The sequence below is a fragment of the Actinosynnema sp. NPDC004786 genome (assembly GCF_053601135.1).
The window spans coordinates 1-99781 of sequence record NZ_JBSGBG010000037.1; the positions used below are offsets into that span (position 1 = coordinate 1).

The 99781-nt window shown below is 73.0% G+C and carries 93 protein-coding genes, 2 tRNA genes, 1 pseudogene and 1 riboswitch; of the genes and pseudogenes, 67 read left to right on the forward strand and 29 right to left on the reverse strand.

The window, feature by feature from the left end; translation table 11 throughout:
• Positions 1-165: 165 nt before the first annotated feature.
• On the reverse strand, positions 166-1683 hold the full coding sequence (locus tag ACWEFJ_RS27840; protein ID WP_378086905.1) for a GGDEF domain-containing protein: 1518 nt from the start codon (positions 1681-1683) through the stop codon (positions 166-168).
• 73 nt (positions 1684-1756) lie between these two features.
• Positions 1757-2389: a 5,6-dimethylbenzimidazole synthase gene (gene bluB, locus ACWEFJ_RS27845; RefSeq protein ID WP_378086907.1), complete on the reverse strand. Its 633-nt coding sequence runs from the start codon at positions 2387-2389 to the stop codon at positions 1757-1759.
• A gap of 84 nt (positions 2390-2473) precedes the next feature.
• Between bluB and ACWEFJ_RS27850 the strand changes: the two genes are divergently transcribed.
• Together ACWEFJ_RS27850 and ACWEFJ_RS27855 are read left to right on the forward strand one after the other, a co-directional pair.
• On the forward strand, positions 2474-2785 hold the full coding sequence (locus tag ACWEFJ_RS27850; RefSeq protein ID WP_378086909.1) for a hypothetical protein: 312 nt from the start codon (positions 2474-2476) through the stop codon (positions 2783-2785).
• A 100-nt stretch (positions 2786-2885) separates the two neighbouring features.
• Positions 2886-3938 (forward strand): MerR family transcriptional regulator, encoded by a 1053-nt coding sequence (locus ACWEFJ_RS27855; protein ID WP_449715521.1) that lies wholly within the window; start codon positions 2886-2888, stop codon positions 3936-3938.
• Here ACWEFJ_RS27855 and ACWEFJ_RS27860 read toward each other — a convergent pair.
• The gene (locus tag ACWEFJ_RS27860; protein WP_378086913.1) at positions 3935-4537 is read right to left on the reverse strand and encodes a TetR/AcrR family transcriptional regulator; all 603 of its coding nucleotides are present in this window, start codon (positions 4535-4537) and stop codon (positions 3935-3937) included. The two genes, ACWEFJ_RS27855 and ACWEFJ_RS27860, sit on opposite strands and share 4 nt — an antisense overlap.
• 101 nt (positions 4538-4638) lie before the next feature.
• Here ACWEFJ_RS27860 and ACWEFJ_RS27865 point away from each other — a divergent pair, with 101 nt between their 5' ends.
• Positions 4639-5406, forward strand: a complete 768-nt coding sequence (locus ACWEFJ_RS27865; RefSeq protein WP_449715522.1) for an alpha/beta fold hydrolase — start codon at positions 4639-4641, stop codon at positions 5404-5406.
• Here ACWEFJ_RS27865 and ACWEFJ_RS27870 read toward each other — a convergent pair.
• On the reverse strand, positions 5403-6056 hold the full coding sequence (locus ACWEFJ_RS27870; protein WP_378086917.1) for a histidine phosphatase family protein: 654 nt from the start codon (positions 6054-6056) through the stop codon (positions 5403-5405). The genes ACWEFJ_RS27865 and ACWEFJ_RS27870 overlap by 4 nt on opposite strands.
• 54 nt (positions 6057-6110) lie before the next feature.
• Between ACWEFJ_RS27870 and ACWEFJ_RS27875 the strand changes: the two genes are divergently transcribed.
• Genes ACWEFJ_RS27875 through ACWEFJ_RS27900 form a run of 6 tightly spaced genes read left to right on the forward strand, consistent with a single transcriptional unit; the run spans position 6111 to position 11152 of the window.
• Entirely contained in the window at positions 6111-6431 is a 321-nt protein-coding gene (locus tag ACWEFJ_RS27875; RefSeq protein WP_378086919.1) for an EthD family reductase, read from the forward strand.
• Positions 6428-7261: a 3-hydroxyacyl-CoA dehydrogenase family protein gene (locus ACWEFJ_RS27880; RefSeq protein ID WP_449715523.1), complete on the forward strand. Its 834-nt coding sequence runs from the start codon at positions 6428-6430 to the stop codon at positions 7259-7261. Before ACWEFJ_RS27875 ends, ACWEFJ_RS27880 begins: the two co-directional genes overlap by 4 nt.
• Before the next feature lie 24 nt (positions 7262-7285).
• The gene (locus tag ACWEFJ_RS27885; RefSeq protein WP_449715524.1) at positions 7286-8401 is read left to right on the forward strand and encodes a GNAT family N-acetyltransferase; all 1116 of its coding nucleotides are present in this window, start codon (positions 7286-7288) and stop codon (positions 8399-8401) included.
• 11 nt (positions 8402-8412) lie between these two features.
• A complete protein-coding gene (locus ACWEFJ_RS27890) occupies positions 8413-9027 on the forward strand; it encodes a trimeric intracellular cation channel family protein (protein ID WP_378086925.1) in 615 nt (204 codons plus the stop codon).
• A gap of 59 nt (positions 9028-9086) precedes the next feature.
• Positions 9087-9776, forward strand: a complete 690-nt coding sequence (locus ACWEFJ_RS27895; protein WP_378086927.1) for a response regulator transcription factor — start codon at positions 9087-9089, stop codon at positions 9774-9776.
• Entirely contained in the window at positions 9773-11152 is a 1380-nt protein-coding gene (locus ACWEFJ_RS27900) for a sensor histidine kinase (RefSeq protein ID WP_378086929.1), read from the forward strand. The genes ACWEFJ_RS27895 and ACWEFJ_RS27900 overlap by 4 nt, the downstream gene beginning before the upstream one ends.
• Before the next feature lie 145 nt (positions 11153-11297).
• Here the strand turns inward: ACWEFJ_RS27900 and ACWEFJ_RS27905 are convergent, their stop codons facing one another.
• Positions 11298-12107, reverse strand: a complete 810-nt coding sequence (locus tag ACWEFJ_RS27905) for a hypothetical protein (protein ID WP_449715525.1) — start codon at positions 12105-12107, stop codon at positions 11298-11300.
• A 219-nt stretch (positions 12108-12326) separates the two neighbouring features.
• On the opposite strand from ACWEFJ_RS27905, the gene ACWEFJ_RS27910 reads away from it, so the two are divergent.
• From ACWEFJ_RS27910 to ACWEFJ_RS27945, 8 genes are all read left to right on the forward strand, one after another.
• Entirely contained in the window at positions 12327-14330 is a 2004-nt protein-coding gene (locus ACWEFJ_RS27910) for a beta-galactosidase (RefSeq protein ID WP_449715526.1), read from the forward strand.
• Position 14331: 1 nt separating this feature from the next.
• The gene (locus ACWEFJ_RS27915) at positions 14332-15129 is read left to right on the forward strand and encodes a DeoR/GlpR family DNA-binding transcription regulator (protein ID WP_106617254.1); all 798 of its coding nucleotides are present in this window, start codon (positions 14332-14334) and stop codon (positions 15127-15129) included.
• On the forward strand, positions 15126-16214 hold the full coding sequence (gene galT, locus ACWEFJ_RS27920) for a galactose-1-phosphate uridylyltransferase (protein WP_449715527.1): 1089 nt from the start codon (positions 15126-15128) through the stop codon (positions 16212-16214). The genes ACWEFJ_RS27915 and galT overlap by 4 nt, the downstream gene beginning before the upstream one ends.
• A gap of 90 nt (positions 16215-16304) precedes the next feature.
• On the forward strand, positions 16305-18143 hold the full coding sequence (locus tag ACWEFJ_RS27925) for a S1C family serine protease (protein ID WP_449715528.1): 1839 nt from the start codon (positions 16305-16307) through the stop codon (positions 18141-18143).
• 150 nt (positions 18144-18293) lie between these two features.
• A complete protein-coding gene (locus tag ACWEFJ_RS27930) occupies positions 18294-18989 on the forward strand; it encodes a response regulator transcription factor (protein ID WP_449715529.1) in 696 nt (231 codons plus the stop codon).
• Positions 18989-19999, forward strand: coding sequence for a sensor histidine kinase (locus ACWEFJ_RS27935; protein ID WP_449715569.1), 1011 nt, complete (start codon positions 18989-18991; stop codon positions 19997-19999). Before ACWEFJ_RS27930 ends, ACWEFJ_RS27935 begins: the two co-directional genes overlap by 1 nt.
• 316 nt (positions 20000-20315) lie before the next feature.
• Positions 20316-20816: a MogA/MoaB family molybdenum cofactor biosynthesis protein gene (locus ACWEFJ_RS27940; protein WP_053719418.1), complete on the forward strand. Its 501-nt coding sequence runs from the start codon at positions 20316-20318 to the stop codon at positions 20814-20816.
• Entirely contained in the window at positions 20813-21001 is a 189-nt protein-coding gene (locus ACWEFJ_RS27945; RefSeq protein WP_378090817.1) for a hypothetical protein, read from the forward strand. Before ACWEFJ_RS27940 ends, ACWEFJ_RS27945 begins: the two co-directional genes overlap by 4 nt.
• A 309-nt stretch (positions 21002-21310) precedes the next feature.
• Here ACWEFJ_RS27945 and mscL read toward each other — a convergent pair whose 3' ends face one another.
• The 4 genes from mscL to ACWEFJ_RS27965 form a co-directional block, all read right to left on the reverse strand.
• Positions 21311-21709, reverse strand: a complete 399-nt coding sequence (gene mscL / locus ACWEFJ_RS27950) for a large-conductance mechanosensitive channel protein MscL (RefSeq protein ID WP_378090816.1) — start codon at positions 21707-21709, stop codon at positions 21311-21313.
• 1181 nt (positions 21710-22890) lie between these two features.
• Complete coding sequence (locus ACWEFJ_RS27955; protein WP_449715530.1) at positions 22891-23400, reverse strand: SAF domain-containing protein; 510 nt, start codon at positions 23398-23400, stop codon at positions 22891-22893.
• Between the two features lie 88 nt (positions 23401-23488).
• Complete coding sequence (locus ACWEFJ_RS27960; RefSeq protein ID WP_449715531.1) at positions 23489-23767, reverse strand: FmdB family zinc ribbon protein; 279 nt, start codon at positions 23765-23767, stop codon at positions 23489-23491.
• A gap of 101 nt (positions 23768-23868) precedes the next feature.
• Positions 23869-24432: a 5-formyltetrahydrofolate cyclo-ligase gene (locus ACWEFJ_RS27965; RefSeq protein WP_449715532.1), complete on the reverse strand. Its 564-nt coding sequence runs from the start codon at positions 24430-24432 to the stop codon at positions 23869-23871.
• Between the two features lie 38 nt (positions 24433-24470).
• Between ACWEFJ_RS27965 and ACWEFJ_RS27970 the strand changes: the two genes are divergently transcribed.
• The 9 genes from ACWEFJ_RS27970 (at position 24471) to ACWEFJ_RS28010 (ending at position 37084) form a co-directional block, all read left to right on the forward strand.
• Positions 24471-25352, forward strand: a complete 882-nt coding sequence (locus ACWEFJ_RS27970; RefSeq protein ID WP_378090812.1) for a UTP--glucose-1-phosphate uridylyltransferase — start codon at positions 24471-24473, stop codon at positions 25350-25352.
• 15 nt (positions 25353-25367) lie between these two features.
• Positions 25368-26591, forward strand: coding sequence for a molybdotransferase-like divisome protein Glp (gene glp, locus ACWEFJ_RS27975; protein WP_378090811.1), 1224 nt, complete (start codon positions 25368-25370; stop codon positions 26589-26591).
• A 31-nt stretch (positions 26592-26622) separates the two neighbouring features.
• Positions 26623-27279 (forward strand): GNAT family N-acetyltransferase, encoded by a 657-nt coding sequence (locus ACWEFJ_RS27980; RefSeq protein WP_378090810.1) that lies wholly within the window; start codon positions 26623-26625, stop codon positions 27277-27279.
• Between the two features lie 161 nt (positions 27280-27440).
• Positions 27441-28115 carry a divisome protein SepX/GlpR gene (gene sepX, locus ACWEFJ_RS27985; RefSeq protein ID WP_449715533.1) on the forward strand — a complete coding sequence of 225 codons (675 nt, stop codon included), beginning with the start codon at positions 27441-27443 and terminating at the stop codon, positions 28113-28115.
• A gap of 62 nt (positions 28116-28177) precedes the next feature.
• Positions 28178-28250, forward strand: a tRNA-Ala gene (locus ACWEFJ_RS27990).
• 222 nt (positions 28251-28472) lie between these two features.
• Positions 28473-30383, forward strand: coding sequence for a hypothetical protein (locus ACWEFJ_RS27995; RefSeq protein WP_449715534.1), 1911 nt, complete (start codon positions 28473-28475; stop codon positions 30381-30383).
• A 51-nt stretch (positions 30384-30434) separates the two neighbouring features.
• Positions 30435-33413, forward strand: coding sequence for a UvrD-helicase domain-containing protein (locus ACWEFJ_RS28000; protein WP_449715535.1), 2979 nt, complete (start codon positions 30435-30437; stop codon positions 33411-33413).
• A gap of 172 nt (positions 33414-33585) precedes the next feature.
• Entirely contained in the window at positions 33586-34902 is a 1317-nt protein-coding gene (locus ACWEFJ_RS28005; protein WP_449715536.1) for an alpha-lytic protease prodomain-containing protein, read from the forward strand.
• Between the two features lie 268 nt (positions 34903-35170).
• Entirely contained in the window at positions 35171-37084 is a 1914-nt protein-coding gene (locus ACWEFJ_RS28010) for a protein kinase domain-containing protein (protein ID WP_449715537.1), read from the forward strand.
• Positions 37085-37135: 51 nt separating this feature from the next.
• On the opposite strand, the gene ACWEFJ_RS28015 is transcribed toward ACWEFJ_RS28010, so the two are convergent.
• The gene (locus ACWEFJ_RS28015; protein ID WP_378090801.1) at positions 37136-37534 is read right to left on the reverse strand and encodes a DUF2000 domain-containing protein; all 399 of its coding nucleotides are present in this window, start codon (positions 37532-37534) and stop codon (positions 37136-37138) included.
• A 103-nt stretch (positions 37535-37637) separates the two neighbouring features.
• On the opposite strand from ACWEFJ_RS28015, the gene ACWEFJ_RS28020 reads away from it, so the two are divergent.
• Positions 37638-38096: an Lrp/AsnC family transcriptional regulator gene (locus ACWEFJ_RS28020; RefSeq protein WP_449715538.1), complete on the forward strand. Its 459-nt coding sequence runs from the start codon at positions 37638-37640 to the stop codon at positions 38094-38096.
• Between the two features lie 120 nt (positions 38097-38216).
• On the forward strand, positions 38217-39608 hold the full coding sequence (locus ACWEFJ_RS28025) for a hypothetical protein (protein ID WP_449715539.1): 1392 nt from the start codon (positions 38217-38219) through the stop codon (positions 39606-39608).
• On the opposite strand, the gene ACWEFJ_RS28030 is transcribed toward ACWEFJ_RS28025, so the two are convergent.
• The gene (locus tag ACWEFJ_RS28030) at positions 39559-41130 is read right to left on the reverse strand and encodes a dolichyl-phosphate-mannose--protein mannosyltransferase (RefSeq protein ID WP_449715540.1); all 1572 of its coding nucleotides are present in this window, start codon (positions 41128-41130) and stop codon (positions 39559-39561) included. The two genes, ACWEFJ_RS28025 and ACWEFJ_RS28030, sit on opposite strands and share 50 nt — an antisense overlap.
• Positions 41131-41154: 24 nt before the next feature.
• Here ACWEFJ_RS28030 and rsmI point away from each other — a divergent pair, with 24 nt between their 5' ends.
• A complete protein-coding gene (rsmI, locus tag ACWEFJ_RS28035; protein ID WP_378090797.1) occupies positions 41155-42000 on the forward strand; it encodes a 16S rRNA (cytidine(1402)-2'-O)-methyltransferase in 846 nt (281 codons plus the stop codon).
• Here the strand turns inward: rsmI and ACWEFJ_RS28040 are convergent.
• Together ACWEFJ_RS28040 and ACWEFJ_RS28045 are read right to left on the reverse strand one after the other, a co-directional pair.
• Entirely contained in the window at positions 41987-42400 is a 414-nt protein-coding gene (locus ACWEFJ_RS28040; RefSeq protein WP_449715541.1) for a PIN domain-containing protein, read from the reverse strand. The genes rsmI and ACWEFJ_RS28040 overlap by 14 nt on opposite strands.
• Complete coding sequence (locus ACWEFJ_RS28045) at positions 42388-42654, reverse strand: type II toxin-antitoxin system Phd/YefM family antitoxin (RefSeq protein ID WP_378090795.1); 267 nt, start codon at positions 42652-42654, stop codon at positions 42388-42390. The genes ACWEFJ_RS28040 and ACWEFJ_RS28045 overlap by 13 nt, the downstream gene beginning before the upstream one ends.
• Positions 42655-42757: 103 nt before the next feature.
• Here ACWEFJ_RS28045 and metG point away from each other — a divergent pair, with 103 nt between their 5' ends.
• The 9 genes from metG to ACWEFJ_RS28090 all read left to right on the forward strand — a co-directional run bounded on the left by metG (position 42758) and on the right by ACWEFJ_RS28090 (position 54281).
• Positions 42758-44548 (forward strand): methionine--tRNA ligase, encoded by a 1791-nt coding sequence (gene metG, locus ACWEFJ_RS28050; protein ID WP_449715542.1) that lies wholly within the window; start codon positions 42758-42760, stop codon positions 44546-44548.
• Between the two features lie 70 nt (positions 44549-44618).
• Positions 44619-45455 carry a TatD family hydrolase gene (locus tag ACWEFJ_RS28055; protein WP_449715543.1) on the forward strand — a complete coding sequence of 279 codons (837 nt, stop codon included), beginning with the start codon at positions 44619-44621 and terminating at the stop codon, positions 45453-45455.
• Between the two features lie 277 nt (positions 45456-45732).
• Positions 45733-47166, forward strand: a complete 1434-nt coding sequence (locus ACWEFJ_RS28060) for a transglycosylase family protein (protein ID WP_378090792.1) — start codon at positions 45733-45735, stop codon at positions 47164-47166.
• Positions 47167-47176: 10 nt separating this feature from the next.
• Positions 47177-48055 (forward strand): 16S rRNA (adenine(1518)-N(6)/adenine(1519)-N(6))-dimethyltransferase RsmA, encoded by an 879-nt coding sequence (rsmA, locus tag ACWEFJ_RS28065; RefSeq protein WP_378090791.1) that lies wholly within the window; start codon positions 47177-47179, stop codon positions 48053-48055.
• Between the two features lie 86 nt (positions 48056-48141).
• Positions 48142-48234: riboswitch (SAM riboswitch) on the forward strand.
• A 203-nt stretch (positions 48235-48437) separates the two neighbouring features.
• Positions 48438-49448: a methionine ABC transporter ATP-binding protein gene (locus ACWEFJ_RS28070; protein WP_378090790.1), complete on the forward strand. Its 1011-nt coding sequence runs from the start codon at positions 48438-48440 to the stop codon at positions 49446-49448.
• Entirely contained in the window at positions 49445-50128 is a 684-nt protein-coding gene (locus ACWEFJ_RS28075) for a methionine ABC transporter permease (RefSeq protein ID WP_378090789.1), read from the forward strand. The genes ACWEFJ_RS28070 and ACWEFJ_RS28075 overlap by 4 nt, the downstream gene beginning before the upstream one ends.
• 56 nt (positions 50129-50184) lie before the next feature.
• Entirely contained in the window at positions 50185-50991 is an 807-nt protein-coding gene (locus tag ACWEFJ_RS28080; RefSeq protein ID WP_378090788.1) for a MetQ/NlpA family ABC transporter substrate-binding protein, read from the forward strand.
• Positions 50992-51470: 479 nt separating this feature from the next.
• Positions 51471-52436 carry a 4-(cytidine 5'-diphospho)-2-C-methyl-D-erythritol kinase gene (locus ACWEFJ_RS28085; protein WP_378092651.1) on the forward strand — a complete coding sequence of 322 codons (966 nt, stop codon included), beginning with the start codon at positions 51471-51473 and terminating at the stop codon, positions 52434-52436.
• A 75-nt stretch (positions 52437-52511) separates the two neighbouring features.
• Positions 52512-54281, forward strand: coding sequence for an ABC-F family ATP-binding cassette domain-containing protein (locus ACWEFJ_RS28090; protein WP_449715544.1), 1770 nt, complete (start codon positions 52512-52514; stop codon positions 54279-54281).
• A gap of 114 nt (positions 54282-54395) precedes the next feature.
• On the opposite strand, the gene ACWEFJ_RS28095 is transcribed toward ACWEFJ_RS28090, so the two are convergent.
• Positions 54396-55604: a DivIVA domain-containing protein gene (locus ACWEFJ_RS28095; protein ID WP_378092647.1), complete on the reverse strand. Its 1209-nt coding sequence runs from the start codon at positions 55602-55604 to the stop codon at positions 54396-54398.
• A 107-nt stretch (positions 55605-55711) separates the two neighbouring features.
• On the opposite strand from ACWEFJ_RS28095, the gene ACWEFJ_RS28100 reads away from it, so the two are divergent.
• Complete coding sequence (locus tag ACWEFJ_RS28100) at positions 55712-57361, forward strand: fatty acyl-AMP ligase (RefSeq protein WP_449715545.1); 1650 nt, start codon at positions 55712-55714, stop codon at positions 57359-57361.
• 18 nt (positions 57362-57379) lie between these two features.
• Here the strand turns inward: ACWEFJ_RS28100 and pth are convergent, their stop codons facing one another.
• The 8 genes from pth to ACWEFJ_RS28140 all read right to left on the reverse strand — a co-directional run bounded on the left by pth (position 57380) and on the right by ACWEFJ_RS28140 (position 65191).
• The gene (pth, locus tag ACWEFJ_RS28105) at positions 57380-57949 is read right to left on the reverse strand and encodes an aminoacyl-tRNA hydrolase (protein ID WP_378092642.1); all 570 of its coding nucleotides are present in this window, start codon (positions 57947-57949) and stop codon (positions 57380-57382) included.
• On the reverse strand, positions 57939-58451 hold the full coding sequence (locus tag ACWEFJ_RS28110) for a DivIVA domain-containing protein (RefSeq protein ID WP_378092640.1): 513 nt from the start codon (positions 58449-58451) through the stop codon (positions 57939-57941). The genes pth and ACWEFJ_RS28110 overlap by 11 nt, the downstream gene beginning before the upstream one ends.
• Before the next feature lie 58 nt (positions 58452-58509).
• Positions 58510-59118 carry a 50S ribosomal protein L25/general stress protein Ctc gene (locus ACWEFJ_RS28115; RefSeq protein WP_378092638.1) on the reverse strand — a complete coding sequence of 203 codons (609 nt, stop codon included), beginning with the start codon at positions 59116-59118 and terminating at the stop codon, positions 58510-58512.
• A gap of 289 nt (positions 59119-59407) precedes the next feature.
• Positions 59408-60379, reverse strand: coding sequence for a ribose-phosphate diphosphokinase (locus ACWEFJ_RS28120; RefSeq protein ID WP_378092655.1), 972 nt, complete (start codon positions 60377-60379; stop codon positions 59408-59410).
• Between the two features lie 13 nt (positions 60380-60392).
• Complete coding sequence (glmU, locus tag ACWEFJ_RS28125) at positions 60393-61871, reverse strand: bifunctional UDP-N-acetylglucosamine diphosphorylase/glucosamine-1-phosphate N-acetyltransferase GlmU (RefSeq protein ID WP_449715546.1); 1479 nt, start codon at positions 61869-61871, stop codon at positions 60393-60395.
• A 67-nt stretch (positions 61872-61938) separates the two neighbouring features.
• Entirely contained in the window at positions 61939-63585 is a 1647-nt protein-coding gene (locus tag ACWEFJ_RS28130; RefSeq protein ID WP_378092633.1) for a GGDEF domain-containing protein, read from the reverse strand.
• A 92-nt stretch (positions 63586-63677) separates the two neighbouring features.
• A tRNA-Gln gene (locus ACWEFJ_RS28135) sits at positions 63678-63748 on the reverse strand.
• Positions 63749-64045: 297 nt separating this feature from the next.
• On the reverse strand, positions 64046-65191 hold the full coding sequence (locus ACWEFJ_RS28140; protein WP_378092631.1) for an alpha/beta hydrolase family protein: 1146 nt from the start codon (positions 65189-65191) through the stop codon (positions 64046-64048).
• Between the two features lie 154 nt (positions 65192-65345).
• On the opposite strand from ACWEFJ_RS28140, the gene ACWEFJ_RS28145 reads away from it, so the two are divergent.
• On the forward strand, positions 65346-66305 hold the full coding sequence (locus ACWEFJ_RS28145; protein ID WP_378092629.1) for an acyl-CoA desaturase: 960 nt from the start codon (positions 65346-65348) through the stop codon (positions 66303-66305).
• Positions 66306-66431: 126 nt separating this feature from the next.
• Positions 66432-67025, forward strand: a complete 594-nt coding sequence (locus tag ACWEFJ_RS28150) for a TetR family transcriptional regulator (protein WP_378092653.1) — start codon at positions 66432-66434, stop codon at positions 67023-67025.
• 157 nt (positions 67026-67182) lie between these two features.
• On the opposite strand, the gene ACWEFJ_RS28155 is transcribed toward ACWEFJ_RS28150, so the two are convergent.
• Positions 67183-68310: a PQQ-dependent sugar dehydrogenase gene (locus ACWEFJ_RS28155; RefSeq protein WP_449715547.1), complete on the reverse strand. Its 1128-nt coding sequence runs from the start codon at positions 68308-68310 to the stop codon at positions 67183-67185.
• Between the two features lie 428 nt (positions 68311-68738).
• On the opposite strand from ACWEFJ_RS28155, the gene mfd reads away from it, so the two are divergent.
• From mfd to ACWEFJ_RS28175, 4 genes are all read left to right on the forward strand, one after another.
• Positions 68739-72302 (forward strand): transcription-repair coupling factor, encoded by a 3564-nt coding sequence (gene mfd, locus ACWEFJ_RS28160; RefSeq protein WP_449715548.1) that lies wholly within the window; start codon positions 68739-68741, stop codon positions 72300-72302.
• Between the two features lie 13 nt (positions 72303-72315).
• Positions 72316-73251 carry a SurA N-terminal domain-containing protein gene (locus ACWEFJ_RS28165; protein WP_378092624.1) on the forward strand — a complete coding sequence of 312 codons (936 nt, stop codon included), beginning with the start codon at positions 72316-72318 and terminating at the stop codon, positions 73249-73251.
• Complete coding sequence (locus ACWEFJ_RS28170) at positions 73248-74162, forward strand: MazG family protein (RefSeq protein ID WP_449715549.1); 915 nt, start codon at positions 73248-73250, stop codon at positions 74160-74162. The genes ACWEFJ_RS28165 and ACWEFJ_RS28170 overlap by 4 nt, the downstream gene beginning before the upstream one ends.
• A gap of 230 nt (positions 74163-74392) precedes the next feature.
• Positions 74393-77563 carry a S41 family peptidase gene (locus ACWEFJ_RS28175; protein WP_449715550.1) on the forward strand — a complete coding sequence of 1057 codons (3171 nt, stop codon included), beginning with the start codon at positions 74393-74395 and terminating at the stop codon, positions 77561-77563.
• A 229-nt stretch (positions 77564-77792) separates the two neighbouring features.
• Here the strand turns inward: ACWEFJ_RS28175 and ACWEFJ_RS28180 are convergent, their stop codons facing one another.
• Positions 77793-78239: a hypothetical protein gene (locus ACWEFJ_RS28180; RefSeq protein WP_449715551.1), complete on the reverse strand. Its 447-nt coding sequence runs from the start codon at positions 78237-78239 to the stop codon at positions 77793-77795.
• Positions 78240-78479: 240 nt separating this feature from the next.
• Here ACWEFJ_RS28180 and ACWEFJ_RS28185 point away from each other — a divergent pair, with 240 nt between their 5' ends.
• Positions 78480-79322 (forward strand): lytic transglycosylase domain-containing protein, encoded by an 843-nt coding sequence (locus ACWEFJ_RS28185; protein ID WP_378092616.1) that lies wholly within the window; start codon positions 78480-78482, stop codon positions 79320-79322.
• An 87-nt stretch (positions 79323-79409) separates the two neighbouring features.
• Here the strand turns inward: ACWEFJ_RS28185 and ACWEFJ_RS28190 are convergent, their stop codons facing one another.
• Both ACWEFJ_RS28190 and ACWEFJ_RS28195 read right to left on the reverse strand, forming a co-directional pair.
• The gene (locus ACWEFJ_RS28190; protein WP_378092614.1) at positions 79410-79787 is read right to left on the reverse strand and encodes a tetratricopeptide repeat protein; all 378 of its coding nucleotides are present in this window, start codon (positions 79785-79787) and stop codon (positions 79410-79412) included.
• Between the two features lie 67 nt (positions 79788-79854).
• On the reverse strand, positions 79855-80568 hold the full coding sequence (locus tag ACWEFJ_RS28195) for an alpha/beta fold hydrolase (protein WP_449715552.1): 714 nt from the start codon (positions 80566-80568) through the stop codon (positions 79855-79857).
• A gap of 110 nt (positions 80569-80678) precedes the next feature.
• Here ACWEFJ_RS28195 and eno point away from each other — a divergent pair, with 110 nt between their 5' ends.
• The 10 genes from eno (at position 80679) to ACWEFJ_RS28245 (ending at position 91968) form a co-directional block, all read left to right on the forward strand.
• Entirely contained in the window at positions 80679-81965 is a 1287-nt protein-coding gene (gene eno / locus ACWEFJ_RS28200) for a phosphopyruvate hydratase (protein WP_378092609.1), read from the forward strand.
• Entirely contained in the window at positions 81965-82564 is a 600-nt protein-coding gene (locus tag ACWEFJ_RS28205; RefSeq protein ID WP_449715553.1) for an FtsB family cell division protein, read from the forward strand. Before eno ends, ACWEFJ_RS28205 begins: the two co-directional genes overlap by 1 nt.
• Complete coding sequence (locus tag ACWEFJ_RS28210) at positions 82561-83052, forward strand: DUF501 domain-containing protein (protein ID WP_449715570.1); 492 nt, start codon at positions 82561-82563, stop codon at positions 83050-83052. The genes ACWEFJ_RS28205 and ACWEFJ_RS28210 overlap by 4 nt, the downstream gene beginning before the upstream one ends.
• Positions 83053-83164: 112 nt before the next feature.
• Complete coding sequence (locus tag ACWEFJ_RS28215; RefSeq protein ID WP_449715554.1) at positions 83165-84541, forward strand: lytic transglycosylase domain-containing protein; 1377 nt, start codon at positions 83165-83167, stop codon at positions 84539-84541.
• Between the two features lie 839 nt (positions 84542-85380).
• Positions 85381-86331 carry a Ppx/GppA phosphatase family protein gene (locus tag ACWEFJ_RS28220; protein ID WP_449715555.1) on the forward strand — a complete coding sequence of 317 codons (951 nt, stop codon included), beginning with the start codon at positions 85381-85383 and terminating at the stop codon, positions 86329-86331.
• A gap of 159 nt (positions 86332-86490) precedes the next feature.
• Complete coding sequence (locus tag ACWEFJ_RS28225) at positions 86491-88113, forward strand: peptide ABC transporter substrate-binding protein (protein WP_378094050.1); 1623 nt, start codon at positions 86491-86493, stop codon at positions 88111-88113.
• Between the two features lie 66 nt (positions 88114-88179).
• A complete protein-coding gene (locus ACWEFJ_RS28230; RefSeq protein ID WP_449715556.1) occupies positions 88180-89103 on the forward strand; it encodes an ABC transporter permease in 924 nt (307 codons plus the stop codon).
• Positions 89096-89995: an ABC transporter permease gene (locus tag ACWEFJ_RS28235; protein ID WP_378094046.1), complete on the forward strand. Its 900-nt coding sequence runs from the start codon at positions 89096-89098 to the stop codon at positions 89993-89995. The genes ACWEFJ_RS28230 and ACWEFJ_RS28235 overlap by 8 nt, the downstream gene beginning before the upstream one ends.
• Positions 89996-90005: 10 nt before the next feature.
• Entirely contained in the window at positions 90006-90980 is a 975-nt protein-coding gene (locus tag ACWEFJ_RS28240) for an ABC transporter ATP-binding protein (protein ID WP_378094044.1), read from the forward strand.
• Entirely contained in the window at positions 90973-91968 is a 996-nt protein-coding gene (locus tag ACWEFJ_RS28245; RefSeq protein ID WP_378094042.1) for an ABC transporter ATP-binding protein, read from the forward strand. The genes ACWEFJ_RS28240 and ACWEFJ_RS28245 overlap by 8 nt, the downstream gene beginning before the upstream one ends.
• A 316-nt stretch (positions 91969-92284) precedes the next feature.
• Here ACWEFJ_RS28245 and ACWEFJ_RS28250 read toward each other — a convergent pair whose 3' ends face one another.
• The 3 genes and pseudogenes from ACWEFJ_RS28250 to ACWEFJ_RS28260 all read right to left on the reverse strand — a co-directional run.
• Positions 92285-93505, reverse strand: coding sequence for a tyrosine-type recombinase/integrase (locus ACWEFJ_RS28250; protein WP_449715557.1), 1221 nt, complete (start codon positions 93503-93505; stop codon positions 92285-92287).
• 1 nt (position 93506) lies between these two features.
• Positions 93507-93848, reverse strand: coding sequence for a hypothetical protein (locus ACWEFJ_RS28255; protein WP_449715571.1), 342 nt, complete (start codon positions 93846-93848; stop codon positions 93507-93509).
• 234 nt (positions 93849-94082) lie between these two features.
• A pseudogene (locus ACWEFJ_RS28260) lies at positions 94083-94358 on the reverse strand (helix-turn-helix domain-containing protein); the annotation flags it as partial.
• Positions 94359-94611: 253 nt separating this feature from the next.
• On the opposite strand from ACWEFJ_RS28260, the gene ACWEFJ_RS28265 reads away from it, so the two are divergent.
• Genes ACWEFJ_RS28265 through ACWEFJ_RS28315 form a run of 11 tightly spaced genes read left to right on the forward strand, consistent with a single transcriptional unit; the run spans position 94612 to position 99688 of the window.
• Entirely contained in the window at positions 94612-94818 is a 207-nt protein-coding gene (locus ACWEFJ_RS28265) for a helix-turn-helix domain-containing protein (RefSeq protein WP_449715558.1), read from the forward strand.
• A complete protein-coding gene (locus ACWEFJ_RS28270; protein ID WP_449715559.1) occupies positions 94815-95441 on the forward strand; it encodes a hypothetical protein in 627 nt (208 codons plus the stop codon). The genes ACWEFJ_RS28265 and ACWEFJ_RS28270 overlap by 4 nt, the downstream gene beginning before the upstream one ends.
• Positions 95438-95779: a hypothetical protein gene (locus ACWEFJ_RS28275; RefSeq protein ID WP_449715560.1), complete on the forward strand. Its 342-nt coding sequence runs from the start codon at positions 95438-95440 to the stop codon at positions 95777-95779. Before ACWEFJ_RS28270 ends, ACWEFJ_RS28275 begins: the two co-directional genes overlap by 4 nt.
• Positions 95776-96096, forward strand: a complete 321-nt coding sequence (locus ACWEFJ_RS28280; protein ID WP_449715561.1) for a hypothetical protein — start codon at positions 95776-95778, stop codon at positions 96094-96096. Before ACWEFJ_RS28275 ends, ACWEFJ_RS28280 begins: the two co-directional genes overlap by 4 nt.
• Positions 96093-96788 carry an HNH endonuclease gene (locus tag ACWEFJ_RS28285; RefSeq protein ID WP_449715562.1) on the forward strand — a complete coding sequence of 232 codons (696 nt, stop codon included), beginning with the start codon at positions 96093-96095 and terminating at the stop codon, positions 96786-96788. Before ACWEFJ_RS28280 ends, ACWEFJ_RS28285 begins: the two co-directional genes overlap by 4 nt.
• Positions 96785-97072, forward strand: coding sequence for a hypothetical protein (locus ACWEFJ_RS28290; protein ID WP_449715563.1), 288 nt, complete (start codon positions 96785-96787; stop codon positions 97070-97072). Before ACWEFJ_RS28285 ends, ACWEFJ_RS28290 begins: the two co-directional genes overlap by 4 nt.
• The gene (locus tag ACWEFJ_RS28295; protein ID WP_449715564.1) at positions 97065-98024 is read left to right on the forward strand and encodes a hypothetical protein; all 960 of its coding nucleotides are present in this window, start codon (positions 97065-97067) and stop codon (positions 98022-98024) included. The genes ACWEFJ_RS28290 and ACWEFJ_RS28295 overlap by 8 nt, the downstream gene beginning before the upstream one ends.
• The gene (locus ACWEFJ_RS28300; protein WP_449715565.1) at positions 98021-98464 is read left to right on the forward strand and encodes a hypothetical protein; all 444 of its coding nucleotides are present in this window, start codon (positions 98021-98023) and stop codon (positions 98462-98464) included. The genes ACWEFJ_RS28295 and ACWEFJ_RS28300 overlap by 4 nt, the downstream gene beginning before the upstream one ends.
• Positions 98461-98799 carry a hypothetical protein gene (locus tag ACWEFJ_RS28305; protein WP_449715566.1) on the forward strand — a complete coding sequence of 113 codons (339 nt, stop codon included), beginning with the start codon at positions 98461-98463 and terminating at the stop codon, positions 98797-98799. The genes ACWEFJ_RS28300 and ACWEFJ_RS28305 overlap by 4 nt, the downstream gene beginning before the upstream one ends.
• Positions 98799-99206, forward strand: coding sequence for an RRQRL motif-containing zinc-binding protein (locus ACWEFJ_RS28310; RefSeq protein WP_449715567.1), 408 nt, complete (start codon positions 98799-98801; stop codon positions 99204-99206). Before ACWEFJ_RS28305 ends, ACWEFJ_RS28310 begins: the two co-directional genes overlap by 1 nt.
• A complete protein-coding gene (locus ACWEFJ_RS28315) occupies positions 99203-99688 on the forward strand; it encodes a hypothetical protein (protein WP_449715568.1) in 486 nt (161 codons plus the stop codon). The genes ACWEFJ_RS28310 and ACWEFJ_RS28315 overlap by 4 nt, the downstream gene beginning before the upstream one ends.
• Positions 99689-99781 lie beyond the last annotated feature (93 nt).

Genomic DNA, 99781 nt, shown 5'->3' on the forward strand with positions numbered 1-99781 from the left:
GCCGGCAGGCCCGGCGGGGTAAAGCGTCCCGCCAGGCCTGCCGGCTTCGTCCAGCCTAAGGCACCCGAACCCATGTCAAATCGAGCCTCGGTGGGCGCGCTGCGGGTCCGTTGTGGGTGGGTTGGTGGGGGTTGGGTGGGGTTGTTGTAGGGGTTGGGTGTGGGGTTAGTTGCCGGAGATGGTTTCCGGGACGACGAGGTGGGGTTCGACTTCGACGCGGTTGCGGCCGTGGCGTTTGGCGCGGTAGAGGGCCATGTCGGCGGCGGCGAAGAGTTGGTCCAGTTTGGCCGGGCCGGCGGCGACGCCGATGCTGACCGTCGGTTTGCGGGTCGGGCCCAGGACGACGGTCCAGTCGTGGTTGTCGACGGCGGCCCGGATGCGTTCGGCGACGGTCGGGCCCACGTCCTGGGTGTTGCCGGCCGTGTCGCCGAGGAGGACGACGAACTCGTCGCCGGCCCAGCGGGCGACCAGGTCGGCGGCGCGGCACTCGCGGCGCAGGAGTTGGGCGATCTCGCGCAGGGTGGCGTCGCCGGCGGCGTGGCCCGCGTCGTCGTTCACGCCCTTGAACCGGTCCACGTCGACCAGGACGAGCCACGGCACGCGGCCGTGGGCGGCGGTGTTCTCCAGCAGGCCGGCGGCGGCGCGTTCCAGGCCCAGGCGGTTGGCCAGGCCGGTCAGCGGGTCGCGGGCGGCGGCTTCCTGGGCGGCGACGGCGAGTCGTTGGGCCTGCACGGCGACGCGGCGTTGTTCCAGGGCTTGCCCGAGTCCTTCCTGGAGGGTCTCGGTCGCGGTGCGGCCGGCGGCGACCGAGCAGCGCAGCGCGGTGGCCTCGCCCACGTGGTCGTCCATCTCGGCGCAGATGTCGGCCAGGTCCAGGGAGAACCGCAGCAGGAGCGACGGGTCGTTGATGGACTCCGAGGCGGCGACCGCGCGGCTGGCCAGGGTGCGCGCCTGCACGAGGTCGCCCTGCTCGCGCCGGACCACGGCCAGCACCCAGCCGGCCACGGCGGCGGCCCACTTGTCGTTCGCCTCCTGGGCCTGCCGCAACGTCTCCCGGGCGTTCTCCTCGGCCTGCTCCAGCTCGCCGACGCCGGCCAGGGAACGGCTGTAGGCGGCGAGCAGCGCCCGGCGCATCTGCTCGTCCTTGGCCAGCTCCAGCCCTTCCCTGAGGTGGCCGCGGGCCTCTTCGAAGATCGCCGGCGCGACCTCGGGGTCGGAGGAGATCGCGCGGAAGTTCAGGGTGCCGCCCAGGCCCTGGAGGCAGTGGGCGAGCACTTCGTCGGCCCCTTCGACCGACGCCTCCGCGGCCCGGCGGGCCACCTGGACCGACAGCCGGAGCATGTCCACGGCGGCGCGGCGGTTGCCGATGCCCTCCAGCAGGTAGGCGAGGGCGTGCATGGCCTGCGCGGCGGCCGGGTTGTCGCTGTGCTCGCCGTCGAGGTCGGTCCAGCCCTCGGCGGCCAGTTCGAGGGCGAGGGGGATGCGGCCCAGCCGCCAGGCCAGCTTGGCCCGGTCGATCAGCACGGCGGAGCGCTGCCAGCGGTCCGCGCCGGGCGCGACGCGGCTCACCAGCTGGTCGAACAGGGTGTTGGCCTCCGGCAGGCGGCCAGCGTTCAGCAACGCCTTGACCTCGAGGTCGAGTTGCGGGACCTGTTCGGCTACCAGCCGATCTCGCTGCTCCACTCCTGCTGACACTCCATTCCGACTCGGCGAGGCGGTACGCGGGACCCCTCGCCGCCGGCACGGCTACCACAGGCTACCGGCCCGAACGCCGGGTGTACCGCTCCTCGTGCAGCACCGCTTCCAGGGGCAGCCGGCTGCGCCAGCCGTGGCGCTCCAGGTCGGGCGTCTCCGGCAGGCAGTCGACCGGGCCGACGCACAGCCACGCCACCGGGCGGAGGGGTTGCGGGATGTCCAGCAGCCGCCGCAGCACGTCCTCGCGGTAGAAGCTGACCCAGCCCACGCCGAGTCCTTCGGCGGTGGCGGCCAGCCACAGGTTCTGGATGGCCAGGCACACCGAGTACAGGCCCGCGTCGGCGATGGCGTGCCGGCCCAGGACGGCCGGCGCGCCGCGGTCCGGGTCGTAGGTGACGACCACGCCGACCGTGGACTCGAGGATGCCCTCGACCTTGATCCGGGCGAACAGCTCGGCCTGCCGGGGGTCCAGCCCGGAGGCGAAGACGCTGCGCTCGGCGTGCACGTGGTCGCGGAAGGCGCGGCGGGTGTGCTCGTCGCGCACGACGATGAAGTCCCACGGCTGGGACAGGCCCACGCTGGGCGCGGCGTGCGCGGCGGTGAGCACCCGGCGCAGCACGTCCGGCGGGATCGGGGCGCCGGTGAACTCGCCCCGGGTGTCCCTCCGGCGGTGCAGGACGTCGTAGAAGCTCATTCGGACGATCGTGCCTCACGCCTTCCGGTGAACCTGTCCGGGAGGAGGTGGCGTCCGTCTCAACCGGGCGTTGAATGGCCGGTCGTGATCGGAACTGCGCACGGGTCGGCGCTCGGCTTCGCGGGTGGCGTCGTGGTGACCGCGCTGACGGCGGCTTGGCCGGTGTTCGCCCTGCTCCTGCTGGTGGTGGTCGTGGCGCTGGTCTCGTGGCGGACGACCGTCGCGGGCGCGGCGCTGACCGCCGTGCAGTGCTGGGGCCTGTACGGCAGCTTCGTGATCGGCGACGAGGGCCGGCTGGTGGCCGACTGGCCCGCGCTGGCGGTGCTGGCCGTGGCGGCCGCGGTGTCGCTCGGCGGGGTGGTCCGGGACCGCGCGCCGGCCGCCGCCCGCCCCTGACCCCTCCCGGTCGCCGTGCCGGTTGACCTTCACCCCGGGGGAAGCCGCACGGTGGTCCCGACCGGGCCGGAGGGGCCCGGTTCGGGGAACGGGGTGGGACGTGGAGCTGTTGACCATCGGGGCGTTCGCGCGGGTCGTCCGCCTGTCGCCGAAGGCGTTGCGCCTCTACGACGAGCTGGGCCTGCTGAGGCCCGCGAGGGTGGACCCGCTGTCGGGCTACCGGCTGTACTCGCCGGACCAGGTCGGCCAGGCCCGGCTCGTCGCCTGGCTGCGTCGGCTCGGGATGCCGCTCGCCCGCATCCGAGGGGTGTGCGGGCTGCCTCCCGGGCAGGCCGCGGCCGAGGTGCGCGCCTACTGGGCGCAGGTCGAGGCCGACACGGCGGCCCGCCGCGGTCTCGCCTCCTTCCTCGTGGAGCAGCTGTCCGGGGAGGACACGACCATGACCGTCGCACTGAAGTACGCGGTGAGGACCGACCAGGGGCTCGTGCGCGACGCGAACCAGGACGTCGGCTACGCGGGCGACCGGCTGCTCGCCGTGGCCGACGGGTTCGGCGCGCGGGGCGAGCCGCTCAGCTCGGTGGCCGTCGAGGCGCTGGCCCCGCTGGACACCGCGATCCCCGCGGGCGAGCTGCTCAACGCGCTCGCGGACGCGGTGCACCGGGCGGGCGCGGCGGTGGGCGACTACCTGTCGGCCCACCCCGCCGAGGGGTGCAGCGGGACGACGTTGACCGCGATGGTGCTCTCCGGCTCGCGGCTGGGGCTGGTGCACGTGGGCGACGCGCGGGTGTACCTGCTGCGCGGCGGCGCGCTGTTCCGCATCACGCACGACCACACGGCGGTGCAGTCGTTGATCGCCGAGGGGCGGTTGACCGAGGAGGAGGCGTGGAGCCACCCGCAGCGGTCGCTGCTGGTGCGCGCGCTGACCGGCGCGGCGGTGGAGCCGGACCTGGCCCTGCACGACGCCCTGCCGGGCGACCGGTACCTGCTGTGCACGGACGGCCTGCACGCCGTGGTGCCGGAGGCCGGCGTGCGGGAGGTGCTGGTGTCGGAGCGGGAGCCGGAGGAGGCCGGCCGGAGGCTGGTCGAGCTGGCCAACGCCGCGGGCGGTCCGGACAACGTGGTGTGCGTGGTCGCGGACGTGGTGGCGGCCTAGCCGGGCGAGGGCCAGGCCGCCATCGCCGCGTCGGCCACGCGTTCCAGCACCTCCCGGCCGACGCCGTCGCACGCCTGCTGGTTCATCCCCTGGATGACCGCCGCGTAGAAGGTCGCCAGCCCGTCGACGTCGAGGTCGGCGGGCAGGCGACCGGCGTCCACGTCGGCGCGGACGAGGTCGGCGATGGCGGCCTTGGTCCGCTCGCGCAGGGCGCGCAGCTTCGCCTTGACGTCCTGCGCGGCGGGACTGCAGTTGGTCGCCCCGGTGATGATGAAGCAGCCGGGCGGGTGGCTCGGGTCGGTGTAGTCGGCGGCGAGGCGCCGCAGCATCGCGGCGATGGTCGAGCGGGCGTCGCCGGTCGGGGTCGGCGCGGTCCCGTAGGTGCGCTCGTACAGCTCGACGGCCTCGTCGAACAGCCGCCGCTTGTCGCCGAACGCGGCGTACAGGCTCGGCGGGTTGATCCCCATCGCGGCGGTGAGCGAGGCGACCGAGGTCGTCTCGTAGCCGTGCGTCCAGAACTCCCGCAGCGCGACGGCCAGGGCCCGGTCGCGGTCGAAGGCCCGCCGGTTCCGCCTGACCGGCGTCGATCCGCTGCTCATGCCCGCCAGCCTACGCCGTTGTAGCGATCGTTAAAGAAGTCCTGCTAGGGTCGCGCCCGGGACGTTCTTTAACGATCGCTAAAGCTGACAGGGAGATCCCGATGACACCCGGCACCACCGTTCGCGGCAGCGGCCCCGGCCTCCTCCTCGCCCACGGCGCGGGCGGCGGCGTCGAGGCCAACTACGGGCCGATCCTGGAAGGGCTCGCGGCCCGGCACACCGTCGTCGGGGTCGACTACCCCGGCGCGGGCGCGACCCCGAGGGCCGGGCGGCCCCTCGACCTGGACGGGCTGGCGGACGCGCTGGTCGCGGCGGCCGACGCGGAAGGGCTCGACACCTTCGCGGTGAGCGGCTACTCGCTCGGCGGCCCCGTGGCGATCCGCGTCGCCGCGCGGCACCCCGACCGGGTCCGGGCGCTCGTGCTGAGCGCGACGTTCGCCCACGCCGACACCCGCACCACCCTGGTCGCCGACATCTGGCACGAGCTGTTCGAGTCCGGCCGGCACGCCCTGCTCGCCCGCTACGTGAACCTGATGGCGGTGGGCGAACCGGTCCTGAACACCCTGAGCCCGGACCAGGTGCGCGCCGCCGCCGAGCAGCTCGCGACCGGCTTCCCGGTCGGCACCGGCGACCAGGTCGACCTGGTCCGGCGGGTCGACGTGCGCGGCGACCTGGCCGGCCTGTCCGTCCCGGCGCTCGTCGTCGTCACGACCGCCGACCCGCTGGTCTCGCCGACCCTGCAACGGGAACTCGCCGCCGCCCTCCCCGCCGCCGAGGTCGCCGACCTGCCGACCGGGCACCTGCCGTTCGTCGAGCGCCCGGGGGAGTGGCTGCGGCTCATCGACGACTTCCTGGCCCGGGTCGGCTAGCCGATCGGGCCCTGCGTCTCGCCGTCCGGGGACGGCCGCCACTGGTCGAACGGCCGGTCCAGCCGCCAGCCCGCGCCGTCGTGGGTGAGCACCCGGTCCTCGCACGTCTCCAGGTTGGACAGCGACTCGAACAGCTCGATGCTCCAGCCGAACAGCCGGCGGCACAGCAGCCGGATCGTGAGGCCGTGCGACACCACCAGCACCGTGCCGGGGTGGCCGGGTTCCCGCATCCGGGTCTCCAGGTCGGTGAGGAACGCGGCGAGGCGGTCGTCCACGTCCGCGCCCGACTCGCCGTTGGGCAGCCGGAAGAAGAAGTGACCGAACGCGTGCCGCTGGTGCTTGAGCACCTCCTGCTGCACCGGGTCCTGGAGGTTGCCCCAGTCCTGCTCCCGCAACCTCGGCTCGGCGACCGTGCGCTCGACCAGGTCGCCGAGGTCGAGGTTGCGCAGCGTGGCCCTGGTCCGCGCGTACGGGCTGACGTAGACGGCCACCGGGTCGCCGCCGAGGAGGTCCTTGATCCGCGGCCCGGCGGCCCGGGCCTGGCGCTCGCCCAACCCGGTCAGCGGCAGGGCGTGGTCGGGGATGCGGCAGTACGCCAGCTCGTCGACGTTGCCCAGGCTCTGCCCGTGGCGCAGCAGGATGATCCGCACCGGTCCATGGTGCCGGTGTTACATTCGCAGGCGAAACCGGACGGAAGGTGTCACATGGTCAAGTACGTCGCCCTGTACCGGAGACCCGCCGACGCCGAGGCGTTCGACGAGGCGTACTTCGCCTCGCACCTGCCGCTGGTCGACCGGACGCCGGGCCTGCTGCGGGCCGAGGTGGCGAAGGTCTCGCGGGTCTTCGTGCCCGGTTTCCTCGGCGAGCACGAGCTGCACATCGTGGCCGAGATGTACTTCGAGTCCGCCGACGCCATGAAGGAGGCGTTCCGCACGCCCGAGTGGCAGGCGGCGGGCGCGAACCTGACCGAGATCGGCGGCGTCGAGCTGGTGGCCATGTTCGCCGCGGAGGTCGTGGACCGATGATCGCGGTGGTGATCGGCGGCGGCACCATGGGCGCGGGCGTCGCCCACCTCCTCCTCGCCGGCGGGCACGAGGTGGTGCTGGCGGAGGCCGGGGCGGACCGGGTCGCGGCCGCGCGGCGGGCCGTCGGGGCGTCGCTGGCCAAGGCCGCCGACCGCGGCAAGCTCGACGTGCCGCCGCACGTGCTGCTCGACCGCCTGACCGTGGTGGAGCGGCTCGACGCGGAGGTCGGGCGCGGCGCGGAGCTGGTCGTCGAGGCCGTGCCGGAGGACCTGGAGCTGAAGCGGCGGGTGCTCGCCGGGGCCGCGGAGGCGTGCCCGGACGCGGTGCTGGCGTCCAACACGTCGTCGCTGTCGATCTCGGCGCTGGCCGGGGGGCTGCCGGGCGAGCGGGTGCTGGGCATGCACTTCTTCAACCCCGTGCCGGTGCAGCAGCTCGTGGAGCTGGTGCGCCACGACGGGGTGGCTTCCGACGTGGTCGCGCGGGTCCGCGGCTGGGCCGAGGAGCTGGGCAAGACCGTGATCGAGGTGCGGGACGCGCCGGGGTTCGCCACGTCGCGGCTCGGGGTCGCGGTCGGCCTGGAGGCCATCCGGATGCTGGCCGAGGGCGTCGCGAGCGCCGAGGACATCGACACCGGCATGCGGCTCGGGTACGGCTGGCCGATGGGGCCGTTGCGGCTGACGGACCTGGTCGGGCTGGACGTGCGGCTGGCCATCGCCGAGCACCTGGCGGCCGAGCTGGGGCCGCGGTTCGAGCCGCCGGCGCTGCTGCGGGAGAAGGTCGCGGCGGGACACCTCGGGCGCAAGACGGGCCAGGGCTTCTTCACCTGGTAGGCAGGACCCGTGCGGATCCGCGGGGTGGGCAGGGACGACGTCGGGGAGGCCGACCGGCTGCGCCGGGTGGCGTTCGGCCGCGTCGCCGAACCGTCGTCGCGGCCCGGCGTGCGCGGGCTGCTCGCCGAGCTGGGCGGTCGGGCGGCGGGCGTGCTGACGATCAAGGAGTTCCACCAGTTCTGGGGCGGCGCGACCGTGCCCATGGGCGGCGTCGGCGGCGTGGCCGTGGACCCCTGGGCGCGGGGGCGGGGCGTGGCCGGCGCGCTGCTCGACGCGGCCCTGCGGGACATGCGGGAGCACGGCCAGGCGCTGTCCGCGCTCTACGCGACCGTGCCCGCGGTGTACCGGTCGCGCGGGTGGGAGCGGGCCGGCGTGTTCGAGTGGCTGGAGTTCCCGCTGGACCGGATGCCCGCCGGGGCGCGGGTCGAGGCCCGGCCCGCCGTCGAGGGCGACCTGTCGGCGCTGCACGCGTGCTACGCCGACCTGGCCTCGACGGTGAACGGGCTGCTGGACCGCTCCGCGCCCGCGATCGACGTGTCCGGCGTGCTGGACCTCGACGTGGTGTCGGTGGTGCCCGGCCACGACGGCGGGGTGCGCGGGTACCTGACCGCCGAGCGCGGCCTGCGGGGCCTGCGGGTGTTCGACCTGGTGGGGCGGGACGTGACCACGCAGCTCGGGTTGCTGCGGGAGCTGGGCAGCTGGGCCGGCGTGCTGGACCGGGCGCAGGTCCGGGTGGTCGACCCGGCGGTGACGGGCCTGCTCACGAACCAGGCGATCGAGCACACCGTGACCACGTCCGCGTGGCTGCTGCGGGTGGTGGACCTGCCGGCGGCGGTGGCCGCGCGGGGCTGGCCCGCGGCGCGGTGGCTCCGGTCGGCGGCCGTGGACCTCGACGTGGTGGACGAGCACGCGCCGTGGCACGCGGGACGGTGGCGGCTGGTCGTGGAGGACGGCGAGGTGCGGGTGGAGCCCGGGGGCGGCGGCGCGGTGCGGCTGCACGCGCGGGCGCTCGGGCCGTGGTTCAGCGGCATGCAGGACAGCCACGCGCTGCGCCGCGCCGGGCTGCTCGACGGGGACGGCGCCCTGCTCGACCGGCTGGTCGGCGCACCCGGTGTCCCCCGCCTGGCCGACTACTTCTAACCTGGTCGGCCGTGCTGCTCGCCGCGCTGGAACTGGTCGGCATCGCCGCGTTCGCCGCCTCCGGCGCGCTGGCGGCGGTGCGGGCGCGGCTGGACGTGTTCGGCGTGATCGTGCTGGGGCTGACCACCGCGCTGGGCGGCGGCGTCATCCGGGACGTGCTGCTCGGCGTGCACCCGCCGGCGGCCCTGTCGAGCTGGCCGTACCTGGCCGTGGCGGGCGTCACCGGGTTGATCGTCTTCTGGTTTCACCCGACCGTGGCGAAGCTGCGGCGGGCGGTCCTGCTGCTCGACGCGATCGGGCTCGGGCTGTTCGTCACCGCGGGCACCACGACCGCGTTGCGGCTGGGCGCGCCCCCGTACGCGGCGTGCCTGGTCGGGATGACGACGGGCATCGGCGGCGGCGCGTTGCGGGACGTGCTGCTGCGGGAGATCCCGCTGGTGCTGCGGCGGGAGATCTACGCGGTGGCGGCGTTGTGCGGGGCGGTCGTGGTGGCGTTCGGCGACCACCTGGGGCTGCCCGCGGTGCCGGTGACGCTGGTCGGGTCGGCGGTGATCGTGGGGTTGCGGCTGCTCGCGCTGTGGCGGCGGTGGAACGCCCCGGTGGCCCGCGGCGGTCCGGGAACTTGACGGCAGGCTCACACCGGCTTCTCAGGCGGCTCTCAGGACCAGGGGCAAGACTGAGCCCCATGCGCATCCTCGTTGTCGACGACGACCGGGCCGTGCGTGAGTCGCTCCGCCGCTCACTGCAGTTCAACGGCTACCAGGTCGACCTGGCCGGCGACGGTCAGCAGGCCCTCGAGTCCGTCGTCTCCCAGCGCCCCGATGCCATGGTGCTGGACGTGATGATGCCCCGGCTGGACGGGCTGGAGGTGTGCCGCCGGTTGCGCAGCACCGGCGACGACCTGCCGATCCTCGTGCTCACCGCCCGGGACGCGGTCTCCGACCGGGTGTCCGGGCTGGACGCGGGGGCCGACGACTACCTGCCCAAGCCGTTCGCGCTGGAGGAGCTGCTGGCCCGACTGCGCGCGTTGCTGCGGCGGGCGGCGTCCGACGCCCAGGAGCCGGCGGGCGCGGTGCTGCGGTTCGCGGACCTGGAGCTGGACCCGGGCACGCGCGACGTGCGGCGCGGCGACCGGCCGATCAGCCTCACCCGGACCGAGTTCGCCCTCCTGGAGCTGTTCCTGGCGCACCCGAAGCAGGTGCTGACCCGCGGCCGGATCCTGGAGGACGTCTGGGGCTACGACTTCCCGACCTCGGGCAACGCGCTGGAGGTCTACGTCGGCTACCTGCGCCGCAAGACCGAGGCCGAGGGCGAGCCGCGGCTGCTGCACACCGTGCGCGGCGTGGGTTACGTGCTGCGGGAGACCCCTCCGTGATCGGTGCCGCCAACGGGCGGCTCCAGCGGGTGTCGCTGCGGGCCCGGGTGACCCTGCTCGCCGCGTTCTGCGTGGCCGGAGCCGTGGCCGTCGTGTCGCTGGGGGCGTACATGACGGTGAGCCGGAACCTGCACGACCAGATGGACGAGAACCTGCGGCAGCGCGCGCAGGCGGCGGTCAACGCGCCCAAGGTCAACAACGACGTGTCCGAGATCCCCGGCGCGTTCCTGGCCGCGGGCGACATCCGGATCGGCGTGCTGGACGTGACCGGGCTGATCCAGTACCCGAAGAACACCGTCGCGCCGCCGACCCAGCCCGCCGACCTGGACGTGGCGCGCGGCACGCGCACGGAGAACATCTGGACCGACGTGCGCACCGACTTCCGGGTGATCGCGGTGCCGTACGGCGACGGTCAGGCGATGGTGATCGCGCAGTCCACCAAGCCGCTGAACACCACGCTGGGCAAGCTGTCCGTGGTGCTGTTCGTGATCAGCGGGATGGGCGTGCTGGTGGCGGCGGCCGCGGGGACGGCGGTGGCGCGGACCGGGCTGCGGCCCGTGCAGCGGTTGACGGAGGCCACCGAGCGGGTCGCGCTGACCGGTGACCTGCGGCCGATCCCGGTGTCCGGCGACGACGAGCTGGCGCTGCTGTCGCAGCGGTTCAACGCGATGCTCGGCGCGGTGGCGGAGTCGCAGGAGCGGCAGCGGCGGCTGGTCGCCGACGCCGGGCACGAGCTGCGGACGCCGTTGACGTCGATGCGGACCAACCTGGAGCTGCTGCTCGCCTCGGAGCGGCCGGACGCGCCGACGTTGTCCGACGAGGACAAGGCGGAGATCAACGCCGACGTGCGGGCGCAGCTGGACGAGCTGACGACGTTGATCGGCGACCTGGTGGAGCTGGCGCGGGAGGACGCGCCGCAGGTCGTGCACGAGCCGGTGGACCTGGTCGAGGTGGTGGAGCGCGCGCTGGACCGGGCGAAGCGGCGGGCGTCCGACGTGCAGTTCGACGTGCGGTTGCAGCCGTGGTCGCTGCTGGGCGACTCCAGCGCGCTGGAACGCGCGGTGCTGAACCTGCTGGACAACGCGGTCAAGTTCAGCCCCGCGGGCGGCGTCGTGCGGCTGTCGTTGCGGCAGTTGGGCGACGGCAGCGCGGTCGTGGAGGTCGCCGACTCGGGGCCGGGCATCGCCGACGCCGACCTGCCGCACGTCTTCGAGCGCTTCTACCGCTCCTCCGAGGCCCGCACCCTGCCCGGCTCGGGCCTGGGCCTGGCCATCGTGAAGCAGGTGGCCGAGCGCCACGGCGGCATGGCCTACGCGGGCCGCGCCCCGGAGGGCGGGGCCCTCTTCACCCTGCGCCTCCCGGGCCGCCCCCACTAACCCGCGTGTCCTACGTTCGCGTCGCGCGTGTCCTACGTTCGGAACAGCCGAGTTGAACGTTCAGAACAAGGTCCGGTCGTCCTGAGCGTTCAACTCGGGGTGCGCGAACGTAGGACACGCGCGTTCTCAACGTAGGACACGCGGGTCAGGGGAGGGTGGCGAAGGTCATCGGGCGGGTCGAGGTGGGCTTGTACTGGGTGGTCACGTTCTCGTTCGCGCCCCACCAGTGACCGGTCGGGACGTCGTCGGAGCCGGTGCTGATGAAGACCCAGCCGCGGCCGACGCCGGTGTACTCGGTGGTGCCCGACCGGCGGGTGTCCGGGAACAGGTGCACCGGGGAGCCGGACCACGTGCTCGGCACGCCGTGCGGGTTGCTGGTGCTGTCGATCACCGGCACGGCGTACTCGCGGGTCGACGCGTTGCCGTCGCGGTTGTAGAGCTGCGGTGCGCCGGCGACGATCATCGTGTGCCCGGTCGCGTCGCCGGTGCCGCCCGTGGAGTCGAGGTACTTGACCGCGATGACGTCGCCCGCCACCAGGCTCGGCACCGTCGTCTTGGCCGTGAAGTGGTCGGCGCCCGCCTGCAACCCGTCGTAGTACTGCGCCGAGGTCGGGCTGGTGCTGCCGAACTCGGTGGTCAGGTAGCTGTCGGTGGCCCACGAGAACGTGTGCCTCAGGGCGAGGGTGAGCAGCGGCGCGCACTTGGCCTTGCTCTCGTACGTGGTCGGGCTGCCCGGCGTGCCCCACACGGCGGTCGACGCCCCGTCCGGGTGGCCTAACTCGCCCGGGTAGTAGTTGTAGGTGTCCTGTCCCGGCCACGCCAGGGAGTTCAGCTCATCGGCGAGTTCGGCCAACTCGGCGTACAGCGTGGCCGACGTGGCATGGGCGGGCGGGGCCACCGCGAAACCGACCGCCACGGCGGCGGTGCAGGCGGCCAGGGCACGACGGATGAACATCGGGACGTCCTCTCACGGGTGCGGCCAGTTCTCGGTTTGAGAGAGCGACACCCGCCGCCGCGGATACGAGGCCCACGTCACACGGACGACGCCAAGCGAACACGGAGTCAACAAGACAGCTCACACCTGGAGGGCGGATCCCGTCTTTCACGCGGAAATCCGAGGGTTCTTGTTTGACTGTGTTGACGTTGGCGTGCCAGATCGACCAGTCTTGGCTTCATGACGACTTGGCCCACCGGTGTGCGCGGCCCGGCGTGGGGCGCCGACTACAACCCCGAGCAGTGGCCGGAGGAGGTCTGGGCCGAGGACGTCGCGCTGATGCGGCGCGCCGGCGTGAACCTGGTCAGCGTCGGCATCTTCTCGTGGGCCCTGCTGGAGGTCGAGGACGGCCGCTACGAGTTCGGTTGGCTCGACCGCGTGCTCGACCTGCTGCACGAGGGCGGCATCCGGGTCGACCTGGCCACCGCGACCGCCTCCCCGCCGCCGTGGCTCAGCTCCGCGCACCCCGACACGCTGCCGGTGACGGCCGACGGCGTCCGCCTCGCGCACGGCTCCCGCCAGGCGTACTGCCCCAGCTCGCCGACCTACCGCGCCAAGGCCGTCGCGCTCGCCCGCGCGCTCGCCGAGCGGTACCGCGACCACCCCGCCCTGGCCGCGTGGCACGTCAACAACGAGTACGGCTGCCACGTCTCCCGCTGCTACTGCGACCGCTGCGCGGAGGCGTTCCGGGCCTGGCTGCGCGCCCGCCACGGCACGCTCGACGCGCTGAACGAGGCGTGGGGCACGGCGTTCTGGAGCCAGCGCTACACCGCCTGGGACCAGGTCCTGCCCCCGCGCGCCACGCCCACCCTGGGCAACCCCGGCCAGCTGCTGGACTTCGACCGGTTCGGCTCCGACGCCCTGCTGGAGCTGTTCAAGGCCGAGCGGGACGTGCTGCGCGAGGTCACCCCGGACGTCCCGGTGACCACGAACTTCATGGTGACGTGGAACTTCTCCGCGCTGGACTACTGGCGCTGGGCCGCCGAGGTCGACTTCGTCTCCAACGACCACTACACCCGCGCCGAGGACCCGGAGCGGCACGTCGACCTGGCGTTCTCCGCCGACCTGGTGCGCGGCCTGGCGGGCGGCCGGCCGTGGCTGCTGATGGAGCACTCCACGTCGGCGGTCAACTGGCAGCCGCGCAACGTCGCCAAGCTGCCCGGCGAGCTGCGGCGCAACTCCTACGGGCACCTGGCGCGCGGCGCGGACGGCACGCTGTTCTTCCAGTGGCGGCAGTCCCGCGCGGGCGCGGAGCGCTACCACTCGGCGATGGTGCCGCACGCCGGCCCGGACACGAAGGTGTTCCGCGAGGTCGAGCAGGTCGGCGCGGAGTACGCGCGGATCGCCGGGCTCGTCGGGTCCACCGTGGACGCCCCGGTGGCGATCGTCTTCGACTACGACTCGTGGGCGGCGTTGCGCCAACCCGCGCACCCCACCGCGGACTTCGACTACCAGGCGCATGTCTTCGCCTACTACCGGGCGTTGTGGCGGGCCGGCGTGACGGTCGACTTCGTGCCGCCGAACGCCGACCCGGCGAAGTACCCGCTGGTCGTCGTCCCGGCGTTGTACCTGGTGGACGACGCGAGCCCGTACGAGCGCTACGTCGCCGAAGGCGGCCACCTGCTGGTCACGTACCTCTCCGGCATCACGGACCCGCGCGGCCACGTGCACCTCGGCGGCTACCCCGGCGCGTTCCGCGACCTGCTCGGCGTGCGGACCGAGGAGTTCCACCCGCTGCGCGCGGGCGAGGCGGTGGCGTTGGACGACGGCTCGTCGGCGACCGTCTGGACCGAGCACCTGCACGCCGACGGCGCGGAGGTCGTCGCCTCCTACGTCGACGGCCCGCTGCCCGGCGTCCCGGCCGTGACCCGCACCGGCCGCGGCGAGGGCGTCGCCTGGTACGTGGCGTGCGGCCTGGGCGACGACGGGTTGGACCGGCTGCTGCGGACCGCGCTCGACGGGGCCGGGGTCGCGGTCGGCCCCGGCGGCGGCGAGGTCGAGGTGGTGCGTCGGCGCGGTGGCGCGGCGGGATCCGCCGTATCGTGGCTGGTTGCGATCAACCACGGTGGCCGTGACGCCGAACTGCCCGCGGTGGGGGTCGAGCTGCTGTCCGGCGCACGGGCGTCGGGCCGCGTGGTCGTGCCCGCCGGTGGCGTGGTCGTGGTCCGGGAAGAAGAGGTGTGACGTGCTGGCCCGCCAGAGACAAGCGGTGATCCTGGAAGAGGTCCGCCGCACCGGCGCGGTGCGGGTGAGCGACCTGGTCGTCCGGCTGGGCGTCTCGGACATGACCGTGCGCCGCGACCTGGACGTGCTGGCCGCGCGCGGCCTGGTGGAGAAGGTGTACGGCGGCGCCACGTCCGTGGTCGGCCGCAGCACCGACGAGCCGGGCTTCGAGGCGAAGTCGGTGCGCCAGCTGCCGGAGAAGGAGGCCATCGCCGCGTTCGCCGCGGGCCTGGTGCGCCCCGGCACGGCGATCGGCCTGTCCGCCGGCACGACCACGTGGACGCTGGCCCGGTTCCTCGACGACATCCCGGACCTCACCGTGGTGACGAACTCGATCCGGGTCGCCGACGTGCTCCAGCAGAGCGGGCGCACCGACCGCACGGTCGTGCTGACCGGCGGCGTCCGCACCCCGTCGGACGCGCTGGTCGGACCGGTGGCCGTGCAGGCGCTGCGGTCGCTGCACCTGGACGTGGTGTTCCTGGGCGTGCACGGCATGGCCGAGCGCTCCGGCTTCACCACGCCCAACCTGAACGAGAGCGAGACCGACCGCGCGCTGGTCGACGCGGCCGGCCGCGTGGTCGTGGTCGCCGACCACACGAAGTGGGGCACCGTCGGCATCTCCACCATCGCCGCGCTGGACGAGGCGGACGTGCTGGTGACCGACGAGGGACTGGCCGAGCCCGCCCGCGCGGTGCTCGGCGAGCAGGTGGGAGAGCTGGTCCTGGCGCACGTGCCGGGACGCGGAGAGGAACTGGCGTGAGGCGCACGACCGGGAAGCTCGCCGACGGTCGAGAGATCATCTACTTCGACGACACGCCCGACGCGCCCCCGCGCGACGCGGTCGACACCCGCGACCTGCCGCGCGCGCAGCCGCTGTCGGAGGTGCGGCGCGACCCGCTGACCGGCGAGTGGGTGGCGATGGCGGCGCACCGCCAGACCCGCACCTACAAGCCGCCCGCGGACCTGTGCCCGCTGTGCCCGTCGACGCCGGGCAAGCCGACCGAGATCCCCGAGTCGAGCTACGACGTGGTGGTGTTCGAGAACCGGTTCCCGTCGTTCGCCGAGGGCGTGCCCGACCTGCCGTCCACTGTGGACGGGATGCCGATGGTGGCGCGGGCGCCGGGGCGCGGCCGGTGCGAGGTCGTGTGCTTCACGTCCGACCACACCACGTCGTTCGGCTCGCTGCCGGCGTCCCGCGTCCGCACGGTGGTGGACGTGTGGGCCGACCGCACGACGGCGCTGAACGAGGTGCCGGGCGTCGAGCAGGTCTTCCCGTTCGAGAACCGGGGCGAGGAGATCGGCGTCACGCTGCACCACCCGCACGGGCAGATCTACGGCTACCCCTTCGTGACCCCGAAGACGGAGCGGATGCTGGCCGTCGCGGCGGACTACCAAGCGTCACACGGCCGTCCACTGATGGGTGATGTTCTGGCCGCCGAACGTGCGGCCCGCACGCGGGTGGTCGCGGAGGGCGAGCACTGGACGGCGTTCGTGCCGGCCGCGGCCCGCTGGCCGGTCGAGGTGCACCTGGTCCCGCACCGGCAGGTGCCCGACCTGCCCGCCCTGTCCGACGCCGAGCGCGACGACTTCGCGGCCCTCTACCTGACCGTGCTGCACCGCCTCGACGCGCTCTACGACCGCCCGCTGCCCTACATCGCGGCCTGGCACCAGGCACCCGTGCGCACCGGCCGTGACCTGGCCTGGCTGCACCTGGAGGTGTTCTCGGTGCTGCGCACCGCGGACAAGCTCAAGTACCTCGCGGGCTCCGAGTCGGGCATGGGCGTGTGGATCAACGACGCGACCCCGGAGCAGATCGCCGAGCGGCTGCGCGGGACCGTCGGCTGACCCGTCCGGGTCACGCTCGCGCCGCGACTCACAACTGATGCCCAGTTTCGTTTAAGGCTGCTCTCAGGCGGGCACCGCACAGTGGTGGACATGACCGATGACGAGCAGCCGAAGCCGCCTCAGCAGTCGCAGCCGCCGCACTCGCAGCAGTCGCAGCCGCCGAGCCCGTGGGCCCGTGGCGGCGGCGCCGGACTCGGTCAGGACGACGCCGACGACGCGGGTGCCGTGCAGGGCGGCGCCGGCGCGTCGGGGTCCACCGGTGCGCCGGGCGCCTGGCAGGCAGGCCCGTCGCGGTCGGAGGACGTGACCGGCGGGTCGGCGGGCGCTGTGCAGGGCAGCGCCGGCCGGCCCGCCGAGGTCGCCGGGACGGCCGGCGACGACGCGCTCCGGCCCGACAGCGTCACCACGAACGACCCCTCGAACTCCGGCTCGCCGGTCGCTCACCCGAGCGCCGCCGGGCCCGTACCCGGGTCGCCGGCCGCGCACCGCGCCGGTCACCCGGATGACTTCGGCTCGTCGGCCGCCGCCGGCCAGTCGGGAACCGGTCGGGTGGGTGCCGTGCAGGGCGGCGCCGGTCCGGCCGGAGCAGGTGTGGCCGGCGCTGTGCAGGGCGGCGCGGGCCAGACCGCAACCGGTGGGTCCGGCGCCGTGCAGGGCGGCGCCGGACTGCCGGGGTCCGGGTCGGAGGGCTGGCACGCCGGCTTCCACCGTCCGGAGCACACCGGTCCGTACGGCGTGCCGCACCAGGGCGCCGGACACGACCACGCCGGCTCGCCGATCCCCACCCCTTCGGGGTCGGCGCAGCCCGGCGGCCCCTACTACGCGCACCCCGGCGCCGCGCCGGCCGCGCCGCCCCGGCCGCGGGGACGCGGCAAGGTCGTCGCCGGCGTCGCGGCGCTCGTGCTCGCCGTCGGCGGTGTCGCGGGCGGTGTCGGCGGCTACGTCGGCTTCCAGGCCGCCGAGGAGGCCCGGCCGGTCACCAACGCGCTCGACCAGGCCCCGCCCGCGCAGCAGAGCGCCGACGCCCCGGCGGGCTCGATCGAGCAGGTGGCCCAGAAGGTGCTGCCGACCGTGGTCCAGGTGCAGGTCAGCGGCGGCGCCGGGTCCGGGTTCACGCTCAGCTCCGACGGCCTGGTGCTCACCAACAACCACGTGGTCGAGACCGCCGCCAACGGCGGCCCGATCCAGGTCAAGCTCCAGGACGGCCGCGCGTTCGACGCGAAGATCGTCGGCCGCGACCCCACGTCCGACCTCGCCGTGGTCAAGATGGAGGACGTCTCCGGCCTGCCCACCGCCGAGCTGGGCAACTCCGGCGACCTGCGGATCGGCCAGCAGGTCGTGGCCGTCGGCTCGCCGTTCGACCTCAACGGCACGGTCACGTCCGGCATCGTCAGCTCGCTGAACCGCCCGGTGCGCGCCGGCGGCCAGCAGGGCGGCGTGGAGACCGTGCTCAACGCGATCCAGACCGACGCCGCGATCAACCCCGGCAACTCGGGCGGCCCGCTGGTGAACATGCGCGGCCAGGTCGTCGGCATCAACTCGGCCATCTACAGCCCGAACTCCAGCCAGTCGTCGCAGGGCGGCTCGGTCGGCATCGGCTTCGCGATCCCGATCGACCAGGCCCGCCGCACGGCCAAGGAGCTGTCGGAGACCGGCAAGGCCACCCAGACCGTGCTCGGCGTCCAGGTGGTGGACGCGCGGGAGGGCGGCGCGGAGATCCGGGCCGTCACCGGCGGCGGCGCGGCCGAGGCGGCCGGCATCAAGGCCGGCGACGTGATCACCAAGTTCGGCGACCGGCCCATCGACACCTCCGACGCCCTGGTGGCCGCCGTGCGGTCCCGCGCGCCGGGCGACAAGGTGCAGCTCACCATCGGCGGGAACCGCACGGTCGAGGTGACGCTCGGCAGCCAGCCCGTGGAGATCCGCTAGGCCCGCAAGCCCCGGCTCACGTGCCCGAGCCGGTCGTGGAGGCCGCATACCGGCGGGGTGCCCTCACCCGTCGGCGTGCGGCCTCTTGCCGTGCGTCGCCCGTGCGGGCGGCACACTGCGGTCGACTGCCGACCGACTGTGGGGCGTGACGTGGGTGAGACAACCGGACGGGTGCTCGTCGTGGACGACGACGTCACCGTGCGCGACGTGGTGCGCCGGTACCTGGAGCTGGCCGGGCACGAGGTGGAGCTGGTCGGCGACGGCGAGAGCGCGTTGCGGCGGGTCGCGGAGCGTGAGCCGGACCTGGTCGTGCTGGACCTCATGCTGCCCGGCGTGGACGGGCTGGAGGTGTGCCGGCGGCTGCGGGCGCGCAGCGCGGTGCCGGTGGTGATGCTGACCGCGCTGGGCGAGGAGGAGGACCGGATCGCCGGGCTGCGGCTCGGCGCGGACGACTACGTGACCAAGCCGTTCAGCCCGCGTGAGCTGGCGTTGCGGGTGACGTCGGTGCTGCGGCGGTCGCGGGTGGCGCCGGCGCGGTCGGCGTCGGTGCTGACCGACGGCGGGCTGCGGGTGGACGTCGGCGCGCGGGCGGCGTGGCTGGACGGGCGGGAGCTGTCGCTGACCACGCGGGAGTTCGACCTGCTGGTGTTCTTCCTGGCCCACCGCGGCACGGCGTTCGGCCGGACCGAGCTGCTGTCGCGGGTGTGGGGCTGGGAGTTCGGCGACCGGTCCACCGTGACCGTCCACGTGCGACGGCTGCGGGAGAAGGTGGAGGCCGACCCGGCGCGGCCGGTGCGGATCGCCACCGTGTGGGGCGTCGGCTACCGGTACGACGGCGGCGCGTGATGCTGACCGAGATCTACCACGTCCTGCCCTACGCGGTGCTGTTCTCGCTGCCGCTCGCGCTGGTCGGGGCGGTGGTGCTGCGGCGGTCGTCGAACGGGTCGCTGGCCACCGCGCTGACCGTGCTGGCGCTCGTGCCGGTGGTGGCGACCCTCGGCGGGGTGCTCGCGGTGAGCGGGTTCATGTTCACCCCGATCCTCACCACGGCCCTGCTGGTGTGCCTGCTGGTGGCGTTGGTGACCGTGCCGACGGCGGTCCTGCTCGGGCGGGCGGTGGCGCGGCGCAGCGTGTGGGAGAGCGAGGCGCGGGAGCGTGAACGGGCCGCCGAGGCGTCGCGGCGCGAGCTGGTGGCGTGGATCAGCCACGACCTGCGCACGCCGCTGGCCGGGATCCGGGCGATGGCCGAGGCGCTGGCCGACGGCGTGGTGGCGCGGCGCGACGAGGTCGCCGAGTACGCGGGGCGGATCTCGGGCGAGGCGGAGGCGTTGTCGCGGATGGTCGACGACCTGTTCGAGCTGTCCCGGATCACCGCCGGCGCGCTGCGCCTGACGTTCGCGGACGTGCCGCTGGCGGACGTGGTGAGCGAGGTCGTGGCGGCGGAGCACCCGGTCGCCGCGCGCAAGGGCGTGCGGCTGCGGGGCGACGCGGTGACGTGGCCGGTGGTGCCGGGCAGCGACCCGGAGCTGGCGCGGGTGGTGCGCAACCTGCTGTCCAACGCGATCCGCCACACCCCGCCGGAGGGCGTGGTGGAGGTGCGGGTGGAGGTGGAGGGCTCGTCGGCGGTGCTGCGCGTGGACGACGGGTGCGGCGGCATCCCGGACGCCGACCTGCCGCGGGTGTTCGACGTGGCGTTCCGCGGCGCGCCGCACCGGCAGCCGGTCGGCCGCGGGCTGGGGCTGGCCATCGCGCGCGGCCTGGTGGAGGCCCACCGCGGCACCATCACCGCCCGCAACCACGGCCCGGGCTGCCGGTTCGAGGTGCGGCTGCCGCTGAGCGCACCACGCACCGCTTGACCGGCAACCGCTTGCCACCCGCGGTGCGCCGCACCCGCCGGGCCGCCTCGTGCCGCTCGGGTGCCTGCCGCTCGACGTGGGCATGTGGTGTTCGGCACGCGGACGTGTCGTGTTCGGCGCGTGAGGGCGTGTGGCCTTCGGCGGTGGCCGTTTGCCGCCCGGAGGACGCGAGCCTTCACCTCGGCGGGGGTCCCCCGGCGTGGCGGACGTGCCGCCGGGGAGAACCCGCACGTCACCGGAGGCGGGACGGCCGCGCGGTCGCGGCAGCGTGACGTCACGGAACCGCCGGGTCCGCCGATTGGTTACGGTGACGCGCATGGAACGCAGCGCGCAGCGCCTGGGACGCGCCCTCGTCGTGATCGTGGACGACCGGGTGGCGCACGGTGAGCACGACGACAGCACTGGCCCGCTGGTCACGGAGTTGCTGGAGGAAGCAGGGTTCATCGTCGACGGCACGGTCGCGGTGGAGGGTGAGGTCGTGGGCATCCGCGCCGCACTGAACACCGCGGTCATCGGTGGGGTCGACCTGGTCGTCACCGTCGGCGGCACGGGCGTGTCGCCGCGCGACGTCACGCCGGACGCCACGCAGGGCGTGCTCGACCGGCCGATCAGCGGCATCGCGGAGGCGTTGCGGGCCTCGGGCCTGGCGGCGGGGGCCGTGGACGCGGGCATCTCGCGGGGGCTCGTCGGCGTGTCCGGCAGCACCCTCGTGGTGAACCTGGCCGGGTCGCGGTCGGCGGTGCGCGACGGCATGGCGACGCTGTCCGCCCTCGTGCCCTACGTGATCGAGCAGTTGTCGGGGCTGGACGAGTCGTGACCGAGCCGGCTGACGACGCCGACGCCGCCACGGCCGCCGCTGCCGCGGAGGAGGCGGCACGGCGTCGTCGGCTGGCCGAGGTCTTCGGTGACGTGCTGCCGGAGGGCTCGTCGGACGAACCCCGCCCGACCGGGCGCGACGACCGGTGGTACGAGGACAACCGACCTCCGCACCACGGCGGCTGACCCGCCACCGGCGCTTCCGTCCCCAGCCGCGGATCAACCGCCGACGCTGACCGTCGGCGTGTCCGTGGTGCACCCGCACGATCGGCGTGCCGAAGCGGCGTGGCCGAGCCGCGCCGCCGAAGCAACAGCACCCTCCCGCCGACGAGGACCGCGTGTGCGGCGGCGAACCTCACCCCGGTCGTCGGGCGCTTCTGCTCCTGCGGTCAGGGGCCTCCGGTTTCCCTCACCTCCGGTCTCGTCGGAGGGTGACCGGGCGATGCTAGGCAAGCCCGGCCGTGTCCCGTGTCGGTCGGACGACCCCTTCCGCGGTCAGTCCTGGCGCTGGCGCTGGGCGGCGAGCAGGTCGCGGATCTCCTTGAGCAGCTCGACGTCGGTCGGCTCGGCGGGGCCCGGCTCCTGGCCGCGCTTGCGCCGTTCCTTCAGCTTGTTCATCGGCAGCACGAAGATGAAGTAGACGATCGCCGCCACGATCAGGAAGTTGATCACTGCGGTGATGATCGCGCCGAAGTCGACGATCGTCTTGTCGCTGCTGCCGAGCTGCACGGCCAGGCCGTTGACGTTGCTGCCGCCGAACAACGCGATGATCGGGTTGATCAGGTTCGTGGTGAACGCGGTGACGATCGCGGTGAACGCGGCACCGATGACCACCGCCACGGCGAGATCAATCACGTTGCCGCGCATCAGGAAGTCCTTGAAGCCCTTGATCACGGTCTGGTTCCTCCGTTCGGGGTACGGGTTGGGGCTAGCGGAGGGTAACGCCCCGAAGCCGATCGGTGACGTTGCCGGCCTGTGTGTCGCGGCGCGGTCAACCGGTCAGCGGCCGCCCGACCACGCGGGGCCCGACCACGCGGGGGCCACTTCCCACCCGACCGCCACGCCACCGCCGACCACTGGCCACCCACGGCCACGCCACCGCCGACCCCGCCACAGACTCACGGCCGAGCCACCGCCAAGCCGCCTTCCACCTGCGGCCAAGCCACCGCCTATCCGCCGTCTGTCGCCCGCTGAGCCGCCGCCAAGCCGCTGCCGACGCGCCGTCGGTCGCCCGCCGGGTCGCGGCCGAGCTGCCGGCGACCCGCGGCCGAGCCGCCGTCGGTGGCCCGCCATGTCGCTGCTGGCTGCCGCTCAGCCGCCGGCGGGCCGCGTCGAGCCGGAGGCCGTGCCGCCGAGCCGCCGCCGAGCCCTCACCGGTTGCCACCACCCGCCGCCGGTCACCCGCCGAGGCGCGGCCGGACTGCCGCCGAGCTGCCGACCGACCGCTGGCTGGTGGCCAGGCCGCCAGCTCGCCCATCGGGCCGCTGCCGACTGCCGCCGAACTACCCGTCGGGCCGCTGCGCCGCTTGCTGCCAGGTCACCGCCGACCGACCGCCGGCTGTCGGTCGACCCACCACGGCTGCTGGTCGGGCCGTCGCCGGCTCGCACTTCGGGCTGCCGGCGAGTCGCCCTCGGGTCCCGGCCGGGGCTGCCCCAGGGGGCCGCCGACCTGCCCCCCGACCGCCCTCCGGCCGCTCTTGACGGCTGCTGGGTCGCCGTGGAGCCGCCGTTGAGTGGTGCGGTGACCCCTGGGAGGTCGAGGCGGCGGCCGCTGGGGTGATGGGCGGCTCGGTGTTCAGGGCGTGCGGGAGTGGTGGCGGGCTGACCGGTGGTTCGGTGGTTGGTGGGCAGGTGTGCGGTTGGTGGTGCGGCCCGTGTCGTTCGTGCGGCCCGATGCACGGCGGTGCGGGCTGGCGGTGGCAGTGCGACCGGCGGGTGGTAGCGGCAGACGGCGACCGGCGGGTGGTAGCGGCAGACGGCGGCTGGCGGCTGGTAGGTGGTTCGGGTCGGGGATAGGGCGGACCCGCCGTGGCGGTGCTGCGTGGATGGGCGGTGGTGGGTGGATGGGCGGTGTGTCAGCGCAGGACCAGGGCGACCGGGCCGGCCAGGGTTTCGGCGGCCAGGCGGCGGGCTGCGGTGTGGGTGGCGGACAGGACGACCACCTCGCCGTCGCGCACGGCGACCACCGAGGCGTCCGAGGCCAGCACGGTGGACTCCGCGCCCACCACGTCCACCCGGCTCCCCGGTCGCAGCAGGCCGGCCACGCCCGTGTCGGCCAGCCGCACGGCCACCGACGACACGCCCGGATCGGCCGCCGTCAGCCGCGCGTCCGTCAGCGGCTCGCCCGACCTGGCACCGCCCACCAGCGCCCGGCCTAACGCCTCCTCCCGCGACACCGCCCCCGCGGGCGCGAACGCGGTCGGGACGGCGACCACCCGCACGTCCTCCCCGCCCAGCGGCACGCCGGGCGGCAGGTCGCGCGCGGTCACCGCGACGTCGACGGCACCTCGGTCCGGCATCAGGGCCACACCGACGGCTACCAGGGCCAACAGGCCCGCCAGGATCCTTCTGAGGTGGAGGAGCACGGTCTCGACGTTACGAAGGGATTCGACGGTCGGACAGTGCGAACCCCCGAGCTGTGGACAACTCGGGGGCCTGTGGACAACCAGCCGGTCAGGAGGCGGCGGCAGCCGGGGTCGAAGAGGACGAAGACGTGGACGACTCGCTCTTCGACGAAGACGAAGACGACGAAGAAGAGGAGGACGAAGACGACGACGAACGGCTGTCGGTCCGGTAGAAGCCGCTGCCCTTGAACACGACACCGACCGCGCCGTAGAGCTTGCGCAGCTTGCCGGAGCACTCGGGGCACGCGGTCAACGCGGAGTCCGAGAAGGACTGCACCGCCTCGAACCGGTGGTCGCACTCGGTGCAGGCGTACTGGTAGGTCGGCACGGTGAACCCTCCACGAGTCCTGGTTGGCACTCCTGCGTCGCGAGTGCCAACACCGATGATGCGCCACCCGGCACAGGTGGCGCAAACATCACAGGTCAACGTCACAGCGGCAGCCGCACCAGCCCACGCCCGGGGGTCAGCACGGCGTCCACCCGCACGTCGTGCGGCTCCGCCGGCAACGCCGGCACGAACTCCTCGTCCCGCACCACCGCCACCACCGGACCTGTGGACAACTCCAACGCCCGGTCGTAGTACCCGCCGCCCTGGCCCAGCCGCACCCCGCCGTGGTCCACCGCCAACGCCGGCACCAGCACCAGCGCCGCCTCCCGGACCGCCGCCGCCCCCAGCAACGGCCCCACCGGCTCCCGCAACCCGAACGCGCCCACGCGCAACCGGCCGTCGTAGGCGGCCCAGTCCAACGCCTCCCCGACCACCACCGGCAGCAGCACCCGCAGCCCGTGCGACCGCAGCGCCTCCACCATCGCCAACGACCCCGGCTCGACCGCCGAAGCGACGTAAGCGCACACCGTCCCACCAGCGGGAACGTCGTAAGCGGCGACGGCGAGCAGCGCCTCGGCCGACATCGGCGGCATGGTCGCGCCCCGCCGTGCCGCCCGCAGCCGTGTGCGCAGCGTCGCCTTCCGGTCACGTTCACGGGACGTCATGGCAGGTCACCCTAAGCGCGCCGTTACGCTCGCAGGCCATGAGCGCCTTCCAGACAGCAATCGTGCCGGCGGCGGGACTCGGCACGCGCTTCCTGCCCACCACCAAAGCGGTGCCCAAGGAGTTGCTGCCGGTCGTCGACACCCCTGGCATCGAACTCGTCGCCACCGAGGCCGCCGAGGCCGGCGCGACGAAGCTCGTGATCGTGACCTCCCCCGGCAAGGACGCGGTCGCGGAGTACTTCCGCGCGCAGCCCGAGCTGGAGGCGACGCTCGAGGAACGCGGCAAGCACGACCTGGTCGCCAAGGTCCGCCGCGCGCCGAACCTGCTCGCCGTCGAGACCGCCCTCCAGGAGAAGGCCCTCGGCCTCGGCCACGCGGTCGCCTGCGCGGAACCGAACCTGACCGGCGAGGACGAGGCCGTCGCGGTCCTCCTGCCGGACGACCTCGTGCTGCCCACCGGCGTGCTGAAGAAGATGGCCGCGGTCCGCGAGAAGCTCGGCGGCAGCGTGCTGTGCGCGTTCGACATCCCCAAGGACCAGATCTCCGCCTACGGCGTCTTCGACGTCAAGGACACCGGGGACGACGACGTCAAGCAGGTCGTCGGCATGGTCGAGAAGCCCAAGCCCGAGGACGCCCCCTCGACGTTCGCCGCGGCCGGCCGCTACCTGCTCGACCGGGCGATCTTCGACGCCCTCAAGCGCATCACGCCCGGCGCGGGCGGCGAGCTGCAGCTCACCGACGCCATCGCGCTGCTGATCAACGAGGGCCACCCGGTGCACGTCGTCGTCCACCGCGGTGGGCGACACGACCTGGGCAATCCGGGGGGATTCCTCAAAGCTGCGGTTGACTTCGCACTGGAACACCCGGACTACGGGCCCGAGCTGGGGGAGTGGTTGCGGGCGCGCCTCGCCGACGCCTAGATCGAGGTTCAACACATGAGGTCAGTGGACGAGCAGCTCGCCAGGGTCGTCGCCGCCGCGGTGCGGCCCGCCCCGGTGCGGGTGGCGATCTCCGAGTCGCAGGGCCTGCTCTGCGCCGAGGAGGTCGTCGCCGAGCGCGCCTTGCCCGGTTTCGACCAGGCGGCGGTCGACGGCTACGCGGTGCGCAGCGTGGACGTGCAGGCCGCCAACGAGGAACCGGTCACGCTCCCGGTGGTGGGCGAGATCCCCGCGGGGTCGCGCCAGCCCAGGCGGCTGCAACCCGGCCAGGCGGTCCGGGTCGCGACCGGCGCGCCCCTGCCCACGCTGGCCGACGCCGTGGTGCCCGTCGGCTACACCGACGGGCACGCGGCGAAGGTGACCGTGCGGCGACCGGTGCCGTCCGCGGCGTTCGTCCGGCGCACCGGCGAGGACGTGCAGACCGGTGACGTCGCGGTGCGCCGCGGCGCGTCCATCGGCGCGGCCCAGGTCGGCCTGCTCGCCGCCGTCGGCCGCAACAAGGTGCTGGTCCACCCCCGGCCGCGGGTGTCGGTGATCTCGGTCGGCGAGGAGCTGGTGGACGTCGACCGCACCCCCGGCCAGGGGCAGGTCTACGACGTCAACTCCTACGCGCTGGCCGCCGCCGCGCGGGACGCCGGGGCCGAGGTCAGCCGGGTCGGCATCCAGTCGTCCGACCCGCGCCGGCTGCGCGAGGTCGTCGAGGGCAGGCTGCTGCTGTCGGAGATCGTGGTCGTGTCGGGCGGTGTGGGCGGGGCCGTCGGCGACGAGGTGCGGGCCGCGCTGGCCGACCTCGGCGACGTGGACGTGACGCGGGTCGCCATGCACCCGGGCTCGGTGCAGGGCTTCGGCCGGCTCGGGCCGGACGCGGTGCCGACGTTCCTGCTGCCGGCGAACCCGATGAGCGCCCTGGTGGTGTTCGAGGTGCTGGTCCGGCCGCTGATCCGGGCCGCGCTGGGCAAGCGCAACCCCTACCGGCGGGTGGTGAGCGCGCGGCTGCTGTCGCCGCTGACCTCGACCAAGGGACGGCGCGGCTACCTGCGCGGCCAGCTGCTGCGCGACGCCGACAACGGCGAGTACCTGGTGCAGCCGCTGGGTACCTCCGGGTCGCACCTCCTCGCGTCGCTGGCCGAGGCGAACTGCCTCATCGTGGTCGACGAGGACGTGACGGACGTGGCGGTCGGCGAAGAGGTCCTGGTCAGCTTCCTCGCCCAGCGGGGATGACGCCCGGCGAGATGAGCACTGTGGGGACAGGGTGAGCCACGCGTGGGAAGGCGGTCGGCACCCCGGCTGGCCCGCCCGGCTCGGCCCGCTGCGGGTCGACGCCGGTCTGGTGGCGCTGCGCCCGCCGAAGCTGTTCGACGCCTCGGCGTGGTCGCGGGCCCGCCTGCGCGACCGGGCGTACCTGGAGGACTGGGAGCCCACCGCGGTCGAGGGCTGGCACGAGCGGAACTCGGCCCTGGCGTGGCCGCCGCAGTGGTCGTCGCTCAAGTCGCTGGCCCGGCGCGGCCAGGCGTTCCCGTTCGTGATCACGGTGGACGGCGAGCTGGCCGGGCAGATCACGGTGGGCAACATCGTGCGCGGCTCGCTGCGCTCGGCGTGGGTCGGGTACTGGGTGGCGGCGGACCGGGCGCGCGGCGGCGTGGCCACGGCGGCGCTGGCGCTCGTCGTGGACCACTGCTTCGGCGAGGGCGGCCTGCACCGGCTGGAGGCGACCGTCCGCCCGGAGAACCGGGCCAGCCTGCGCGTGCTCGCCAAGGCCGGCTTCCGCGAGGAGGGGCTGTTCCTGAGGTACCTCGACGTGGCGGGCGACTGGCGTGACCACCTGTGCTTCGCGATGACGGCCGAAGAGACCTCACCGGAGGGATTGGTACGCCGGATGGTCGCACAGGGGTACGCCCGAATCGCCTGATCTTCCGGCCGAGCGGCTTATTCGGATCACCCGAAAGTGGGTGATACACCACACTTTGGTACGTACGCCGGTCGGCGTGCCTCCGACACAGGTGTGACTGTTGTGACTAGCGTGGCAAGCGCACCACCGAGCGCGCCGCGAGGTAGGGGGAGGTGACGGGGATGCCGAGCTCGCTGATCGTCGTGGGACTGGTCGTGGCCTGGTTGGTCGTCCTCGTGCCGATGGTCGCGCGCAAGCGCGCCGACGCGTCGCGTGGCAGCGTGGAGGAGGAGTACGACGCCATGCCCGAGATCGACGCGGAGTTCGACGACTACGACTACTACGACGAACCGGACGACTTCGTCGACCACCGGCCGTTCCGGCCGGGCCGGGGCGGCTACGACCCGGAGACCGCGGCGATCGTCGCCCAGGCGAAGTACGCGTTCCGCCGCCGCGTGGTCGGGACGCTGCTGCTGCTCGCGCTGGTCACGGGCCTCGTCGCGGGCCTGCTCTACCCGCTGGCCTGGTGGGGCCACGCGGCGGTGGACGTGACGCTCGTCTCCTACCTCGCGTACCTGCGCCGGCAGGTGCGGATCGAGGAGGACATCCGCGCGCGCCGCCAGGCCAGGCTGGGCCAGTCCCGCCGCCGGGCCGCCCGCCCCGCCGGCGCCAAGCCGGCCGCGGCCGACGCGTCCGCCGACACCACCCGCGACCAGCCCGGCCTGCCCCCGCAGCCGAGGTTCCAGCACGAGGTCCGGCCCGGCACGGTCGTCGTGGACCCGGACGACGAGGACCCGCTGTTCGTCGAGCTGGAGGGCCCGGAAGCCCTCCCGTACCGGCGGGCGGCGGGCGAGTAGAGGGGGGTGGCAAAACCACCCCCCGACTACTGATATGCTTCCCCCGCACGACAACAGAACACGGGGCTGTAGCGCAGTTGGTAGCGCGACTCGTTCGCATCGAGTAGGTCAGGGGTTCGATTCCCCTCAGCTCCACTCGTCTCGGGGCGGGATGTGTCGATGGAAAGCATCGACACATCCCGCCCCGTCGCATTTCGGGGGGTCCGACCCCGGATCCCGTCCGGAGGGCGTTGCCCCGGACCCGGTGCGGTGGGCACGTGGGTCGGCGGGTCCGTGGTTTCCACAGAGGACAAGCGGGTTTGGGCGGGGCCGCAATTCACGGGAGAGCGGTGACGGGTTGCTCGCCACGATGCAGGGGTGAGTGACGAAGACCGGGTTCCCGACGAACTCCACCTCATCCCCGTCGAGAACTCCGCCGAAGGCGGTGCGTTCCAGGGCGTCCAAGCCGGAGTCATCCACGGCGGTGTGCACTTCGGCGTCGATCGCGAGTCGAAGCTCGTGGTGCTGCGCGCCACCCGCGCCGAGTTGGACGACGTGCGCGACCACTTCACGCCGCCCGGCGGGTTCGGCGACGCCACGCGGATCCTGCGGGCGCAGCGGGTGGTCGTGCTGGCCGGGCCGGGCACCGGGCGCTCCTACGCGGCGCGTCGGCTGCTGGTGGACGTCGGCGCGGCGGAAGTCGTGGAGATCGGCCGCGAGCGGCCGTTGGGTGCGGTCGAGGACCTGACCGCGGGTGTCGGGTACGTCTGGGACGCGCGGGAGACCGCGCACACCCACTTCGGCGGGCTGGACTTCGAGCAGGCGGCCCGGCTCGTGCGGGCGGCGGGGTGCCACCTGGTGATCGTCGTGGACACCGACGGGGACGTGCCCGCCGCGGCCCGCGGCCACGTCGCGCGGCTGACCGCGCCGCCCGCCGAGGAGGTGGCCCGCATCGAGATCCACCGGCGGCGGCTCGCGGACCCGGACGGCCCGTTGGTGCTCGTCAAGGGCGAGCTGGCGCTGGAGGACGGCGCGGCCCCGGAGAAGGCGGTGCGCGCGGCGGACCTCGCGGTCCGGGTCTGCGCCGGCGGCCTGGACCTGGACGCGGCGCGAGCGGAGCTGCGCGAGGACGTCGAGCAGGCGGTCGAGCGCCACCTCGGCGGCCTGTCGGACCTGGAGCTGGCCCTGTCGTTCGCGATCGCGGTGCTGGAGCACCAGCCCTACGACGAGGTGGTGGCCTGCGCCGTCGAGCTGGACGAAGCGCTGCGCAAGACGCACGTGCCGGAGGACGAGTTCCGCGCGCACCCGCCGTTCTCGACGTCGAAGAGCCGCCTGCTGGCCGCGGTGTCCGCCACGACGACCGTGCGCGACCACCCGGTGCACCCCGGGCTGCGCGAGGAGACGGTCCACTTCGTCCGCCAGGGGTGGGCCGGGGTGGTGCTGCGCCGGCTGTCGCGGCAGTACCCGCTGGCGCAGGAGGAGCTGTGGCGGTGGATGTGCTCGCCGGGCGTGACGCGCCGGTTCCGGGAGGCGGTCCTGCGCGCGTTGATCACGATCGTCACGGAGATCCCCGCGCACGAGCCGCTGCACCTGCTCGACCGCCTGGCGCGCAGCGGGGTCATGGCGCACCAGACCCTGGCGGCCGCCGCGGCGGCACGCCTGGACGAGCGGTACGGCGCGCTCGTCTCGCAGACGGTGGACGCCTGGGTGGACGGCACCGCCTACCGGCAGGCGACGGCCGCGTGGTTCAGCCTCACCACGGCCGCCTCCCGGTCCCTGGACGAGTCCCTGCGCCGGCTGGAACTCGTCGCCCGCTCACGCTGGAGGACGCCGCAGAACACGGTGGTCGCCGCGGTCCTGTCGCTGTTGGACACCGAGGAGTACCGAGGGGAAGTGCTGGCCACCGTCCTGCGCTGGACGACGGACCGCAAGCTCGCGCGGGTGGCCCTGCCGCTGGCGATGTGGATCACCGGCTACTACCCGTACTCGCGGTCGGAGGAGCTGTTCGCCGCGCACCCGGACCGGATGACCACGCTGGCGGTGCGGGCGCTGACCGACCCGGAGACGACCGACCTGGCGTTCGGGCAGCTGGAGGACCTGGTCGGCGAGGCCAGGGTGAAGCCGGCGTCGGAGAAGAGGCTCGCGGCGCTGACCCGGCACCTGGCGCCCAACCCCACCTGGTTCGGCCGGACGCGGGCGGTGCGCGCGCTGGTCATGCTGCACCCCGGCAAGCGGGCGGCGTTGCAGCGCATCCTGCGGCAGGCGCACCGGATGCGGGTGGCGGCTTGAGTGGGCGAGGTGGTGGCGGAGCGCAGTGGATCAGTCACTACGATCTGGACGGTGCGCTTTGTGGCCGATCTCCACATCCACTCCAAGTACTCGCGGGCGTGCAGTCGGGACTGCGACCTCGAACACCTCACCTGGTGGGCCCGGCGCAAGGGGATCTCGCTGGTCGGCACCGGCGACTTCACCCACCCCGCCTGGTACGACCACCTGACGTCCACCCTGGTGGAGGCGTCGCCGGGGCTGTACCGGCTGCGGGACGACCTCGATCGCGACATCGACCGCACGCTGCCGCCGTCCCTGGCCGGCGCGCCGGTGCGGTTCATGCTGTCGGTGGAGATCTCCACGATCTACAAGCGCGGCGACCGCACGCGCAAGGTGCACCACCTCGTGTACGTGCCGGACCTGGCGTCGGCGGCGCGGTTCAACGCCCGGCTCGCGAAGATCGGCAACCTCGGCTCGGACGGGCGGCCGATCCTCGGGCTCGACTCGCGCGACCTGCTGGAGATCACGCTGGAGTGCGGCGGCTACCTCGTGCCCGCGCACGTCTGGACGCCGTGGTTCGCGGTGCTCGGGTCGAAGTCCGGGTTCGACGCGATCGAGGACTGCTACGCCGACCTCGCGCCGCACGTCTTCGCGATCGAGACCGGGCTGTCGTCCGACCCGGACATGAACTGGCGGGTGTCCGGGCTCGACCGGTACCGGCTGGTCAGCAACTCGGACGCGCACTCGCCGCCCGTGCTGGGCCGCGAGGCGACCGTGTTCGACACGGAGTTGGACTACTACTCGGTCCGGTCGGCGCTGGAGACCGGCGACGGGTTCGCCGGCACGCTGGAGTTCTTCCCCGAGGAGGGCAAGTACCACGTCGACGGGCACCGCAAGTGCGGCGTGCGGATGGAACCCGAGGAGACGTTGGCGCACAAGGGGATCTGCCCCGGGTGCGGCAAGCCGTTGACGGTCGGGGTGCTCAGCCGGGTCGAGGAGCTGGCCGACCGGCCGCACGGCGCCCGGCCCGCCGGCGCGGCCGGGTTCACCAGCCTGGTGCCGCTGCCGGAGATCGTGAGCGAGATCGTCGGCACCGGGCCGAAGAGCAAGAAGGTGCTGACCGAGATCGACAAGCTGACCGCGGCGCTCGGGCCGGAGCTGGTGATCCTGCAGGACGTCCCGGTGGACGACATCGCCGCGCACTCGCCGTTGCTGGGCGAGGCGGTGGCGCGGCTGCGGCGCGGCGAGGTGGTGCGCGACCCGGGGTACGACGGCGAGTACGGCGTGATCCGGGTGTTCGAGCCGGGTGAGCTGGAACGGCGGCGGTCGGCGTTCGCGCTCTTCGACTACGCGGCCCCGGCCCCGTCCACTGTGGAACGGCCGCGCCCCGCCCCGGCGGTCGTCCCCGTCGCGGACCCGGTGGCCGCGCCGGCGGAGCACCGCGGCACGTCGCTGCTGGACGGCCTCGACCCCGAGCAGCGGGCGGCGGCCGAGGTGGCCGGCGGGCCGCTGCTGATCATCGCCGGACCGGGCACGGGCAAGACGCGCACGCTGACGCACCGGATCGCGGACCTGGTGACGTCCCGCGGCGTGCCGCCGTCGCAGTGCCTGGCCATCACGTTCACCCGGCGCGCGGCGGAGGAGATGGCGGAACGGCTCGCCGCGCTCGCGCCCGACGCCGTGGACGGGTTGACCATCGCGACGTTCCACTCGCTCGGCGTGCTGCTCCTGCGCGAGCACGGCGCGGTGTTCGGGCTGTCGCCGTCCTTCGGCGTCGCGGACCCGGACCGGCAGGTGGCGGTGGCCTCGACCGTCGTCGCGGACGAGAAGGAGGCGCGGGACCTCGTCGCGGCCGGGGACGACCGGTACAAGAAGGCGTTGCGGGCGCAGGACCTGGTGGACTTCGACGACCTGGTCACGCTGCCGCTGGCGTTGCTGGAGGGGTCGCCGGACCTCGTCGCCGCCTACCGCGACCGGTGGCGGTGGGTGTCCGTGGACGAGTACCAGGACGTGGACGAGCAGCAGTACCGGCTGCTGCGGCTGCTCGTGCCGCCGGACGGCAACCTGACCGCGATCGGCGACCCGGACCAGGCGATCTACCGGTTCCGCGGCGCGGACGTCGGGTTCTTCCTGCGGTTCCGGGAGGACTTCCCCGGCGCCCGGACCGTGCACCTGACCAGGAACTACCGGTCGTCGTCGGCGGTGGTGACGGGCGCGCTGGAGGTGATCGCGCCGTCGTCCCTCGTGCCCGGCCGGGAGCTGCGGCCGATGGCGGACCACGGGTCCGCGCCGATCGGCGTGCACCACGCGTCGTCGGAGGCGGCGGAGGCGGCGTTCGTGGCGCGCACGATCGAGCAGGTGCTGGGCGGCGCGTCGTTCCACGCGCTCGACAGCGGGCGCGTGGTCGGCGACGGCACGCAGGGGCTGGGGTTCTCCGACTTCGCCGTGCTGTACCGGACGGACCGGCAGTCGCGGGCGCTGGTGGAGGCGTTGACGCAGTCCGGTCTGCCGTTCCAGAAGCGGTCGCACGACCGGTTGGCGGACCGGCCCGGCGTGGCCCGGATCGCGCACGACGTCGCGTACGCCGCCGGCGGGACGGTGCTGGAGCGCGTCCGCGCCGTGGCGGGCGAGGACCACACGGCGTACGAGCTGCTGAAGCCGTTGGCGGCCGAGTGCGGGACGGACTTCGAGCGCTTCCACACCGCGCTCGCGCTGGGCGTGGAGGTGGACACCTGGGACCCGCGGGCCGATCGGATCTCGCTGCTCACCCTGCACGCGTCGAAGGGCCTGGAGTTCCCGGTGGTGTTCATCGTCGGGTGCGAGGACGGCGTGCTGCCGATGCGGTGGCCGGGCGAGGACGACCCGGAGGCGGTGGACGAGGAGCGCCGGCTGCTGTTCGTCGGCATGACGCGGGCGCAGCGGCACCTGTTCCTCAGCCACTCGGCCGGGCGACCGCGGTCGCCGTTCCTGGCGTCGCTGAAGGCGTACGAGCAGTGGGGCGACCCGCAGCCCCGGCGCAAGCGGAAGGGCACCCAGCTCAGCCTGCTGTGATCGGCGCGGATCGTCGATGCCGCGGACAACCGCGCGGTGAACAAGATCGGAAGTGGACTGGACCATACCGTCGCGGTATGACCGGACTGGCATATCCGCCGCGCCGGTCGGCCGGCTAGCGTCGGGTCACGGCCCCGCATCCCGTGTCACCACCCCTGCAAGGAGACAGCGGATGACTCGACGTAGCGTCGCCGCGCTCGCCGTGGCGGTCCTGAGCGCTGCCGGACTGGCAGCCGCGCTGGCCACCACCGCGACCGCCGGTCCACCCCCACCCGAGACCGCCGACGGCGGTCTGGTCGCGGCCCTGGCGCGCGACCTCCACCTCACCCCCGACCAGGCCCGCGCCCGCCTCCAGCGGGAGGCGGACGCCGCCCGCACCGAGTCCACCCTGAAGGCGCGGCTCGGCCCCGGGTTCGCGGGCGCGTGGCTGAACGCCGACGCCACCGACCTCGTCGTCGGCGTCACGGCCGCGTCGCAGATCCAGGCGGTCGAGGCGGAGGGCGCGACCGCGAAGCTCGTGACCCGGTCCCTGGCCGAGCTGGACGCGCTCAAGACCAGGCTCGACGCCAACGCCCGCAACGCGCCGAAGGCGGTGCCCGGCTGGTACGTCGACCAGCCGACCAACACCGTGGTGGTGCTGGCCCGCGACGTCCCGGCGGCGAAAGCGTTTGCGCGCGCCAGCGGCCTGCGTGACGCGGACGTCCGGGTCGAACCGTCCACCGAGGACCCGCGACCGCTGGTCGACGTGATCGGCGGCAACGCCTACTACATCGGCAGCGGCTCGCGGTGCTCGGTCGGGTTCGCGGTCGACGGCGGGTTCGTCACGGCCGGCCACTGCGGCCGCACGGGCGCGACCACCACGCAGCCCAGCGGCACGTTCGCGGGCTCCAGCTTCCCCGGCAACGACTACGCCTGGGTCCGCACGGCCGCCGGCAACCCCGGCCGGGCGCTGGTCAACCGCTACCCCGGCACGGTGCCGGTGGCGGGCTCGACCGAGGCGCCGGTCGGCGCGTCGATCTGCCGCTCCGGCTCCACCACGGGCTGGCGCTGCGGCACGGTCCAGCAGAAGAACGCCTCCGTCACCTATCCCGAAGGCACGATCACCGGTCTGACCCGCACGAACGCCTGCGCCGAACCCGGCGACTCCGGCGGCTCGTGGCTGGCGGGCGACCAGGCGCAGGGCGTCACCTCCGGTGGCTCCGGGAACTGCACGTCCGGCGGGACGACCTACTTCCAGCCGGTCAACGAGATCCTCCAGGTCTACGGCCTCAAGTTGGTCGTCAGTGGCGGCACGCCGACGAACACCACCTCGCCGACCACGACGACCACCACGAACCCGGGCCAGACCACCTGGCAGCCAGGCGTCGCGTACGCGATCGGCTCCCTCGTGACGTACGACGGCGTCGGGTACCGGTGCTTGCAGGGGCACACGTCCCAACCAGGCTGGGATCCGCCGGCGGTGCCCGCCTTGTGGGAGCGCGTGAGCTAGCGGCGAGCGCACGCGCGGGGCCCGGCCCACCCCCGTGGGCCGGGCCCTCTTCCGGTCCGGTGGCTGTGCGCGAGCAAACGATCACGCGCGGCGGGCGGGGAGGGCCCCGGTCGGCGTCCCCCGGTCGCACCACCTCCGCGACCAGCCGTGACGGCCGCCGGTCGGGCCGGCCGGGCCGGCGCCGCCACCCGGGCCGATCGGCGCGACGTTGACCGGAGGGCGCTGTCGGCGTGGCCCGCACCCGTACCCTGAGAGGCGACGAGAAGGGGTGGTGCGGGTCGTGGAGCTGGCCGAGTCCCTGCTGGCGTGGCTGCACGGCTGGACCGCCGTGCCCCTCTGCCCGGGCGACTGGGCCTGGACCGTCACCGCGTTCGGCGCCCTGATCGGCGTGCTGCCCACGGTCGCCGCGCTGCTCTCGATCACCGTCCGGCGCGTGGTCGGCAACTCCTACGGCCCGATCACCGGCGCGATCTTCGCCGTGCTGGGCGTGGCGAGCACGCTGGTGCTGCCGTGGATGGCGTTCACCGCCACCTTCAAGCTGCTGCGCGGTCGGGCGCTGGCCGGCACGGAGTCGCTGGACCAGGCCCCCTGCGGGGTGTTCACCCAGTACGAGTACCTGCTGGGCCGCGGCTCGTTCGTCAGCGCGATCACCGGCCGGACCGGGGTCGTGGACGTCGTCGTGGCGGGCGCCACGGCCCTGCTGGCGCTGCTGTGCCTGCTGTTCGTGATGCTCCAGGCGGGCTCGGCGTTCCGGCTCGGCCCGAACTGGCCGCGCCGGGTGTTCTGGCCGCCGTTCCTGGTCCTGCTGCTGTCGACGTCGGCCATGCCGGTCGCGCTGGTGGGGCACCTGCTGCTCGGGTTCTTCCCGATCGCGCTGCTGGGCTCCCTCGTGGTGCGGGTTTTCGGGTTGACTACCGCCATGCTGAACCGCCCCGGTCGCGATCGCGGGAACCCGAGCCCGCAACCCGCGGTGTCGAGAACGCCGCCGCAGCCACCCCGACAACCCCCGAGCCAACCCGTGCCGACCCCGCAGCCCGCCCAGGGGCAGCACCAGCAGACGCCGAAGCCGCCGCCGTACCAGGTGGAGAAGCCGCCGCCGTACCAGCCCGCGAAGATCCCGCCGTACCAGCCTGCGCCGCTGCCGCCCTACCGGCCGACGCCGCCCCAGCGGCACTACCCGCCCACGCGGGTCGCCGACGTGCCGCCGGAGCCGGTGAAGCCCGCGCAGCTCGCCGACACGCCCGGACCGCTGCCGTTCGGCCCGGGGAGCGGCGGCACGGGCAGCGCGCCCACGCCGACGCCCGACTCGGGCAAGGTGTGGAACCCTGCCGGCGGCCGGTTCCGGCGGATCCGCCAGCTCGGCCGGGGCGGGTTCGGCACGGTGTGGCTCGCGGTGGACGAGCAGTTGGCGCGCACGGTCGCGGTCAAGCTCGCGCACGCGCCGGACAACGACACCGAGCAGCGCATGCTGCGCGAAGCCCGCGCGCTGGCCGCCGTGCGGCACCCGAACTGCGTGCGCGTGTTCGACATCGTGCAGGACCCGGACGGCCTGGCCATCGTCATGGAGTACATCGACGGCCAACCGCTGTCGGACGTCGTGCTCAACAACGGCCTGCTGGCCGACACGCTCGCCGCCCGGCTCTGGGTGAACATGGCCGACGCGCTGGCCGCCGCCCACGAGCAGGGCGTGCTGCACCGGGACGTGAAGCCGTCCAACGTCATCGTGGACACCCACGGCACCGCGCACCTGATCGACTTCGGCATCGCCCGGTCGAAGGGCGACAGCACGCTCACCGCCACCGGGATGATGGTCGGCACGCCGGACTTCCTCGCCCCGGAGACCGCCCGCGGCGAGGCGGCGAGCCCCGCGTCGGACGCCTGGCAGCTGGCCGCGACGGTCAGCTACGCGCTCACCGGCCACCCGCCGCGCGGCACCCGGGAGAACCCGATCTCGTCGCTGATGGCGGCCGCGCAGGGCGAGCCGTGCGTGAAGCTGCCCCAGCACAGCGCGCACCACCGGCTGCTGACCAGCGCCCTCGACTCCGACCCGGCCAGGCGGCCGTCCCTGACGGCCATCCGGTCCGAGCTGAGCACGTGGCTGTCGCAGGCCGGGCTGAGCAAGGAGGGCCCGGTCACGAGGATGATCGACCGGCCGGAGCCGCCGACCCGGCCGGTGCGCTGAGCCGCGTCCGGCGGGAGCCCGACGGCGGCGGCCGGTCCGCCGCCGTCGCCCTCAGGCCATCAGCGGCAGCCTGCGGGTCAGCCGGTTGACGTCGGTGCGCGGCCCGTACAGGGCGACCGCGACGAACTCGGGGTCGGTCGTCCGCGCGAGCGCCTCGACGTACTCGGGGTAGCTGCGGGACCGGCGGGCGACCTCGGTGAAGCCGATCCGGAGCACGTCGTCCCCGGCGGCGCGGTGCAGGGCGCGCAGGACGTCGGCGGACGCGGTCAGCACCGGCACCGGGTGGGTGTTGAGCCCGGGGTGGACGCCGCCGTCGGCGTCCTCGGCGTCCTCGCCGAGCAGGTCGGGCAGGCGGGAGCCGAGGGTGAGGCCCAGGTTCACGGCGGCGTTGGCGGCGAGGTTGGGCGGCAGGTCGTCACGGAGGACCAGGGCGAGTCGCGTGGGCAGCACGGAGGTTCCATTCGTTCGGTCGGATGCCGTCACACTCGCGCATCACACGGCTTGGATCCAGCGCCGCCGAACTTCGTTCGCCCGGCTCTGCGATCATCGGGACGTGGACGAACTTGATTCGGCGATCATCGCGAACCTGCAGCTGGATGCGCGGCTGACCAACCGGGAGCTGGCCCGGCGGCTCGGCGTCGCGCCGTCGACGTGCCTGGAGCGCGTGCGCGCGCTGCGCGAGCGCGGGGTGATCAAGGGCTACCACGCGGACGTGGACCTGTCCGCCCTCAACCGCCCGGTGCAGGCGTTCGTCGCCGCCCGCCTGCGCCCCATGAGCCGGGCCGTGATCGCCCACTTCAAGGCGTCGATCGGCGCGCTGCCGGAGGTGACCGCGATGTACGTGGTGGCGGGCGACGACGACTTCCTCATCCACGTCGCCGTGCCCGACCTGGAGCACCTGCACGCGTTCCTCATCGACCGGCTGAGCGAGCGGCGCGAGGTGATCAGCTTGCGCAGCTCGGTGATCTACGAGAGCATCCGCAACCCGGTGCTCACCGAGCTGCCGCGCTGACCCGGGGACGCGGCCCGGCTGGGGCGAACGGGTGAACGGGCGACGTCCCGGTAACGGACGCACCGCCCACCCCGAACCAGACGGTGATCCGTCCGAGCGGAACAGTCAGCGAGGTGGCCCGTGTCGTCCGAGGAGAGCTGGCACGCCGCACGGTTGATCCCCACCTCCGGGATCAACGGTGCCGATGAGCAGGAACGACGGGCGACTTCCGCACTGCTCGCGGTGATGTCCGCGGTGCGGGAATTCGGGCGCGCGCTGACCCAACCCCTGGGCGCGCCGGCCGCCGCCGTGCAGACGTTCATCGAGGTGCCGTTCCAGCTCGGGGACCGCAAGGTGGTCCCCGACGGGCTGATCCGCGTGGTGCGCGGACAGCGTTCGTGGACCGCGCTCGTCGAGGTGAAGACCGGCGCGAACGAATTGCGGGCCGAGCAGCTCGAGAACTACCTGGACGTCGCGCGCGACCGCGGTTTCGACGCGGTGATCACGATTTCCAACGAAATCCCCCCGTTACCCGGCGCGCACCCCACGGCGGTCGACCGGCGCAAGCTCAAGAAGGTCGCGCTGCACCACTGGTCGTGGACGGAGGTGCTGTGCCAGGCCGTGGTGCAGAAGGAGCACCGCGGCGTCGCGGACGCCGATCAGGCGTGGATCCTCGGTGAGCTGATCCGGTACCTGGAGCACCCGCGATCAGGCGCGATGGCCTTCGAGGACATGGGTCCGGCCTGGGTTCCGCTGAGGGAGGCCGTGCAGGCGGGGACCCTGCGCACGACCGACGAGAGCGCGCCCGAGATCGCGTTGCGCTTCGACGCGCTGGTGCGGTTCGCGTGCCTCCAACTCGGCCGCCGGCTGGGCACGGACGTCACCCCGGCGCTGACCCGCAAGGAGTTGGCCGAGCCGCGGACGCGGGTCGCCAGGCAGGTCGGTCAACTCGTCGCCGAAGGGCGGTTGACCGCGGGGATCGCCATTCCCGGCACGGTCGGCACGCTGCACGTGACGGCGGACCTGCGAGCCGGGCGCGTGTCCTGCCACATCGACCTGGACGCCCCCCGGGAAGGCCGTCCCACGACCCGGGTCAACTGGCTCCTCAGGCAGTTGAAGAACGCGCCCGACGGAATTCGGCTGGAGGCTTTCGCGTTGCACGCGCGCGGGCCGGGCGCGTCGGAGTTGTTGAAGGCCGTGAAGGACGACCCGGCGGTCCTGGTGGTGGACCCGGCGAAAGAGATCCGCGGGTTCCGCGTCGCCAACTCGGTCCCGATGGGCGGCAAGCGCGGCACCGGCCGGAATTCGTTCATCGATTCCGTGCTGACCGCCGTCACGGGTTTCTACGAGGACGTGGTGCAGAACCTCAAGCCGTGGGCTGCCGCGCCGCCGCGGATCCGGCCGGAGGAAGCGTTCGCGCCGCCCGTGGACGTTCCTCCGGCCCTCGTGTCCACCGCCCCGTCCTCGCAGGACGGCCCGGAGGTCAGTTCCAGGACGGAAGCCACTTCTGGGCGTCCCAGATCTCCGGAGTGATCGGTATGCCGTTGAGGATCGGCCACAGCCACACGAAGTTGGCCACCACCAGCCCGACGTACAGGGCCACGGCGAGCAGGCCGGTGCCCCGGCGCTCCTTGCCGTCGGTCCGCTTCCCCAGCACCTCGCCGAGCGCGAGCGCGATGCCCAGCACCAGGAACGGGGCCATCGGCATGGCGTAGAAGTAGTACATCTGCCGGTCGATGTTGATGAACCACGGCAGGTAGCCCGCGCCGTACCCGACCAGCACGGCCGCGTACCGCCAGTCCAGCCGGGAGATCGACTGCCACAGCGCCCAGGCCAGCACCGGGAACGCGAGCCACCACATCGCGGGCGTGCCGATCAGCATGATCGCGCCCACGCAGCTCGCCGCGCCGCAGCCCTGCACCGAGCCCTCGAAGTAGTAGAGCATCGGCCGCAGGCCCATCGGCCACGTCCACGGCTTCGACTCCCACGGGTGCCGGTTCGTGTCCGACGTGACGAGCTTGGTGTGGAAGTCCAGCACGTTGCCGCTGTAGTACCAGAGCGCCCGCAGCGGCGCCGGGATCCAGCCGTCCTCGGGGATCTTGGTGCCCGCGATGTGCCGGTCGATGGCCGTCTCCGACCCGAACCACGCCCACCACGTCGCCAGGTAGGTCAGGATCGGCACGACGAGCAGCGCGAACAGCGACGGCAGCAGGTCCTTGGCGAACGAGCCCAGCCACGGCCGCTCCACGCCCGCCGCACGCCGGGCCAGCGCGCTCCACACCACCGACAGCACGCCGTAGAACGCGATGTACCAGACGCCGGACCACTTCACGCCGCACGCGAGGCCGAGCGAGACCCCGCCCGCGAACCGCCACCAGCGGAAACCCAGCCACGGGCCGAACGGCGAGTGCGTCGCCCAGCCCTCGCGCACCGCCACGGCCAGCCGCGACCGCACCTGGTCCCGGTCCGCCACCAGGCACGCGAACGCGGCCACCACGAAGAACGTGAGGAAGCCGTCCAGCATCCCCATCCGCGACTGCACGTGGCTCATGCCGTCGGCGATGAGCAGCACGCCCGCGATCGCCGCGATCAGGTCCGACCGGGTCAGCCGCCGGGCGATCCGCACCACCAGCAGGATCGTCAGCGTGCCCGCGAGCGCCGAGGCGAACCGCCAGCCCACGCCGTCGTAGCCGAACAGCCACTCGCCGATCGCGATGAGCTGCTTGCCCAGCGGCGGGTGCACGATCAGCTCGTAGCCGGGGTTGTCCTCGTACCCGCCGTTGCGCAGCACCTGCGCGCCCTGCGGCACGTAGTGCTTCTCGTCGAAGACCGGGGTGCCCTTGTCGGTCGGGAACCCGAGGTTCCAGAACCGGACCACACCGCCGATCAGGGCCACGGTCAACGTGACCAGCCAGCCCCTCAGGGCGTCGCTCATGGGGCCGGGTTCGAGCTGGCGGGCCCGCTGTTCGCGGTCGTTGCCCGGTGGCGGGCTCGCCGGCGGGACCTCGCCGGCCTCGACCACGTCGTCTGCGGACTGCGGTGCGATCAGGCTCACGGGGCCGATCGTAGGGTGAGAGGCGTGAGACCTGTATCTGGATCAGGCCGTTTGGTGCTGGCCGCTACTCCGCTCGGCGACGTCCGGGACGCCTCGCCGCGGCTGGTCGACGCACTGGCCACGGCCGAGGTGATCGCGGCCGAGGACACCCGGCGGCTGCGGTCGCTGGCGGCGGCGCTCGACGTGACGCCGGCCGGACGGGTCGTGAGCTTCTACGACCAGGTCGAGGCGGCCCGGCTGCCCGGCCTGCTGGAGGCGCTGCGGGACGGCCGCACGGTGCTGCTGGTGACCGACGCGGGCATGCCGAGCGTGTCGGACCCCGGTTACCGGCTGGTGGCGGCGTGCGTGGCGGAGGACATCGTGGTCACGTGCCTGCCCGGCCCGTCCGCGGTGACCACGGCGCTGGCCGTGTCGGGCCTGCCGTCGGACCGCTTCTGCTTCGACGGCTTCCCGCCGCGCAAGCCGGGCGAGCGGCAGCGGTGGTTCGCGGGCCTGCTGGACGAGCCCCGGACCTGCGTCTTCTTCGAATCACCCCATCGGCTGGCGGACACCCTGGCCGACGCCGCGCGGGTGCTGGGCCCCGACCGGCGGGCCGCCGTGTGCCGGGAGCTGACCAAGACCTACGAGGAGGTCCGGCGCGGCGGCCTCGGTGAGCTGGCCGACTGGGCCGCGGCGGGGGTGCGCGGCGAGATCACCGTCGTGCTGGCGCCCGCCGAGGCCCGCGAGGCCCCGCCGATGGAGGCGCTGGTGGCCGAGGTGCGCCAACGCGTGGCCGCCGGCGAACGGACCAAGACGGCGGCGGCCGAGGTCGCCGAGGCGGCGGGGGTGAGCAAGAAGGCCCTGTACGACGCCGTGATCAGCGGCTCCTGACCTGCACGAGCCGGACCTCGACACCGGGCAGCTCGCCGAACCGGGCACGTTCGTCGGTGGTCACCAACGTCCGGTGGGTCGCCCGCGCAGTGGCGGCGATGATCAGGTCATGCGCGCCGCGCGGCGAACCGGAACGCCTGAGGTGCGCCAAGAGCGCCGCGTGGTGCTCCGCGACCGCGGGTGTGTAGTCCTCGACCGGCACCGTCGTCAGCACGTCGTCCAGGAACGCGCGTTGCGCGGCGCTCCGCGCCTGGTCGCCGTCGAGCAGCAGGCCGGTCAGGTATTCGGCCAGCGCGACGGCGGGCAGCGCCACGTCGTCCTCGTCGGAGATGGCCGCCGGGTCGAGGACCCCGCGGGCGCCGGCGACCAGCACACCGGTGTCGAGGATCAGTCGTGCCACGGGTCCGAGTCCAGGTCGCCCGAGACCACTTCGCGAGCCGCGGTCACGTCGGCCGCGAACCGCTCGTCCAGTCCCTCACGACCGTGCCAGCGGCGGAAGACCTCGTGCAGCGCCCGGCCGTTCGCCCTGGGGGCGGGCGTGATCAAGGCGACGCGGCGGCCGTTGCGGGTCACCACGATCGTCTCGCCGTGCTCGGCTTCGTCCAGCACGGCGGAGAAGTTGCGCGACGCTTCGGACGCCGTCATTTCCTTCATGTGTTCATACTATCAGAATCAGAAGGTCAGAACAGCGAGGCGTCGGTGCCTCGGTGTCCCGACCCGCGGAAAAGCGCTGGAAGGACCTCCGTAGGCTTGGACCATGAGTGCCTCCGTGCTGACCGCGGTGGCGTGGCCCTACGCCAACGGCCCCCGCCACATCGGTCACGTCTCCGGTTTCGGTGTCCCCTCCGACGTGTTCTCCCGCTACATGCGCATGTCGGGCAACCGGGTGCTGATGGTCTCCGGCTCGGACGAGCACGGCACGCCGATCTCGGTGCAGGCGGAGAAGGAGGGGCTGTCCACGCGCGAGCTCGTGGACAAGTACCACCGCGTCATCGCCAACGACCTGCACGGCCTCGGCCTGTCCTACGACCTGTTCACCCGCACGACCACCGGCAACCACTACCGGGTGGTGCAGGAGCTGTTCCTCGCCCTCTGGCGCAACGGCTACGTCGTCCCGAAGACGGAGATGGGCGCGATCAGCCCCTCCACCGGCCGCACCCTGCCCGACCGCTACATCGAGGGCACCTGCCCGATCTGCGGCTACGACGGCGCGCGCGGCGACCAGTGCGACAACTGCGGCAACCAGCTCGACCCCGTCGACCTGAAGAACCCGCGCAGCCGGATCAACGGCGAGACGCCGAAGTTCGTCGAGACCGAGCACCTGTTCCTCGACCTCCCGCAGTTCATCGACGCCCTCGGCGGCTGGCTCCAGACCCGCACCGAGTGGCGGCCGAACGTGCTCAAGTTCAGCCAGAACCTGCTCGGCGACCTGCGCCCCCGCGCCATCACCCGCGACCTGGACTGGGGCATCCCGATCCCGCTCGACGGGTGGCGCGACCAGCCGATGAAGCGGTTCTACGTGTGGTTCGACGCCGTGATCGGCTACCTCAGCGCGTCCGTCGAGTGGGCCCGGCGGTCCGGGGACGACGACGCCTGGCGGGAGTTCTGGACCGGCGACGCCCAGGGCTACTACTTCATGGGCAAGGACAACATCGTCTTCCACTCGCTGATCTGGCCCTCCCTGCTGCTCGGCCAGAACGGCCAGGGCGCGAAGGGCGGCGAGCCGGGCGCGTTCGGCACGCTGAACCTGCCCACCGAGGTGGTCAGCTCCGAGTTCCTGACCATGAGCGGCTCGAAGTTCTCCACCTCCCGCGGCACGGTCATCTACGTGACCGACTTCCTCAAGGAGTTCGGCCCGGACGCGCTGCGCTACTTCATCTCCGTGGCCGGCCCCGAGAACCAGGACACCGACTTCACCTGGGAGGAGTTCGTCCGGCGGACCAACTTCGAGCTGGCCAACGAGTGGGGCAACCTGGTCAACCGGTCGATCTCGATGGCGCACAAGAACGTCGGCGCGGTGCCGAGGCCGACCAGCCCCACGCAGGCCGACCACGAGCTGCTGGCGCTGTCGCGCGCCGCGTTCGACGTGGTCGGCGGGCACCTGCGCCGCTCCCGGTTCAAGCAGGCGTCCACCGAGGCGATGAAGGTCGTCGGCGCGGCCAACCGCTACCTGTCCGACCAGGAGCCGTGGAAGCTCAAGGACGACCCGGAGCGCCGCGACACCGTGCTGCACACCGCGTTGCAGGTCGTGCAGGACGCCAACGCCCTGCTGACGCCGTTCCTGCCGCACTCGGCGCAGAAGGTGCACGAGGCGCTGGGCGGCACGGGCGTGTGGGCGGCCCAGCCGGAGCTGACCGACGTGGCCGACCTGGACGTGCCGGACCGCCACTACCCGGTGCTCACCGGCGACTACGCGGCCGAGCAGGCGACGTGGGCGTCCACCCCGATCGAGGTGGGCCGCCCGCTGGCCAAGCCCGCGCCGCTGTTCGCGAAGCTCGACCCCGAGCTGGGCGAGACCGGGCCCGCGTGGGCCCCGATCGTCCGGTGACGCGGCCGGCGACCCGTCGGGTGACGCGTCGGGCGACCCGTCCGGTGACGCGCGCGACGCGGCGGCGGACGTGACCAAGCGCCGCGGCGAGCGGCCACCGGTGCCGGAGGCGCTGCCGGCGCCGGTGGTCGACGCCCACACCCACCTGGACGCGTGCGGCGCGAAGACGCCCGGGCAGGTCCGCGAGGTGGTCGACCGGGCCGTCCAGGCGGGCGTGGACCGCGTGATCACCGTCGCCGACGACCTCGACGCCGCCCGATGGGCCGCCGAAGCCGCCACGTGGGACGACCGGGTGTTCGCCGCCGTCGCCCTGCACCCCACCCGCACGTCGGTGTTCGGCGAGGCGGAACGCGCGGAGCTGGAACGGCTCGCCGCGCTGCCGCGGGTCGTCGCGATCGGCGAGACCGGTTTGGACTACTACTGGGACTACGCGCCGAAATCCGCCCAGCACGAGGCGTTCCGGTGGCACATCGACCTCGCCAAGCGGGTCGGCAAGCCGCTGATGATCCACGACCGGGACGCGCACGACGACATCCTGGCGGTGCTCGACGCCGAGGGCGCGCCGTCCACAGTGGTCTTCCACTGCTTCTCCGGCGACCTCTCCTTCGCGCGCGCGTGCGTGGAGCGGGGGTTCGTGCTGTCCTTCGCCGGCACGGCGACGTTCCGCAACGCCCACGCGCTGCGGGAGGCCGCGCGGTGGGCGCCCGACGAGCACCTGTTGGTGGAGACCGACGCGCCGTTCCTCACGCCCCACCCGTACCGAGGTCGCCCGAACGAGCCCTATTGCGCCAACTACACCCTGCGCGACCTGGCGACGTTGCGTGAGGTCGACCCGGGGGAGCTGGCCACCAAGATCACCCGGAACGCCGAACGTGTCTTCGATCTTGGTGACCGGGTGGAGTCGTAGTGCTCCTTACGACAAATGGCGGACGGACTTGCTCCCCTAACGGAGTGACTGAACTCACAAGGGTTGTCGGGGTGTTGGCACAACCCCCGCGCACCCGTTACGGTCCCGTGACCGTGCCCCGAGTCGCACTCCGGGGCGCACCCGCAGTCGGGGCGGGTCACGTTGACACCAGAAGCGAGAAGCCGACGAGCGCAGGAGATGCCGGAGATCACCAGCTGACCACCGACACGACCGTGCGTGCGGCCGGACTTCGCGCCTTCAGGAGGTATGGCAACCCGTGAACTCGTTCAACGAGGACACCGACTGGTTCACCCCCGTGCAGCCGACACCCGTGACCGGGGTCGGCGTCCTGGACAGACCGGGGCCGCCGTCCGAGTGGGACACCGCGGTGTTCACCATCACCCCGGACGACGTCCTCGAAGTGCTCGGGCCGGACGCCGACGAGCTGCTGGCGAACGCGAACGTCGACGTCGACGAGCTGATCCGGCTCATCAACGCCGAGACCACGCTCCTCCCCCCGATCATCCTCCCCGACGAGGTCTCCCAGGACCGGGTCGCGGGCGGTCTGGCCGCCGAGCGGCCGAGCGCCCCGCCGGCCGCCCTGGTCGAGGCCGCCGGGAAGTGGAAGCGGCGCTTCCTGAAGGCCGCGGTCGCCACCGTGCTGGTGACCATCTCCGGCGGCGGCGCCACCGCGATCGCGATGGACAAGTCCGTCACGGTCGACATCGACGGCGAGGCCAAGACCGTCCGCACCTACGAGTCCACCGTCGGCGAGATCCTGGCCGACGAGGGCATCACGATCGGCGAGCACGACGCGCTCTCCCCGTCCCCCCAGGCGAAGGTCGGCGACGGCGGGAAGATCTCGCTGGACCGCGGCCGCCTGGTGAAGGCGACGGTCGACGGCGAGCAGCGCGAGGGCTGGGTCCGGTCGGTCACCGTGGACGAGGCGCTGGAGCAGCTGCGGATCGAGGACGAGGGCGCGTGGCTCTCCCACGACCGCAACATGGACGTCCCCCTCGACGGCCTCTCGCTCGAGGTCAAGAGCCTCAAGACGATCACGCTCTACGACGGCGGCAACGAGCCCCGGCAGCTGCGCACGACGGCCGTGACCGTGGACGAGCTGATGAAGGCCGAGAACCTGACCCTCGGCCCCGAGGACAGGCTCGAGACCGCCGCGGACCTGCGCATCACCAACGGCGCCGAGGTGCACATCACCCGCACCGGCGTGTCCGTGATCAACGCGACGGAGGCCATCCAGCCGCCCGTCGAGGAGGTCAAGGACGACACGTTGATGAAGGGCCAGAAGGAGGTCCTGGACCCGGGCGAGGCCGGCGAGCAGATCGTCACCTACCGCGTCACGGTGAAGAACGGGGCCGAGGTCGGCCGCGAGAAGCTGGGCGCGAAGGTCACCAAGGAGCCGAAGCCGAAGAAGGTCAAGGTCGGCACCAAGCTCCCGCCCGACGGCGAGATCTGGGACCGGCTGGCCTACTGCGAGGCGACCGGCAACTGGGCCATCAACACCGGCAACGGCTACTACGGCGGCCTGCAGTTCAACAAGGGCACCTGGGACGCCTACGGCGGCAGCCAGTACGCCGCGTACCCGCACCAGGCGACCCGCGAGCAGCAGATCGCGGTGGCCACCAAGCTGCGCGACGCGCGCGGCGGCTACTCGGCGTGGCCCCACTGCCAGCAGAAGCTGGGCCTGCCGTAAGAATGCACGGGTGACTGAGGACCCGACGTCGGCCGGGCCGGGGAGCCACCTCCTCGGCCCGGCCGACGTCCGTCGGCTGGCCGCCGAGCTGGACGTGCGCCCCACCAAGAAGCTGGGGCAGAACTTCGTGCACGACCCGAACACGGTGCGGCGCATCGTGGCGGCGGCCGACCTGCGCCCCGACGACGTGGTGCTGGAGGTCGGGCCCGGGCTCGGCTCGCTGACGCTGGCGCTGCTGCCCTCCTGCCGCGCGCTGGTGGCCGTGGAGATCGACGGGGTGCTGGCGGAGCGGCTGCCGGTGACCGTCGCGGAACGCGCCCCCGGCCTGGCCGACCGGCTGTCGGTGGTGCACGAGGACGCGATGCGGGTCACCGCGGACCGGTTGCCGGTGGAGCCGACGGCCCTGGTGGCGAACCTGCCCTACAACGTGGCCGTGCCCGTGGTGCTGCACCTGCTGGCCGTGCTGCCGTCGCTGCGCACCGGCCTGGTGATGGTGCAGTCGGAGGTGGCCGACCGGATGGCCGCCCCGCCGGGCAGCAAGGTCTACGGCGTGCCCAGCGTGAAGCTCGCCTGGTACGCCGACGCCCGCCGCGCGGGCGCGGTGCCGCGCTCGGTCTTCTGGCCCGTGCCCAACGTGGACTCGGCGCTGGTCGCGTTCGACCGCCGCGCGCCGCGGTCCGCCGTGGACCCGAAGCGGCTGTTCGCGTTGGTGGACGCGGCCTTCGCCCAGCGGCGCAAGATGCTGCGCGGCGCGCTGTCCGGGTGGGCCGGTTCGGCGGCCGAGGCGGAGCGGCTGCTCGTCGCCGCCGGGGTGGACCCGGCGGTGCGCGGCGAACAATTGGACGTCAGCGACTTCATCCGGATAGCCGAAGCCGCGTCCCATAGCTAGTCGATGATCTTTCGGCCGAAAGTGTGATTTGCCGGACGATCCTGTTTCGGGCTTGCGTCAGCCGGTCCTCGTCGGGTCTACTCGTGGTGCCATCCCGAGCGGCCGAGAGACCTGGCTCCACGACGCCGCAGCAACCACCCCCCCATGGGGGCAGGTGCTTCAGCCAGGATCGATGGAGGATCACGTGCCCAGGATGCGAATGCTCACCCGACGTCGGGTCGTCGACCACGGCCGCCGCACGTCCTCGGGCTGTCGCAGCTGCCGCTGAGCACCTAGGCGCCTTCGAATCCTCGCGTCCTTCTTCAGGACACCTTCTGAGCTGAGCCGCCGGTCGCGCACGCCCCGAGCCGTGCGCCGCCGCATGCAGTCGTGGAGCGAAAACGTGATCACTGTCGAGAACCTCACCAAGACCTTCCCCGGGAGTACCGGCCAGGTTCGCGCGCTGGACGGCGTGAACCTGGACGTCGCCGCGGGCACCGTCCTCGGCGTCGTCGGACCCAGCGGCGCGGGCAAGTCGACGCTGGCCCGCTGCGTCGCGCTCCTGGAGCGCCCCGACAGCGGCGCGATCCGGGTCGACGGCACCGACCTCGTGTCCCTCGACGGCACCGCCCTGCGCGCCGCCCGGCGGCAGATCGGCGTGGTGCCGCAAGGGGATTCGCTGCTGCGCCAGCGCACCGCGGCGGGCAACGTCGCGCTGCCGCTGGAGGCCGCGGGCGTGGCCGGCCCGCAGCGCCGCACCCGCGTGGCCGAGCTGCTGGACCTGGTCGGCCTGACCGACAAGGCCGGCTCGTACCCCGACCAGCTCTCCGGCGGCCAGCGGCAGCGGATCGCGGTCGCGCGGGCGCTCGCCGCGTCGCCGTCGGTGCTGCTGGCCGACGAGCCGACGTCCGCCCTGGACCCCGACACCACCGGCTCGGTGCTCACCGTGCTGGACCGGGCGCGGGCCGAGCTGGGCGTGACGGTGCTCGTGGTGACGCACGACATGGGCGTGGTCCGGCGGATCTGCGACGACGTCGCGGTGCTGGAGGACGGCCGCGTGGTGGAGCACGGCAAGGTGCTCGACCTGGTGTCGGACGCGACGAGCCGCACGGCCGCGTCGCTGCTGCCCGCCGTGGACCAGAACCCGGCGCAGGAGGGCGCGTTCGACCGGGTCGCGGACGTCGTGCTGGTCGGGTTCGCCGCGGTCGGCGCGTTGCTGCCCGAGGCCACCGGCCGGTTCGGCGTCGAGCTGAACCTGCTCGGCGGCGGCCTCACCCGGCTCGGCGAGACGCCGGTGGCGCGGTTCCGCGTCGGCCTGAAGGGCGAGCGCGCGGACTCGGCGCTGGAGTGGATCTCGGAAGCGGGCGGCTCCGTGCGCCGGACCCTGTCGGGTCCGCAGGGAGTAGCTGCGTGAGGTCTGCAACACCCTGGTCCACCGTGTTCGACGACGTGCTGGTCGCCACCGGCGAGACGTTGTACATGGTGGTCGTCTCCACCCTGATCGCTGTTCTGCTCGGCGCGCCGGTCGGCATCTGGCTCCAGCTCACCGCTCCCGGTGGGCTGAAGCCCCGGCCGGTGCTCCACAAAGTGCTCGGGTTCGTCGTGGACCTGGGCCGCTCCATGCCGTTCCTGGTCCTGCTGGTGGTGCTCACCTCGCTGACCAGGCTGCTGCTCGGCAGCACCATCGGACCCACGGCGGCCATCGTGCCGCTGGCCGTCGGCGCGATCCCGTTCGTCGGCAGGCTGGTCCAGAACGTGCTGGCCGAGGTGCACGTGGCGGTGGTCGAGGCCGCCGTCACGACCGGGTCGTCCACGCTGCGGATCGTGCGCAGCGTGCTGCTCCGCGAGTCGTTGCCCGCGCTGGTCAACGCCGTCGGCGTGACCGCGATCGCGCTGCTGGGGTACTCGGCGATGGCCGGGGTGGTCGGCGGGGGCGGGCTCGGCGACCTCGCCGTGCGCATGGGGTACCAGCGGTTCAACGACCGCTACCTGTGGAGCACGGTGGTCGTGCTGGCGGTCATCGCGACCGCGATCCAGTTCCTGACCAACCGCGTGGCGCGTGGGGTGGACCGGCGGCGGACGGCGTCCGTCTGAGTTTCTTGTTTTTCGGTTGGTTTGCTCACCCGTTTTGCTGACCCATAAGGAATGAAATGCGTATTCGTGCTGCCCTGCTGGCCGTGCTGCTGACCGCAGTGGGCTGCGGTAGTGGCGACACCGGCGCCGCCTCGGACCCGAACGCGGCGCTGAAGGTCGGCGTGAGCCCCGTGCCGCACGCCCAGGTGCTGCGGTACGTCGCGGAGAACCTGGCCGAGTCGAAGGGCCTGAAGATCGAGGTCGTCGAGTTCACCGACTACGTGCAGCCGAACACGGCGCTGGTGGACGGGTCGCTGGACGCGAACTACTTCCAGACCGTGCCGTACCTGGACACGTTCAAGGCGGAGAGCGGCGCGTCGCTGGAGTGGATCGGGCCGGTGCACCTCGAGCCGCTCGGCGTGTACTCGAAGAAGCACAAGTCGCTGGCCGACCTGCCGAACGGCGCGAAGGTGGCGGTGGCGAACGACGCGACGAACGAGGCGCGCGGGCTGAAGCTGCTCCAGGACAACGGGCTGATCAAGATCAAGGCGGGCGCGGAGAAGACGGCGACCATCCGGGACGTCGAGGACAACCCGCGCGGGCTGGAGTTCGTCGAGCTGGAGGCCGCGCAGCTGCCCCGGTCGCTGGACGACACGGACGCGTCCGTGGTCAACGGCAACTACGCCATCGACGCCGGCCTCAAGCCCGCGTCCGACGCGTTGGTGCTGGAGAAGGCCGAGGGCAACCCGAACGCGAACGGGCTCGTCACGCGGGCCGAGCTGAAGGACGACCAGCGGATCAAGGACCTGCTCGCGCTGCTGCAGTCGCAGCAGGTCAAGGACTACATCAAGGAGACCTTCGCGGGCTCGGTCCTCCCCGTCTGACCCGAGAGCCGTCCCTCCACACCCGCGTGAGTCCTACGTTCAGGTCGTGCGTGTCCTACGTTCGCGTCGTGCGTGTCCTACGTTCGCGTCGGGTGTGTCCTACGTTCAGGTACCCCGAGTTGAACGTTCAGGATGAGGGAGAAGGGCGAAAAGCGTCCTCGCCGGACGGGCAGATCAGCAGGATGACGGGGTTCGGTGGTTCGGTGCGGTTGCGTCGTTGGTCGGGTTTCGTGTCATCCCGCCGACCTCCACGAGGGCTACCGCACGTGTCAAGGGGGCCGTTCCAGCGTCAGGTGCGGTAGGGCTGGAAGTGCCCCCTTGACACGCGCGGTAGGGCTGCGCCAGGTCGGCGGGATGACACGGAACCCTTCTTTGTGCGGAAGGCGTGACCGGTCGCGGGGTGGGGTGGGGAGTGTGTTTTGTCGCAGGTCAGAGGTTGGTAGGAGCGGGCAACCGGGAAACGCCCGTAGGCTCATGGCGTGCTCGCTGTCGTCCCACCACCGGTCACCGTCCGTGTCCCGGCCAAGGTGAACCTGCACCTCGCCGTAGGCGATCCCCGCGCGGACGGGTACCACGACCTGGTGACGATCTTCCAGGCCCTGTCGTTGACCGACGAGGTCACCGTCGCCATCGCCGACGACCCCGGGGTGGAGGTGCACGGCGAGGGCGCCGACTCGGTGCCCACCGGGCCGTCCAACCTGGCGTGGCGGGCGGTGCGGGCGTTGGCCCAGCACGTCGGCCGTGATCCGGAGGACCCCAAGGTCCGGGTCGTGATCCGCAAGTCCATCCCGGTCGCCGGGGGCATGGCCGGGGGCAGCGCGGACGCCGCCGCGACGCTCGTCGGGTTGGCGTCGCTGTGGCGGTTGGAGATCAGCCGGGACGAGTTGGCCGAGGTCGCGGGCCGGATCGGCGCGGACGTCCCGTTCGCCATCTACGGCGGCACGGCGCTCGGCACGGACCGGGGTGACCGGATCGTGCCCGTGCTGTCCCGCCACACGTTCCACTGGGTCCTGGCGTTCGACCGGCGCGGGCTGTCCACGCCCGAGGTGTTCGACGAGCTGGACCGGTTGCGCGCCGAGGGCGACCCGCCCCGCGTGGGCGAGGCGGAGGCCGTGCTCGAAGGGCTGGCGTCCGGCGACCCGCGCCAGCTCGCGCTGCTCCTCGGCAACGACCTGCAGGCCGCCGCCGTGTCGCTGCGGCCCAACCTGCGCCGGACGCTGCGCGCGGGGGTGAACGCGGGCGCGTTGGCCGGTCTGGTGTCCGGATCGGGTCCGACCTGCGCGTTCCTGTGCACGGACGGTGACTCGGCGGTGCGCGTGGCGGCCGAGCTGGCGGGCGCGGGCGTCTGCCGGACGGTCCGCGTGGCGCAGGGGCCGGTGCACGGGGCCCGCGTCGTCGGCACGGAGGAAGCTCCCCGGCCGACGCCGCCCGAGGTGCACGCCTGACCTGTCCGGTGCGGCCGGTGGCTAGGCTGGCGCACCGCGTTGTCACACCCCGAATCTCGATGAAGGTGCTGGTAGATGGCCAACTTGGTCAACTTGGAGAATGTCTCCAAGTCGTTCGGCGTGCGTCCGCTGCTCGACGGGGTGTCCCTCGGCGTCGGCGAGGGCGACCGCATCGGGGTCGTCGGCCTCAACGGCGGCGGCAAGACGACGCTGCTGGAGGTGCTGGCCGGGCTCGCCGAGCCGGACGAGGGACGGGTCAGCCAGAACCGCGGCCTGCGCATGGCGGTCGTGACGCAGCGCACCGAGCTGCCCGAGGGCTCGACCGTCCGCAACGCCGTGATCGACCCGCTCGGGTTCGACGCGGAGCACGAGTGGGCCGCCGACGCGCGGGTGCGGTCGATCCTCGACGGCCTCGGCATCACCGGTTTCGGCATGGACGCGCCCGTGGCCACGATGTCGGGTGGCGAGCGGCGGCGGGTGGCGTTGGCGGCGGCCCTGGTGCAGGACCTCGACCTGGTCGTGCTGGACGAGCCCACCAACCACCTGGACGTCGAGGGCGTGCGGTGGCTGGCCGAGCACCTGCTCGCCCGCCGCACGGCACTCGTCGTGGTGACCCACGACCGGTGGTTCCTGGACACGGTGTGCAGCCGGACGTGGGAGGTCGTCGGCGGTCGCGTCGAGCAGTACGAGGGCGGTTACGCGGACTGGATCTTCGCGCGGGCCGAACGGGCCCGGTTGGCCGACGCGATCGAGGAGAAGCGCCGCAACCTGGCCCGCAAGGAGCTGGCGTGGCTGCGCCGGGGCGCGCCCGCCCGCACGTCCAAGCCCCGCTACCGCATCGAGGCCGCCGAGGCGTTGATCTCCGACGTGCCGCCGCCGCGCGACTCGGTCGAGCTGCTGGCGTTCGCCAAGCGGCGGCTCGGGCGCACGGTGCTGGAGCTGGAGGACGCGACGCTGACCGTGCCCGACCGGGTGCTGGTGCGCGACCTGACGTGGCGGATCGGGCCGGGTGACCGGGTCGGGATCGTCGGCGTGAACGGCTCGGGCAAGACGACGCTGCTGCGGGCGCTGGCCGGTGAGCGCGAGTTGGAGGGCGGCAGGCGCGTCCAGGGGCAGACGGTGAAGCTCGCGCACCTCAGCCAGGAGCTGCACGACCTGGACGGGTCGATGCGGGTGCTGGAGGCCGTCGAGGAGGTGGCGCGGCGGGTCGTGCTGGGCAAGCAGGAGATGTCGGCGTCGCAGCTGGCCGAGCGGTTCGGGTTCTCGTCGCAGAAGCAGTGGACGCCGGTCGGCGACCTGTCCGGCGGCGAGCGGCGGCGGTTGCAGCTGTGCCGGTTGCTGATGGCGGAGCCGAACGTGCTGCTGCTGGACGAGCCGACCAACGACCTGGACATCGACACGTTGCAGCAGCTCGAGGACCTGCTGGACTCGTGGCCGGGGACGTTGGTGGTGATCTCGCACGACCGGTACCTGGTGGAACGGGTGTGCGACAAGGTCGTGGCGCTGTTCGGCGACGGCGGGCTCACCGACCTGCCGGGCGGGATCGAGGAGTACCTGCGGCGGCGGGACGCGCAGAAGGAGGCGGCGGCCGCGCCGGCCCCGAAGCAGGCGTCCGCGCCGTCGTCGGCGGCGGACCAGCGGGCGGCGCGCAAGGAGCTGGCGCGGTTGGAGCGGCGGCTGGAGGTGCTGCAGAAGAAGGAAGCCGAGCTGCACGCCGCGCTGGCCGAGGCGGCGACCGACCCGGAGCGCCTGCTGGCCCTCGACGCCGAGCTGAAGGCCGTCCTGGCCGAGGCCGAGGACGTCGAGACCCGCTGGCTGGCCGCCGCCGAAACCGCCGAACCCTGACCCGAGAGTCGAACACCCAGGTCCCGTGTGTCGAACGCTCAGGACCCCCGAATTCAACGTTCAGGTTTCATCCTGAACGTGGAACTCAGGGGTCCTGGAGGTTCGACACACGGGTCAGCGGTTGCGGCGGCGGAGTTCGGTGGCGAGCAGGGGCAGCAGTTCGTCCACGTACGAGCAGTCGTAGCCCTGGCCCGGCATCAGGGCCGTGGCGAACTTCGCCTTGGCCACCTCCGCCGACGACGCGCCGACCATGCCGTCGAGCGCGATGCCGACCTCCTCCAGCAGCCGGTCCACCTGGGACGTCCGGTAGCCGCGCTGGGCGGGCCCCGCGGCCGGGATCTTGATCAGGCGCAGCTGCTTCCACGACGTGATCGGCGGGAGCGCGGACGGGCGCGGCGGCCCCTCGCCCAACTGCTTCTCCACCCGCGCCAGGAACGCGTCCACCTCGGTCTCGTCGTACCCGCGCCGGCCGAACATGGGCCGGCTGAAGCGGACCTCGCGGACCTCGCGGGCGGTCAGGTCGTCCTGTCCCAGCAGGGTGTTCTCGATGCGGTCCAGGAACTTGTCCACCTGCGACTCCTGGTACCCGCGGCGGCCGCGCGGCGGTTTGCCGAACGCGGCGGTGCGCACGTCGCGCGCGGTCAGCGGGCGGGCGCCGGGGCCGGGGCGCGGCCGCACGGGCGGGGGCGGCGGGACGGCGCGCGGCGGGGTGGGCATCCGCTCCAGCGTCACCACGACCAGGTCGAGGAACGTGTCCACGTCGTCCTCGTCGTACCCGACCTGCCCCGGCGGGGCGTAGGCGAACTCGATGTCCTGCACTTCACGGGCGGTCAGGTCGTCCCGGCCGGCCAGGGTGTTCTCGATCCGGTCGAGGAACGCGTCGATCTCGCCCTCGTGGTAGCCGCGGTTGCCCGGCCTGGGCTTGTGGAACCGCACGCCGCGCACGTCCTGGGGCGTCAGCCGGGCCGCCGGGCGCATCCCGGTCGACGTGGCGTGCGCGCCCTGCGCGGGCGCGGTGGCCTGCCGGCGCTGGGGCGTGGAACCGAGCGTCTCGGCCACGAGGTCCATGAACGCGTCGACCTCGGCCGCGTAGTAGCCCGGTCTCGCGGGTCTGAACCGCACCCGGCGCACGTCGTCCTCGGTCACGTCGTCGCGGCCCAGCAACGTCGCCTCGATGCGGTCGAGGAAAGCGTCCACCTGGCCCTCGTCGTACCCCGGTTGACCGGGAGGGGGGCGGTGGAAGGCGACCTGCCGCAGATCCTGCGCGCCCAACAGCGGCGCCGGATGTGCCGGCAGGTGCTGACGAGCGTCGAACCCGGCCACCCGGTTACCTCCTTCGTGTGGTGTACCGGGGAGTATCGCGGCACGGCGCGTCCGATGTTTCGCCCTATCGGCTCAATGCCGGCGAAGATCGCTCTACCCTGGCGGGCATGAGCCGGTTCGTGGACACGATGGTGGCAACCGCTGCGAGCGCCGGGGGACGGGCGCGGGGCATGACCACGGGGGAGCCGAACGCCCCGGTCCGCCGGTCGTGGGCCGAGGTGCACGAGCGGGCCGCGCGGATGGCGGGCGCGCTCGTCGCCGGCGGGGTGGCGCGCGGCGGCTCGGTCGCGGTGCTCGCGGGCGACCCGGCCGCGATCGCCCCCGCGGTGCAGGCGGTGTGGCTGGCGGGCGGCAGCACGACCATGCTGCACCAGCCGACCGCCCGCACCGACCTCGCCGAGTGGGCCGAGGACACGTTGCGCGTGCTGAGCATGATCGGCGCGAAGCTGGTGCTGCTGGGCGCGCCGTTCGACGCGCTCTCGGGCGTGCTGGACGAGCACGGCGTGGCCTACCGCAGGCTGGACGACCTGGACGGCGAGCCGTTGGCCGCGCCCGTCGAGGTGGACGAGGACATGCCGGCGCTGTTGCAGCTCACGAGCGGGTCCACCGCGGACCCCAAGGCCGTCCGCATCACGCACGGCAACCTGTGGTCCAACGCCAAGGCCATGGAGGCCGCCGCCGAGCTGGACCCGGAGACCGACCGGATGGTCTCCTGGCTGCCGCTGTTCCACGACATGGGGATGGTCGGCTTCCTGACCGTGCCCATGCTGTTCGGCATCGACCTGGTGAAGGTGACGCCGGTCGACTTCCTGGGCCGGCCCACCCTGTGGCCGGAGCTGATCAGCCGCTACCGGGGCACCATCACGGCCGCCCCGAACTTCGCCTACGCCATCGCCGCCCGGCGCATGCGCAACGTGGACGACGGCGCGCTCGACCTGTCGACGCTGCGGATCGCGCTCAACGGCGCGGAGCCCATCGACCCGGAGGCGGTGCGGAGCTTCACCGACGCGGGCGCGCGGTTCGGGTTGCGGCCCGAGTGCGTGCTGTGCGCGTACGGGATGGCGGAGACGACGCTGGGCGTGGCGTTCGCGCCGGTGTTCACCGGCATCTCGGTCGACGTGGTCGACCCGGACGAGCTGGAGGCGGGCCGCCGTGCCGTGCCCGTGCCGCCGGACAGCCCGAACGCGCGGGCGTTCCCGCTGCTCGGGCCGCCCCTGCCGGGGCTGGAGGTACAGGTCGTGGACGACTCGGGCGCGGTGCGCGGCGAACGCGAGGTCGGGCAGCTGCGGGTCCGCGGCGAGGCCGTGACGCCCGGCTACCTCACCGTGGACGGGCCGCGCGCCACGCAGGACGCCGACGGGTGGCTCGACACCGGCGACGAGGGGTACGTGGTGGACGGCCAGGTCGTCGTCTGCGGGCGGCGCAAGGACGTGATCATCATGGGTGGGCGCAACATCTACCCCACGGACATCGAGCGCGCGGCGACCGCGGTGGAGGGCGTGCGCGCGGGCAACGCGGTGGCCGTGCGGCTGGACGCGGGCACGCGGCGCGAGCGGTTCGCCGTGGTGGTCGAGTCGAAGCTGGCCGGCGAGGACGCGGCGGTGCGCGCGTTGAGCAGGGAGATCAGCGCGCGGGTCGTGGACGCGGTCGGGCTGCGGCCGTTCTCGGTGGTGGTGCTCAAGCCGGGCAGCCTGCCGAAGACGCCGTCCGGCAAGCTGCGCCGCTCGGCCGCCGCGTCCCTGGTGCCCGCCGGCTGACGTGGGCGCGCCGGGCGCTCAGTGGAACCGGTTCTGGGCGGCTTCCAGGCCGAACTCCAGCAACGCCTCCACGGCGTCGGCCGTCCGGTCCAGCTCCAGCGCCAGCTCCTTGCGCTCCACCGGCGAGAAGTCCCGCAGCACGTAGTCCGCCGGGTCCATCCGACCCGGCGGCCGGTCCACCCCGAACCGCACCCGGTGGTAGTCCTTGGTGCCCAGCGACTTCGTGATCGACCGCAGGCCGTTGTGCCCGTTCTCGCCGCCGCCGAGCTTGAGCCGCACGGCGCCGAACGGCAGGTCCAGCTCGTCGTGCACGACGATGATCGACGACGGCGGCGTCTTGTAGAACTTCGCCGTGCCCGCTACGGGGCCGCCGGAAGTGTTCATGTAGCCGCGCGGCTTCGCCAGCACCACCCGGCGGCCCGCCAGCCTGCCCTCGACCACCTCGGCGCCGCCCTTGTGCGCCTTGAACTTCCCGCCCACGCGGGCGGCCAGCACGTCCAGCACGAGGAAGCCGACGTTGTGCCGGTTGCCCTCGTACTTGGGGCCGGAGTTGCCCAGCCCGACGACCAGGGCGACGTCATCGACCACGGAACCGCAACTCCTGCTCCAGCTCGTCCAACAAGGCGTCCACCGCGCGCACCTGGTAGCCGCGGCGCAGCCCGGACGTGGTGCTGAACCGCGTGTGGCGCACCTCGCTCGAGGTCATCCGGCCCCGGCCGTCCAGCGCCGCGGCGGCCCGGCCGAGGAACGCGTCGACTTCGCCGCGATCGTAGCCGTTCGGGGAGCGGGGCAGCTTCACCGCCAGCAGCGCCTCGCCGGTCTGCAACGTCGTCGGCGGCACGTGGCCCGTCCGGAGCTGGTGCTCGCACGCCGCCAGGAAGTCGTCCACGGTCCGCTGGTCGTAGCCGCCGGCGATCTCCGTGAACGCGACCGCGCGCACCTGGTCGGGGTGCAGCCGGGTGCGGCCGGCGAGCGCGTCGGCGATGCGCAGCACGAACGCGTCCACCTGCGCCGGGTCGTAGCCCTTGCCCCGCCGGCGGGGGAACCGGGTGGCGCGCACCTGCGCCGGGCTCAGGAACGGGAACGGCACGCCGCCCCAGCCGTGCGGCGGGGGTGGCGTGCCGTTCGAGTTGCCCGACGTGATGGGCTCAGCCTTCTTCGGTGGCCTCGGCCTCGGTGGCCGCCTCGCCGGTGTCGCCGTCCAGCTCGGCGGCGGTCGGCGCGGCGTTCACCGCGAGGACCAGCGCGTCCGCGTCGGTCACCAGGGTGGCGCCGGCGGGCAGGGTCAGGTCCGAGGCGTGGATCTGGGTGCCGGCCTCCAGGCCCTCGACGGAGACCTCGACCTGCTCGGGGATCTTCAGCGCGTCGGCCTCCACCTGGACGGTGGTGAGGTCCTGGGTGAGCAGGGTCGCCGCGGCCGGGTCGCCGGTGACGACGATCGGCACCTCGACGGTGACCTTCTCGCCCCGCTGCACCAGCAGCAGGTCGACGTGCTCGATGTAGTTCTTGATGGGGTGCGTGGTGACGGTCTTGGTCAGCGCCAGCTCGGTCGAGGACTCGATGTCCAGCGTGAGAACTGCGTTGTGACCGTGCTCGCGGACAACACGGGCGAACTCGAGCGCCGGCAGGGCCAGGTGCTTCGGGTCGGAACCGTGGCCGTAGAGCACCGCGGGGATCTTGCCGGCGCGGCGGGTGCGGCGGGCGGCGCCCTTGCCGAACTCGGTGCGCTGCTCTGCGGCGAGACGGACCTCGGACACGGTGGGGCTCTCCTAACGGTCTGGCCTGGTAAACGTCGGCGGGTACGTCGGGCGGGGCGAAGCGGGGGCGGCCTGCGGCGGCGGGCGGCGCGGAGGGTGAACACGCGCGGCATCACAACCGCCGCGTCGATCACGCCGAGCGTGATGCTCGCCCTCGCCGAGGCAACCTAACCAGTGTAGGCCGATCCGGCGGACTGGGCCTAATCGGGGGTTCGTTCCCCGCCCGGCGGCCCGGCGAACGCGGAAGCCCGGCACACCGCGGGGGCGTGCCGGGCCTCGGTGCGAGCGGTCAGGCGTTGCCGTCGAACAGGGACGTCACCGAGCCGTCCTCGAAGACCTCCTGGATCACGCGTGCCAGCAGCGGCGCGATCGGCAGCACGGTCATCGCGTCGAACCGCTTCTCCGCCGGGATCGGGAGGGTGTCGGTGAACACGACCTCGCGGGCGCCGCAGTCGCGCAGCCGCTCCACGGCCGGGCCGGACAGCACCGGGTGGGTGGCCGCGATGACCACGTCCGACGCGCCCTCGGCGAGCAGCTGCTCCACCGCCTTGGTGATCGTCCCGCCGGTGTCGATCATGTCGTCGATCACCACGCACAGCCGGCCCTCGACCTGGCCGACCACCCGGTTGGCCACGACCTCATTCGGCCGCAGCGGGTCGCGGGTCTTGTGGATGAACGCGATCGGGCAGCCGCCGAGGGTGTCCGCCCACTTCTCGGCCAGCTTGGTGCGGCCGGCGTCGGGGGAGACGACGGTGATGTCGCGGCCCGCGTACTTGTCCCGGATGTGCTCGGCCAGCAGCGGCATGGCCCACAGGTGGTCCACCGGGCCGTCGAAGAAGCCCTGGATCTGCGCGGTGTGCAGGTCCACGGCCACCAGCCGGTCCGCGCCCGCGGTCTTGAACAGGTCCGCCACCAGGCGCGCCGAGATCGGCTCGCGGCCGCGGTGCTTCTTGTCCTGCCGCGCGTACGGGTAGAACGGCATGATCACGGTGATGCGCTTCGCGGACGCCCGCTTCAGCGCGTCCACCATGATCAGCTGCTCCATCAGCCACTGGTTGATGGGCGCGCAGTGGGACTGGATGACGAAGGCGTCGCAGCCGCGCACGCTCTCCTCGAACCGCACGAAGATCTCGCCGTTGGCGAAGTCGTACGCCGACTGGGGCGTCACCGACACGTTCAGGTGCTTGGCGACCTGCTCGGTCAGCTCGGGGTACGCCCGCCCGCCGAAGAGCATCAGGTTCTTCTTGGGTGTCCCGGCCATCGTGGGGTTCACGTCAGCGCCCTTCATCGGTTGTACCTGCATTCTCGGGCGTCAGAGCACGTTCCGCCGCCTCGGCCGAGGACGTCCCCGGCCGGCGGGACAGCACCCAGCGGTCCAGGTTGCGCTGCGGCCCGCCGGACACGGCGAGCGCGCCGGGCGGCACGTCGCGCCGCACCACGGTCCCCGCGCCGGTGTACGCGCCGTCACCGACCGTGACGGGGGCGACGAACATGTTGTCCGAACCGGTGCGGCAGTACGACCCGATCGTGGTGCGGTGCTTGTTCACGCCGTCGTAGTTCACCGTGACGCTGGCCGCGCCGATGTTGGAGTTCTCGCCGATGGTGGCGTCGCCGATGTAGCTCAGGTGCGGGATCTTGCTGCCCGCGCCGATGTCGGAGTTCTTCGTCTCGACGAACGTGCCGATCTTGCCGCCGTCGCCGAGCCGGGTGCCCGGCCGCAGGTAGGCGAACGGGCCGACGGACGCGCCCGGCCCGATCTCCGCGCCCGACCCGTGGGTGCGCACGACGGTCGCGCCCGGCCCGACCACGCATGCCGACAGCGTGGTGTCCGGTCCGACGACCGCGCCCTCGCCGACCGTGGTGCCGGCCTTGAGCTGCACGTTCGGCTCGACCAGCACGTCGCGGTCCAGCCGCACGTCGGCGTCCAGCCACGTGGTGGCCGGGTCCACGACGGTCACGCCGGAGCGCATGGCCCGCTCCACCAGCCTGCGGTTCAGCTCCGCGCCCAGCCTGGCGAGCTGCACGCGGTCGTTCACGCCCTCGACCAGCCAGGCGTCCTCGGTGACGAGCGCGCCCACGCGCCGGCCGTCGCCGCGCGCGATGGTCAGCACGTCGGTCAGGTACAGCTCGCCCTGGGCGTTGTCGGTGGACAGCCGGGACAGCCCGTCGCGCAGCACGGCCGCGTCGAAGGCGTACACCCCGGAGTTGATCTCGGTGATGGCCCGCTGCTCCGGCGTGGCGTCCTTCTGCTCGACGATGGCCTCGACCGAGCCGTCCGCCGACCGCACGATCCGCCCGTACCCGGTCGGGTCGGCCACCACGGCGGTCAGCACGGTCACGGCGTTGCCGCGCGCGCCGTGCTCGGCCAGCAGGCCGCGCAGCGTGTCCGCGTCCAGCAGCGGCACGTCGCCGTAGGTCACCACGACCGTGCCGCCGAGGTCCGCGGGCAGCTCGGCCAGCCCGCAGCCGACCGCGTGCCCGGTGCCCTTCTGCTCCTCCTGCACCGCCACGGTGACCTTGCGGTCCAGCGCGGTGGACAGGCCGTCGAGGTGCTCGGCGACCGCGGCGCGGCCGTGGCCGACGACGACGGCCAGGTGGTCCGGTCCGGTCCCGGCGGCGGCACGCACGGCGTGCTCCACCAGGGAGCGGCCCGCGATCCGGTGCAACACCTTCGGGGTGGCTGAGCGCATGCGGGTGCCTTCACCCGCTGCGAGGACGATCGTGCTGACTGGGGTGGGGACACCCTCGAGCATCAGCGCTCTCCCTAGCTGAGTGCGTGCCTTCAGCGGGAGGGGCCTGGCTTCCCGCCAGGTGCCGATACTAAGCCTCCGAGGAGGGCTCGCCCGCCACGGCCGCAACCTGGCAGCCACCTCGGCGCTTCGCCGCGTACATCGCCGAGTCGGCTCGGGCCAGCGCCGCGTGGGCCGACTCGCGCGGCCGCACGGAGATCACGCCCACCGACAGCGTGACGCCCCTGGACAGGTCGGATGGCAGGCCGGCGACCGCCTCCACGGCCCGGCCGAGGGCCGCCTCGGCGGCGTGCAGGGGCGCGCCGGGCAGCAGCACGACGAACTCGTCGCCGCCGTAGCGGGCCACCAGGTCGTCGCCCCGCAGCGCCTGCCGCAGTGTGCTCGCAATCACGCGCAGCACGTCGTCGCCCTCGGCGTGCGAGTGCTTGTCGTTGACGACCTTGAACCCGTCCAGGTCGACCAGGGCGATGGACATCGGGTGGGTCTGCGCGTTGATCAGCGCGGCGAGCCGGTCGTCCAGCGCGCGCCGGTTCGGCAGCCCGGTCAGCGGGTCCTGCAACGCCTGCTGCGCGATCGCGCCGTGCGCGCGCGTCAGCCGCTCGTGGTCGCGCCGGGTGAGCAGGGTGGCGGTGCGGGCCTCCTGCATCAGCCACAGCTCCACCTCCAGCGCGTTGGCGTAGGTCTGCAACGCCGAGATCGTGCGTTCGCCGTGCGGGCCGGACATGCGGGCGTACTCGCGGGTCAGGCACAGCATCAGGGTGGGCTCGGAGGTGTCGCGCTCCAGCCGCTCGCGGGCGTCGTGCAGCACCTGGAGCGCCTGCTGCGGCAGCTCCTCCATCTCCAGGCAGCGGGCCAGCGCGATCGACACGATGATCAGCTCGCGGGCGTACATGGCCAGCTCGCGCAGGCTCCACAGCCGCGCGATGTGCTCCGCGCCGGGCTTGGCCAGGGCGTGCGCCGCGCCGATCACCGGCACCTGCTCGGCGGCGCTGCGGTCGCGCCTGCCGGGGTGCAGCGACTCGCGGAACGGGCCCTCGACGGCCGTGGCGATGGCCGACGCGGTGGTGAACCGGTCGGCCGCCTCCTCGAAGTTGTCCACGCGCTCCAGCCGCAGGCCCCAGCCGATGAGCAGCCGGGTGCGGTTGACCAGGTGGACGTAGATCTGGTGCGGGTTGGCGCTGTCCCGGATCGCGTTGTGCGCCCGCGCCAGCACCTCGTCCGCCATCTCGTAGACGCCCAGCTGGGTGAGCACCAGCCCGGTCGACTGCAACGAGGACGCGAGCAGCCGGTCCCACGTGCGCTTGTCGAGCATCGGGTCCGGGGTGAGGTCCTCCTCCAGCATCGCGAGGCCGCTCGCGACCTCGGTCAGCGCCTTGTCCTCGAACCCGCCCAGCAGGTAGCGGCGGCCGCGCAGGGCGTGCGCCTCGGCCTCCAGCACCAGCAGGCCGTGCCGGCGGCAGTGCACGAGCATCTCGTCCAGGATCGGGTCGGACGTGTCCACGAGGCCGGGGGTGACGATCCGGACCACCGCGGCCGCGCGCAGGAGCTGGCCGACGATCCGGGGCTCGCCGCGCCCCTGCGCCTCGGCCAGGATCTCGTCGACCTCCCGCGCGGCGTCGAGCTGGTCGGGCAGGTGGCTGCTCTGGGCCACGGCCACGAGCTCGCTCGCGCGGCCGACCAGCCACGCGTCGGACATCTCGTGGAGCGCCGGCCCCACGATGCCCTGCTCGTCGACCGCTTCCTCGTGCAGCGACTCACACCCCCATGCAGACGCAGGGCGACCGGGGCCCTTCGTGGCCCGGCCCCTCGCTCCGCCACCAGGATTCGAACCTGGACCATCGGAACCAAAATCCGAGGTGCTGCCTTTACACCATGGCGGAACGGCCGGGGCTCGCCCCGACCGCGCGAACACATGTTGTCACGAGTGCCGCTCGGAGGTCAGCACCACCACTCAAGTGGCGGCAACCACTCGGTAATTCGATCATGACGGAGAGTGTTTTCGCAGGCAGTGGCCTTGCGTGACGCGCGTCATGTCACCGGCGGCTGAACTCGGGTCGGTGTCGTGGCAACGCTGAGTGGTGCCCGGAAGAGGCTCTCGAAGACAATTTCGGGCGTAACCATCACACGGTAAACTACTTGCTGTAGTCGATCGGGCACGTGCGGACGCCCTGGCGGTGTCATCGAATCGCCTCGACGGAGTCGAGGAAATCGGTCAGCGCGCGGTCGTAGGACTCGGGGTCCACGTTCCAGGCCGCCGTGTGCTCGGCGGCCGGCACCTCGACGTACCTCAGCGGCCAGTCGAGCCGGCCCGCCGCGGCGGCCAGGTCGCGCGACGCCTGCACCGGCACGGTGCCGTCCGCGCCGCCGTGGAACAGCAGCGTCGGCGGCCGGCGCGCGGGCGGGTTGACGGCCAGGTCGAAGCGGTCGAACTCCAGGTCGGCCCGCCAGTCCGAGACCAGCTCCGCGATCGGCACGAGCTGCTCCGGCACGCCCCGGTTGCGCGACTGCAGCTCCAACGTCCCGGTCCAGCTCACCACGGGCGCGTCGAGCACCGCGGCGACCACGTCGCCCGCGTTCGCCGACCGGCCCAGGAACTGGCCGACGATCGCGCCGCCCATGGACCACCCGTAGAGCACCACGTCGCGCGCGCCGTGCTCCTTGGCGTACCGCACGGCGGCCTCCACGTCCCGCCACTCGGTGTCGCCCAGGTGGTAGAGCCCGTCGGGGGAGCGGGGCGCGCCCTCGTCGTTCCGGTACGTCACGGCCAGAACGGGTAGCCCGAGGTCGTGCAGCGCAGGCATGACCCGCAGGGCCTCGGCCCTCGTGCCACCCCGACCGTGGACCGCCACCACCCAGGTGGCGGACGTCGCGGGCACCAACCAGGCGGGCGCGTCACCCAGTTCGGTGGGGATCCGCACGTCCGTGTAGGGCAGGTCGTGCGCGGTGGCGGGGTCCGTGCTCCACACCGCCGTCTCCAGCCGGACGTGCGTGCCGTCCGGGGGCGCGGTGCCCTGGAGCTCGCGGACCACCGTGCCCTCCGACCGGTGGGTCACCGGGCCGACCTTCGCGCCGCCGCCCGGCCAGACCAGGCCCCACGTGCCGGGCAGCACCGTGATCCTGGACTCCGTCAGCGAGACGGTCCCGGACGCGGACGAGATGACCGTGTCGGGGTAGCCCGGACGGGCGTTCTCCGGTTCCAGCAGCTGACCGCTGTAGTACCAGCCGAACCCCAGCAGGCCCCCGCTGAGCAGCAGGAACACCACCGTGAACGTGACGAGCGCGATCCGCGTGCGACGGCGGCCGCGGACGTTCGGAGACCCCATCACCGAATGATGCGCCGGCCGTGATCGACACGCCCGACTTCCTGAGAACACGCCGTGATTTCCGCTCCGGCTATGGCGGGACGAGGTTCCCGCAACTTACGCTGCCGTAAGTTACGGTTCCGTAGGTAGCCCCGATACACAACGAGGTACATGTATGACCAGCACCCTGGAGAGTCGGTCCACGCCGCAAGGTCCGGAGGATCGCGGACCCAAGCCGATGATCGAAGGACGACGGGGACACGTCGAGCAGTTCGGCGTGTACGTGTTCGTCATCGTGCCGTTCCTGGCTCTGCTCGCGGCCGTTCCGTTCGCCTGGGGCTGGGGGCTGGGCTGGGTCGACGTCGCGCTCTTCGTCGCGTTCTACTACCTGTCCGGCCTCGGCGTGACGATCGGCTACCACCGGTACTTCACGCACGGCTCGTTCAAGGCCAACCGCCCGCTCAAGATCGCGCTGGCCATCGCGGGCAGCATGGCGCTGCAGGGACCGGTGATCGTCTGGGTCGCCGACCACCGCCGCCACCACGCGTTCTCCGACCGCGAGGGCGACCCGCACTCGCCGTGGCTGTTCGGCACCGGCCCGGTCGCGCTGGCCAAGGGCTTCTGGCACGCCCACATGGGCTGGCTGTTCGAGCGTGACAAGACCAACGCCAAGCGCTTCGCGCCGGACCTGCTGGCCGACAAAGACCTGGTCCGGGTCGACAACCTGTTCTGGCTCTGGACCACGATCAGCCTGCTCGCGCCCGGCGTGCTCGGCGGCCTGATCACCATGTCGTGGGCCGGCGCGCTGTCGGCGTTCTTCTGGGCGGGCCTCGTGCGGGTGGCGTTCCTGCACCACGTGACGTGGTCGGTCAACTCGATCTGCCACATGGTGGGCGACCGCCCGTTCGCCGCGCGCGACCGCTCGGCCAACGTCTGGGCGCTGGCGATCCTGAGCTTCGGCGAGTCGTGGCACAACCTGCACCACGCCGACCCGACGTGCGCGCGGCACGGCGTCAAGCGCGGGCAGATCGACACCTCGGCCCGGCTGATCTGGCTGTTCGAGAAGTTCGGCTGGGCGACCAACGTGCGCTGGCCGAACCAGCAGCGACTGGCCCGCATCAGCGCCAAGAAGTAGCTCCCGGAGCAGGTCTTCCGGATCGACCCACCTGCCCCTCGCGGTCCACGCGGGGGGCAGGTGTTTAGGGTGGTTGAGGTGGCGGGGAGACGGCGTGGCGACGGGGCACCGGTGCCGCGCGTGCGGATGACGGGCAAGGAGCGGCGCGAGCAACTGCTCGACGTGGCCCGCGCGTTGTTCGCCGAGAAGGGTTTCGAGGTCACCTCCATCGAGGAGATCGCGCACCGGGCGGGCGTGTCCAAGCCCGTGGTGTACGAGCACTTCGGCGGCAAGGAGGGCATCTACGCGGTCGTGGTGGACCGCGAGATGCAGTACCTGATGGACCACATCGTCAACGCGCTGTCCGGCGGGCACCCGCGGGAGCTGCTGGAGCAGGCGGCGTGCGCGTTGCTCGACTACATCGAGGGCTCGACGGACGGCTTCCGGATCCTGGTGCGGGACTCGCCCGTGGCGTCGTCCACCGGCACGTTCTCGTCGTTGCTGAACGACATCGCGTCCCAGGTCGAGTCGATCCTCGGCCTGCACTTCTCGCGCCAGGGCTACGACCGCAAGCTGGCCGCGCTGTACGCGCAGGCCCTGGTGGGCATGGTGGCGCTGACGGGCCAGTGGTGGCTGGAGGTCCGCAAGCCGAAGAAGGACGAGGTGGCCGCCCACCTGGTCAACCTGGCCTGGAAGGGCCTGTCCCACATGGACCACAAACCCCGCCTCCGCACCCGCTGACCCCCACACGCGCGTGTCCTACGTCCGCGTCACGCGTGTCCTACGTCCGGAACACCCGAGTTGAACGTTCGGAACGCCGCTGGTTGTCCTGAGCGTTCAACTCGGGGTACGCGAACGTAGGACACGCGCGTTCTGGACGTGGGACACGCGCGGTGGGTCAGGTGGGGTTGGTCAGGCGGAGGATCTTGTCGTCGGTGCCGTTCGAGGTGGTCAGGTAGAGCGAGCCGTCGGGGGACAGCTCGGCGCCGCGCAGGCGGCCGTAGGCGCCGTCCAGCTCCGGCGGGATGGCGACGGAGTGCACGCCGCCCTCCTGGGTCACGGTGAACAGCAGCAGCTTCGCGCCCTTCAGCGCGGTCACGGCCAGCACGCCGTTCAGCGCGCCCCACTGCTCGCCCACCAGGAACGCGGCGTCGCAGATCGCCTCCGTCGGCGAGCCGGACGACCACGCGGCGGGCACGGCGTCCGGGAACCGCTCCAGGTCCGTCATCGGCACGTCCTCGTCGTACCCGCCGACCGTGCCGCCCCGCGACGGGTCCCACCCGTAGTTCCCGCCCGCCTTCAGCACGTTCACCTCGTCGTCCGTGGACGGCCCGTGCTCGGCGGTGAACACCATCCCGTCCTGCCGCACGGCCACGCCCTGCACGTTGCGGTGCCCGTAGGTGTAGATCCGGTCCCCGAACGGGTTGCCCGCCACGCCCTCGCCGGTGGCGAGGTCCACCCGCAGCACCTTGCCGCCCAGGCTGGACCGGTCCTGTGGGACGTCGCCCCGCGCCGTGTCACCGGTCCCGACCAGCAAGTTGCCGTCGCGGTCCAGCGCCATCCGGCACCCCGAGTGCCGCCCGCTCGGCGAGCTCGGCAGGCCCGCCAGCAGCGGGTCCTTCACCCGGGTCGCCCTGGTCCCGTCCAGCTCCCACGTCACCAGCCGCACGTCCGACGCGGTGTTGGCGCACGTGGTGAACCGGCGGCTGGTGGCGAAGTCCGGGTGCACGACCAGGCTCATCAGCCCGCCCTCGCCCCGCGCCACCACGTCGCCCAGGTCGGCCTCGACGTCGGTCACCTGCCCGTCCGGCGCGACCAGCGCGATCCGCCCCGGCCGCTGCGGCACGAGCAGCCGCCCGTCGGGCAGGAAGCCCACGTCCCACGGGTGGCTCAGCCCGTCCGCGACGACGTCCACCCGCAGCCCCGCGGGTGTCGTCGTGGCCGGGGCGGTGCCACCCGCGCCCTCCGCCGAACACCCGCCCAGCACGAGCGCCGCGACGGCGGCGAACCCGACAAAACGACGCATGTCCCCCAGCATGTCAACCCCCATGTGTAGTCCACGTACACGTGCCCGGCGTCGGCAACGGGCGCTCGACCGTCGAGGCCCGGCGGCGGGCCGCCCCCGAATCCCCCCGCGCCCGGACGAGTCCCCACCCCCATCACACCGGCCGGCACGGTCGCCCGCACCACCCTGCCGCAACCCGTTCGGGTGATTCACCCCGCCCCGCGCGCACGCCCGGTCACGCTTCGTCCACCCCCAGCGTGGCGCGCCCGTCAACCGGATTGCCGACCGGCCGCGACGACCCCCCGACGACCGGTCCGCGGTCGGGAGTCGGCCGAAATCACGGGGCACCCCGGCCGGGAGGGCCGTAGGCTGGCAGCCGAGAACCCCTCCGGTGGACGTTCGGTCCCGGGCAGGGGTCTGTCCGCGTTTGATCCCGGGGAGCCACCGCAATGCCCCAGCCCGGCCCGCTGTCCGGCCTGCTGACCGCCGTCCTGCCCGACAAGGCGCTGCGCGCCCTCGCCGACTCGGTCGGCGTGCCCGACCTGGAACTGGAAGGCCCGCCCGCGGCCCGACCGCTGGTCGCCGCGGCCCTGGCGAACAGCGCGCCCGTGCTCGCGGTCACGGCGACCGGCCGCGAGGCCGACGACCTGCGGGCCGTGCTGTGCGACCTCCTCGGCGCGGAGCAGGTGGCCCTGTTCCCGTCCTGGGAGACGCTGCCGCACGAGCGGCTGTCGCCCCGGGCCGACACGGTCGGCGCGCGGCTGGAGGTGCTGCGCCGCCTGGCCCACCCCGACGGCGCGCCGCTCAAGGTCGTCGTCACCACGGTCCGCAGCCTGATCCAGCCGATGGCCCCCGGCCTGGGCGACCTGGAGCCGGTGCACCTGGCCGTCGGCTCGGAGCACGACTTCGAGGCGCTCCTGGTCAACCTCGCCGAGATCGCCTACACCCGCGTCGACATGGTCGAGAAGCGCGGCGAGTTCGCGGTCCGCGGCGGCATCCTGGACGTGTTCCCGCCGACCGCCGAGCACCCGCTGCGGGTCGAGTTCTGGGGCGACGAGGTCAGCGAGATCCGCCCCTTCTCCGTCGCCGACCAGCGGTCGCTGCCGCAGGAGGTGGCCGCGTTCACCGCCCCGCCGTGCCGCGAACTGCTGCTCACCGAGCGGGTCCGGGAGAGGGCGGCGGCGCTCGCCGAGGAGCACGCCGCCGACGCGCACCTGCACGAGATGCTGGACAAGATCGCGTCCGGCATCCCCACCGAGGGCATGGAGGCCCTCATCCCGGCCCTGTGCGAGGGCGAGCTGCAACTGCTCACCGACGTCGTCCCGGCGGGCACGCACGTGGTGCTCAACGACCCGGAGAAGATCCGCGCCCGCGCCCACGACCTGGTGCGCACCGGCCAGGAGTTCCTGGAGGCGTCGTGGATGGCCGCGGCCGGCGGCGGCAGGGCCCCGATCGACCTCGGCGCGTCGGCCTACCGCGGTCTCGCCGAGGTCGCCACCGCGGCCAGGGCCAAGGACCGGCCGTGGTGGACGCTCAGCCAGCTCACCACGGAGGGCTCGGACGTGCTCCGGCTGGAGCTGAAGCACGTCGAGGCGTACCAGGGCGACATCGCGCGGGCGTTCGCCGACCTGCGCGCCCACACCGCGTCCGGCGGCACGGCGGTGCTCGTCGTCCCCGGCGCGGGCACCGCGCAGCGCGCCACCGAGCAGCTCCGCGAGGCCGACGTGAACGTCGTGCTCCGGGACGTCCTCGACACCGCCCCGAAGAAGGGCGCCGTCACGGTCGTGCGCGGCGCGCTGGAAGACGGCTTCTCGCTGCCCGAGCTGGCCCTGGTCGTGCTCACCGAGACCGACCTCACCGGCGGCCGGCACGGCACGTCCACCAAGGACATGCGCCGCATGCCCAGCCGCCGCCGCAACGCCGTCGACCCGCTCGCCCTCAAGGCGGGCGACTACGTGGTGCACGAGCAGCACGGCATCGGCAAGTACGTCGAGATGGTGCAGCGCACCGTGGCCGGCGCGACCCGCGAGTACCTGGTGCTGGAGTACGGCTCCAGCAAGCGCGGCCAGCCCGGCGACCGCCTGTTCGTGCCGACCGACCAGCTGGACGAGGTGTCCCGCTACGTCGGCGGCGAGCTGCCCACGCTGAACAAGCTCGGCGGCAGCGACTGGAAGAACACCAAGGCCAAGGCCCGCAAGGCGGTCAAGCAGATCGCGGCCGAGCTGGTGCAGCTCTACGCCGCCCGCCAGGCCGCGCCCGGTCACGCGTTCGCGCCGGACACGCCGTGGCAGCGGGAGCTGGAGGACGCGTTCCCGTTCACCGAGACCGTGGACCAGATGGCGGCCATCGACGAGGTCAAGGCCGACATGGAGCGCACGGTCCCGATGGACCGGGTGATCTGCGGCGACGTCGGCTACGGCAAGACGGAGATCGCGGTGCGGGCGGCGTTCAAGGCCGTGCAGGACGGCAAGCAGGTCGTGGTGCTCGTGCCGACCACGCTGCTCGCCCAGCAGCACCTGAACACGTTCACCGAGCGGATGCGCGCGTTCCCGGTGACGATCAAGGGGCTGTCCCGGTTCACCGACCCGCAGGAGGCCGAGCAGACGGTCAACGGCCTCGCCGACGGCGAGGTGGACATCGTCATCGGCACGCACCGGCTGCTCCAGAAGGGCCTGCGCTACAAGGACCTCGGCCTGGTGATCGTGGACGAGGAGCAGCGCTTCGGCGTCGAGCACAAGGAGCACATCAAGGCGCTGCGCACGCACGTGGACGTGCTCACGATGTCCGCGACGCCCATCCCGCGCACCCTGGAGATGTCGCTCGCGGGCATCCGCGAGATGTCCACCATCCTCACCCCGCCCGAGGAGCGGCACCCGATCCTGACCTACGTCGGCGCGTACGACGACAAGCAGGTCGCCGCCGCCATCCGCCGCGAGCTGCTGCGCGACGGCCAGGTGTTCTACGTGCACAACCGGGTGTCGTCCATCGAGCGCGCCGCCCGGCACCTGCGCGAGCTGGTCCCCGAGGCGCGGGTGATCACCGCGCACGGCCAGATGAACGAGGACCGCCTGGAGAAGATCATCCAGGGCTTCTGGGAGAACGAGTACGACGTGCTCGTCTGCACCACGATCGTGGAGACCGGCCTGGACATCTCCAACGCCAACACCCTCATCGTGGAGCGCGGCGACCTGCTCGGCCTGGCCCAGCTCCACCAGCTGCGCGGGCGCGTCGGCCGCGGCCGGGAACGCGGCTACGCCTACTTCCTCTATCCGCCCGAGGCGCCGCTGACCGAGACCGCGCACGACCGGCTGGCCACGATCGCACAGAACACCGAGCTGGGCGCGGGCATGGCGGTGGCCATGAAGGACCTGGAAATCCGCGGCGCGGGCAACATCCTCGGCGCGGAGCAGTCCGGCCACATCGCGGGCGTCGGCTTCGACCTGTACGTGCGGCTGGTCGGCGAGGCCGTGGAGGCGTTCCGCAGGCACGCGGGCGCGGACGGCGAGGCCGAGGAGGAGCTGGCCGAGGTCCGCGTCGACCTGCCGGTGGACGCGCACATCCCGCACGACTACGTGCCCGGCGAGCGGCTGCGGCTGGAGGCGTACCGCAAGATCGCCGCGGCGGCGGACGGGGACGCGTTGCAGGCCGTGTGGGACGAGCTGAAGGACCGCTACGGCACGCCGCCGCTGCCCGTCGAACGGCTGCTCGCGGTCGCCCGGTTCCGGCAGACGTGCCGGGCGCACGGCGTCACGGAGGTCGCCACGCAGGGCGCGACGATCCGGTTCGCGCCGCTGGAGCTGAAGGACAGCCAGCTCGTGCGGCTGCGCCGGCTGTTCCCCAAGGCGGTCTACAAGCAGACCGCCCGCACGGTGAGCGTGCCTAGGCCGACCGAGGGCGCGGCCGGCGGCCGGATGGGCGCACCGCAGTTGCGCGACCAGGAGCTGCTGGACTGGTGCGCGCACTTCCTGGAGTCTCTGGCGGGGACTCCCGTGAGCGGCGTCACGAGGACGTGAGAAGGTACTGGTCGTGAGGACTCTGCAGAAGCGCTTCACCCTGATCGGCGCGGCGGTCGCACTGCTCGTGGCGGGCTGCGGCACCGGACCGGGCCACGTGGGCTCGGCCGCGATCGTCGGCGACACCGTGCTGCCGCTGGAGCAGGTGCAGCAGCGCCTGGACGTCGTGCTCAAGAAGGAGCCCGAGGCCCGGAAGCTGCACGACCAGCGCAAGCTCGACCAGGTCGCGCGGCAGCTCGTGACCCTGGGCGTGCAGCACGAGCTGATCGAGCAGGCCGCGCGCCGCGAGGGCGTGACCGTGTCCGAGGAGGCCGTGACCGAGTCGGTCGAGCAGGCCGGCGGCGCGGAGCTGGCCTCGCAGAACACCGTGTACGACGCGGCGACCTTCCGGGAGCGCGCCAAGGACCAGTTGCTGCTGGTCGAGCTGGCGCGCAAGTACGTGGACCGGATGGAGGTCACGTTCGACTACTTCTTCACCAAGGACAACGCCGAGGCCGTCGACAAGGCCAAGCAGGTCGCGGCGAACCCGGCGAAGATGGCCGAGTTCATCGCCGACGCCCCGCAGGGCACGCAGGGCCAGGCGCTGTCCAAGGAGGGCCAGCGGGTGCGCTCGGCCGAGTCGCCGCAGGCCGCCCAGTCGCCGCTGTTCGGCGTGCCGGCGGGCACCGTCGTGGCGTTCGCGCCGGACCCGAGCAGCGCGCAGTGGATCGTCGCGTACGTGACCGACCGCAAGACCGACGTGCGGGCGTCCGGCGAGTCGTCCACCGAGCAGCTGACGCCGCAGCTGCTGGAGCAGATCGGCCTGCGGCTCGTGCAGACGCTGGCCGGCGACCCGGAGATCCGGGTCAACCCCCGCTACGGGCTGTGGGACGACACGGCCATCTCCCTCGCGCCCAGCGAGGGCGAGCTGAGCGGCTACCGGGCGACGGTCCGCCAGACGTCGCCGTGACCGTTGTCGTCGTAGGCGCCACCCCCGTCCTGCCCGCCGCCGCGCTGCCCGCCCTGCGGGGCGCGGCGGCGGTGTACGCGGGGGAGGGCGTGGACGCCGCGCAGTGGTCGGCCGAGCCCGCGTCCGCGTTCACGGCGGGTCCCTCGGTCGTCCTGATCACCACGAACCCCGACGAGCCGGCCGCCCGCGCGCTGGTGGCGGCGGGGTCGGAGGTGATCCGCACGCCGGCCGCGCCGCTGCTGGACGCGGCGGCCGTGATGGACCGCCTCCGCTCGCCCGGCGGGTGCCCGTGGGACGCCGAACAGGACCACAAGTCGCTGCGCCAGTACCTCGTGGAGGAGACCTACGAGCTGCTGGAGGCCATCGAGGACGGCGACCGGGCGGCGATGCGCGAGGAGCTGGGCGACGTGCTGCTCCAGGTGCTGTTCCACGCGCGGATCGCGGCCGAGGACGCCGAGGAGCCGTTCGGCATCGACGAGGTGGCGGGCGACCTGGTGGCCAAGCTGGTGGGCCGCCACCCGCACGTGTTCGCGGGCCACGACCCGGCCGTGCACGACGCCACGTCGCAGCAGCACCGGTGGGAAGAGCTGAAGCAGGTCGAGAAGCGGCGCGAGTCCAGCGTGGACGGCGTGGCGACCGGGCAGCCGGCAGTGGCGCTGGCCGGGAAGCTGGCGCAGCGGGTGGCGCGGGCCGGGTTCCCGGTGGACCTGCTGCCGGAGGGCGACGACACCGGCGCGACGCTGTTCGCCGTGGCGGCGCTGGCGAAGCTGGCGGGCGAGGACCCGGAGACGGAGCTGCGCGCGGTGGCGCGCCGGTTCGAGGCGAACGTGCGGGCGGCCGAGCGGTCCGCCCGCGCGGCCGGGGTCACCGCGATGGGCGCGGAGGACTGGCGGGCGCACTGGCCGGGCTGAGGCCCGAAGCCCGAGCCGGAGCCCGCCGCGGCGTGCGGCCCGCCGTGGGGCGGGTCGCGGTGGGGCGGGTCGCGGTGGGGCGGGTCGCGGTGTGCGGGCCGAGGCCCCCGGTCCGTGTGACCTGGCTCGTTGCGCCGAACCGGTGATCACGGCGGGCTCCGGACGCGATGCCGCAGCGACCCCGCCGGGGCACGTCGGGCGGGGGTGGTCGGCGCGCTAACGTCGAAGAGGTGACCCCGGCCTACCTCCGCTTTCCGCACCTGCACGGCAACCTCGTCACCTTCGTGGCCGAGGACGACGTCTGGCTCGCCCCGCTCGACGGCGGCCGGGCCTGGCGGGTGACCGCCGACCAGGTGCCCGTGACCTTCCCCCGCCTCGACCCGACCGGCACGTGGCTCGCCTGGACCAGCCGTCGCGACGGCGCGCCCGAGGTCCACCTGGCGCCGGTGGAGGGCGGCGAGGCCACCCGGCTCACCTACTGGGGCGACTACTCGACCTCCGTGCGCGGCTGGACGGCCGACGGCGAGGTCGTCGCCGTCACGTCCACCGGCCAGGCGTCGGGCAACCGGCAGTGGGCGCACGCCGTGCCCACCGACGGCGGCCCGGCGCGCAGGCTGCCGTTCGGCTGGGTGGACGACGTGTCGTTCGGGCCGTCCGGGCAGGTGGTCGTCACCTCCGTCTACCGCCACGACCCGGCCTGGTGGAAGCGCTACCGGGGTGGCGCGGCGGGCAAGCTCTGGGTGGACGCCGCGGGCGACGGCGGGTTCACCCGCATCCTGCCCGAGCTGACGTCCTCGCTGACCTCGCCGATGTGGATCGGCGACCGGATCGCGTTCCTGTCCGACCACGAGGGCGTCGGCAGCCTGTACTCCGTCCGCCCCGACGGGTCGGACCTGCGCCGCCACACCGAGCAGGAGTTCTACGCGCGGGTCGCGTCCAGCGACGGCACGCGGGTCGTCTGGCAGCACGCGGGCGAGCTGTGGGTCCTGGACCACCTGGACGCCGAGCCGCGCCGGCTGGACATCGCGCTCGGCGGCCCGCGCACGGCCCGCCGGCCCCGCCCCGTGTCGTCCCGGCCGGACGACTTCCACCCGGACAGGACCGGCCGCGCGAGCGTGGTCGAGGTGCGCGGCACCGTGCACTGGGTGACCCACCGGGACGGCCCGGCGCGCGCGTTGGCCGAGCGGCCCGGCGTGCGGGCCAGGCTGCCGCGCGTGGTCGGCGACACCGTGGTGTGGGTGACCGACGCGGACGGCGAGGAGGGCCTGGAGTTCGCGCCGGTCGGCGGCGTCGAGCCGGGCAACGAGCCGCGCCGCGTCGCGGTCGGCAGGCTCGGCCGGGTGCTGGAGCTGGTCGCCTCCCCGGACGGCCGGCGGCTCGCGGTCGCCACCCACGACGGCCGGCTGCTGCTGGTCGACGTCGAGTCCGGCGAGGTGCGCGAGGTCCTCGAGGAGGCGAACCCGCACGTCAGCGACCTGGCGTTCTCCCCGGACTCGAACTGGCTCGCCTGGTCGCACCCCGGGCCCCGGCCGTTGCAGCACATCCGGATGACCAACACCACCGACCTGTCCATCGTGGACGTGACGCCGCTGCGGTTCTCCGACTTCTCCCCGGCGTTCACCGAGGACGGCCGCTACCTGGCGTTCCTGTCGGTGCGCAGCTTCGACCCGGTGTACGACGCGCACGTGTTCGACCTGTCGTTCCCGACCGGCTGCCGCCCCTACCTGCTGCCGCTCGCCGCGACCACCCCGTCGCCCTTCGACCCGCTGCGGCTCGGCCGGCCGGTCGGCGACGACCCGTCGGACAAGGACAAGGAGAAGGACGAGGAGAACCCGATCACGGTCGTGGACCTGGACGGGCTCGCCGACCGGGTGGTGACGGTGCCGGTCGCGGCGGCCCGCTACTCGGGCCTGCGGGCCGCGAAGGGCGGCCTGCTGTGGCTGCGGTCGCCGCTGCGCGGTGTGCTGGGCGACAACCTGGCGAGCCCGTCGGCCCGGCCGCCGCGGGCCGTGCTGGAGCGGTTCGACCTGGCCAAGTCGCGCACCGACGTGCTGGTGGACGGCGTGGACGCGTTCGAGGTGACCGGCGACGGCCACCGGATGGTCGTGCAGGACGGCGGCGACCTGCGGGTGGTGCCGACGGACCGGAAGGTCGACTCCGACGACCACGACTCGGTGGACGTGGACCTGTCGCGGGTGCGGGTGGTGGTGGACCGGGCCGCCGAGTGGCGGCAGGCGTACGCGGAGGCCGGCCGGCTGATGCGGGACCACTTCTGGCGCACCGACATGGGCGGCGTGGACTGGGCGGGCGTGCTGGAGCGCTACCGGCCGCTGGTGGACCGGCTGGGCAGCTACAGCGACCTGGTGGACCTGCTGTGGGAGGTGCAGGGCGAGCTGGGCACGTCGCACGCCTACGTGATCCCGGCGCACGGGTCGCGCGGGCGCGCGGTCGGGCTGCTCGGCGCGGACCTGGAGCGCGACGAGGCGGGCGCGTGGCGGGTCGTGCGGGTCATCCCGGGCGAGACGTCGGACCCGGCGGCGCGGTCGCCGCTGGCCGCGCCGGGGGTCGCGGTGCGGCCCGGTGACGCGGTCGTGGCCGTGGACGGGCGGCAGGTGGACCCCCTGACCGGGCCCGCGCCGCTGCTCGTGGGCACGACGGGCAAGCCGGTGGAGCTGACCGTGCGGCCCGGCGGTGGCGGCGAGCCGCGCCGGGTGGTGGTCGTGCCGCTGGAGGACGACGAGCCGCTGCGGTACCACGCGTGGGTGGCCGACCGGCGGGCGCGCGTGCACGAGCTGTCCCAGGGCCGCGTCGGGTACCTGCACGTGCCGGACATGACGGGCGCGGGATGGGCGCAGCTGCACCGCGACCTGCGGGTGGAGCTGGCGCGCGAGGCCGTGGTGCTCGACGTGCGGGAGAACGGCGGCGGGCACACCTCGGAGCTGGTGGTGGAGAAGCTGGGGCGGCGCATCATCGGCTGGTCGGTGGCCCGCGGGTACACCACGGCCGACAGCTACCCCGGCGACGCGCCGCGCGGGCCCGTGGTGGCGGTCGCGGACGAGTTCGCCGGGTCCGACGGGGACATCGTCAACGTGGCGATCAAGGAGATGGGCATCGGGCCGGTCGTCGGCACCCGCACGTGGGGCGGCGTGATCGGCATCGACATGCGGTACACCCTGGTCGACGGGACGCTCGTGACCCAGCCCCGGTACGCGACGTGGTTCGCCGGGCCGGGGTGGGGCGTGGAGAACCACGGCGTCGACCCGGACGTCGAGGTGGTGATCACGCCGCAGGACCGGGTGGCGGGGCGCGACCCGCAGCTCGACACGGCCGTGCGGCTGGCCCTGGAGGCGTTGGAGACGCGGCCCGCGGCCGTTCCGCCGCAGCTCCCGCCCCTCACCTGATCGAGTTCACCTGGGCGCGTGACGCCGCGGTGCTTGCGACCGGTGGTCCCGAACCGATCTTGTGTACCAAGCAAGATCGGTTCGGGTCCGGGGGTTTCGAGGCCCGTGGTTTCGGGGGTTCGGTGAGTCATCGTGAGGTGCCGCGCAGCGGGCGCGGCTGCCTGTCCGCGGTCGTGGTGCTGCCGTTGGCGGCGGCCGGTGGGGTGGCGGCGCTGGTGCTGACGTTCGGTCAGCCCCAGTCGTCGCCGTGGAGGTCGGAGCCGCTGCCGGCGCCGGGCGGGGAGACGGTGGTGAGGACGTTGACCAGCGTCGTGGAAGTGCCGGCCCCGGCGGCGGTCGAGCCGTCCCCGACGCCGCCGCCCGAGCCGTCCACGCCGTCCGCCACGCCGTCGCCCGACCACCGGGACCTGCCCAAGGGCCGGACCCCGGAGCCGACCGCGGCCCGCCGCCCGGACGCCGTCCGCCACCGCGCCGAGGCCCCGCCCGCCTCCGACGCGACGCCGTCCCCGTGGCCGACCCGGCTGCCGATCTCGTTCGGCCCGACGCCGACCACCACCACCGCGCCGACCACCACCGGCCGCCCCACCCGCACCCGCCACCCGTCCCCCACCCCGACGACCACCTCCACGCCGTCCCCCATCCGGATCTCCACCACGCCACCCCCACCCCCGCCCACCACCACCTCCACCACCCCACCGGCGTGAGTCCCACCTCCAGTCCGCGCGTGTCCTACGCCCAGAACGCGTGTGTCCTACGCCCAGAACGCGCGTGTCCTACGTCCAGGACCCCTGAGTTGAACGCCCGGGACCCGCACGTCGGCCGGTCCGACCGGAATCAAGGACGCTGACCAGCGGTTTCCCGGCTCGGGAGAGCGGAGCACGGCCGAGCACCCGGATTCAGCACGTAGCCTGGGGCCGTGGTCGTCCCACCGCCGTCCAGAACCGAGCCGCGCCCACCGTCGCGCGGCGGCGCCGGCAACCTCGTCGGACGCCTGGCGCTGGTGCTCCTGCTCCTCGCCGTCGTGGCCGGGGGAGCCTGGGCCCTGAGCACGTTCAACCGGTCCGCGCCCCGGCCCGCCGCCGACCCGCCGTTCCCCGTGCCGTTCCTGGACGTCCGGCCCGGCGAGGCCGCGCCGGGGGCGGCGGGCGAGGTGCCGACGTCCGGCCAACCGCAGGCCGACGCCGGCCCGGAGCCGCTGACCGCGTGGGCCGCGGCGTTGTCGGAGAAGCTCGACATCCCGGCACGCGCGCTGCGCGCCTACGCCCTCGCCGACCTGGTGATGCGGACGCAGAACCCGTCCTGCCGGGTGTCGTGGGCGACGCTCGCCGGCATCGGCCGCATCGAGTCCCACCACGGCACCATCGGGGGCCTGCGGCTGGGCGAGGACGGCCGGCCGTCGCAGCCGATCATCGGCATCCCGCTGGACGGCTCACCGGGCGTGAAGGCGATCGCCGACAGCGACGGCGGCGTGCTCGACGGCGACACCCGGTGGGACCGGGCGGTCGGCCCGATGCAGTTCATCCCGACCACGTGGGCGCGTTACGCGGTGCGGGCGAACGGCGACGGCCGCAGCCCCGACCCGCAGAACATCGACGACGCCGCCCTCACCGCCGCGCACTACCTGTGCTCCGGCGGACGCGACCTGGGGACGGGCGCGGGCTGGTGGGCCGCCGTGCTGGCCTACAACAACTCGACCGAGTACGGCCAGAACGTCTACAGCGGCGCGGACGCCTACGCCCGCGCGAGCGTCGGCGGCTGACCCCGCCCCGGAGCGCCGGGACGTGCGGTCACGGCGCGGTGGACCCCGGACGTGCCGCCGCGCCGGGCCCGATCCCCACCCGGCGCGTCACCGGTCCCGCTCGACCGCCAACCGCGCGCTGACCTCGCCCAACGCCTCCTGGTACTCCGGCGACGGGTTCATCGCCGCGGCGATCCGCAACTGCGTCACCGCCTCGGTCAGCCGGCTCTGCCGCTGCAACGTCCGCCCCAGCGCGAACCGCGCGTAGTGGTCGCTCGGGTCCAGCTCCAGCACCCGCCGGAACGCCGCCTCGGCCCGGTTCAGCTGCGCCGACCCCAGGTACGCGCGGCCGGCCAGCAGCTGCACGCCCACCTGGTCCGGCGCGGCTTCGAGCACGACTCGCAGCTCGCGCAGCGCCTCCAGCGGTCGGCGGTCCGCGAGCAGCGCCTCGGCCCGGCGGAACGCCTCGAAGGTGCTGTCGGTCATGGTCCGATCAACGCTACCCGCGCCTCCGCTCGCCGTACGACAGCCGACCGGATGACGGGACGGCGTGTCATCCGGTCACCGCCGCGTGCAGCAGGTCGAACAGCGGGTGCAACGACGCCGGCTGCTCCACGTGCGCGTTGTGCCCCACGCCGGGCAGCACGAGCCCGTCCGGCCGGACCGCGCGCAGGTGCTCCGGCGGGCACATCGGGTCCCGCTCGCCCGCCGCCAGCACCACCGGGGCCTTCGCCACCGCCAGCAGCCCCTCCACGTCCGGCGCGCCCACCCCGAACGCCGCCGGGTCGAGCGCCGCCCGCCACCCGCCGTCCGCGGCCACCACGCCGTCCTCCAGCGGCACGCCCGCCAGCCGCGCCGCCCACGCCTCGGCCTCGTCCCGCGCCGCGAACACCCGGGCCGGGCGGGCCGCCAGCCCGGCCGCCTTCGCCAGCTCCTCGGCGGACCACCGCAGCTTGACCCCGAAGCCGGCCGCGATCCGCACGTCCACCCCGAACCAGCCGCTGGCCAGCGTCAACGCCACCACGCCGCCCAGCGAGTGCCCCAGCACGGCCACCGGCCCCGAACCGATCGCCGGCGCCACCGCGGCCGCCAGCGACCCGAACGAGTAGCGCTCCAGCGGCGCGGACCGGCCGTGCCCCGGCAGGTCCACCGCCACCCACGACCCCGGCCACGAAGCCGCAGCTGAACGCCACACCGACCCGGTCGCGCCGAGCCCGTGCAGCAGCACCAGCGACGGCCCCTCGCCGCCCCGCGTCACGTGAACCACGCGTGAACCCCTTCCCACCTCCGCCCCAACAGGCGAGCCGGGGCCGTCCCACACCTTGCACCAACTAGGCTCGGCATCGATACACAAGAAGGTCTGACGAGGGAGCGCACGTGGCGGTCATCGAGCAGGTCGGCGCCCGCGAGATCCTGGACTCGCGAGGCAACCCGACCGTCGAGGTAGAGGTGGCGTTGGACGACGGCACGCTGGAGCGCGCCGCGGTGCCGTCCGGCGCGTCGACCGGCGAGCACGAGGCGGTCGAGCTGAGGGACGGCGACGCCAAGCGCTACCTGGGCAAGGGCGTCGAGCGCGCGGTCACGGCGGTGCTCGACGAGATCGGTCCCGAGCTGGTCGGCATCGAGGCCGTCGAGCAGCGGGTGGTGGACCAGAAGCTGGTCGACCTGGACGGCACCCCGGACAAGTCCCGCCTGGGCGCGAACGCCATCCTCGGCGTGTCGCTCGCGGTGGCGAAGGCGGCGGCGGCGTCCAGCGGCCTGGAGCTGTTCCGGTACGTCGGCGGCCCGAACGCGCACGTGCTGCCGGTGCCGATGCTGAACATCCTCAACGGTGGCGCGCACGCCGACACCGACGTGGACATCCAGGAGTTCATGATCGCGCCGATCGGCGCGGAGAGCTTCCGCGAGGCCCTGCGCTGGGGCTCGGAGACCTACCACGCGCTGAAGTCGGTGCTGAAGTCCAAGGGCCTCGGCACGGGCCTGGGCGACGAGGGCGGCTTCGCGCCGTCGCTGTCGAGCAACCGCGACGCGCTGGACCTCATCCTCGTCGCCATCGAGAAGGCGGGCTTCACCCCCGGCCGCGACATCGCGCTGGCCCTGGACGTGGCCGCGACCGAGTTCTTCGCCGACGGCGCCTACACGTTCGAGAAGACCAAGCGCAGCGCCGAGCAGATGACCGGCTACTACACCGAGCTGGTCAACGCCTACCCGCTGGTGTCGATCGAGGACCCGCTGTCCGAGGACGACTGGGACGGCTGGGTGCAGCTCACCGCCGAGCTGGGCGAGCGCGTGCAGATCGTCGGCGACGACCTGTTCGTGACCAACCCGGAGCGGCTGGAGGAGGGCATCTCCCGCCGGGCGGCCAACGCGCTGCTGGTGAAGGTCAACCAGATCGGCACGCTGTCCGAGACGCTGGACGCGGTCGCCCTGGCCACCTCCTACGGCTACAAGTCGATGATGTCGCACCGGTCCGGCGAGACCGAGGACACCACGATCGCCGACCTCGCGGTGGCCGTCGGCGCGGGCCAGATCAAGACCGGCGCGCCCGCCCGCGGCGAGCGCACCGCGAAGTACAACCAGCTCCTGCGCATCGAGGAGGCCCTGGGCGACGCCGCGCGCTACGCCGGCGACCTGGCCTTCCCGCGGTACACGCCGGAGAGCTGATGGCACGGCGGGAGCGGGACCCCCGGCGCGGCCGTGACGCCGCGTCGGGGGCCCGCCCTGCGCGGGCCCGGTCCCGCGACGGGCAGGCGGGCCGGACCCGCGGGTCCGAGCCGCGCCGGGCGGGGTCGCGCGCGGGCAGGGCGGACGTGCCGCCGCGCGCCCGGCCCGCGGCCCGCAAGCCGCAGTCACGGGCCCGGACGAGGGCGGGCGCGGGCACCGGCGGCGCGTTCGGCATGACCGGCACGCGGCGCGCCGCGCTGCTGGCGATGGTGGTGTGCGCGCTGGCGTTGAGCATCGCCGTGCCGCTGCGCACGTACCTCGCGCAACGCGAGGAGCTGCGGGGCGTGACCGCCTCGCAGGAGACCCTGCGCGCCGAGGTGGAGCAGCTGGAGCGGCGCAAGCGGGAACTGGCGGACCCCGCGCACGTGGAGGCCGAGGCGCGGCGTCGGCTGCACTACGTGCGGCCCGGCGAGACGCCCTACGTCGTGCAGCTCCCCGGCGACGCGGAGCGCGAACTGGACGAACAGCGACCGGCGACCAAGCCGGCCGAGGACAAGGCGTGGTACGAGCAGTTGTGGGATTCGGCGGCGGCGCGATGACGGTGAGCGACGAGGACCGGGCGGCGGTCGCGGCGCAGTTGGGGCGCGAGCCGCGGGGCATGCGGGCGGTGGCCGCGCGGTGCCCCAGCGGGCACCCGGCGGTCGTGCAGACCAGCCCCCGGCTGGAGGACGGCACCCCCTTCCCGACCCTGTACTACCTGACCTGCTCCCGGTTGAACTCCTACGTCAGCAGGCTGGAGGGGGCCGGGCTGATGAAGGAGATGACGGAGCGGTTGGCGGTGGACGAGGAGCTGGCCGCGCGCTACCGCCGGGCACACGAGCTGTACCTGGCCGAGCGGGACGCGATCGAACCGCTCGGCACCACCGTCACCGCGGGGGGCATGCCGGGACGGGTCAAGTGCCTGCACGTGCACGTGGCGCACGCGCTGGCCGTGGGCCGCGGGGTCAACCCGTTCGGCGACGAGGCACTCGACCTGCTCGCGGAGTGGTGGCCGAGCGGCGACTGCGCGTCAACGGTGAAAAACTGACCGTCAGGGCAGAACTTCGGGCACAAAGCCGGAGCGCGCCCGTGACACCGCTGTTCGGATCAGGCAGGCTGGTTCACAGGCCGGGTGACGAGTCGATGGGGAGTTCGGGGCTGTGCCGAAGTCGAAGCGTCGGGCGCGGAAGAGGGGCAAGGCCCAGCCGGGCACGATGACGCCGCGGCAGTGGGGCCTCGCCGCGACCGCGACGGCCGCGATGCTGGTCCCCGCCCTGCTGCACACGGCGACCCCCGTCGACTGGACGATCCTCTCCGGCGGCGCCGACATCGAGGTCGTCCCGCCCGGTCCGGGCGACGTGCTCGGCACGCTCGCGCTGGACGCGCAGGGCAAGCTCGGCGCGACGGGCCGGCTGCCGGAGACCGACGAGCTGAGCGCGAACCTGCTGGCCGACGCCGACGACCCGGCGGAGTTCGAGGACGACCTGCCCCCGCTGGAGGGCGGGTACCTGCGCGAGGGCCAGCACGGCATCCCCGGCGTCATGCTCGACGCCTACATGCGCGCCGCGGAACGGCTGGCGCAGACCACGCCCGGCTGCCGGCTCGACTGGCCGCTGCTCGCGAGCATCGGCCGCATCGAGTCGGGCCACGCCCGCGGCGGCCGCGTCACCGAGAACGGCACCACGGTGGACCCAATTCTGGGCCCGGTGCTCAACGGCTCGCCCGGCGTGGCGGCCATCCGCGACACCGACGGCGGCAGGTTCGACGGCGACCGCACGTGGGACCGCGCCGTGGGGCCGATGCAGTTCATCCCGTCCACCTGGGCCGGTTACGCCGCCGACGGCAACGAGGACGGCGACAAGAACCCGAACAACATCTACGACGCCACCATCGGCGCGGGCAACTACCTGTGCGCCCACAACGCCGACCTGAGCGACCCGCGGCAGCGGGCCCAGGCGGTGTTCCGCTACAACCAGTCCAACGAGTACGTGGCCACGGTGCTGTACTGGGCGGACATCTACGCCAGCGGCGTGCCCGTGCTGCCCGACCTGGTCGGTTCGGACGACGACTTCACCCCGGGCCGCAACACCGGCACCACGCCCGGCAACTCCAACGGCAACGGCAACACCACCTCGCCGCCCGGCAACACCACGCCGCCGTCCTCGGGCACCCCGAACCCGACGACCACCACGACCACCACGCGGCCGGGCGTGACGATCACGCTGACGCCCACCACGTCGTCCAGCACCACCACGACGACGACCACGCCCACGTGCCCCACGCCGACGACGGAGACGACGACCACCACGTCCACCTCCACGCCGACGCCGACCACGACGACGCCGCTCCCGCCGGGCTGCCCGACCCCGACCACCACCACCACCACGACCACCACCGCGGAAAGCACGACGCCCGCGACGACCTCCGCGGCCACGGTCGGGACGACGGCGCCGGGCAGCAGCACCTCGGACGGCACGTCGAGCGGGTCGGCCTCCTCCCAGCCGCCGTCGATCACGTCGTCGATGCGGGCCACCTGACCACGTCGTCGATGCGGGCCACCTGACACCGATCGGCACCTAGCCGAAGGCTCCGCCTGCACCGGTCAACGGATCGAGGCCAACACCCACCGGGCCCTCTCCCGCACCTGCCCACGAGACCTTCCCCGGCCCGCTCCCCGAACACCCCCTGCTTTTGTGCACCGGCCTTCCCCACAAAAGGAGGGCTTCGTGTCATCCCGCCGACCTGGCGCAGCCCTACCGCACGTGTCAAGGGGGCGTGTGCATGTTTTGCCTGGTCGTGTGCCTATACCGCCCCCTTGACGCGTGTGGTAGCCCTTGTGGAGGTCGGTGGGATGGCACGGAGTCCGGGACCAACGACGCAGCGGGGGATCAGGACCAAACCCCGTCATCCTGCTGATCTGCCCGTCCGGCGAGGACGCTTTTGGTTTTTGTCTTTTGCTTTTAACTACCAAAAACTAAAAACTCACAAGCGTCCTCGCCGGACGGGCAGGCCAGCAGGATGACGGGGTCTGTGCGGGCAGCTCCCGAACCAGCGTGGTCCGGACTCCGTGTCATCCCGCCGACCTCCCGGAGGGCTACCACACGCGTCAAGGGGGCGACATCAGCGCACGATCGGGCAAGACCTGCACAGTGCCCCCTTGACACGTGCGGTAGGGCTGCGCCAGGTCGGCGGGATGACACGAAGCCCTCCTTTGTGGGAAGAGCGGTGAGGTGGACGTGTCGGGGAGCGGTGAGGCGGGGAGCGGTGAGGTGGGAGTTTGGTGGTGGTGGGGGAGCGGTGAGGTGGGTTGGCGGGGGATTGGCGGAGACTAGGCTGGTTGCGGGTGTTGTCGGTTGTGTCGGGAAGGACGTTGGGTATGGCGCGCGTGGCCGCGATCGACTGCGGGACCAACTCGATCCGGTTGCTGGTCGCCGATGTGACCACTTCGGACAGTGGTGAGCGGTGGTTGCGGGACGTGCACCGGGAGATGCGGGTCGTGCGGTTGGGGCAGGGGGTGGACGCGACCGGCGAGTTGCGGCCCGAGGCCGTCGAGCGGACGCGGGCGGCGCTGGTGGATTACGCGAACGTGTTGCGGCGCAAGGGAGCCGAGCGCGTTCGGATGGTGGCGACGTCGGCGACGCGCGACGCGGCCAACAAGGACGCCTTCTTCGACATGACGCGGGAGGTGCTCGGGGCCGAGGCGGAGGTCATCAGCGGTGACGAGGAGGCGCGCCTGTCGTTCACCGGCGCGGTGTCCGACTTGGACGCCGACGAAGGGCCCTTCCTCGTCTCCGACATCGGGGGCGGGTCGACCGAACTGGTCCTGGGCACGTGGGACGGCGTGCGCGGCGAGGTGGAGGCGGCCCGGTCGGTCGACATCGGCTGCGTGCGGCTCACCGAGCGCTGCCTGCACACCGACCCGCCGACCGAGGCCGAGGTCGAGGAGGCGGTCCGGGTGACCGGGGACGTGCTCGCCGAGGCGTTCGACGCGGTGCCCGTCGACCGCGCCCGGACGTGGATCGGGGTGGCGGGGACCGTCACGACGCTGGTCGCCCTGGCCAAGGAGCTGCCGCGGTACGACCCGCAGGAGATCCACCTCGCCCGGATCGGCCTGGACCGCGTCCGGGAGGTCACCGCCGAGCTGCTCACCCTGGGGCACGACGAGCGTGCCGCGCTCGGTCCGATGCACCCCGGCCGGGTGGACGTGATCTGTGGTGGCGCGCTGGTCGTCCGGACGCTGGCCGACCACCTGGAGTCACGTGGGGTGACCGAACTCGTGGCGAGCGAGCACGACATCCTCGACGGCCTCGCGTTCTCGCTGGCGTGACCGTGACGGTGCGTCATGATCACTGTCAACTGGGATTGATCGTGACGAGGTTGTGACGCACTCAGCCATGTGGCCCCTGTCACCAGGCCAATAGGTTCTCTCCCACGCTGTGAAAGCGGTCGACTCTGCTCGGTTACGCCCGATCAGGTGGGAGGACCCATGTCCCGTGCACGATTAGTCCCCGCAGCCGTCGCGGTCGCCTTGGTGGCCGCGGCGTGCGGCACGGCGGAGACGCCCGCCGGCTCGAACACCGACGCCGGCATCACCATCTTCAACACCGAGCCGGAGAACCCGCTCGTCCCGGGCAACACGACCGAGACCGGCGGCAGCCGCGTCCTCGACCCGCTGTTCACCGGCCTGGTCGAGTACCGCGCCGAGGACGCCCAGCCGGTCAACGCCATGGCCGAGTCGATCGACACCACCGACTCGAAGGTCTTCACCGTCAAGATCAAGCAGGGCTGGAAGTTCCACGACGGCAGCCCGGTCACCGCCAAGAGCTTCGTGGACGCCTGGAACTGGACCGCCTACGGGCCCAACGCCACCCAGGGCGCGAGCTTCTTCTCCCAGATCGAGGGCTACGACGCCGTCCACCCGGCCGACCCCGACGGCCCGGACGGGCCGCAGGCGGCGCCGGCGCCGACCGCCGAGACCCTGTCCGGGCTGGAGGTCGTGGACGAGCACACGTTCAAGATCACGTTGTCCGAGGCGTTCTCGGTGTTCCCGGTGACGATCGGCTACGAGGTGTTCTCGCCGCTGCCGGAGGCGTTCTTCGCCGACCGCGCGGCCTTCGAGGCGCACCCGATCGGCAACGGCCCGTTCAAGTACGTCTCGCGCACCGTCGGCACCGACATCAAGCTGACGCGCTACGACGAGTACCAGGGCAACGACAAGCCGAAGTTCAAGGACCTCACGCTCAAGGTCTACCAGAGCCGCGAGTCGGCCTACGCCGACCTGGTCGCGAACAACCTGGACTTCATGGAGGAGTTGCCGCCCAACGCGCTGGCGGGCAAGCAGTACGAGTCGGACCTCGGCGAACGGGTCGTGCAGCGGGAGACGCTGAACAACACCACGATCGCGTTCCCGATGTACCAGAAGCCCTACGACAACGTGGAGCTGCGCCGCGCGATCTCCCTGGCGATCAACCGCGAGGAGATCACCCAGCGGATCTTCGAGGGCACCCGCAAGCCCGCGGACGGCTGGGTGCACCCGCTGATGAAGGGCTACCGGCCCGGCCAGTGCGGCGAGTACTGCACGTACAACCCGGAGAAGGCCAAGGAAGCGCTGGCGAAGTCCGGCTACACCGGCGAGATCGTGCTCCAGTCCAACACCGACGGCGGGCACCAGGAGTGGGCCGAGGCGGTCGTCAACAGCATCAAGAACACCCTCGGCGTGGAGGCCAGGTTCGTGCCGACCACGAGCTTCGGCGAGTTCCGCCAGAAGGTGAACGCGCACGAGATGACCGGCATGTACCGGGCCGGCTGGGTCGCCGACTACCCGTCGATCGAGAACTGGCTCACGCCGCTGTTCCGCACCGGCGCGTCCTCCAACGACGGGCTGTACTCCAACCCGGCGTTCGACGCGAAGCTCGCCGAGGCCGACAAGGCGGCGAGCGAGGACGAGGCGATCGAGCTGTACCTGGAGGCGGAGAAGATGCTGGCCGAGGACCTGCCGGCCATCCCGCTGTGGACGCAGCACACCATCGCCGGGCGGTCCGACCGGCTCAAGGTGGCCAACCTGGACCCGTTCCGCACGCTGGACCTCTACTCGGTGGAAGTGGCCTAGCACCGGTTCGCCAGTCGGGCCGGTCCGGGCGCGTCCCGGGCCGGCCCCGGCCGAGGGGAGTGCCCGTTGGGGCGGTACGTGCTGCGCAGGTTGTTGCAGATGGTGCCGGTGTTCGTCGGCACCACGTTCCTGATCTACGTGCTGGTGTGGGCGGTGCCGGGCGACCCGTTCGAGGGCAAGTGCGGCGAGCGCGACTGCCCGGACTCGTACGTGTCGATGATGCGGGACCGGTTCAACCTCGACGACCCGCTGCTGGTGCAGTACTGGAAGTACCTGGTGAACCTGGTCCAAGGCGACTTCGGCGTCACGTCGTCGGGCGTGCAGGTGGTGGACCGGATCGCCGCGACGTTCCCGGTGACGCTGCGCCTCGCGCTGGTGGCGCTGCTGATCGAGGCCGTCATCGGCATCACCGCCGGCGTGGTGTCCGGCCTGCGCGGGCGCGGGTTCCTGGACAGCCTGGTGCTGGTGTCGACGTTGTTCCTGATCTCCATCCCGGTGTTCGTCACCGGGTACGTGGTGCAGCTGTTGTTCGGGCTGCAGCTCGGGTGGATCGCGCCGACCGTGACCACGCCGTCGTTCGGCAACCTGGTCGTGCCCGGGTTCGTGCTGGCCAGCCTGTCGATGGCGTACGTGGCCCGGCTGACCCGGGCGAGCATCGCCGAGAACCGGCGGGCGGACTACGTGCGCACGGCGCTGGCGAAGGGCCTGACCGGGCGGCGGATCGTGGGCGTGCACCTGCTGCGCAACTCGCTGATCCCGGTCGTCACGTTCCTGGGCACGGACCTGGGCGCGTTCCTCGGCGGCGCGATCGTCACCGAGGGGATCTTCAACGTGCCCGGCGTCGGCGGCCTGGTGTTCCGGTCGATCCTGACCAAGGACGGCGCGATGGTGACGGGCGTGGTCACCGTGCTGGTGCTCGTGTACCTGCTGATGACGCTGCTGGTGGACCTGCTGTACGCGGTCTTGGACCCGAGGATCCGCTATGACTGATCAGATCGCCTCGCTGGTCGCCGAGCGGCCGCGCGGGCTGTTCGGGGACGCCTGGCACGCCCTGCGGCGGCGTCCGCTGTTCTGGGTGTCGGTGTCGTTGATCCTGCTCGTGCTGCTGATGGCGGCGTTCCCCGGCCTGTTCGCCTCGGGCGACCCGAACGCCGCGGACCTGTCGCGGTCGCGCGGCGCGCCGTCGTCGGCCGCCTGGTTCGGGTACGACAACCAGGGGTACGACGTCTACACGCGCGTCGTCCACGGCGCGCGGGCGTCGATCGTGGTCGGGCTGCTGGCCACGCTCGGCGTGGTGCTGGTCGGCGCGACGATCGGGATGCTGGCGGGCTACTACGGCGGGTGGCTGGACGCCGTGGTGTCGCGGATCGCCGACGTGTTCGTGGGCGTGCCGTTCGTGCTGGGCGCGATCGTCATCCTGACCACGTTGAACGCGGGCGGCGACGCGGGGCCGGTGCGGATCGTGGCCCAGGTGGTGCTGTCGATCTCCGTGCTGTCGTGGCCGGTGGCGATGCGGATCATGCGGTCCACCGCCATCGCGGCCAAGCAGCAGGACTACGTGAAGGCGGCCCGCGCGCTGGGCGCGTCGTCGCGGCGGATCATCGGCAAGCACCTGCTGCCCAACTGCGTCGCGCCGGTGCTGGTGTACTCGACGATCGCGCTGGGCGCGTTCATCGGAGCCGAGGCCACCCTGTCCTACCTGGGCATCGGGCTGCGGCAGCCGGTCGTGTCGTGGGGCGTGATGATCAACAGCGCCAAGGACTACCTGCGCGTCGCGCCGCACGCGCTGCTGTTCCCGGCCGGTTTCCTGACCGCGACCGTGCTGGCGTTCGTGATGCTGGGCGACGCGGTCCGCGAAGCCCTCGACCCGAAGCTTCGCTAGGAGGGGAGCCATGCTGCTGGAGGTCGAGGACCTGCACGTCGAGTTCCGGACCCGCGACGGGGTGGCGCGCGTGCTCAACGGCGTGAACTACCACGTGTCGGCCGGGGAGACGCTGGCCGTGCTGGGCGAGTCCGGGTCGGGCAAGAGCGTGACCGCGCAGGCGGTCATGGGGATCCTGGACTCGCCGCCCGCGTTCGTGACCAAGGGGTCGGTGCGGTTCCGCGGCGAGGAGCTGCTGACCGCGTCGGCCGAGCGCCGGCGCGAGGTGCGGGCCGCCGGCGTGGCGATGATCTTCCAGGACGCGCTGTCCGCGCTGAACCCCGTCTACACGGTCGGCTTCCAGATCGAGGAGCAGCTGCGGCTGCGGCTGGGCATGGACCGGGCGGCGGCGCGGGCGCGGGCGGTCGAGCTGCTGGACCTGGTGCGGATCCCGGCCGCGCGGCAGCGGGTCCGCGACTACCCGCACCAGTTCTCCGGCGGGATGCGGCAGCGGGCGATGATCGCCATGGCGTTGGCGCTCGACCCCGAGGTGCTGATCGCGGACGAGCCGACGACCGCGCTGGACGTGACCGTGCAGGCGCAGATCATGGACCTGCTCGCCGAGGTCCAGCGCGAGCGGCGGATGGGGCTGGTGCTGATCACCCACGACCTGGGGGTGGTCGCGGAGGTGGCCGACCGGATCGTGGTGATGTACGCGGGGCGGATCGTGGAGCAGGCCGACGCGGTGTCGCTGTTCCGCTCGCCCGGCCACCCGTACACGGCGGCGTTGATGCGGTCGCTGCCCAGGCTGGACGCCAAGGGGTCGGCGCTGGAGACGATCCGCGGGTTGCCGCCGAGCCTGCTGCGGATCCCGCCCGGCTGCCCGTTCCACCCCCGGTGCCCGCGCGCGGAGGACGTCTGCGCCTCGCGGGTGCCGCCGGACGTGCCGCTCGGTCCCGGTCGGACCAGCGCGTGCCACTTCGCGGAGGAGGTCGTCGGTGGCTGACCTGCTGGAGGCGCGCGACCTGGTCAAGCACTTCCCGATCACCCGGGGCGTGCTGCTGCGGCGCGCCGTGGGGCACGTGCGGGCGGTGGACGGGGTGTCGTTCTCGCTGGCCGCGGGGGAGACGCTGGGGGTGGTCGGCGAGTCGGGGTGCGGCAAGTCGACGCTCGCCCAGGTGCTGATGCGGCTGGAGCGGCCGACGTCCGGGACCGTGCTGTTCGAGGGCGAGCCGGTGTTCTCGCTGCGCGGCGCGGCGTTGCGGCGGTGGCGGCGGGACATGCAGATCGTGCTCCAGGACCCGTACACGTCGCTGAACCCGCGGATGACCGTGGGCGACATCGTCGGCGAGCCGTTCGAGATCCACCCGGAGGTCGCGCCGCGCGGGTCGCGGGCCGCGCGGGTGCGCGAGCTGCTGGACGTGGTCGGGCTGAACCCCGAGCACCTCAACCGGTACCCGCACCAGTTCTCCGGCGGGCAGCGGCAGCGGATCGGGATCGCGCGGGCGCTCGCCCTGCGGCCGAAGGTGATCGTGTGCGACGAGCCGGTGTCCGCGCTCGACGTGTCGATCCAGGCCCAGGTCATGAACCTGCTGGGGGAGCTGCAGGGCGAGTTCGGGCTGTCGTACGTGTTCATCGCGCACGACCTGTCGGTGGTGCGGCACCTGTCGGACCGGGTGGCGGTGATGTACCTCGGCAAGATCGTGGAGATCGGCACCGAGGAGGAGATCTACGAGCACCCCACGCACCCGTACACGCAGGCGCTGCTGTCGGCCGTGCCGGTCGCGGACCCGACCCTGCGGGGCCGGCGGGACGTGATCCGGCTGACCGGCGACGTGCCGTCGCCGGTGGCCCCGCCGTCCGGCTGCCGGTTCCGCACCCGGTGCTGGAAGGCGCGGGACGTGTGCGCGACCGAGGAACCCGAGCTGATCACGAGGGTGGGCACGCACCCGAGCGCGTGCCACTTCCCCGAGGAGCGCTCGGTCGTGCCGTGACCGTCGTGGCGGTGGCCGGCGCGACCACCGCCACGACGGGCGGCTAGCGGTTCGAGGCGGACTGGACGAACTCCGCCAGGTCCTTCGACTGCCGGACCCGGCTGGGCTCGTGCACGTACATCACGTGTGCCATGCGGTGTGACCAGGCAAAACAGGTTGGGAGCGTGGTGGGAACGTAAGGGAACATAAAGCCCTGTTTCGGCAGGTCAGGCCGGGTATCGCGTGTCACCGGAGGAGTGCGGGGGAGCGTCACGGATAGCTAACGCGTCCCACAACCACCCGTAGACGTCCCACGCGTTGTGTCCAGAGTGGACGATCATGCAGCGGGCTCGGAAGACCCGGTAGCCGACCGTACTGCCGTCGATTCTAGCGCTGCTAGTGCCCGTGCGCGGTTGGTCGATGCCTGCTGGACGTACTCCTGGGACTGCTTCACGTCGGCGTGGCCCATCAGCTCTGCGAGAGCGAACGCGTCGAGCCCGCCCTCGGCGAGCCTGGTTGCGTAGCCGCGGCGCAGGGCGTACCCGCTCACCGGCTCGACCCCGGCCGCGTCGGCGGCGTTGTGCATGGCGAGCAGCAGCACGTCACGGTGCAACGGCCGGCCGCCCGCCGTGCCCGCTCTCGGGTCGGCGTCGGTGAGGAACACCAGCGGCCGGCGGCACCGCTCGCCACGCATGTGCTCGATCCCGCAAGGCTGGCGGAGGTCGCGGCCGTCGAGGCGTCGGCGAAGGATTTCCAGCGCACGGTCCGACAGGGGCAGCACCCTCGCGTCGCCGTCCTTCGGCCACCCGCGGATCTTCTTCTGCCGGAAGACGTACGTCTCGGCGACCGTGAGCATCCTGGTCTCCCAGTCGATCCGGTGGGCGTGAAGCCCCGTCAGCTCGCCGGGACGCAGACCGGTTTCCAGGCCGAACGCCACCGCGTCGGCGTAGTCCTGGCGCATCCGGCCAGAGCTGGTCAGCTTCGCAGCGGTCGCGGGGCTGACGTACTTCTTCGGCCGCTTCTGCCGCTTGGGGATCTTCACGCCCGCGATCGGCGAGGCGAGCAACACCTCCTTGTCCAGGGCCACGCCGATGCTCCACGAGAACGCCGACCAAATGCGCTGGACGTAGGACGCGGACAGCGGGCGGGGCTTCCAGTCCGGCCGGCGCATGTCCACCGGCGCTGTGCCTGCCACCAGCCGGTCAACCCACTCCTGCGCACCCGTCTTCTCGTTGCCGCTGCGCACGATCTCGTTCAGGGGGACGGTCCGCCACTGCGGCATCAGGTAGCTGCGCGCGGTCTGCTGGAGGGTGAGCCCGTGGTCGCTCTCCCACACCCGACCTTCCATGATCGCGTCCCACCAGTCACCCCACGCGACCCGGGCCATCAGCGTCCCGGAGTTGAGCCGAGCCACGCGCCGCGACTTCGCGTAGGCGTCGGCGGCTGCCTCCAACGCGTCCAACATCCGATCGGTAGCCGGCGTGTGCCGCTTCTTCCCGCTGGCGTCGCGGTACACGCCGCGGTATCTGCCCGATGGCAGCTTCTCGTAGGACGCCACTTCAGCCCTCCTGTTCCTGCTCCTCTGCCTCGCGCTGGATGCGGGCCAACGCGGCAGCCATCTCGCTCTTGGACATCTGCGGCACGGCCTGTGCCAACCACGTGTCGAGGTCGAGGCGCGCGCGCTGCGCCTCGGCCAGGTGCACGGCGGCTGCGGCTCGGTCGCCGAGGCGCTTCGCGATCGCGGCATCGGTCGTCGCGTCGCGCCAGCGCACGTAGAACGGGCGCGCTTTGGCGACCGCGGCGCTGATCTGCTCGGCGCGCTCGGGTGGTTCGAGGTACTGCACGACGCCGTCGATCCAGTCGCGGAGCTGGCGCAGCTCGTGCAGGGGCAACTGCCTCACGTGGGCGAAGACTTCGTGCACGTCCAGTGGCGGCTGATCAGCGGGCGGTACCCGAGGGCGGTCGCCCGGCACGTCCGGACGCTGCGCCGTTTGGGTGATCCTATCCCCTGTGGCGGGGAATTCGACACCTGTGGGAGCGGTCCCAGTGGTTGAACCACTGGCCACTCCTAGAACCCGGTGGGGGTCGGAGTTGCCGTAGTACGCGTCCACCAGCGCACCGGTCGGGACTTCGAACACAGGTTCGAGTGAGGAAATGGTCGAAATGTGGACACGCAACCCCTTTTCGACACGACTAAGGGTTTTCCGCGACATTGCGGAGCGTTGCGCAACATCTTCTAGTGTCCACTTGCGACCTGCTCTAGCTGCGGCGATGGCCTGACCGAACCGTTCAGCGTCAGATTTTGGGCCGCCCGACGCCGAGGCGTCGTAGGAAGGTGCGGCCGGACGTTCCGTCATGGTCGCCATCGTAGTCCGCTCCAATGTCCGCGCATGGCGACAATTGTGGAGCATTGGGGAGTTTCGTGGGTACCTATGGGAACACTACTCGCCAGTAGGTCGTTCGCATCATCCCGCCGGCGGGCATCCGGGGGAAGAGTCTGCGCGCTTGCGGGTGACGGGAGTCTCGGCGTAGCGTCCCGGAGCAACACAGCGTCACGAATTTCTACCCAAAACTTCCCGTGATGCACGTTCTGTAACGCGAAAGGAGTAGGTTGTGACGTCAGCCACAACTGGCGCTCTCCCGGAGTTGACCCCGCCCAAGTTGGTGCCCGAGAACCGAGTGCACAGCGTCAAGACGGCCGCCGAGCGGGCGATCCGCCACGAGAAGACGATCCTCCGGGCCCTGCGCAATGGCGACCTGATCGGGCACCAGAACGAACGCGGTGGCCCGTGGCGGATCTTCGAGAACGACCTCGACGCGTGGATCAAGGGCCGTCGGCCCGGCACCCGTCGGCGCAGGGGCAACGCGTGACCGGCGGTTTGCAGACCGCCGGCCAGCGCCTAACGGATCGGCCCGCCGTTGCAGCGGGGGCCGAGACGGACACCCGAAACACCCACAGCGAGCAGGAGACCCGCATGCCCAGCGGCCAGTCTAAGGCCAGCCTCACCAAACCCGCATGGTCGACGCACTCACGAATCGACGACGAGACGCCGGCCGCCGTGTACCACGGACTCGGCTACGAGGTCCAAGACCGGTGGGCGGTCAACTCCGCCAACACCGTCGCGGTCGAGGTGTTCGTCTCGGACACGATCAACCTGCACGACGCACACGTGGTCATCGAGCGTGACGCGGCGCAGGTCGAGCTGACCGGTGGCATCGTCAGCCTGCCCGCCGCCGCCGAGGTCGCCGACGCCCTGGTAACGATGCTCGCCCAGGTCGTTGTGTGCGGCAGCGACACCGACCGCGAGCGCATCGACTACATCCTCGGCGCTGTCGAGGAGCTGAAGTTCATCGTTCGCGAGATCGCCGGTGTCGAGCTGCCGACCGGCGCGCCGGCGGACCAGTTCCGCGCCCTCGCGCTGTGCGAGCACGGCCGCAGCATCCACAGCATGTGCCCGCAGTGCGACGCGCCTCGGAAGGCGGTCGCGCGATGACCGACCTGGAGCTGATCGCGAGCCTGAACGACGCGCTGGACCGGCACACCGAGTTCGAGCGCGAGCACCAGCGGTTGCTCGACGCGCTCACGGCCGTGGGCCAGATGCCCGGCGGGACGAACGAGGAGCAGGTCGCGCGGTTCACGCGCCGCGCCGAGGTGCAGAACGCGCTGGCCGACCTGTACGCGGCCAAGCGCGCCCTGATCGACGCGACCACGATGTTCGGTTGGACGCTGGGCATCGCCGAGCAGAAGTACCGGGATGGCGCGTACGAGTCGGGTCTCCGTGCCGACCGGGCGCGCGCCCGGATCGCCCGCGCCGCCGGAGGTGCCCGGTGACGAAGCGTGCCCCGAAGACGCTGCGCGGGTTCCGCACGCGCGCGGCCGAGGTGAACCGGGCGCTGGTGGCGGTCGGCGACCTGCCGAGCGCCACGCCGGAGGAGCGCCTGGCGTACCTCCGCGCGCGGCGGGACGTGATGGCGGCGTTCGTGCAGCTGTACAGCGACGCCTGCGCCGTGGTGCCGACTGCCTCGGTGGAGTGGGACGCCCTGTACGACGCTCGCTCCTACCGGGAGGACCAGCTCCGCGACCTGGAGAGCGAGATCGCCCTGCTGACGGCGGACGCCGTCGAGCGCGCCGCCGGGGGTGTCGAGTGACGACGCTCGCCGAACTGCGCGCGCGACTCGCCGAGCCGCCGACGTCGCCACGGTTCGTGACCCGCGACGCCGCGGTGCTGGCGCTGGGCGCGCTGCTGGACCTGCCCGCGCCGGCTGCGCCCGGTCTCGCAGCCGAGGACCAGGCGCTCGTTGCGGACGGCTGGTCCACCTGCCACCACACGGTGGTGACGACGGTCGACCGGGTGCTCGACTCGCGCCCGGCGACCCACCGTGGCACGACGAACCGCGACGTGCGGGGCTCGTCGCACGACCGGGCGGCCCGCCGGGCGTGGCTGGTGGAGACCTACGGCGACGGCAGCACGGTGCTCTGCTACCGGTGCCGCACGTCGCTGACCGTCTCGACCGTCACCAGCGACCGGATCATCCCCGGCTCGCAGGGCGGCACGTACCGGCGGGACAACATCCGCCCGATGTGCGGGACGTGCAACTCCATCACGGGCGGGCAGCTCTCCGCCGCGACGCGCCGCGACGCGCCGCCCGCCGGGCCCGTGCTGTCGCCGGTGCTGGCGCGCATGGCCGCCGCCGTGCGCTGCCACCCGAGCGGCGTCATGTTCTACGGCCCGAAGCAGGCCGGCCTGGTGGCCGAGCTGGAGCTTCACGGGCTGGTCACCGTCGAGCGGCGCATCAACGACCTGGTCGTGCGCCCCGCGTGCGAGGGGGGTCTCGCGTGATCACCATCAAGCAGGTCGCCGGCGCGGCCGGTGACGTGGCCGCGCTCCTGATCGGCGCGTCGCTGGAGTGGCTTGCCGACCGCACGCCGTCCGAGCGGGTCGCCGACGCCGTGCGGGTGGGGATCGCCGCCGTGCTCCTGGTGCTGGCGCTCGTCGCGGTGGTCGGATGCCGCCCGCTGGCGGACACCCGTCCCGGCTCGCCGGTGGAGATCGACCCGGCCACCGTCACCGCCGAGGTCGAGGTCACCGCGGTGCAGCCGTCTGGGGTGATCATCCGTGGCTGAGGTCTTTCCCGCGTTCAAGCCGAACGCCATCGAGAACGACGTCGCCGAGGTGCGCCGCCGCGTCAAGGCAGCTTTGGAGCGGGCCGGCGTGCTGGTCGAGTTCCGGCCGCACCGGGTCACCGTCGAGCGGTACGCGTCGGTGACGCCCGGCAGCGGCTACGCCGTGTCCACCGTGGACGTCGCCGAGGTGACCGAGATCGACAGCGGAGCCGCGCACGTGGTGCTGTTCGACACGGGTGACGCGTACGCCGTGCCGAACTTGGTGGCCTCGCTGGCGCAGCTCCGTGGCCGGATCGACCACGGCCGGTGGCTGTGGAAGACGCGCGCCACGCGCACCCGCTCGTCCGGCGCGGTGGTCACGACGCTGGCCGTCGCCGACGAGGACCAGGCCGCCGCGCTCGCGCTCACCGAGCGGCACCAGGAGTGGGCCGTCGAGCACCCGTCGGTGACGCTGGTCGCGCACCGTTCCGGCTGGTCCGTGCTCTACACCTTGGCTCACGTGCCCGGCGGGCGCATCGTCACCCGGCACTCGCCGACCGAACCGTGGGTGCCCGAGACGGCGTGCCTGTGCGGCGAGGCCAAGCCCGAGAGCGGCCACCTCACCGGCTGCCCGGAGGTCGACGCTCCGCCGCCGACTATCGCCGACGTGCGCCGGTTCCCCGAGTTCTGGGTGTCTGGCGCTGGCCACGCCATCGCGTCCCGCACGCACTGCCCGCACGGCTACTACCTCACCGACTCGTGCCCTGGGTGCGACGCCGACCAGGACCAGGCCGCCGCCGGGCTGCCCGACTGCCCCGGCCGCGCCGAGGTGATCCGGGACGTCGTGACCGCCCAGGGCGGCTACCTCGGATCGTGCGACCACTGCCGGTGGCAGGGCGAGATCTGGGACCGGCGCGTGGACGCCCAGCGGGACGTCACCGTGCACAACGCGGGTACGGGAGGTACCCGGTGAAGGCCGATGAGGAGTTCGCGGCGCGGCTCGCCGAGATCCAGGCACGCGCCGACGCGGCGACGCCCGGCCCGTGGATGGTCGACCACGCCGCCGCCGTGCGGGAGGTGCCCGGCTGGCACGTGGCCGTCGGGGCACCGGCACCAGCCGGTTTCACCGTGGTGGCCCTCACCGGCACGGCTGGTGCCGGTGCCCACGAGCGGTCCGTCCCCGACGCCGAGTTCATCGCGCACGCCCGCGACGACGTGCCGGTCCTGCTCGCCGAGGTGGCGCAGCTCCGCGCACGCCTCGACGCCGTCCGCGCGCTGCACGTCCACACCCGTAACGACAACTGGTACATCGGCCCCAAGGTGCTCTGGATGTGCTCGCAGTGCGGTGCTGTGGCGGATCGCTGGTGCGACACGGTCCGCGCTCTCGACGGCATCCCGGACGGTGGCCGGTGAGCGACGCCCTGTTCCCCGAGCCGCCGGGCCACGTGCCCACCCCCGGTGCCCGCCGCCGCGCCCGGCAGTCCGTCGCCGTGCGGCACCGTCGGCACCCGCTGTCGGTGGCGCTCGGCTACGACATCCCGCTCCACTCCGACGCCACCGAGCCGGACGGCCCGCGGTGCGGCGGCTGCCGGTTCCGGGTCCAGGTGCCCGGCGGGGATCGCTCGTTCCCGAAGTGCAGCGCCGGCGGCGGTGGCCAGGGCTGGCCGCGCGCCACGCACGGTGCCGCCACCGACGTGCTCGCGTCCTGGCCGGCCTGCATCGACTACCAGCCGAAGGAGCCCCGCTGATGCCGACCACCAGGGAGCCCGTCGTCCTGCCGTGGAACGGGCGCACCGCGTTCGCCCGCGGCCTGCGGGACGGGCTCCCGGTGTTCGGCTGGCGCGAAGCGCCGCCCGGTCTGGCCACGCGGCGCGGGCTGCGCGCGCTCGGCCTGTCGCCGCGCGGCCTGGACCCGGTGGCCCTGCTCGTGTTCGGGCACCGGCGCCCATACCGCCGCGAGGAGTGCGCCCAGCTCTACCTCATCGAGCAGGCCCGCCCGGTGCTGCCGATGACCCCGGCGGAGTGGCAGGCGCACGACGCGATGATGCGCGCCCGCCGTACCTGCCGTACCTGCCACCAGGTCGTGGACCACTGCGTGCGCGGGCCGCGCCGCCAGTGCTCGGCCTGCTACGACGTCGAAGGGATCGCAGCATGACGACTGCACAACCCGCGGTTGCCGCGGTTCCGCCGGAGCTGACGCGCGAGCTGATGGCCGTGCTGGACCGGCACGGCTACCGCATGGCCGACATGCGCGGCATCAAGGGGGCGGAGCGAGTCCTCGAACGCATCCGGCGCGCCGCCGCCGAGTTCGTCAACGCGTTCACCGACGCACCGCCGTTCGAGGGCGTCACCGCGCCGGCCCAGGTCGGCGCGGTGGTCCGCCGGTTGCACGAGGTGTCGCTCGACGCGCTGTCCACGGACGGCGTGGACGTCGAGGCCGCGGGCGCGGGCGACGTGGTCCGGATCGTGTGCGGGCACCTGCGGTTCCCGGTGGCCGAGCACGTGGCGCGGCGCGCGGCGTGGCTGTTCCTTGAGGCCGACGTCGTCGAGGTGGCCGGCACCGGGCCGGGTGTGCGGCACCTCGTCGAGCAGTTGGGTCGGCAGGTCGCCGAGCAGCGGAGCGCGACGCACCCGTGACCGACCCGTACAGCCGCCGGGCGGCGGCCTCCGGCCGGGGGAGTTGGCGTTCGTCGGGCCGTTGGCCGAGCACGCGTTCGAGGTCATGCGGTT

Bases quoted from the DNA above. Each gene is read 5' to 3' on its own strand.
- bluB (WP_378086907.1), bottom strand. From the start codon at position 2,389: ATGAGCTTCTACGACGTCCTGCACCGCCGGAGGGACACCCGGGGCGAG.
- ACWEFJ_RS27860 (WP_378086913.1), bottom strand. From the start codon at position 4,537: ATGAGCAGCGGATCGACGCCGGTCAGGCGGAACCGGCGGGCCTTCGAC.
- ACWEFJ_RS27865 (WP_449715522.1), top strand. From the start codon at position 4,639: ATGACACCCGGCACCACCGTTCGCGGCAGCGGCCCCGGCCTCCTCCTC.
- ACWEFJ_RS27875 (WP_378086919.1), top strand. From the start codon at position 6,111: ATGGTCAAGTACGTCGCCCTGTACCGGAGACCCGCCGACGCCGAGGCG.
- ACWEFJ_RS27880 (WP_449715523.1), top strand. From the start codon at position 6,428: ATGATCGCGGTGGTGATCGGCGGCGGCACCATGGGCGCGGGCGTCGCC.
- ACWEFJ_RS27895 (WP_378086927.1), top strand. From the start codon at position 9,087: ATGCGCATCCTCGTTGTCGACGACGACCGGGCCGTGCGTGAGTCGCTC.
- ACWEFJ_RS27905 (WP_449715525.1), bottom strand. From the start codon at position 12,107: ATGTTCATCCGTCGTGCCCTGGCCGCCTGCACCGCCGCCGTGGCGGTC.
- ACWEFJ_RS27910 (WP_449715526.1), top strand. From the start codon at position 12,327: ATGACGACTTGGCCCACCGGTGTGCGCGGCCCGGCGTGGGGCGCCGAC.
- ACWEFJ_RS27925 (WP_449715528.1), top strand. From the start codon at position 16,305: ATGACCGATGACGAGCAGCCGAAGCCGCCTCAGCAGTCGCAGCCGCCG.
- ACWEFJ_RS27935 (WP_449715569.1), top strand. From the start codon at position 18,989: ATGCTGACCGAGATCTACCACGTCCTGCCCTACGCGGTGCTGTTCTCG.
- ACWEFJ_RS27940 (WP_053719418.1), top strand. From the start codon at position 20,316: ATGGAACGCAGCGCGCAGCGCCTGGGACGCGCCCTCGTCGTGATCGTG.
- ACWEFJ_RS27965 (WP_449715532.1), bottom strand. From the start codon at position 24,432: ATGACGTCCCGTGAACGTGACCGGAAGGCGACGCTGCGCACACGGCTG.
- ACWEFJ_RS27970 (WP_378090812.1), top strand. From the start codon at position 24,471: ATGAGCGCCTTCCAGACAGCAATCGTGCCGGCGGCGGGACTCGGCACG.
- glp (WP_378090811.1), top strand. From the start codon at position 25,368: ATGAGGTCAGTGGACGAGCAGCTCGCCAGGGTCGTCGCCGCCGCGGTG.
- sepX (WP_449715533.1), top strand. From the start codon at position 27,441: ATGCCGAGCTCGCTGATCGTCGTGGGACTGGTCGTGGCCTGGTTGGTC.
- ACWEFJ_RS28005 (WP_449715536.1), top strand. From the start codon at position 33,586: ATGACTCGACGTAGCGTCGCCGCGCTCGCCGTGGCGGTCCTGAGCGCT.
- ACWEFJ_RS28045 (WP_378090795.1), bottom strand. From the start codon at position 42,654: ATGAAGGAAATGACGGCGTCCGAAGCGTCGCGCAACTTCTCCGCCGTG.
- metG (WP_449715542.1), top strand. From the start codon at position 42,758: ATGAGTGCCTCCGTGCTGACCGCGGTGGCGTGGCCCTACGCCAACGGC.
- ACWEFJ_RS28080 (WP_378090788.1), top strand. From the start codon at position 50,185: ATGCGTATTCGTGCTGCCCTGCTGGCCGTGCTGCTGACCGCAGTGGGC.
- ACWEFJ_RS28090 (WP_449715544.1), top strand. From the start codon at position 52,512: ATGGCCAACTTGGTCAACTTGGAGAATGTCTCCAAGTCGTTCGGCGTG.
- ACWEFJ_RS28100 (WP_449715545.1), top strand. From the start codon at position 55,712: ATGAGCCGGTTCGTGGACACGATGGTGGCAACCGCTGCGAGCGCCGGG.
- ACWEFJ_RS28120 (WP_378092655.1), bottom strand. From the start codon at position 60,379: ATGGCCGGGACACCCAAGAAGAACCTGATGCTCTTCGGCGGGCGGGCG.
- glmU (WP_449715546.1), bottom strand. From the start codon at position 61,871: ATGCTCGAGGGTGTCCCCACCCCAGTCAGCACGATCGTCCTCGCAGCG.
- ACWEFJ_RS28140 (WP_378092631.1), bottom strand. From the start codon at position 65,191: ATGGGGTCTCCGAACGTCCGCGGCCGCCGTCGCACGCGGATCGCGCTC.
- ACWEFJ_RS28145 (WP_378092629.1), top strand. From the start codon at position 65,346: ATGACCAGCACCCTGGAGAGTCGGTCCACGCCGCAAGGTCCGGAGGAT.
- ACWEFJ_RS28150 (WP_378092653.1), top strand. From the start codon at position 66,432: ATGACGGGCAAGGAGCGGCGCGAGCAACTGCTCGACGTGGCCCGCGCG.
- ACWEFJ_RS28155 (WP_449715547.1), bottom strand. From the start codon at position 68,310: ATGCGTCGTTTTGTCGGGTTCGCCGCCGTCGCGGCGCTCGTGCTGGGC.
- mfd (WP_449715548.1), top strand. From the start codon at position 68,739: ATGCCCCAGCCCGGCCCGCTGTCCGGCCTGCTGACCGCCGTCCTGCCC.
- ACWEFJ_RS28190 (WP_378092614.1), bottom strand. From the start codon at position 79,787: ATGACCGACAGCACCTTCGAGGCGTTCCGCCGGGCCGAGGCGCTGCTC.
- ACWEFJ_RS28205 (WP_449715553.1), top strand. From the start codon at position 81,965: ATGGCACGGCGGGAGCGGGACCCCCGGCGCGGCCGTGACGCCGCGTCG.
- ACWEFJ_RS28210 (WP_449715570.1), top strand. From the start codon at position 82,561: ATGACGGTGAGCGACGAGGACCGGGCGGCGGTCGCGGCGCAGTTGGGG.
- ACWEFJ_RS28220 (WP_449715555.1), top strand. From the start codon at position 85,381: ATGGCGCGCGTGGCCGCGATCGACTGCGGGACCAACTCGATCCGGTTG.
- ACWEFJ_RS28225 (WP_378094050.1), top strand. From the start codon at position 86,491: ATGTCCCGTGCACGATTAGTCCCCGCAGCCGTCGCGGTCGCCTTGGTG.
- ACWEFJ_RS28235 (WP_378094046.1), top strand. From the start codon at position 89,096: ATGACTGATCAGATCGCCTCGCTGGTCGCCGAGCGGCCGCGCGGGCTG.
- ACWEFJ_RS28240 (WP_378094044.1), top strand. From the start codon at position 90,006: ATGCTGCTGGAGGTCGAGGACCTGCACGTCGAGTTCCGGACCCGCGAC.
- ACWEFJ_RS28275 (WP_449715560.1), top strand. From the start codon at position 95,438: ATGACCGACCTGGAGCTGATCGCGAGCCTGAACGACGCGCTGGACCGG.
- ACWEFJ_RS28310 (WP_449715567.1), top strand. From the start codon at position 98,799: ATGCCGACCACCAGGGAGCCCGTCGTCCTGCCGTGGAACGGGCGCACC.
- ACWEFJ_RS28315 (WP_449715568.1), top strand. From the start codon at position 99,203: ATGACGACTGCACAACCCGCGGTTGCCGCGGTTCCGCCGGAGCTGACG.